This is a genomic window from Chryseobacterium sp. YIM B08800, from assembly GCF_026163565.1.
In the GTDB taxonomy this organism is placed as follows: Bacteria; Bacteroidota; Bacteroidia; order Flavobacteriales; family Weeksellaceae; genus Chryseobacterium.
The window spans coordinates 1-115,343 of sequence record NZ_JAPDKN010000016.1; the positions used below are offsets into that span (position 1 = coordinate 1).

126 protein-coding genes and 2 tRNA genes are annotated in these 115,343 nt (G+C 33.9%); 89 read left to right on the top strand and 39 right to left on the bottom strand.

Annotation, left to right across the window (positions count from 1 at the left end):
• Positions 1-435 precede the first annotated feature (435 nt).
• Positions 436-849, bottom strand: a complete 414-nt coding sequence (locus OEW74_RS07305; RefSeq protein ID WP_265427845.1) for a hypothetical protein — start codon at positions 847-849, stop codon at positions 436-438.
• A gap of 606 nt (positions 850-1,455) precedes the next feature.
• Here OEW74_RS07305 and OEW74_RS07310 point away from each other — a divergent pair.
• Positions 1,456-1,662 carry a hypothetical protein gene (locus tag OEW74_RS07310; RefSeq protein ID WP_265427846.1) on the top strand — a complete coding sequence of 69 codons (207 nt, stop codon included), beginning with the start codon at positions 1,456-1,458 and terminating at the stop codon, positions 1,660-1,662.
• 247 nt (positions 1,663-1,909) lie between these two features.
• On the top strand, positions 1,910-2,110 hold the full coding sequence (locus OEW74_RS07315) for a hypothetical protein (protein WP_265427847.1): 201 nt from the start codon (positions 1,910-1,912) through the stop codon (positions 2,108-2,110).
• A 199-nt stretch (positions 2,111-2,309) separates the two neighbouring features.
• Here OEW74_RS07315 and OEW74_RS07320 read toward each other — a convergent pair whose 3' ends face one another.
• Complete coding sequence (locus OEW74_RS07320; protein WP_265427848.1) at positions 2,310-2,783, bottom strand: helix-turn-helix domain-containing protein; 474 nt, start codon at positions 2,781-2,783, stop codon at positions 2,310-2,312.
• Between the two features lie 117 nt (positions 2,784-2,900).
• On the opposite strand from OEW74_RS07320, the gene OEW74_RS07325 reads away from it, so the two are divergent.
• The 35 genes from OEW74_RS07325 to OEW74_RS07495 all read left to right on the top strand — a co-directional run bounded on the left by OEW74_RS07325 (position 2,901) and on the right by OEW74_RS07495 (position 28,476).
• Positions 2,901-3,119: a hypothetical protein gene (locus OEW74_RS07325; RefSeq protein WP_265427849.1), complete on the top strand. Its 219-nt coding sequence runs from the start codon at positions 2,901-2,903 to the stop codon at positions 3,117-3,119.
• 11 nt (positions 3,120-3,130) lie between these two features.
• Positions 3,131-3,400 carry a hypothetical protein gene (locus tag OEW74_RS07330; protein WP_265427850.1) on the top strand — a complete coding sequence of 90 codons (270 nt, stop codon included), beginning with the start codon at positions 3,131-3,133 and terminating at the stop codon, positions 3,398-3,400.
• A gap of 15 nt (positions 3,401-3,415) precedes the next feature.
• Positions 3,416-3,733, top strand: a complete 318-nt coding sequence (locus OEW74_RS07335) for a hypothetical protein (protein ID WP_265427851.1) — start codon at positions 3,416-3,418, stop codon at positions 3,731-3,733.
• Positions 3,734-3,913: 180 nt separating this feature from the next.
• A tRNA-OTHER gene (locus OEW74_RS07340) sits at positions 3,914-3,990 on the top strand.
• Positions 3,991-4,172: 182 nt separating this feature from the next.
• Positions 4,173-4,511, top strand: a complete 339-nt coding sequence (locus OEW74_RS07345; protein WP_265427852.1) for a hypothetical protein — start codon at positions 4,173-4,175, stop codon at positions 4,509-4,511.
• A gap of 8 nt (positions 4,512-4,519) precedes the next feature.
• Positions 4,520-4,714 carry a hypothetical protein gene (locus OEW74_RS07350; RefSeq protein ID WP_265427853.1) on the top strand — a complete coding sequence of 65 codons (195 nt, stop codon included), beginning with the start codon at positions 4,520-4,522 and terminating at the stop codon, positions 4,712-4,714.
• 96 nt (positions 4,715-4,810) lie between these two features.
• Positions 4,811-5,113: a hypothetical protein gene (locus OEW74_RS07355; RefSeq protein ID WP_265427854.1), complete on the top strand. Its 303-nt coding sequence runs from the start codon at positions 4,811-4,813 to the stop codon at positions 5,111-5,113.
• A 7-nt stretch (positions 5,114-5,120) separates the two neighbouring features.
• Positions 5,121-5,537, top strand: coding sequence for a hypothetical protein (locus OEW74_RS07360; protein WP_265427855.1), 417 nt, complete (start codon positions 5,121-5,123; stop codon positions 5,535-5,537).
• A gap of 169 nt (positions 5,538-5,706) precedes the next feature.
• A complete protein-coding gene (locus OEW74_RS07365; RefSeq protein WP_265427856.1) occupies positions 5,707-6,171 on the top strand; it encodes a hypothetical protein in 465 nt (154 codons plus the stop codon).
• A 5-nt stretch (positions 6,172-6,176) separates the two neighbouring features.
• The gene (locus OEW74_RS07370; protein ID WP_265427857.1) at positions 6,177-6,665 is read left to right on the top strand and encodes a hypothetical protein; all 489 of its coding nucleotides are present in this window, start codon (positions 6,177-6,179) and stop codon (positions 6,663-6,665) included.
• 10 nt (positions 6,666-6,675) lie between these two features.
• On the top strand, positions 6,676-7,050 hold the full coding sequence (locus tag OEW74_RS07375; RefSeq protein WP_265427858.1) for a hypothetical protein: 375 nt from the start codon (positions 6,676-6,678) through the stop codon (positions 7,048-7,050).
• 210 nt (positions 7,051-7,260) lie between these two features.
• Positions 7,261-8,232: an RNA-directed DNA polymerase gene (locus OEW74_RS07380; protein WP_265427859.1), complete on the top strand. Its 972-nt coding sequence runs from the start codon at positions 7,261-7,263 to the stop codon at positions 8,230-8,232.
• A 180-nt stretch (positions 8,233-8,412) separates the two neighbouring features.
• Positions 8,413-11,679, top strand: coding sequence for a DNA primase (locus OEW74_RS07385; RefSeq protein ID WP_265427860.1), 3,267 nt, complete (start codon positions 8,413-8,415; stop codon positions 11,677-11,679).
• Positions 11,680-12,142: 463 nt separating this feature from the next.
• Complete coding sequence (locus OEW74_RS07390; protein WP_265427861.1) at positions 12,143-12,604, top strand: hypothetical protein; 462 nt, start codon at positions 12,143-12,145, stop codon at positions 12,602-12,604.
• A 4-nt stretch (positions 12,605-12,608) separates the two neighbouring features.
• On the top strand, positions 12,609-12,998 hold the full coding sequence (locus OEW74_RS07395; RefSeq protein ID WP_265427862.1) for a hypothetical protein: 390 nt from the start codon (positions 12,609-12,611) through the stop codon (positions 12,996-12,998).
• Complete coding sequence (locus OEW74_RS07400; protein ID WP_265427863.1) at positions 12,995-13,462, top strand: hypothetical protein; 468 nt, start codon at positions 12,995-12,997, stop codon at positions 13,460-13,462. Before OEW74_RS07395 ends, OEW74_RS07400 begins: the two co-directional genes overlap by 4 nt.
• Positions 13,463-13,501: 39 nt before the next feature.
• Positions 13,502-14,002 carry a hypothetical protein gene (locus tag OEW74_RS07405; protein WP_265427864.1) on the top strand — a complete coding sequence of 167 codons (501 nt, stop codon included), beginning with the start codon at positions 13,502-13,504 and terminating at the stop codon, positions 14,000-14,002.
• A 22-nt stretch (positions 14,003-14,024) separates the two neighbouring features.
• Entirely contained in the window at positions 14,025-14,843 is an 819-nt protein-coding gene (locus OEW74_RS07410) for a S49 family peptidase (protein WP_265427865.1), read from the top strand.
• A gap of 3 nt (positions 14,844-14,846) precedes the next feature.
• Positions 14,847-15,323, top strand: a complete 477-nt coding sequence (locus tag OEW74_RS07415) for a hypothetical protein (protein WP_265427866.1) — start codon at positions 14,847-14,849, stop codon at positions 15,321-15,323.
• Positions 15,324-16,343 (top strand): hypothetical protein, encoded by a 1,020-nt coding sequence (locus OEW74_RS07420; protein ID WP_265427867.1) that lies wholly within the window; start codon positions 15,324-15,326, stop codon positions 16,341-16,343.
• 11 nt (positions 16,344-16,354) lie between these two features.
• Entirely contained in the window at positions 16,355-16,693 is a 339-nt protein-coding gene (locus OEW74_RS07425; RefSeq protein ID WP_265427868.1) for a hypothetical protein, read from the top strand.
• Positions 16,694-16,695: 2 nt separating this feature from the next.
• The gene (locus OEW74_RS07430; protein ID WP_265427869.1) at positions 16,696-17,250 is read left to right on the top strand and encodes a hypothetical protein; all 555 of its coding nucleotides are present in this window, start codon (positions 16,696-16,698) and stop codon (positions 17,248-17,250) included.
• A gap of 1 nt (position 17,251) precedes the next feature.
• On the top strand, positions 17,252-17,563 hold the full coding sequence (locus OEW74_RS07435) for a hypothetical protein (protein WP_265427870.1): 312 nt from the start codon (positions 17,252-17,254) through the stop codon (positions 17,561-17,563).
• Between the two features lie 56 nt (positions 17,564-17,619).
• Positions 17,620-18,315 (top strand): hypothetical protein, encoded by a 696-nt coding sequence (locus tag OEW74_RS07440; RefSeq protein ID WP_265427871.1) that lies wholly within the window; start codon positions 17,620-17,622, stop codon positions 18,313-18,315.
• A gap of 57 nt (positions 18,316-18,372) precedes the next feature.
• Positions 18,373-18,669 (top strand): hypothetical protein, encoded by a 297-nt coding sequence (locus OEW74_RS07445; RefSeq protein ID WP_265427872.1) that lies wholly within the window; start codon positions 18,373-18,375, stop codon positions 18,667-18,669.
• A gap of 51 nt (positions 18,670-18,720) precedes the next feature.
• Positions 18,721-19,305 (top strand): hypothetical protein, encoded by a 585-nt coding sequence (locus OEW74_RS07450; RefSeq protein WP_265427873.1) that lies wholly within the window; start codon positions 18,721-18,723, stop codon positions 19,303-19,305.
• The gene (locus tag OEW74_RS07455) at positions 19,289-20,827 is read left to right on the top strand and encodes a hypothetical protein (RefSeq protein ID WP_265427874.1); all 1,539 of its coding nucleotides are present in this window, start codon (positions 19,289-19,291) and stop codon (positions 20,825-20,827) included. Before OEW74_RS07450 ends, OEW74_RS07455 begins: the two co-directional genes overlap by 17 nt.
• Positions 20,828-21,085: 258 nt before the next feature.
• On the top strand, positions 21,086-21,388 hold the full coding sequence (locus OEW74_RS07460) for a hypothetical protein (protein ID WP_265427875.1): 303 nt from the start codon (positions 21,086-21,088) through the stop codon (positions 21,386-21,388).
• Entirely contained in the window at positions 21,388-22,725 is a 1,338-nt protein-coding gene (locus OEW74_RS07465; RefSeq protein ID WP_265427876.1) for a hypothetical protein, read from the top strand. Before OEW74_RS07460 ends, OEW74_RS07465 begins: the two co-directional genes overlap by 1 nt.
• A gap of 93 nt (positions 22,726-22,818) precedes the next feature.
• Entirely contained in the window at positions 22,819-23,718 is a 900-nt protein-coding gene (locus OEW74_RS07470) for a DUF6712 family protein (protein WP_265427877.1), read from the top strand.
• A 56-nt stretch (positions 23,719-23,774) separates the two neighbouring features.
• Positions 23,775-26,048: an SGNH/GDSL hydrolase family protein gene (locus OEW74_RS07475; protein WP_265427878.1), complete on the top strand. Its 2,274-nt coding sequence runs from the start codon at positions 23,775-23,777 to the stop codon at positions 26,046-26,048.
• 62 nt (positions 26,049-26,110) lie between these two features.
• The gene (locus OEW74_RS07480; RefSeq protein ID WP_265427879.1) at positions 26,111-26,620 is read left to right on the top strand and encodes a phage holin family protein; all 510 of its coding nucleotides are present in this window, start codon (positions 26,111-26,113) and stop codon (positions 26,618-26,620) included.
• Complete coding sequence (locus OEW74_RS07485; protein WP_265427880.1) at positions 26,565-27,128, top strand: hypothetical protein; 564 nt, start codon at positions 26,565-26,567, stop codon at positions 27,126-27,128. The genes OEW74_RS07480 and OEW74_RS07485 overlap by 56 nt, the downstream gene beginning before the upstream one ends.
• Positions 27,125-27,562, top strand: coding sequence for a lysozyme (locus OEW74_RS07490; protein ID WP_265427881.1), 438 nt, complete (start codon positions 27,125-27,127; stop codon positions 27,560-27,562). The genes OEW74_RS07485 and OEW74_RS07490 overlap by 4 nt, the downstream gene beginning before the upstream one ends.
• Before the next feature lie 5 nt (positions 27,563-27,567).
• Entirely contained in the window at positions 27,568-28,476 is a 909-nt protein-coding gene (locus OEW74_RS07495; protein ID WP_416207904.1) for a DNA-methyltransferase, read from the top strand.
• Positions 28,477-28,582: 106 nt separating this feature from the next.
• On the opposite strand, the gene OEW74_RS07500 is transcribed toward OEW74_RS07495, so the two are convergent.
• A complete protein-coding gene (locus tag OEW74_RS07500) occupies positions 28,583-28,807 on the bottom strand; it encodes a hypothetical protein (protein WP_265427883.1) in 225 nt (74 codons plus the stop codon).
• A gap of 66 nt (positions 28,808-28,873) precedes the next feature.
• Between OEW74_RS07500 and OEW74_RS07505 the strand changes: the two genes are divergently transcribed.
• From OEW74_RS07505 to OEW74_RS07575, 15 genes are all read left to right on the top strand, one after another.
• A complete protein-coding gene (locus OEW74_RS07505; RefSeq protein ID WP_265427884.1) occupies positions 28,874-29,644 on the top strand; it encodes a hypothetical protein in 771 nt (256 codons plus the stop codon).
• Complete coding sequence (locus OEW74_RS07510; protein WP_265427885.1) at positions 29,628-30,131, top strand: hypothetical protein; 504 nt, start codon at positions 29,628-29,630, stop codon at positions 30,129-30,131. The genes OEW74_RS07505 and OEW74_RS07510 overlap by 17 nt, the downstream gene beginning before the upstream one ends.
• A gap of 179 nt (positions 30,132-30,310) precedes the next feature.
• The gene (locus OEW74_RS07515; protein ID WP_265427886.1) at positions 30,311-30,586 is read left to right on the top strand and encodes a hypothetical protein; all 276 of its coding nucleotides are present in this window, start codon (positions 30,311-30,313) and stop codon (positions 30,584-30,586) included.
• Between the two features lie 72 nt (positions 30,587-30,658).
• On the top strand, positions 30,659-30,925 hold the full coding sequence (locus OEW74_RS07520; protein ID WP_265427887.1) for a helix-turn-helix domain-containing protein: 267 nt from the start codon (positions 30,659-30,661) through the stop codon (positions 30,923-30,925).
• 322 nt (positions 30,926-31,247) lie between these two features.
• Positions 31,248-31,472: a hypothetical protein gene (locus tag OEW74_RS07525; protein ID WP_265427888.1), complete on the top strand. Its 225-nt coding sequence runs from the start codon at positions 31,248-31,250 to the stop codon at positions 31,470-31,472.
• Positions 31,465-31,896 carry a hypothetical protein gene (locus OEW74_RS07530; protein WP_265427889.1) on the top strand — a complete coding sequence of 144 codons (432 nt, stop codon included), beginning with the start codon at positions 31,465-31,467 and terminating at the stop codon, positions 31,894-31,896. Before OEW74_RS07525 ends, OEW74_RS07530 begins: the two co-directional genes overlap by 8 nt.
• Before the next feature lie 109 nt (positions 31,897-32,005).
• Positions 32,006-32,227 carry a hypothetical protein gene (locus OEW74_RS07535; RefSeq protein ID WP_265427890.1) on the top strand — a complete coding sequence of 74 codons (222 nt, stop codon included), beginning with the start codon at positions 32,006-32,008 and terminating at the stop codon, positions 32,225-32,227.
• A gap of 10 nt (positions 32,228-32,237) precedes the next feature.
• Entirely contained in the window at positions 32,238-32,981 is a 744-nt protein-coding gene (locus OEW74_RS07540; RefSeq protein ID WP_265427891.1) for a hypothetical protein, read from the top strand.
• 242 nt (positions 32,982-33,223) lie between these two features.
• Positions 33,224-33,517 carry a hypothetical protein gene (locus tag OEW74_RS07545; protein WP_265427892.1) on the top strand — a complete coding sequence of 98 codons (294 nt, stop codon included), beginning with the start codon at positions 33,224-33,226 and terminating at the stop codon, positions 33,515-33,517.
• The gene (locus tag OEW74_RS07550; RefSeq protein WP_265427893.1) at positions 33,504-33,794 is read left to right on the top strand and encodes a hypothetical protein; all 291 of its coding nucleotides are present in this window, start codon (positions 33,504-33,506) and stop codon (positions 33,792-33,794) included. Before OEW74_RS07545 ends, OEW74_RS07550 begins: the two co-directional genes overlap by 14 nt.
• 115 nt (positions 33,795-33,909) lie before the next feature.
• Positions 33,910-34,221, top strand: a complete 312-nt coding sequence (locus OEW74_RS07555) for a hypothetical protein (protein WP_265427894.1) — start codon at positions 33,910-33,912, stop codon at positions 34,219-34,221.
• 2 nt (positions 34,222-34,223) lie between these two features.
• Entirely contained in the window at positions 34,224-34,688 is a 465-nt protein-coding gene (locus OEW74_RS07560; RefSeq protein WP_265427895.1) for a hypothetical protein, read from the top strand.
• Between the two features lie 51 nt (positions 34,689-34,739).
• Positions 34,740-38,618, top strand: a complete 3,879-nt coding sequence (locus tag OEW74_RS07565) for a phage tail tape measure protein (RefSeq protein WP_265427896.1) — start codon at positions 34,740-34,742, stop codon at positions 38,616-38,618.
• A 3-nt stretch (positions 38,619-38,621) separates the two neighbouring features.
• Positions 38,622-40,502 carry a hypothetical protein gene (locus OEW74_RS07570; protein ID WP_265427897.1) on the top strand — a complete coding sequence of 627 codons (1,881 nt, stop codon included), beginning with the start codon at positions 38,622-38,624 and terminating at the stop codon, positions 40,500-40,502.
• Positions 40,503-40,504: 2 nt separating this feature from the next.
• Complete coding sequence (locus OEW74_RS07575) at positions 40,505-42,349, top strand: hypothetical protein (RefSeq protein WP_265427898.1); 1,845 nt, start codon at positions 40,505-40,507, stop codon at positions 42,347-42,349.
• Here the strand turns inward: OEW74_RS07575 and OEW74_RS07580 are convergent.
• From OEW74_RS07580 to OEW74_RS07590, 3 genes are all read right to left on the bottom strand, one after another.
• Positions 42,346-43,563 (bottom strand): phage integrase SAM-like domain-containing protein, encoded by a 1,218-nt coding sequence (locus tag OEW74_RS07580; protein ID WP_265427899.1) that lies wholly within the window; start codon positions 43,561-43,563, stop codon positions 42,346-42,348. The genes OEW74_RS07575 and OEW74_RS07580 overlap by 4 nt on opposite strands.
• Positions 43,564-43,713: 150 nt before the next feature.
• Positions 43,714-43,803 (bottom strand) — tRNA-Ser (locus OEW74_RS07585).
• Positions 43,804-43,863: 60 nt separating this feature from the next.
• On the bottom strand, positions 43,864-44,880 hold the full coding sequence (locus OEW74_RS07590) for an asparaginase (protein WP_265427900.1): 1,017 nt from the start codon (positions 44,878-44,880) through the stop codon (positions 43,864-43,866).
• Positions 44,881-44,964: 84 nt separating this feature from the next.
• On the opposite strand from OEW74_RS07590, the gene OEW74_RS07595 reads away from it, so the two are divergent.
• Both OEW74_RS07595 and OEW74_RS07600 read left to right on the top strand, forming a co-directional pair.
• Positions 44,965-45,636 (top strand): TrmH family RNA methyltransferase, encoded by a 672-nt coding sequence (locus OEW74_RS07595; protein WP_265427901.1) that lies wholly within the window; start codon positions 44,965-44,967, stop codon positions 45,634-45,636.
• 27 nt (positions 45,637-45,663) lie between these two features.
• Positions 45,664-46,200 (top strand): hypothetical protein, encoded by a 537-nt coding sequence (locus OEW74_RS07600; RefSeq protein WP_265427902.1) that lies wholly within the window; start codon positions 45,664-45,666, stop codon positions 46,198-46,200.
• Here the strand turns inward: OEW74_RS07600 and OEW74_RS07605 are convergent.
• From OEW74_RS07605 to tsaD, 3 genes are read right to left on the bottom strand one after another with little or no spacing between them, the layout of a single operon-like run.
• On the bottom strand, positions 46,193-46,891 hold the full coding sequence (locus tag OEW74_RS07605; RefSeq protein WP_265427903.1) for an RsmE family RNA methyltransferase: 699 nt from the start codon (positions 46,889-46,891) through the stop codon (positions 46,193-46,195). The two genes, OEW74_RS07600 and OEW74_RS07605, sit on opposite strands and share 8 nt — an antisense overlap.
• A 48-nt stretch (positions 46,892-46,939) precedes the next feature.
• On the bottom strand, positions 46,940-47,350 hold the full coding sequence (locus OEW74_RS07610) for a hypothetical protein (RefSeq protein WP_265427904.1): 411 nt from the start codon (positions 47,348-47,350) through the stop codon (positions 46,940-46,942).
• Positions 47,350-48,366, bottom strand: a complete 1,017-nt coding sequence (tsaD, locus tag OEW74_RS07615) for a tRNA (adenosine(37)-N6)-threonylcarbamoyltransferase complex transferase subunit TsaD (RefSeq protein ID WP_265427905.1) — start codon at positions 48,364-48,366, stop codon at positions 47,350-47,352. The genes OEW74_RS07610 and tsaD overlap by 1 nt, the downstream gene beginning before the upstream one ends.
• Positions 48,367-48,370: 4 nt before the next feature.
• Between tsaD and OEW74_RS07620 the strand changes: the two genes are divergently transcribed.
• The 3 genes from OEW74_RS07620 to OEW74_RS07630 all read left to right on the top strand — a co-directional run bounded on the left by OEW74_RS07620 (position 48,371) and on the right by OEW74_RS07630 (position 54,227).
• Positions 48,371-53,164: a translocation/assembly module TamB domain-containing protein gene (locus tag OEW74_RS07620; protein ID WP_265427906.1), complete on the top strand. Its 4,794-nt coding sequence runs from the start codon at positions 48,371-48,373 to the stop codon at positions 53,162-53,164.
• A 134-nt stretch (positions 53,165-53,298) separates the two neighbouring features.
• Positions 53,299-53,769: an Lrp/AsnC family transcriptional regulator gene (locus OEW74_RS07625; RefSeq protein WP_066678756.1), complete on the top strand. Its 471-nt coding sequence runs from the start codon at positions 53,299-53,301 to the stop codon at positions 53,767-53,769.
• 68 nt (positions 53,770-53,837) lie between these two features.
• Positions 53,838-54,227 (top strand): hypothetical protein, encoded by a 390-nt coding sequence (locus OEW74_RS07630; protein WP_265427907.1) that lies wholly within the window; start codon positions 53,838-53,840, stop codon positions 54,225-54,227.
• A gap of 238 nt (positions 54,228-54,465) precedes the next feature.
• Here the strand turns inward: OEW74_RS07630 and OEW74_RS07635 are convergent, their stop codons facing one another.
• From OEW74_RS07635 to OEW74_RS07700, 14 genes are all read right to left on the bottom strand, one after another.
• Entirely contained in the window at positions 54,466-55,410 is a 945-nt protein-coding gene (locus OEW74_RS07635) for a transketolase family protein (RefSeq protein ID WP_265427908.1), read from the bottom strand.
• Between the two features lie 101 nt (positions 55,411-55,511).
• The gene (locus OEW74_RS07640) at positions 55,512-56,363 is read right to left on the bottom strand and encodes a transketolase (RefSeq protein ID WP_265427909.1); all 852 of its coding nucleotides are present in this window, start codon (positions 56,361-56,363) and stop codon (positions 55,512-55,514) included.
• A 222-nt stretch (positions 56,364-56,585) separates the two neighbouring features.
• Positions 56,586-56,831, bottom strand: a complete 246-nt coding sequence (locus OEW74_RS07645; protein ID WP_265427910.1) for a bacteriocin-like protein — start codon at positions 56,829-56,831, stop codon at positions 56,586-56,588.
• A 96-nt stretch (positions 56,832-56,927) separates the two neighbouring features.
• On the bottom strand, positions 56,928-58,502 hold the full coding sequence (locus OEW74_RS07650) for a sodium:solute symporter (RefSeq protein ID WP_265427911.1): 1,575 nt from the start codon (positions 58,500-58,502) through the stop codon (positions 56,928-56,930).
• 75 nt (positions 58,503-58,577) lie between these two features.
• Positions 58,578-58,928: a four helix bundle protein gene (locus tag OEW74_RS07655; RefSeq protein ID WP_102979825.1), complete on the bottom strand. Its 351-nt coding sequence runs from the start codon at positions 58,926-58,928 to the stop codon at positions 58,578-58,580.
• A 67-nt stretch (positions 58,929-58,995) separates the two neighbouring features.
• A complete protein-coding gene (locus tag OEW74_RS07660) occupies positions 58,996-59,277 on the bottom strand; it encodes a GNAT family N-acetyltransferase (protein ID WP_265427912.1) in 282 nt (93 codons plus the stop codon).
• Between the two features lie 2 nt (positions 59,278-59,279).
• On the bottom strand, positions 59,280-59,678 hold the full coding sequence (locus OEW74_RS07665; RefSeq protein WP_219242346.1) for an OsmC family protein: 399 nt from the start codon (positions 59,676-59,678) through the stop codon (positions 59,280-59,282).
• A 294-nt stretch (positions 59,679-59,972) separates the two neighbouring features.
• A complete protein-coding gene (locus OEW74_RS07670; protein ID WP_265427913.1) occupies positions 59,973-60,503 on the bottom strand; it encodes an NADPH-dependent FMN reductase in 531 nt (176 codons plus the stop codon).
• Between the two features lie 39 nt (positions 60,504-60,542).
• Complete coding sequence (blaCPS, locus tag OEW74_RS07675) at positions 60,543-61,418, bottom strand: CPS family subclass B3 metallo-beta-lactamase (RefSeq protein WP_265427914.1); 876 nt, start codon at positions 61,416-61,418, stop codon at positions 60,543-60,545.
• A 33-nt stretch (positions 61,419-61,451) separates the two neighbouring features.
• The gene (locus tag OEW74_RS07680) at positions 61,452-62,351 is read right to left on the bottom strand and encodes a pirin family protein (RefSeq protein WP_265427915.1); all 900 of its coding nucleotides are present in this window, start codon (positions 62,349-62,351) and stop codon (positions 61,452-61,454) included.
• Positions 62,352-62,427: 76 nt separating this feature from the next.
• Positions 62,428-62,745, bottom strand: coding sequence for a GNAT family N-acetyltransferase (locus OEW74_RS07685; protein ID WP_175621464.1), 318 nt, complete (start codon positions 62,743-62,745; stop codon positions 62,428-62,430).
• A 135-nt stretch (positions 62,746-62,880) separates the two neighbouring features.
• Positions 62,881-63,756: a pirin family protein gene (locus OEW74_RS07690; protein ID WP_265427916.1), complete on the bottom strand. Its 876-nt coding sequence runs from the start codon at positions 63,754-63,756 to the stop codon at positions 62,881-62,883.
• 125 nt (positions 63,757-63,881) lie between these two features.
• The gene (locus OEW74_RS07695) at positions 63,882-65,285 is read right to left on the bottom strand and encodes a DHA2 family efflux MFS transporter permease subunit (protein ID WP_265427917.1); all 1,404 of its coding nucleotides are present in this window, start codon (positions 65,283-65,285) and stop codon (positions 63,882-63,884) included.
• Positions 65,286-65,361: 76 nt separating this feature from the next.
• Positions 65,362-65,796 (bottom strand): GNAT family N-acetyltransferase, encoded by a 435-nt coding sequence (locus OEW74_RS07700; protein ID WP_265427918.1) that lies wholly within the window; start codon positions 65,794-65,796, stop codon positions 65,362-65,364.
• Between the two features lie 107 nt (positions 65,797-65,903).
• On the opposite strand from OEW74_RS07700, the gene OEW74_RS07705 reads away from it, so the two are divergent.
• The gene (locus tag OEW74_RS07705; protein WP_265427919.1) at positions 65,904-66,959 is read left to right on the top strand and encodes an NAD(P)H-dependent flavin oxidoreductase; all 1,056 of its coding nucleotides are present in this window, start codon (positions 65,904-65,906) and stop codon (positions 66,957-66,959) included.
• Between the two features lie 39 nt (positions 66,960-66,998).
• The gene (locus OEW74_RS07710) at positions 66,999-67,268 is read left to right on the top strand and encodes a RebB family R body protein (protein WP_265427920.1); all 270 of its coding nucleotides are present in this window, start codon (positions 66,999-67,001) and stop codon (positions 67,266-67,268) included.
• Between the two features lie 80 nt (positions 67,269-67,348).
• Here the strand turns inward: OEW74_RS07710 and OEW74_RS07715 are convergent, their stop codons facing one another.
• The 4 genes from OEW74_RS07715 to OEW74_RS07730 are packed head-to-tail and all read right to left on the bottom strand — an operon-like array spanning position 67,349 to position 70,598.
• Positions 67,349-68,686, bottom strand: a complete 1,338-nt coding sequence (locus OEW74_RS07715) for a UDP-N-acetylmuramate--L-alanine ligase (RefSeq protein ID WP_265427921.1) — start codon at positions 68,684-68,686, stop codon at positions 67,349-67,351.
• Positions 68,687-68,695: 9 nt separating this feature from the next.
• A complete protein-coding gene (locus OEW74_RS07720; RefSeq protein WP_074229915.1) occupies positions 68,696-69,130 on the bottom strand; it encodes a hypothetical protein in 435 nt (144 codons plus the stop codon).
• A gap of 6 nt (positions 69,131-69,136) precedes the next feature.
• Positions 69,137-69,943, bottom strand: a complete 807-nt coding sequence (locus OEW74_RS07725; protein WP_265427922.1) for a lysophospholipid acyltransferase family protein — start codon at positions 69,941-69,943, stop codon at positions 69,137-69,139.
• A gap of 28 nt (positions 69,944-69,971) precedes the next feature.
• Complete coding sequence (locus tag OEW74_RS07730; protein WP_265427923.1) at positions 69,972-70,598, bottom strand: NUDIX hydrolase; 627 nt, start codon at positions 70,596-70,598, stop codon at positions 69,972-69,974.
• Positions 70,599-70,851: 253 nt separating this feature from the next.
• Between OEW74_RS07730 and OEW74_RS07735 the strand changes: the two genes are divergently transcribed.
• The 6 genes from OEW74_RS07735 to OEW74_RS07760 all read left to right on the top strand — a co-directional run bounded on the left by OEW74_RS07735 (position 70,852) and on the right by OEW74_RS07760 (position 76,311).
• On the top strand, positions 70,852-71,670 hold the full coding sequence (locus tag OEW74_RS07735) for a hypothetical protein (protein ID WP_265427924.1): 819 nt from the start codon (positions 70,852-70,854) through the stop codon (positions 71,668-71,670).
• Positions 71,671-71,840: 170 nt separating this feature from the next.
• Positions 71,841-72,245 (top strand): hypothetical protein, encoded by a 405-nt coding sequence (locus OEW74_RS07740; protein WP_265427925.1) that lies wholly within the window; start codon positions 71,841-71,843, stop codon positions 72,243-72,245.
• Positions 72,246-72,255: 10 nt separating this feature from the next.
• On the top strand, positions 72,256-72,987 hold the full coding sequence (gene csgH, locus OEW74_RS07745) for a curli-like amyloid fiber formation chaperone CsgH (protein WP_265427926.1): 732 nt from the start codon (positions 72,256-72,258) through the stop codon (positions 72,985-72,987).
• An 11-nt stretch (positions 72,988-72,998) separates the two neighbouring features.
• The gene (locus OEW74_RS07750) at positions 72,999-73,409 is read left to right on the top strand and encodes a curli production assembly/transport component CsgF (RefSeq protein WP_265427927.1); all 411 of its coding nucleotides are present in this window, start codon (positions 72,999-73,001) and stop codon (positions 73,407-73,409) included.
• A gap of 42 nt (positions 73,410-73,451) precedes the next feature.
• Entirely contained in the window at positions 73,452-74,795 is a 1,344-nt protein-coding gene (locus OEW74_RS07755) for a CsgG/HfaB family protein (protein ID WP_265427928.1), read from the top strand.
• Between the two features lie 10 nt (positions 74,796-74,805).
• Entirely contained in the window at positions 74,806-76,311 is a 1,506-nt protein-coding gene (locus tag OEW74_RS07760; protein ID WP_265427929.1) for a carboxypeptidase-like regulatory domain-containing protein, read from the top strand.
• Between the two features lie 196 nt (positions 76,312-76,507).
• Here the strand turns inward: OEW74_RS07760 and OEW74_RS07765 are convergent, their stop codons facing one another.
• The 4 genes from OEW74_RS07765 to OEW74_RS07780 all read right to left on the bottom strand — a co-directional run bounded on the left by OEW74_RS07765 (position 76,508) and on the right by OEW74_RS07780 (position 80,564).
• Positions 76,508-77,155 (bottom strand): response regulator transcription factor, encoded by a 648-nt coding sequence (locus OEW74_RS07765; protein ID WP_265427930.1) that lies wholly within the window; start codon positions 77,153-77,155, stop codon positions 76,508-76,510.
• Positions 77,156-77,602: 447 nt separating this feature from the next.
• Entirely contained in the window at positions 77,603-79,162 is a 1,560-nt protein-coding gene (locus OEW74_RS07770; protein ID WP_265427931.1) for an Rne/Rng family ribonuclease, read from the bottom strand.
• 298 nt (positions 79,163-79,460) lie between these two features.
• The gene (locus OEW74_RS07775; RefSeq protein WP_034674127.1) at positions 79,461-79,751 is read right to left on the bottom strand and encodes an HU family DNA-binding protein; all 291 of its coding nucleotides are present in this window, start codon (positions 79,749-79,751) and stop codon (positions 79,461-79,463) included.
• Between the two features lie 141 nt (positions 79,752-79,892).
• Positions 79,893-80,564: a response regulator transcription factor gene (locus OEW74_RS07780; protein WP_265427932.1), complete on the bottom strand. Its 672-nt coding sequence runs from the start codon at positions 80,562-80,564 to the stop codon at positions 79,893-79,895.
• A 179-nt stretch (positions 80,565-80,743) separates the two neighbouring features.
• Here OEW74_RS07780 and tssO (OEW74_RS07785) point away from each other — a divergent pair, with 179 nt between their 5' ends.
• The 10 genes from tssO (OEW74_RS07785) to OEW74_RS07830 all read left to right on the top strand — a co-directional run bounded on the left by tssO (OEW74_RS07785) (position 80,744) and on the right by OEW74_RS07830 (position 92,329).
• Positions 80,744-81,274 (top strand): type VI secretion system TssO, encoded by a 531-nt coding sequence (gene tssO / locus OEW74_RS07785; protein ID WP_265427933.1) that lies wholly within the window; start codon positions 80,744-80,746, stop codon positions 81,272-81,274.
• Between the two features lie 20 nt (positions 81,275-81,294).
• Positions 81,295-81,813: a type VI secretion system TssO gene (gene tssO, locus OEW74_RS07790; RefSeq protein WP_265427934.1), complete on the top strand. Its 519-nt coding sequence runs from the start codon at positions 81,295-81,297 to the stop codon at positions 81,811-81,813.
• Positions 81,814-81,850: 37 nt separating this feature from the next.
• Entirely contained in the window at positions 81,851-82,762 is a 912-nt protein-coding gene (locus OEW74_RS07795) for a PKD domain-containing protein (protein WP_265427935.1), read from the top strand.
• Between the two features lie 49 nt (positions 82,763-82,811).
• On the top strand, positions 82,812-85,211 hold the full coding sequence (gene tssR, locus OEW74_RS07800) for a type VI secretion system protein TssR domain-containing protein (protein ID WP_265427936.1): 2,400 nt from the start codon (positions 82,812-82,814) through the stop codon (positions 85,209-85,211).
• A gap of 92 nt (positions 85,212-85,303) precedes the next feature.
• Positions 85,304-85,807 (top strand): DUF4280 domain-containing protein, encoded by a 504-nt coding sequence (locus OEW74_RS07805; RefSeq protein ID WP_265427937.1) that lies wholly within the window; start codon positions 85,304-85,306, stop codon positions 85,805-85,807.
• Positions 85,808-85,825: 18 nt separating this feature from the next.
• Entirely contained in the window at positions 85,826-88,960 is a 3,135-nt protein-coding gene (locus tag OEW74_RS07810) for a hypothetical protein (protein ID WP_265427938.1), read from the top strand.
• On the top strand, positions 88,960-89,871 hold the full coding sequence (locus OEW74_RS07815; RefSeq protein ID WP_265427939.1) for a hypothetical protein: 912 nt from the start codon (positions 88,960-88,962) through the stop codon (positions 89,869-89,871). The genes OEW74_RS07810 and OEW74_RS07815 overlap by 1 nt, the downstream gene beginning before the upstream one ends.
• A 151-nt stretch (positions 89,872-90,022) precedes the next feature.
• The gene (locus OEW74_RS07820) at positions 90,023-90,823 is read left to right on the top strand and encodes a hypothetical protein (protein WP_265427940.1); all 801 of its coding nucleotides are present in this window, start codon (positions 90,023-90,025) and stop codon (positions 90,821-90,823) included.
• Between the two features lie 42 nt (positions 90,824-90,865).
• Positions 90,866-91,333: a hypothetical protein gene (locus OEW74_RS07825; RefSeq protein WP_265427941.1), complete on the top strand. Its 468-nt coding sequence runs from the start codon at positions 90,866-90,868 to the stop codon at positions 91,331-91,333.
• A gap of 39 nt (positions 91,334-91,372) precedes the next feature.
• Complete coding sequence (locus tag OEW74_RS07830; RefSeq protein WP_265427942.1) at positions 91,373-92,329, top strand: hypothetical protein; 957 nt, start codon at positions 91,373-91,375, stop codon at positions 92,327-92,329.
• A gap of 326 nt (positions 92,330-92,655) precedes the next feature.
• Here OEW74_RS07830 and OEW74_RS07835 read toward each other — a convergent pair whose 3' ends face one another.
• The gene (locus OEW74_RS07835) at positions 92,656-94,449 is read right to left on the bottom strand and encodes an endonuclease (protein WP_265427943.1); all 1,794 of its coding nucleotides are present in this window, start codon (positions 94,447-94,449) and stop codon (positions 92,656-92,658) included.
• A 272-nt stretch (positions 94,450-94,721) separates the two neighbouring features.
• Here OEW74_RS07835 and OEW74_RS07840 point away from each other — a divergent pair, with 272 nt between their 5' ends.
• On the top strand, positions 94,722-95,528 hold the full coding sequence (locus OEW74_RS07840) for a T9SS type A sorting domain-containing protein (RefSeq protein WP_265427944.1): 807 nt from the start codon (positions 94,722-94,724) through the stop codon (positions 95,526-95,528).
• 91 nt (positions 95,529-95,619) lie between these two features.
• Here the strand turns inward: OEW74_RS07840 and OEW74_RS07845 are convergent, their stop codons facing one another.
• Both OEW74_RS07845 and OEW74_RS07850 read right to left on the bottom strand, forming a co-directional pair.
• A complete protein-coding gene (locus tag OEW74_RS07845; protein ID WP_265427945.1) occupies positions 95,620-96,147 on the bottom strand; it encodes a DUF4136 domain-containing protein in 528 nt (175 codons plus the stop codon).
• A 1-nt stretch (position 96,148) separates the two neighbouring features.
• A complete protein-coding gene (locus OEW74_RS07850; protein WP_074229889.1) occupies positions 96,149-96,331 on the bottom strand; it encodes a DUF5522 domain-containing protein in 183 nt (60 codons plus the stop codon).
• 31 nt (positions 96,332-96,362) lie between these two features.
• On the opposite strand from OEW74_RS07850, the gene OEW74_RS07855 reads away from it, so the two are divergent.
• The 4 genes from OEW74_RS07855 to hemL all read left to right on the top strand — a co-directional run bounded on the left by OEW74_RS07855 (position 96,363) and on the right by hemL (position 100,294).
• A complete protein-coding gene (locus tag OEW74_RS07855; RefSeq protein WP_265427946.1) occupies positions 96,363-96,692 on the top strand; it encodes a hypothetical protein in 330 nt (109 codons plus the stop codon).
• 178 nt (positions 96,693-96,870) lie between these two features.
• On the top strand, positions 96,871-97,779 hold the full coding sequence (locus tag OEW74_RS07860; protein WP_265427947.1) for a 1-aminocyclopropane-1-carboxylate deaminase/D-cysteine desulfhydrase: 909 nt from the start codon (positions 96,871-96,873) through the stop codon (positions 97,777-97,779).
• An 80-nt stretch (positions 97,780-97,859) separates the two neighbouring features.
• Complete coding sequence (locus OEW74_RS07865) at positions 97,860-98,915, top strand: glucosaminidase domain-containing protein (protein ID WP_265427948.1); 1,056 nt, start codon at positions 97,860-97,862, stop codon at positions 98,913-98,915.
• A gap of 95 nt (positions 98,916-99,010) precedes the next feature.
• Positions 99,011-100,294, top strand: coding sequence for a glutamate-1-semialdehyde 2,1-aminomutase (hemL, locus tag OEW74_RS07870; protein WP_265427949.1), 1,284 nt, complete (start codon positions 99,011-99,013; stop codon positions 100,292-100,294).
• A gap of 67 nt (positions 100,295-100,361) precedes the next feature.
• Here hemL and OEW74_RS07875 read toward each other — a convergent pair whose 3' ends face one another.
• Entirely contained in the window at positions 100,362-100,844 is a 483-nt protein-coding gene (locus OEW74_RS07875; RefSeq protein WP_265427950.1) for a hypothetical protein, read from the bottom strand.
• Positions 100,845-100,857: 13 nt separating this feature from the next.
• Positions 100,858-101,685 carry a GLPGLI family protein gene (locus OEW74_RS07880; RefSeq protein WP_265427951.1) on the bottom strand — a complete coding sequence of 276 codons (828 nt, stop codon included), beginning with the start codon at positions 101,683-101,685 and terminating at the stop codon, positions 100,858-100,860.
• Positions 101,686-101,904: 219 nt separating this feature from the next.
• On the opposite strand from OEW74_RS07880, the gene OEW74_RS07885 reads away from it, so the two are divergent.
• The 5 genes from OEW74_RS07885 (at position 101,905) to OEW74_RS07905 (ending at position 105,564) form a co-directional block, all read left to right on the top strand.
• Positions 101,905-103,236 (top strand): amidohydrolase, encoded by a 1,332-nt coding sequence (locus tag OEW74_RS07885; RefSeq protein WP_265427952.1) that lies wholly within the window; start codon positions 101,905-101,907, stop codon positions 103,234-103,236.
• 102 nt (positions 103,237-103,338) lie between these two features.
• Entirely contained in the window at positions 103,339-103,920 is a 582-nt protein-coding gene (locus OEW74_RS07890; RefSeq protein ID WP_265427953.1) for an ankyrin repeat domain-containing protein, read from the top strand.
• Positions 103,921-104,116: 196 nt separating this feature from the next.
• Positions 104,117-104,962 carry a helix-turn-helix domain-containing protein gene (locus OEW74_RS07895; protein WP_265427954.1) on the top strand — a complete coding sequence of 282 codons (846 nt, stop codon included), beginning with the start codon at positions 104,117-104,119 and terminating at the stop codon, positions 104,960-104,962.
• 178 nt (positions 104,963-105,140) lie between these two features.
• Entirely contained in the window at positions 105,141-105,263 is a 123-nt protein-coding gene (locus OEW74_RS07900) for a helix-turn-helix domain-containing protein (protein WP_265427995.1), read from the top strand.
• Positions 105,264-105,441: 178 nt separating this feature from the next.
• On the top strand, positions 105,442-105,564 hold the full coding sequence (locus OEW74_RS07905; RefSeq protein WP_265427995.1) for a helix-turn-helix domain-containing protein: 123 nt from the start codon (positions 105,442-105,444) through the stop codon (positions 105,562-105,564).
• A gap of 207 nt (positions 105,565-105,771) precedes the next feature.
• Here OEW74_RS07905 and OEW74_RS07910 read toward each other — a convergent pair whose 3' ends face one another.
• From OEW74_RS07910 to OEW74_RS07920, 3 genes are all read right to left on the bottom strand, one after another.
• Positions 105,772-106,944, bottom strand: coding sequence for a hypothetical protein (locus OEW74_RS07910; RefSeq protein WP_265427955.1), 1,173 nt, complete (start codon positions 106,942-106,944; stop codon positions 105,772-105,774).
• 327 nt (positions 106,945-107,271) lie between these two features.
• Positions 107,272-108,486: a hypothetical protein gene (locus tag OEW74_RS07915; RefSeq protein WP_265427956.1), complete on the bottom strand. Its 1,215-nt coding sequence runs from the start codon at positions 108,484-108,486 to the stop codon at positions 107,272-107,274.
• A 23-nt stretch (positions 108,487-108,509) separates the two neighbouring features.
• Entirely contained in the window at positions 108,510-110,984 is a 2,475-nt protein-coding gene (locus OEW74_RS07920) for a TonB-dependent receptor domain-containing protein (RefSeq protein ID WP_265427957.1), read from the bottom strand.
• Between the two features lie 188 nt (positions 110,985-111,172).
• Between OEW74_RS07920 and OEW74_RS07925 the strand changes: the two genes are divergently transcribed.
• The 4 genes from OEW74_RS07925 to OEW74_RS07940 all read left to right on the top strand — a co-directional run bounded on the left by OEW74_RS07925 (position 111,173) and on the right by OEW74_RS07940 (position 115,223).
• Positions 111,173-111,850 carry a response regulator transcription factor gene (locus OEW74_RS07925; protein WP_062702984.1) on the top strand — a complete coding sequence of 226 codons (678 nt, stop codon included), beginning with the start codon at positions 111,173-111,175 and terminating at the stop codon, positions 111,848-111,850.
• Positions 111,851-111,897: 47 nt separating this feature from the next.
• Positions 111,898-112,929 carry a sensor histidine kinase gene (locus OEW74_RS07930; RefSeq protein WP_265427958.1) on the top strand — a complete coding sequence of 344 codons (1,032 nt, stop codon included), beginning with the start codon at positions 111,898-111,900 and terminating at the stop codon, positions 112,927-112,929.
• A 132-nt stretch (positions 112,930-113,061) separates the two neighbouring features.
• Complete coding sequence (locus tag OEW74_RS07935; protein ID WP_265427959.1) at positions 113,062-113,664, top strand: IS1096 element passenger TnpR family protein; 603 nt, start codon at positions 113,062-113,064, stop codon at positions 113,662-113,664.
• A 290-nt stretch (positions 113,665-113,954) separates the two neighbouring features.
• Entirely contained in the window at positions 113,955-115,223 is a 1,269-nt protein-coding gene (locus OEW74_RS07940) for an alpha-amylase family glycosyl hydrolase (RefSeq protein ID WP_265427960.1), read from the top strand.
• Positions 115,224-115,343 lie beyond the last annotated feature (120 nt).

The following is a 115,343-nucleotide window of genomic DNA, read 5'->3' on the forward strand; positions in this document are numbered from 1 at the left end:
TTTAAAATTTTAACCTAAAGAATTTGCATATTAACATAGAACATCCGGGCTAAGAAATGAGGTTTCAAAACCAGAATTTAAAAATTAAAACAAATTGTCACAACTTAGAAAACTGTAGCGCAAAAAAAAATAAAAGATTAATCCATTAAATAAAATTCCCATTGCTTGGAAGCGTTTAAAACTAATAACCAATTACAATAAATAATCCGCACGGGTTTTGGGAATTTTAGGATTGATTATTCATGTTAGCAAAAGATTCCACCTTTGAACTTTTATTGAACATTCATACACTTCATTATATTGTCGAAATGCATTTACCAAACTGTATTTCAAACAAAAATCCAGATTCATTGATCTGGATTTTGTTTTGAAAATTTTTTTAATAGTAAGTTTTTGTGTTTGGGCTAATTTTAGAAAATAAAATATTGTATTATTTTAATTTTCAAATTTTATCGGTTCGCTCCAAAGAATTTCATATTCTTTATTTTCGACTTTGTCAAAGAAAGATCCAAAAGAATAATATTTATTTGGAAAAATAATTTTTTTGAATCCAATTTTGAAATAATTACTTTTTGACTTAGGATTTTTTGTCACCAATAATTTATATTTCTCAGAAATATTGTTTTCAAAATGTACATATACAGGAAAGTTGGAATCACATCTAAATGTTTCAAACGAAAAATCCTTATTGTCAAGTATGAAGTTACTATTGTAGGAACAACTCATAATTCCATATAATTTATTATTATTTTTATTTTTTACAAATTGAATTTCGACTTCTTGACCAATTTTTTCAGGATGATATTCTTTTAAATATCGGTTATTATTTAGATTTAAATTTGTTTTCACGGTTTTAATATCCATTTTTAATTCTGGTTTTTCTTCACAAGAAAATATTAAAAATAATATCAATAAAAATAATGGGTATCTCATTTGGAGTACGAATTCGTGATACTGCAGATAACATTTAAAGTTACGCATTACGTTAATATAAGACATATACATTTGCGTTTTTTATTATATCGATAAACGCAACATAATGATAAATGAAAAACCGATACATCAATTAGCAATTTATCATCATACTATCGATGTCAGTTATACAGATAAGAAAAGATAAGAATTTGTTAAAAACAAAAAAAGCGTTGAAAATCAACGCTTTTGCAGAGAGGAAGGGATTCGAACCCTCGATACAGTTACCCGCATACTACCTTTCCAGGGTAGTAAAATAAACTTGTAACAGACTGATATTGTTTTGTATGCGAAATTAAATATATATTTGTTCGGAAAATGTTTGTAAAAAATTTTTAATTAATCATCCGTATAAATACTGATTGCAGTAAAAATTAATTTACTATTTTTATCATCATGTATTGAAATACTACTTGTCTTTTGAGTTTTACACAAAGTAACGTTACTTTACAACTCAATTATTAACAATTAAAATTTCAAAACATGAAAAAACTGATGTTCGCTATAGCAGCGATTTTAATGATGTCAATGTCTTCTTGCAGAAACAATGATGTTGAGAACGTAAATGAAGAAATTGCATTTGAAAAACTAAAAACCAATGAAGAACCACCCAAAACAGCAGCAAGAGATTCCCTTCCGCAAAACCCAGACACCGGACTCGGACCGATCGTCATCACCCCACCGAGATAATAAAAAAATAAGTAGAGGCAAACAGATTGCCTCTACTGTTTTACTTATTTTTTCCGGACTACTGCTCTATGCAGATAACTTTTTAGATTTTGCTTTTGACCTTAATCAGCCTGTTCCCAACTTTATTATTCTTAAAAACTTCATTTATGCTTTGGAGATCTCCATCGCACCTATTATAATTATTTTTACGTCCAGGATGAAACCTTTTACATTAGCGTACTTGGTGCCTTTATATGCATATATGAATATGATTATCGGAAACATTATTCTTGTATACGGATATCAGATTTTCGATTTCTGGTGGTACAGATTACTTATTGCAGGAACGGTAATTCCGGTTTACTACATATTAGTTCTTACTATAAGATATTACGATGCGAAAGATCGCGAGGAAAAAGCCAAAGACAGACTATTAAAAAACTACCAATCACAGTATGACGAAGAATAAAACATTACATCAGCAGTTTTTAGAAGAAATCGACAAATTGATGATGATTGCTGATAAACAGCTGGAATCAAAAATTATTACTCACAAAGAGTATAGGAAAATTATGTATTTGCTAATTGATAAGACAGAAGAATACATGAACAAAATTGAGAAAACGGAATTACCAAAACTTGATATTTTGAATTATAAGAACATTGATTTATTCGACTTGACCAATGTCTTGTTTTGTACCGGTTGATTTCTCTCTTTCCAGTAATTCGATATCTAAATCTTTTAGAACATTAATGGCCAACTGCAGTTGTTTTCGCAGTAGGTCATTTTTCTTTTTCTCATCTACGCCATCTTTCTGCATCTGAGTAATTGTTTCATTCAATTGCTCATTTTCTTTTCTAATCACTTGGATTTCTTTAAAGATTAAATCAAGTTTCGAATCTAAATCTGTTTTACTATTAAATATTTTATATTCTGCGTTTTCTTCTTTAACCGAATTTTTTAATTCCACCTCGAAAGATTCGTCGATAAATTTCTGAAGCATTTCAAACTTCGTAGTAGGTATTTTCCCATCCCTTTCATAACTACTGTATGTTGGATATGATATACCTAGCTTAACTGAAGCATCTGTTTGACTTAAACCTAATCTGGCACGTGCTTCACGAAGATCTTTTGCATTCATATTGGAATTCAGTTTTTAATTTTTATAAAATATTTTATATTTTTATTTTTAAGTATAAAATATTTTATATAGATTTGTAAAGTATTTAATATCTAATTGTTTACAAATATAAAGAAAATGTATATAAAAGACGAAATTCTAGACTCGATTTTGACCACTCCGGAGCATTTCGCAGCTATTTTCTTATTGGTTAATAATAAAGGAGTTGTCGAAACAACGGCTTTCGCACTACAAATGCAATTAGAGCGTAAGTATAAAGTAGCAAAACAAAGTATTGTTATTGCAGATTACTTCCGATCTAAAGGATATAAAGATTCAGAAATTTTTGAAAACTAAAATCAAAATGTATGACTATTCCTGAAGGTTACATGCTTGTTCCGGTAGATGTTTACAACCGATTTTTTAAGAATATGGATTGGGTAGACACCGAAGAACCAACAATGAGTGATGTAGAAAAATACCTGGAAATATCAAGCAGCAAAATAAGAAGCGATATGCGAAATATAGATTGCCCGCTCAAACAAACCTACAAAGGTGCAAAAGGTAAAGGCAATCAAAAAAGATTTACAAAAGAATCGGTAGAAGCTTACAAAAAGTGGCTAATGAAAATTAATTAAAAATCTATAATAACTATGGAAGACATTAAAAATGAAAAATTTGAAATTGATAATTATTTTGATTTCACAATTATGGATGAATATGCCAACAGATGGGATGGAGATTTTGAGCCAAGTGAAGTAACGATTGCAATAGGTTCAAATAGCAATTCTTGTAGCATCGCAGAAGTTAATGTGAAAGAATTTGAAAACTTAGAAAAATGGAAAATTATTCAAGTTGCCGATAACTGTACCGAAATTGAAGTAAAAGGTTTTATAGAGGAGAAGCATGATGAATTAAAATTATTACTCTCCGAAAAGCTTGATGACCCCGACAGCAATGGTCAATGTTAAAAATTAAAAGCACTTCACGAAAGGGTTCACATCATATAAATTAACCTATTTATTCTTTTCAAAGCACGAACCCGATCAGCGCAGAAGTTTGAAGTGCTTTTTTTAAGGCTTTAGTTTCCTATGATATAGTAGTGATTGGATCGGTAGTTCTCTGTTGTGAAACCCAGAACTACATTTTTTGGAAAAGTGGCGGAATTGGTAGACGCCCCTCTTGGATGAGAGGTAATAAGTTTCAGGTTCGAATCCTGACTTTTCCACAGGGTTATGTTTAGCCGTTCTTAACGAGCCCTTTAATTCGTAGTGTAACGGAGGGTTTAGGCGATAACCTTTTAAAAAGCTCCGGACAGCGGGAAAGACTGCATTCATGGTTATTAGTTTTTACCCGACTGGCTATTGTCGGTCGGGTTTTTTAATCGAATTCAATTTAAAATTAAATATTATGTCAAACAAACCCCTCAATTTTTACGGACAAATTAACTATACCGATTTAAAGGCGGCGATGATGTCCGGTAAAGTAAAAGCGCAGAAAGTTCAAACTAAAGAAGGTGAGAAAATTTTTGTCGATGTAAATGTCTGGGTTCACTATGAAGCTGACCAATACAACAATAATGCATCTGTGCAGTGTGCCTTAAAAAAGGAAGCTTACGAAGCTGGCGAGAAAAACACCTACTATGTAGGAAATCTTAGATATCAAAGCCCGAAAACTACCGAAGCAACTGCTCAGGATGTTGCGAACGCAGTTGGGGGGGCAGTTAAAGATGATAATTTTTCATTTTAGTATAAATTATGACTCCAGAAGTTCGTGCTTTTGTAGAGAACTACTCTAAAAAGCCAAAACCTAAAATGAGTATTGCACAATTTTTCAAAACTCATAATCATGAAATTTGGAAAACGTGTTTTGATTGCGGTGATCATTTCGACATTAGAAAAGAACTTCACCATGATCAATGTCCAAGTTGTAAATCTAAAAACATTAAATAATCATGAAAAAACAATTCACAGAAATGACATTTGCAATTTGCTGGTGGATATTAACAGCAATTTTCGTTTTTTATTTAATCCTAAAATACATTCCTAATGTCTCAACAAATTAAAAATTTAAAAGAACAGATTTATAAAGCCTTCTCAGACGTAGAATCCGCTGAGTTTCTGAAAAATCAAATCGAAAAATCAAAAATAACTTTTTCCGAAAGCTTTATTGTATACATGAAAAAATATCCGCAAAGTAACTTTCGAGAATGGTCAGAAAGGTTTATTGAAAAATTCAACATCAATTCCACCGTTCCAAGCGAAATTCAGGTAATTGGAATTTCACTTTTGGCTTTGGATGAATTAGAGCACGATATTACTAACGCCTACTTATTTACAAGAAATATTTAAGCATTCCATGAAACGCGTCAACTCTCGTCAATACAAAATACTAGTCGGTTTCTGCAAAAAAGTATTTAAAGACCGTAAATATATTTCACAGAAAAATTTCGGTTTGCTGATGCAGCAAGAATTAACGCAGATGACTTGTCGGTATAGACGGAACATGCTTTCGCTTCAATTGATTAAAGAGAAAAATCAACTTATCACTCCGGGAATAATGTTGACGCATTTTAAATTACAGGATTACCAAGCGATTACCCGACTGCAGAAAACCGGAAAGCTCTGGATCATCGATAAAAAAATAAAATATCAACCCAACAACCCCAAAACCGAGTTACAGTTACCTGATCACTGGATTATTGAAAGTAAATACAGAGGGATTTTAATCTTTAATGTAAAAAGCAATGAAAAATATGAAGAAACGAAAGTATAACGCTTTGTACCGATTGCGTAAAAAAGGTTTAAATATTAAAACATCAGCTAAAACTATATTTACCCCCCCAATTTTATTGAGTATTCGGAAATGAAAATCTTAATGTCAGAATTTCATTTTATCATACAAACAGAACTTTTTTAAAATAGTAATAAAAAAATAATTCATAATGGAAACAATTACAATCGAAATCCCAGAGGGATATGAAATCGAAAACTTTGATAAAACTACCGGAAGGGTGTCATTCAAAGAAAAGCCCAAAGACATTAAAAAAATGATCAAAAATTTTTCTGATGTTCTTAAATATCACGGAATAGATGATAATGATTTTCACCATGCCAATGAAGGTTTAGAAGGTGATGAAATTGCTTACAGGAAAATAAAATTAATTGTATCAGCTTATAATCTCAAAGAGGTTCCGGATTATAATAATTCCAACCAAAGAAAATATGAGCCAAGATTTTATATTCCTTCTTCTTCGGGTGCCGGTTTTTCGTACGACGACTACGATGACTGGGTTACGTATTCGGGTGTCGGCTCTCGCCTTTGCTTCCTTGATTATGATAATATGATAGATGCAACAATCAAGTTTTTAGATGTATATGAGGAATTTATAACGACAAAATCAAACTAATAAATATGGAAAATTTAACTATCACAAAAGAAGCCGCAATTAAAGCGCACGTAGAAGCTTCTAAAAACGGAAAAATACTTCTTGAAAACCTATTAGGAAAGAAAGTATTTCTAACGAAAATAGAAGAAAGGATTAAATCTGTCGATGATGCTATTAAAGAATTGGGAGATAATGATATTGAAGTGCAAGAATACAAAAAACTTATTTCCGCAGAAATAGAATCTCACTTACTTCAATATCAATCTGCCATAGTTATTTGTAAGGCATTAAATGAGGGTTGGGCTCCAGATTGGTCAAATTCAGCCGAATACAAATATTACCCATGGTTTGATATGGAAGGTTCTTCTTCGGGTGCCTGTTTTTCGTACCTCGACTACGCTTACTGGTTTACGTATTCGCTTGTCGGCTCTCGACTTTGCTTCAAAAGCCGTGAATTAGCTGAGTACGCCGGAAAGCAGTTCACAGAAATTTATAAAAAATTTATGACTATTTAATTTATTTATTATGAAAATTACAGAAAAAGTTAAAAGTTTTGAAGATGCTTGTCAGGTTTTAAAAATCGAAGCTAATCTTCCACAGGTTGAAAAGTTACCTGAAAATAATCAAAAAGCAATTATAGCACATTACAAACTTGTAATTATTGCAGAAGCATTAAATGAAGGTTGGGAGCCCAACTGGTCAAATTCAGCCGAATACAAATATTACCCATGGTTTGATATGGAAGGTTCTTCTTCGGGTGCCGGTTTTTCGTACGACGACTTCGATTACTGGATTACGTATTCGTATTTCGGCTCTCGCCTTTGCTTCAAAAGCCGTGAACTAGCTAAATACATCGGGGAAAACTTCACCGATTTATACAAAGATTATTTCGTGCTGTAAAAATATAGGTTGTGTGATGTTGTGGTTGTAGTTCTTCTTCAGGTGCCAGTTTTTCGTACAACGACTACGATAACTGGAATACGAATTCGAATGTCAGCTCTCGATTTTGTGAAAATACTTACATCACAGACCATACCTCTTGGTAAAAAACAAAAAAAATTCAAAGTCGTTGGTAACTACAGTGAAAACGACTTTTAATAAGCAAAGGATATGAAAAGAATTGGAGATTTATATCAGAAAATTATAAGTATCGAAAACTTAAATATAGCTGATAGAAAGGCCCAAAAAGGGAAATCTAAACAGTATGGGATTTTAAGACATAATAAAAATCCAGATCATAATATATGGGAACTTCATAAGATTTTAATCGATAAAACTTACAAAACTTCTGATTATGATGTTTTTAAAGTTTACGAGCCGAAGGAAAGAGACGTTTTTAGATTGCCATACTTTCCAGATAGAATTACACATCATGCGATAATGAACATTTTAGAACCAATTTTCTTGAAGGTTTTTACATCTGATTCGTACAGTTGCATTAAAGGAAAAGGTATTCATTCAGCATCGTTTGCCGTTCGAAAAGCTTTAAAAAATGTAGAAGAAACAAAATACTGTTTAAAGTTGGATATCCGAAAATTTTACCCGAGTATAGATCATGATATTCTAAAATTACTATTGAAAAGAAAATTTAAAGATAAAGATCTTCTTTGGTTGCTTGATGAAATTATTGATTCCGCTCCCGGATTACCGATAGGAAACTATTTAAGTCAATATTTTGCAAATTTCTATCTAACCTATTTTGATCATTGGATTAAGGAGGTTCTGCGTGTTAAATTCTATTTCCGTTACGCTGATGATATTGTTATTCTACACAGTGACAAAAGCAGACTTCATCAGATTTTAAATTTAATCAAACTTTATTTAGAACAGAATTTAAAACTTGAAGTGAAAGATAATTGGCAGATTTTTCCAGTTGAAAAAAGGGGGATTGATTTTGTTGGATATGTACATTTTCACACTCATGTCTTGCTTAGAAAATCCATAAAAAAACGATTTGCTCAGATGCTTAAAAGAAATCCAAAACGAGAATCAATAGCTTCTTATAAAGGTTGGTCTAAGCACTGCAATTCTAAAAACTTAATCAAAAAATTATTACCAAATGAACAGCTTCAAAGATTTTAATATAAAAGTTTCATCAACCTCGTTTGTTGGCGATAAAGTTAAGATGATGAAAGTTTTGAATTCAGAAATTATCGTTCATGATTTCGTTATTAAAGATTCAGAGAGAAAGCCGGGAAAGATAAATTTCCTTTTACAACGACAATCACTCAGGAAGATCAAATGTTTCAATTCACTTAAACCATGAGCTACATCAAAAAAGAATTTATCGACCGCCTGATTTCTGATGCTGATATCGTGCAGGTTTTTTCTGCTTACGAAGAATCGATGAAGAAAAAAGGCATTACATATCAATGCTTATCGCCTTATGCAACTGAGAAAACGGCTTCGTGTGTGGTTTTCCCTAAAACACAGACTTTTAAGGATTTCTCAAGCGGAAATTCAGGAAATGTCATTACATATTTGATGCACAAAAAAAGCCTCACCTATGCTCAGGCGGTGGAAGAACTGGCAAAAATTCAGGGCAAAGCAGTAGAATACGAAAAACCCGAAATCGCCGAAAAGAAAAAAGAGAAACAGGCTGCAGAAAAAGATCTCAGAAAATACCTTGAAGCTTTATCAAAGAAATTTCAGGAAGTATTGTTTAAGCTTCCGAAAGATCATCCGGCATGGCTGGAAATTGCCAAAAGAAAATATTCCGACGATGAAGTAAAATTCTGGGAGCTCGGTTATGCGCCAGGTAATAATTTTATGTACAATCTCTTTTCGCAGTTTGGTTCCGTTGAAGTTGGGAAGAAGTTGGGTTTAATCAACGATAAAAATCAAGATAAACTTTGGGATAAATTGATTTATCCTATTTATGATGATCGTGGGAAAATCACGGGATTTGCTTCACGTCAGCTCAACCAAGATCCTAATTTTGCGAAATGGATGAATCCTTCGGAAAATGATTTGTATCATAAATCTAACCAACTTTTCGGGCTTCATCTAGCAAAAACAGCGATCATTAAACAAAACAGGGTTTTCGTTACCGAAGGCTACAACGATGTTATTGCGTGGCATAAATACGGCTTGGAGAATACCGTTGGAATTTGCGGAACCGCTTTCACAATTAAGCAGATGGAAATATTGAAAAAGCTGACTACCAAAGTCACGCTTTGTCTTGACGGCGACAAAGCCGGACAGAAGAAAATCGCTGAATATACACAGCATCTACTTCGTTTAGGTTTTGGCGTAGAAGTCTGCATTCTTCCCGGTTCGCTCGATCCGGACGATTACAGCCGAAAGTTCAGATATTTCCCGCCTGTATATTTTGCGGACGGCAAGACTGAGAAAATGATATCTCTGGAAGAAACCCTCCAATGTTATACACAGAACGGTTTTGAATGTCTAATGGCTGAAAAAATTCAGGGTGACGAGCTCGACCGGAATAATGGCATCAAGCAAATCGTAAAAACAATATCTAATATCAGCGATTCAGGTTTAAAAAATATTTACACTGAAAAACTCGCAAAAGAAGCTAAATTAAAACCTGCGATTGTAAAACAGCTTTTTAAGGAGCAGGAAGCGGAAAATGTAAAGTTCATCAATGCCGGAAACGAAAAATATCAGCTTCCGAAAGGGATTACAATGACCGTGGAAGAAATTGATGCGATTGTCACAAAATACGAATTGTTGATCGATAATAATCAGATTTACATGGTCGATGATATGTCAGAGCCGATTCATTTCCGTTCAGTTTCAAACTTCAGCATTCAGATTCTGCAGCACATGAACGATGATAAATTCCCAAAGAAGCTACTCAGCATCTGTAATTTTAAAGGAGATGAAAGAATCTTCGATGTTCCTGCAAATACTTTAAATGCACCACAACGTTTTAAAGACGCACTTTCGGACCAGGGAAATTATCGTTTCGAAGGAAATCAGAAAGACCTGGATAAATTGGCGGCTTATCTTTTTGATCAGATGGGAGTCGGTCGTAAAGTTGACGTACTCGGTTGGAATCCTGAAGGTTTTTTTTGTTGGAATAATTCAGCGACGATTCCGGGTAAACAATCTATTCCTATAACGAAAGACGGAATTTTCCATTATGACGGACATACGTATTACGTTCCTTCAGCGAATGAAATCTATCGCAATAATCCATATCGATTTGCCAAACAGAAGAAACTGATGCTGAAATCAGCGAGCTTTCCAATAGAAGACTATCTTTCTCAGGTCTACAAAGTTCACCGTGAATTTGCCATACCTGGAATTTTATTTGCGTTTGCAACGGCGCATCAAGATCTGATTTTTGAAATTGCCAAAGGCTTTCCTGAATTCTTTCTCTATGGTCCTGCTTCTTCAGGGAAAGACCAGTTGTTTTCTTGCATCAAAAGGATGTTTGGTTTAACGGAAACAGATTCTATTTCCCTGCAGAATGCGCAATCTACCGGAAAGGGAAAGATTAGGGTTTTTGCGGAAACATCCAACATGGTCGTGCATCTCTCCGAGTTTACCAATAGCATTAAAGACGATACGGGAATGCTGAAGGGATTGTGGGAAAAAACAGGTTACACCATGGGAACGATTGATTCTAAAGTTTCTACTGACACCGTGCCGATTTTGTCTTCAGCCCTGGTTACCGGTAACGAATATCCAACGGACACGGCTTTGCTTTCCCGATTGGTTTTCGGGGAAATGACGAGAAATACGTTTAATGAAGAAGAAAAGGAAGATTATAAAAAACTGGCAAAAATGCTGACGGAACCGGTAACGAGTTTTATGGACAAAGTAGTTTGGGAAAGGCAGGCGTTTGAAGATAATTTCAGGGATAAATTCAATCTGTGGAAAAAAACACTGTCGGCGAGAAAACCGTTTGAAGGAGCGATCGACCGTATCATCACCAATTACGCAATTCTCGGCGCAACCTACGACGTTCTGCGTGAAGTGAATGCTTTTGTCTTCCCGTTCAGCATGGATGAAATGCTGAAGACCTTTGATGCGTTCGTGACTAATCTCAGAAGCAAGATTTCCAGCGCAAGTATTTTCATCAAATTCTGGGATCTGTTCCTGCTCGGTCTTCGTGGCAATTCTACATCGCATCTGCGGGAAGGAAGAGATTTCCGCATCGAAGGCAATATCTTGAGCATCCAGTTCACCAATGTCTATCTGAATATACAGAAAGAATGGTTCCCGAGATTCTCAGAGAGCTGCCCAGGTAAAAAGACGTTTGAGGACGAAATCAAAAAGGAAAGCTACTTCATCGAGCCAGGAAAAATGAAGATGGTGAAAGACGATATTGTCGACGGTAAGCTGGTTGAGAAATCGACATCCTGTTCTGTCTATAAACTAGATCTGAGCAAAATGCCGGAAGATACAAGAGAAAATATTGAGTCGACTGTGTATTGGCAGAGACAAAGCAGAGATTCTAACGGCAACTTATTTCCCGAATCCCCTGCAACCCCAGAGGATTCCCATTGGGAAGGAAATAATATAGCGAAAAATGGAGAGCTTAGTTTCAAGTTTTAACCTCTTTTTTTTAAAAAAAATAAAATAAAATCCAATAAAGGCACTTTTTCAGATTCAACCGATTCAACTTTTCAAATAGTAATGATTATCAGAGTTTTAAAGTAAAAACAAGCTTAAAAAAGTTGAAAATAAAGTTGAAAGTGGTTGAAAGTGGTTGAAAATAGGTTTTGCATTTTCAACCATTTTCAACCGATAAAAAACCTAAATAACTGATAATCAATTTGGTTGAACGGTTGAAAGTTGAAAGAGCGATTTTAGTGTATCAGAACAAAAAATAAAAAAATTAATATTAAAAATGTAGAAAATGAAAGCACTTATAGCATGTGAATATTCCGGAATAGTTAGGGAAGCTTTCAAAAAGAAATGATGGGATGCAATTTCTTGTGACCTTTTACCTACAGAAATTCCAGGAAAACATTATCAAGGCGATGTATTTGATATAGTTAATAATGGATTTGATATCATGATAGCATTTCCTCCTTGTACTTTTTTAACAGTAACAGCAAATCGTTCTTTTTTAAATAATCCGGAAAGATGGGAAAAACGATTGGAAGCTGTAAAATTTGTTTATAATTTAATGAATATTAATATTGATTTCATAGCTATTGAGAATCCAAAGGGAGTTTTATCAACACATATTAGAACTCCAGATCAATATATTCAGCCTTATGAATTTGGTCATCACGATTCAAAAACTACAGGTCTTTGGTTAAAAAATCTGCTTCTTTTAGAACCTACAAAAATAGTAGAACCTAAATGGGTTTATCCAAAGTCAGGTTCTGGTAAGAGAATGTCAATAACTCATGCAAATAATCCAAGTACTAACAATCCCAAAAACGCACTAATGAGAAGTAAAACCTATAATGGAATTGCTGATGCTATGGCTGAACAATGGACGGAATATTATCTAAATAAAAATAAATAACAAAATGTTCCCAAAACACAACACCCTCCGTCCCGACAATACGCACCCGCTGTTTGAAGAAATGAGCTGTAAAAAGATTGGTTTTTCGCCTTTCGTATTCTGTGAGTTCTTTCAGGGGATGGAGGTGCTGCAGGTAAAAGGAGAGGAAACCAATGAGTATGTTTTCGGCATCTATGCTGGTGGTCGTTTGGTCGGGACCGTCTATTTCGGAGATTTGTACACTGAAGACCAGCTCCTGAAGATCAAACAGAATTTTTTCCCTCCAACATGGGATGAAATACAGATTTATGTAAATAATATCAGCGGAGTGTGGTATTATAAAATGCACCCAAGCCAGTATGCTTTTGTTTTAGAAAACCCTAATATTTTAAAAAAAATTACTGAAAAAAAATGAAAATAACAATCCACCTTCCAGTAACACCCTACATCAAAAAATTTCTCACCGTTCGTTTGGGAAAAGAATATCATCTGAGTCTTGACGATTGGTTCGGTAGCATAATCATAAATATGCTGGAGAATAAAACGAACAAAAACTACAGCATCAGCGAAAGCAAAAAGGAAAAGAAAACCGAACATTTTTGTTTCACGGCTTCTCTTTCACTTTCTTCCAAAAGTGGTTTCTTCATTGAAGAAAGGCACGAACATCTTATTAATAAGATTATGGATTCGCTGTTCAGGGAAGATCTGTACATCAATGCGATCATCAATAAGCGTGAATACGATATTGATTACAACACGAGCATCAATAATATTCTGGATGCCTACGACATCACTGAAGAAGATTTAAGTGTCGATGCTTTGAAGCGTGACTTGAACCGGAAGCGTGAAAAATTTGAGAGTATGCTATTTCTTTCTTAAAGACGACAAATAAAACTTTTTCAAAATTATTACCGAAAAATGCAAAACTTTACAAACATACCCGAAAACTTCATACGCGAACTGCGGGGAATTTTGGTTTTCGACAAATCAAAAGTAAGCTATCTTAATCAGTTGGCCGGCAAATTTCCCAATCCGGAAGATGCGCTGTATAAATATTGCGTGCTTCCGGGTGATGCATCCCGAAGTATTCCGACCGAATTCATTGCGGGAAATCCTTATTACTCGCCTGATATCTCCATGAGTTTAGTTGATCTTACCGTTGCCAACCGTGAACAATGGTATGAAGAACTGAACCGATTCAATCATTTTGCGGTAATTCTCGTTTCCAATACCGAAATGATGATGCTTGGAAATGACCGATTTCCGTTAAGTATTACCGTTTCAGATTCGATCAGTGACGATGGTTCCGGAAGCGATTCTTTTACGCTGAGAGTTTTCGGTGAAACGATCATCGCACCGGTAGTTTATAAAATAGTTCCCAAATTTAAAGTCCTTTTCTTCATTCCACCAATCTTATAGTTTTGTCCGTGAAATCAATACGATGCACGGAATTAACCAATATTTTAACCAGCCCATGATGATAGAACAGAATTATTTAATTTCTGTTCTATCGGCGTTGTTGCCAGGTTATAAAAACAACACTTTTTCTTCGCAGGAAAAAATTGACGAGAAATTCAAGGCTAAACTCAGCAATCAAATGTCAACTTTTTCGGAGCAGAGTATTTCAAAGTTTCCGGTAATGATTGATATTATTGGACCGATCATTAAATACAGCGATTGGTGGTATACTGGAACACAGACCATTCTACAAATTCTCAAATCTTTGGAAATGGACGAAAGGGTTTCCGGAGTTTTGCTGAATATCGATTCCGGTGGCGGTATGGGTGACGGAACCCGCGAACTTGCCGATTTTATTTTCAATATGGAAACTCCGACCATCGGTTATTCGAACGGTTTGGTTTGTTCGGCTGCAGAATACATTTATGCAGCTTGTGATTTAAAAACTTTGAATCCGCATGCAAGTTGGATAGGTTCAGTTGGAACCTACATTCCTTTCGCTAATTATGACGGGATTTACGAAAAATTGGGAGCTGTCTTTCAGGATATCTATGCTCCGGATTCTTCTCTTAAAAATCTTGCGTGGCGAGAAATGATCGATAATAATAATGATGCGCTGTTTGAACAGATGGCTAAGTCTTTTAACGACGAATTTTTGTACGATATCAAAAGATTTTACGGAGACAATTTAAAAGATGACGGCAAAGTGTTCAAAGGCGACTTATACAGACCTTCTGAAGCTTTGGCGATTGGTCTTGTCGATGAACTCTGCAGTATTGAAGAAGCAATAAATAAATTTTAAATAATGAAATATCCCAAATTATCTGCCTTTTTTGGCCTTGCGGTGTTAAACATTCAGTCCGGTTTTTTCGGTCAGAAAGCACATGCGAGATTAGATGAAGAGCAGCTTCAGAAACTGGAAGATCACATGGCTCAGGAAAGCGGTGAGAATCTTCAGACGCAGCTTACTGCATTGCAGGAAAAGTATGATGCTTTAGTCACCAGCAATACCAATTTGCAAACCGAGAAAGAAGGTTTACAAAACGCCGTTACTGCTGCTATTGAACTGAACGGCTTAACAACCGAAGTGACCGCCGATACTACACCTTCACAGGCTGTGGAACTGCTTGGTACAAAATGTAAGGAATACGGAGCGTCTAATAACAGACATTCGTTTACTAAAAACGACGGCAAGGAAAAAGAGGAAAAAGAAGATCCTTCTGCATCGTACGAACACAATCAAGTGATGACCGACAAATCAAAATTCAAAACAATTTTATAAATGGCTCTTAATACTACAGAAATCAGATCCGATATTGTTGCTTATATCAATAAATATCCAGATGCTTTTCAGGCTGCGTTGCATGCAGATGGCATTTTCTTAAGTAAGTATGCAAAAAGACTTACCAAAATAAATGGTGAATATCCGAGTGTAGTCGCTTTGATGGGCCATGTTGTTCAGGCTTACTATTCTAAAAAGTTTTCGCCGTTTACAGATGTGACTTTCAAGAAAAAAGACTTGAAGACTTTCAGACAGAAAGTAGATTTTCAACTTGATCCTGCGGAGATTTTAGGAACAATCTATGCCGATAAATTTGACGAAGGTAAAAAACCTCAGGATAAGCAGATCACAAAAGATATCATGGCTATGGTTCTTAAAAAAATCATTGATGATGTAAATTATCTTTCTATCAATGGAGTCTATGATTCAACTAAAACAGGGCTTGATACTCCTGAGTTTGGTTTCTCAATGGATGGCTTGAACAAAATCATTACAAATCTTGAAGCCGATACTACAAATCCTGCTTACATTATTCCTGGTGATGCAATTACGGCTAATAATATCTTAGCTCAGGTTACTTCTTTTGAAAAGAGCTTACCTGCAATGGCAAAACCTAAGGTAAAATATATCTTCACTTCTCAGGAAGATGCTGAAGAATATCAGGAAGCTAAAGATGACGCTTTTGGATTAAGACCATCTTTCAACGAATCTGAAAACCTTAAAACAAGATTCGGAAAACGTGAATTGATCGGAATTCCTGGTTTAGCAAAAGGAACTCTTTTCGCAACGATCAATGATAATCTTTTAGAATTGGTTGATGTTGTTGAAAATCCGGCTCAAATTACGGACGTACAAGTTGACAAAAGAATTGTAAACATGTTGGGTGAATTCTCATTAGGTTACGATTTCGCGATTAATCAGTATGTCTATTTGCATAGTGCTGATGCTGATCTTAATTTAGGTTTGAACAACAGTACGCAAAACAAACTGTTTTATCCTAACGAAAGTAAAATCGCTTAATTTTAAATAAAATGGCAGAAAATAAAATCCAAGCTACTCCTCTCACTGAGGAGCAGCTTAAAAAAAGAGAAGAGGCTTTGGTTGCCGGTGAGGCAAAACTAAAAGAAGCACAGGAAGCTTTGAAGCAGGAGAAAAAAGATTTTGCAGAAAGCAAGAAAGGAGCAAAAGCTGAAAAGGTTGTTCCTGGTGAAAAATTTGAATTTCAAGGTATGAATAAGAAATTCAGAGACACGGCACCGAAATCCATCAGATATGATGGAAAAGCGTGGACACAAGCTGAACTTATCAAAGATCAAGACGCAATGAACGATCTTGTTTCTTCAAATTCTAACCTATTTGAAAATTTATAATCATGCCAGATTGCTTCGACGATATAAACTTAGAAAATATCAACCATTGTCCGAATGATGAGACAGTGGCTGGTTTGTCAACTGCGCTGTACTATATTCCTGCGCCTCACATCACGACCTTTACTAAGCCTGCAAAAACAGGATCTTATTCAGAGTCTGCAACAATTGTTTCAGCCGGATTGGTTGCCGATACTGGGAAAGGATGGAAAAAAATTGATGTGCAGATTGACAAGAATCAATTAACCAATTTGCCGATTGGATCTAAAGGAAACTTAAAACTGAGAGGTCAGCTTGATGTTTTTATTCCTGGATTCAAAAAAGCTTTGGTAGGTTTCCAGCGTGCGCATCTGAACACGCCAATGATTTTCGGAATTCCGGATTCTGAAGGTCAGATGTGGATCGTAGGAACTCCGGACAGCCCGTCTTATTTCGCTTCACTTTCATTGGCTTCCGGTGATACTGGAGAAGTAGATTCAGGACTTACAGGACAGATCATCGCCAACTCTACGATTTATGCGTATGACGGTGATTTAACGGTTTTACCAGATACTCCATAAGATGAAAGAACATATCATTTTATCAGTACCGAAGGGTTCAGTTGTCCGTTCAGGGAAAGGTTCTATTTTTACGATTAAAGAAGTTCCGGAAAATGCTTTAGAGTTAATCGAAAACGGCGCAACGTGGCTGATGTTCAAAGAATCTGCAAAAGAACCGTTGAAAAAGCTATCGGAGGAAAGACTAGTTAAAATCATTGATATGCTGAAATCACAGAAAAGAACCCGTGATGTCGGTATTGTGGAAATGGCTTTGGCTGAGAAAAAATCAGGAAAAACAAAAGATCTTGAACCTAACGAAAAACCTGCAAAATAGTATATAGTTTTAAATTGAATCGAAACCTTTCTCTTCCGGAGAGAGGTTTTTTTATTATGAATCGAGACACGCACAGAGAACTTTATCAGCAATACATTTCCAACGGTGGTGATGCAAAAAAAGTACAGCTTTACAAATCATTCAGTCCGGCTAATTATGCCAAACTGAAGTATTTTGTGAAGCAGTTGAATATCGATGTACCCTTTCCAGATGCTGGATCGGCAAAAAAAATAACTCAAACAGTAACCAAGGTAAACACACCGGAAAAACCGCGTAAAAGCATTTTCTCAGATTTTATTTCCCAATATCCAAAAGAACTGCATTCTGCCTTTAAACAGCGTTACGATCACTGGCTCGAAGCCTGTGCTTTGAAAGTTGAACTCAACGATGTTCACCAAACGGATGAGGAAACGGCATACGATATTCAGTTTAAATTATTGGATCATCTGGAAAAAATGGACCGCTGTCAGAAAGCACTTGATCATTACAACAAAAACAAACGCATTATGCTCACGGAGACATTAGCCGATTTTTCAAAACTTTCGCCGATGGAGCTTTTGAAGAAACGTAATGCAACCCGCTCCAACATCACCAAGAGAAAAGCCACCATAAAAAAAATGGAAGACGCTCTTCCGAAAAATACAGATCCGGATTACCGACGAAAATTACATCAGGTAAACTGTAAAATTGAGCAGTTGATAGTGATTGAAAATGAGCTGGAAAAGTTGGAGGAAACAATTAAAAACCAATAATTTACACCAAAACCGACCAGCAATAATTTTGATTACCTTTGTAAAAATAATAGTTTTATGAAAGGAAAAGTTGATATTAGAAAAGATTATGAAGATGCATTTGGAGAGGACAAATCTCAAATGATCTTTAAAGGTTTTAAAGCATTTGAAATAAAGAATTATATGGAATCTATCTCTGATGGTTGTTTCATGTCTTTACAACTGTATCGAATTCCCAATGATGAAAAATTAGATTTTGAGTTTGTTGAAAAAAGAACTGATAAATTCAAAGATTACATTCAAAAATTAAGAGACAGCAAATACAAAGAAGTATTTATTCATTTAGAACACGATCAGATACCTGACAAAGATTAATAATATATATATGTCCTTTAAATAGCCTCTTGCGAAGGCTATTTTCGTGATATGGAACTCGCAAAGTTTACCAAAAACAACCTTTTACAGCGTCTTAAAAACAATTATATAGACGATGAAAATAATAAGTTAGAACCCGCAGATCTCGAAAAGAAAAATCTTTTGGAGAAAATATGGGGTTTGCGTGTGGGTAACAAATATCATCAGCAGGATATTATTGCGATTTTAATGCGTCCTAAACATCGCGGCGGTGAAGACTTATCCAGAACTACAGCTTATCGATATTATAATCTTTCACAGCAACTGTTCGGCGAATTAGATGTTGTCGAAATTGCTGCAGAAAAAGCAATTGCGAGAGCCGTTTTCCATGATATCTATCTGAAAGCTTTAAAGAATGGCGACCTGAAAAACGCTAATAAAGCCTACGAAAACTACATGAAGCACATTCCGGAGGACATGAGTGATAGAATCGATCCTGAAATGTTGAAAGCTTCTGTTTTCCGCCAGGTTCTTCCGAAAGAAGTGAAAAACATGTTCAAAAAAGCCGCAGAACGTGGTGTAGTCGATTTGATGTTTATTGATGCAGAGGATGTGGAGTGGAAAGAGTCAAACGGAGAAGATGAAGACGATGAGTAGTTTTGCGAAATATCAGATGCCGTTAAGGGAAATTTCTCACAATTTAATGCAGGCAGCCGTTACCGAGGCGATTATCGATGGTATTAAAGAAATTGATGTCGAAGCAGCCAGGGGTTCTGGAAAATCCACTGTTTTAGGTAAAAAAATACATACCAACGTCAAAGAAATGCCGAAATCTACTGGTGTGATCGTTGGTGAAACTTTCGTTCAGATAAAAACCCGAACACTCGCTTCGACAAAGGAAGGTTTGAAAATGTACGGCTTGATTGAAGATGTTCATTACGTTGTCGGGAACTGTGGAAAGAAGAAAGGATTTGAAATGCCCTTTCAATCGCCCAACAGTTGGCATAATGTTATACACTTTTTCAACGGTACCATTGCTGTTTTTGTTTCCCTGGATGACCCAAACTCAGGACGTGGTTTGAATGCTTCCTGGGTCGTTGGCGATGAAGCTGCTCTATTGGATTATACAAGATTGTTTAATAACGTTTTGACGACTAACAGGACGATTAAGTCTGATTTTAAATATTCGAAATCGGTCAACTCGGTAATGTTTGTTTCTTCCGTTGCGATGACGCAGAAAGGTGATTGGTTTACGCATAGAGAAGCGAAGAGTATTAAAAGTCCAAAGAAGTACCGATTCATTAAAGCAAATGCATTTGTCAATGCTCATAATCTTGCACCCGGATGGATTGGTCAGATGAAGGAGGAAGCGTTATCGCAAATTCTTTTTGAGGCTGAAATATTGAATATACGTCCGCGTGGCGTACAGGATGGTTTCTACCCACAGTTAAAAACCAGACATTACTACAATTCTAAGGATGATGTAGCGTTACTCGGCGGCGTTACCGAAAACTACACTCCGAGTTGTAAGTATGATCAGGATCTTGTAAGGAATGTACCACTCGATTTTAATCTGGATTTTGGAGGGAAGATTAATTGCGGTACAGTTTCACAACATCTTAAGCTCACAAACGAACTTAACTTTATTAAAGAGTTTTACGCTAAGTCTGTAGACGGTGAGAAGCTCAGCGATTTAGTGCAGAAGTTTATTGAGTATTACGAGCCACACAAAGCATCGTGTAATATTGTTAACCTTTACCATGACCGTTCTGGATTCAAGGAAGAAGCCAACTCAAAGACTACACTCGCAGAAGATGTAGAGAATAAGTTGCGAAAAGCTGGGTGGAAAGTAATCAACCGAACACCGAATACCAATAACCCTGGTCACATCGTGAAATATCGTCTTATTGAAACTATATTGAGCGAGACCGATCACGAACTTCCGACCGTTCGCATTAACCAAGACCGATGCCCGAACTTGATTATATCTTTAGAGAATGCAGCTGTTACCCATAAGAAGGATGGTTATGAAAAGGATAAGAGCAGTGAGAAATCTAAAACTATTCCTCAGGAGCATGCTACACACCTATCAGATACATTTGATTACCGACTATGGTGGGGCTTTGCCTACATCATCGATAATACTTACTCGTCATCGATGATTATCACCAACCTTTAGCACAAAATGTACAAAAGCCCCTTTTTGGGGCTTTTTCAGTGATTTACCCATATTTCGCTTTTTTCACAAACGGAAATTGTAGATCGGACTAAGGCGACCGTGGGGTTAATCATTATATTTTGGGATTTAATTTAAAAATCATGTGATTAACTAATTGAAAATCAATTAACCGTGATTTTTATCGTGGGATTAGGATATTAATCTTCATTGAAAAACACTGTCCTTTTGCCGATGTTTAGCTGAAAATATCTTTGAGCTGTGGAAAAAACAATGTTTTTGAGTGAAGTTTTGGAAAAAATGAAAGAAGGAAATTTCACTTTGGAAATGCGCACATTCAACCGGTATAACAAAACAGGTGGGAAAACGGTGATATTTAGAAATGCCGAACTTTTGAGACCGCCAAAAAAGAAAGGTTTGGTAAGGCTTGCAGATCCTACTCCTTTTAAAAACCCGAACCACTTTGAAAATAGAACCCGAAATATAAAATTAGAAGACGGAACGATCAAGACGATTCATATTGTTTTTATCATCCGGTTTAATGGAATCAAAGTAATATTTTAATGAGTACAAAAATATCAGATAATATCTACGCAGTTGGAAATAATCGTGTGGCAATGGTTTTTAGCAAATCTTCGGGATCTGCGCATGCACAAATCAAAATTTCCAAAAGTAATGGTGATTCGGAGATTTGCAACTGGGGTGATGATAATCTTTATCCTCTAAATTTTGAAAACAAATTAAAACGCTCAGGAACTGCTATCGGAGGATTGGAGGTTTTGACAACATCTCATTTCGGAACTGGTTTTTCTTTGTACAGAGAAACTGAAGAAGGTACGACAGATGATTATATTTCTGTACCTTTTTTTAAATATCCTGCGATCGGTCAGTTTTTTAGAAAAGTAAAAATAGATCTTTTTTATAAATCTATTATTGAAGATTATGAAAAGTACAGATGGTCTGTCACGGAATATTTACTTTCACCGAACGGTCAGGAAATTATTTCCATTAAAAGACAGCCGACCGCATGGTGTCGATTTGAAGTTCCCAACGAAAAAACTGGTTTGATTGAAAACGTGATCATCAACAGTGATTGGGAAAGCCGAAAAAAAGAAAATGATGTGAAGCTTCCGCTTTTCAGTCAGATGTTTTCTGTGGAGGAAATCAAAGAATATTGCAAGCGAAAAAGGATTACAAACTTCTGTATCGCTTCCATTGATACTTTAAGCATCGAGAAAGTTTATCCAGATGTTGGTTGGCATTCTTCTTTCAAAAACGGCTGGATGGATGTCGTTCTTGCAATTCCAGAATTCAAAAAATTCATGTTTGAAAATCAGCTCAATTTTAAATATCTCATTCATATTGCAGATGATTATTTTACCCACCGATATGGTGCAGATGTTTGGAAAGAAATGGAACCAACTGAACAAGAAAACAAACGTGCTGAATTGGTTGAAAGCATTGATAAAAAATTAAGTGGAAATGAATCTGCAGGAAGATCTTTAATTTCTCCTTTCTTCCGTGATAGAAATTCTAACAGTAATGAGCCTATAAAAGGAGTCCAGATCGAAACAATCAAACAAGATCAATCCAACGGCGACTTCCTTCTCGACGCCTCCGCAGGAAACTCAGAAATCCTTTTCCCAATGGGTGTAGATCCTTGTTTACTCGGTGCGGGTATTCCGGGAGGAAAAAATCTTTCCGGTTCCGGATCTGATAAGCGAGAAGCATACACTATTCTTTGCTCCCGTCTTCCGGCTAAGCATGCAGTGACTTTGGAAATATTCTTAACTATCCGTGACTGGAATGGTTGGGATCAGAATTTAATCGGAAAATTCCCGAATGTACAACTCACAACCTTAGATAAAAACCCAACCGGACAGAGCAATGTTGTGATGTAAAAAGACAAAATAAAAGTTTTCAAAATTTTGTTGTAAAAATGCAAAACCTGACAAAATCGTTTGAAAAAATATTTTCACAAAAAAGTATAGAAAATGCAAAAGTTAACAGCTGAAGATTATAAAAAATATATCGGACTTCATAAAGATTTCGCTTTCGAAAAATTGGAAGCTCACGAAGAAACCGCATTTCGTAAAAATATCTTTCCTTACATATCAGAAGATATTATTATCGAACTGAAAGGATCCGAAGATGAAGTCAAAAAACAGATTGCCGATTTGATTTTAAAAGCCGGAGCCTGTTATTCAGTCGTGAAAGCACTTCCTTTCATCAAAGTAAAGATTACGAGTTTTGGAATGGAAAAATACCAGCAGGAAAAAATGAAAAACGCTGATTGGTGGGATGTTCGTGATATTGGTTTATCTTTAGTGAAAACTGCAGACGAAGCTTTGTCGGATGCGCTCACCGAAATTGCAAAAGATTCTGCTTTAAAATCCCGATGCAATTTCTTTACAAAACATTCTTTTGCGCCGATTCCTACACCGGAAGAATTCAATTCGGTCTACACAATCAACAAATCGATGGATGTGTATCTTAATTTGGTGCCGTTGATGAAAAGGGTGTGGCTCGCATTGGCTGATCAGTTAAAAGATTGCGTCGTTGCAGAACTTTCCACCGATGAAGATCTTATTTTTTTGTTAAAAGATGCGATTGTGTATTCATCACTCGGAAAAGCTCTGAAGCTTTCACAGTTTACTTTCATTACTTCCGGAGTGGTTATTCAATACGAAGAAATGCCGTGGCAGAAATCTCTTATTTTATCTGATGTTCAAAAAAACAATCTCGCTGAAGAATTCAGGGAAACTGCTTCTGAAGCTATTGGCGGAATTATAAAATATCTGAAAAACAATCCCGAAAAATTCCCATGCTACAAACATGTAACCGTTGAAAATGTGCCGAAAATAATAGAGAAAAAATCAGGGCTTTACCTTTAGAAATGTCCTTTTGTAGCAGGTTTTAGCCTGCTATTTTTGTTTAAAATAAATACATAATGTCGCATATTTTCGAAACAGTTACCGGAACTTCAGAAGCGTTAGCATTTAAATTTAATGGGCAATTTGCCCTAAAAAATTACAATGTAGAAATTGTCAATGGTAATAAATTAAAAGTTGTTTCAACAACAAATGAAATGTTTTCTCTTTTGGAAGCAGATGTGAGAGAGGTAGAAATTAATGGAATGATTTATTCAGATCCTGCAGCGGCGCAAATAGCTCTCACATCATTGGTTTATAGTGAAAATGAACCTGTTGTTTTAACAAAAGAACAATATATGCAACTGTCATCGGCTGTTCAGATGGCAGATAGAGGAAAAATTTTGCCTGATACTCCTATTCCTTCTGGAGGTTGGCAACCTGGTTGGTATACTCCAGGGCTATTTGAAAATGAAGATCCGGGAACAAACTATCCAAACCAGAATAATTTAAAAGCAAAAAAAGGATTTATTACTAAGTTTTTGTATTCTGGCGGTATATGGGATGCTGTTGTTTACTCTATACCTCAAGCAACACAGTTTATTCCAGCTTTTACAAATTCTACTTTTCCTCTAATATCATCTACATCAAATCCAGTGCAAAAAACACATCAAGGATCTATTTGGGAATTAACACCAGGTGCAACAGCTACAAGTACTGATATTCCAGGGTCAAGTAGCAAATGGACAAGGCTTGGTAAATTTAATTTCAACGTGAAAAAAGTCATAGAAGAACCATCGGCTCCTGCGTCTAATATTAGTAGTTCTCTAACCCAAATATTTCCAATATTTCAAGAAACAATACAAAATCAATATATAGATTCTATTTCTGTTAACGTTGGCACTGCCGGAATATTAACAGTATTAAAAGGTAAAGATATTGGTCTTTCAACTTATGGCAAATCAATAATCACACAAGTTGATGTTAAGGTCGGGGTTAATGTAATTTCAATTAATACTTTCTTAGAAAAAGACGAATTTATTGGGATTAAAGAAAGCGGAGATACAGCAGTAGTAAAGTATTTAAACAGCGCAAATGTTATATCGGGTGGTGCAAATTACTATAATGGTACAGCGTGGGTAAGTTCAGCTATTGATGTTTTTGGTGTTTCAATATTAACAAATGCAAAAGATATTAAAAATCCTTCTATTGCTCCTGCTTCTGTCGAAGCTGTAAGAGATGTAAGAAATAAAATGTTAATAAATAGATTTGATAATAATCTTGTTGTTGATGGTAAATACTTAAGTACCAGCGGAGTTGTAATTGTAGGAACTAAAGGTTTAGATGTATGGTCTAATTTAATTAATGTATCAGACATATTGCAAGTTGGCTATAAAAATAAACCAATCGGTGGCAACACTGGAGGGAGTGATCAGTACGCTAATTTTAAAATGGCATGGCATAAAGAAGATAAATCTTTAATATCTGTCTTTAATATTACTACTTTAAACGGGACATTAACAAAACCAGATGATGCGAAATATTTATCATTTACAGCAAAATTCAGAGGTTTTGGACAGAGCTATGCTGAAACTATGATCTACGATGCTCAGTACACCTTTAATTCTTATGTTGCCTATGGTGTAACGTATTTGTCAAAATTAAAAGAATTATCAAGTTATAGAACTTCTATTTATGGTAAGAAGCTCACATATTTAGGCGATTCAATTACCATAGGCAGATTAGGTGCAGGAACTTTTACAGAAAACGCATACCCGACACTGATAGGTAATAGAAATTCTAATGTAGTTCAAAATTTGGGAGTTTCCGGAACTCATTTATGTTTTTATAGTTCAGCTGCAACAAATACATTTATTCAACGGGCAAAGGATATAGCAAGTGACAGTGATTACATTATAATTTTTGGATGCACTAATGACGTTGGTAATTCTATTAATGCAGGTGTGCCTACTGACTATTGCGATTTCGGTGCTTTCAATTCTCCTACATGGCAAACCGTTCAAAACACTATCTGCGGTAATATAGCGTGGTTAATTAAAAATATTACTGAAAACAGACCGGGTAAAAAATTAATGTTTGTCTTGCCTTATAATCACTCTATGGGTGATGAAACAAGACGTTTTGCTATAAACGATGCGATTGCAAAAACTTGCGAATATTATTCAATTCCTTACTTAGATCTTCAGAAGAAAGCGGGGTTCTCGTATTTAAGAACACCTAATCAATACAGCACTCTTATAGGTGACGGCGGAACTGATACTGTGCATCCGAATTTTACAGGGCAGGCATGGCTATCAAGGATAATTGAACAATTTATTATTGAAAATAATTAAGCGATAAATAATAAATTCCCTTCTTTTCAATTGTTTACAGGGAATAAAAAAATAATATTAGAATGATATTAGAATTTTTAAAAGAAGATTACAGCGCAATAACGATGAAATTAATTGTCATCGGAATTCTTTGGTGCGCAGTTTTGCTGGCGATGATTATTGATTTCTTTTTTGGAATCAGAAAAGCGAAACAAATTGGCGAAGTGAGAAGTTCAGAAGGCTATAAAAGAAGTGTTTCAAAGTTTAATCAATATTTTGGAATGCTTGTATTTGCATTTATTTTCGATGCAATAGTGCCTATTTCCTATTTTTTTGAATTTCCTATTTCTGCAATTCCTGTAGTATCATTATTAGCTGCAGTTGCTTTAGTTTTCACGGAAGCAAAGTCGGTGCATGAAAAAGGAGATGAAAAGCAAAGAAGAAAATTAGATGCTTCTTTGCTTCAAGTTTTAGAGCTACTGGAGAAAAAAGATGATGTGCTTCACGAATTACTATCAAAATATAAAAAAGAGGGAAATGAAAACAATAATAATGATATTGTCACTTCTATCGATGATGGGTTGCAAAACTAAACAGGTCACGAAAAGTTTTGAAACTCAGAAAGAATTTGAAAAAGTTGATTCAAAAAAAGACAGCATTCAGAATGAAGTCAAAAGCCAGGAGAAAGAAGCTATTTCCAAAAAGGAAACAGCTGAGCAAAAAAAAGAATCACAGACAGAAATTGACATTGCTGGTAAGGCTGAAACTGATAGGCCACTTGAAATCTTCCATGTTGAAAATGGTGATACTTTGCAAAGTTTTAAAGTTTCCGGAAATGCAAATATTGTCTTCAGATCAAAAGTTTCGAAATCAACTGAAGAAAAAACTGAGAAAAAATCAGAATCACTTGTTGAAAAATTCAAGCAATTTTCAGAAAACATTGTTGAAGAAAATAATGTTAAAGAGCGATTCAAAGAAGTAAAAAACAAAACAAAGGAGGTAAAAGTTAAAGGCTTTCAAGCCGGAACCTGGATTGTGATTACAATCGTTATCTTTTTTTTAATCTTCATCTTTTTCATCTATAAATATTTTAAAAAATGAAAACATCAAAAAAAGGAATCAATCTGATTTTATCATTTGAAGGATTCAGTTCCAAACCTTATTTTGATTCAGCAGGAATCCCGACAATAGGCTACGGAAATACATATTATCCGGGTGGAAAAAAAGTAACCATGAAAGATCCTTCCATCAGCAAAGAAAAAGGAGCAGAATTATTTTCATCTGTTTTACCAACGTATGAAAAAATAGTTAAGAATAAAATTAAAATCACGCTTACACAAAATCAATTTGATGCTCTAGTATCGCATACTTACAATACCGGAGGTTCTGATACTTTATTTTCTTTAATCAATAAAAAAGCAAATTCAGATACTATTAAAGACTGGTTTACTTCAAGATACATTACCGCCGATGGAAAGACTTTAAACGGCTTAATCCGAAGAAGAAAAGCTGAAGCTGATCTGTTTTTTAGTTAAAAAAAATAAAAATGATACAGTTATTTAACGAAGATAATTTAGAAGTAATGAAAAGGCTTCCTGATGAAAGTATTGATGTGATCTGTATTGATCCGCCGTACTTGTATTTAAAAAACCAGAAGCTAGAACGCCCGTTTGATGAGCTGAAATTCTTTTCCGAATGCAAAAGGCTTTTGACGAAGAATGGATTTATAGTGATGTTTGGTCGTGGTGAAAGCTTTTACCGTTGGAATACTATTTTGTCTGACTTGAAATTTAATTTTAAAGAAGAAATTATTTGGAATAAGAGACGTGGATCATCGCCCGTACTCCCTATTACTAGGGTGCATGAAACGATATCAATTTTCGCAAAAGATTCTGGCAAAATAAATAATGTTAAGGTGTGTTATGGCGAGATTAAGAAATACGATCAAGATAAAGTTTATGAAGATATTAGAAGATTACAATGTCTTTTTGGAAAAGGCAAGATGTATGAAAAAGTGATTGAAAATCTTAAAAAAGTAAAGGATGGGATTGACTATACACACGCTGAAACTTTAGCTACGTTTAAAGCTACAAAACAAACAAATAATAAAATTAAATGCGTTGCTACTTATCAGATTATAGCACTTGAAAAAGGCTTGAAAGAGCAGAGTATAATATCTGACAATTCCCAACATTTTGGGAATATACATCCAACTCAAAAACCCGTACGTCTCATAGAACGACTTTTAGCATTGGTAATCCCAAAAAATAAAACTCCTAAAGAAACCGTTATCGCTGATTTTTTCGCAGGATCAATGTCTTGTATGGAAGCTGTACATAATATGGGTATGCAGGGAATAGCCTGCGAAATAGATAAAGAATATTTCGATGATGGAAAAAATAGAATTGATAATCTTCAACCTAAACAACCAGAATTATTTGATAATTAACCTTGTATTTTGGTATAGAATTTGAATCCAATGCAAAACCATCCAATTTATATATTCAAATTTATAAGAGAGCTTCCACCATCAATCCGGAAGCTCTCTTTTTTTGTTAAAAATCATTGTTAATTTTCTTGAACTCAGCAATGGCAAATTCTTCGACAGCATCAGTAATAACTTTATCGCTTGGGTGGGGAATTCCAAAATAGTCTACAGGCATTATATTTAAAGGTTTTATATTTTCAATTTTATATAAAATAAAGCTATAACCTTTAAAATAGTAGATATAATATTGCTCTTCAGTTGGGGCGTAAAATAGTTTTAGTTTGACTTTCATTTTTCAAAATTACAAATGTCCTTTAAGAAAATGTTGATTTCTTTCAATTTTACAAAAAATTAAAGGATGAATATCACCGTCGCAAAATCTTGGCAGGAACTCAACGAATGGCAGTTGCAGGAAATTGTAGATTTATATCTCAACCAATTCGATAAAACTCCGGAGAAAGCATTTGGAAAAATGATTATTATTCTTTTTCAAAAAAACAAAGGCTTTTGGAGTCGCATAAAACTTTGGAAGATCATCAGGCAAGTTCCGATATCTACACTTTCAGAGTTTGGTGATTTTTTATTACAACCTCCTAAACTTCATTCTTTTCCCGAAATAGAAAATCTGAGAAAGCCTGCAGATCGTCTCGGTGATTTATCAATAAAGCAGTTTTCTTTTATGGATCAGTTTTTCCATTCATGGATGGAAACAAAATCTGATAAGTTTCTACGAGCTTTGTGCGCTTCCATTTATCGCATTGGCGAAAATTTCGACGAACAAAATCTTCCTTCAATAGCAAAAGAAACAGACAAGATTTCAAAAAAGGAAAGACAGGTAATTGGTTTTACATATTTATCCTCTTATCATCATTTGGCAGATCAGTTTCCGGTAGTGTTTCCGAAGCCTAAAGAAAAAACTTCTGAAGAAATTAAGGAAAACAGAAAACCAAAAGCCAAACATCAACCATTCTCTGAGATCATTCTTAATCTCGTAATGAATGAAGAAACTCAACCGCTCGGAAACCTTCATGAGAGCAATTCAACAAGAATTTACGAGTTTATGCATGTCTTCACAAAAATCATCATTAAAAACAAAAAAATAGAACAGGAAAATGCCAAGAGAAAATAATTCTTACCTGAAAATGAAAGATTACTTCGAAGATCTCGTAAGTAAATCTGTTGATGTAAAGTCTTTTGCAGGATATTTTCGTCGTGAATTGCTGAATAATATGGAAAAATCTGACTTTGAAAGCCCTTATCTTGCTTTGTTCGATTATGAACTGACGTTTTCGGGGCCTGAACAGAATACTATTTCGACCAGAAAAATTGGTTTTGCTGTTATGTATAGCAATGTATATGATGATGATTTGGAATTGCAGTATCAAAGGATTGATGATGCCGAACAGATTATTCTGGAATTTATGGCAAGAATGAAAGTGGAGTCTGCAGATGAAAATCATTTTTTACATAAAGCTTTTAAAAAAGAAGGATCCATCATTACACCTGTTGAACTGGAAGACAATAGTTTCGGTTCTGAAGTAACTTTAGAATTTAATAACAATCAAAGCTTAAAAGCGCACGCCGACAAATGGACGGATGATTTCCTAAAATGCTAACATTCTTTTTTTAACATAGTTTAATTTTTCCCAACCCCGTAAGGTTGGGCTTTACTTTTTAGTGTTAAAAAAGTGTTAAAATTTAAAATATTAAATCCGCACTATTGCGGATTTGGAAATTAAATTATATCTTTACATCGTAATAATAAAACAAATACTAACAATTAAAATTTTACAAAATGAAAACTTACACAACAACACAAGGTCAAGAATTTACAATCGATTATGCTTTTGCTATCACTGCAGGTTATGGTCATCAAAAAATCACAGCTTATGTAATTGCTGAAAATGGAGATAAAAAAGAATTCAGTGCTAAAACTAATAATATGCCTGATTTTGATGAAGCTTCTGATTTGGAAGGTCAAGAAAAATATGAAGCATTATTTGATTTGGTAGATTATTCTTTAGATGGCGAAATTTCTGAGTGGTTATATGAAATCACAACCGCTGACTAAAAAAAATAAAAGCCCTCGTGACGGAGGGCTTTCTTTGTAATAATAAAATTCTAATACTAATATCAAAATCTTATGGCAAATTTCGATAATTCAGCCGACATAGGCGAACAAATGATAATAAAATTTATGAAAGAAAGGATGGAAGAAAAATCCATGAAGCAAAACAGACTTTCTGACCTCACAGGAATATCAGAAGACACTTTAACCCGGTATTTTAATCGGCAAACAAAGATATCGCTTCCTAATTTATTGAAGATTTGTGGAGCTTTAGAATTACGGCCATTTTTCATACCTGCAGAAATTGACCATACAGAATTTCAAAGAATGTTTTTTAATTAAAATTTTAATTTATGAAAAATATTTGGTTAGAAAATTATGAAGAATATAAGTCAGGCCTTCTTTAACAATGCTGCAACTACAGTTTAGGAACCTCTCTTTATAGCCTTTTATTATCATTGATATTTTAGTTTTGTAAAAATTACGATGCAGAAATTATATGATATTTATAAAAACATCAAATTTTAATTTGTGTTAAAATACAATTTGCGACGCGTTTTGGCGTTATTCATGTATTCTTTTGCAGACTAATTTGTTTTAGCAAAACAACAAATCAATCAAAATGTATATATTTGCACCATTAAACAAACTAATAATGAAAATTATGAGCATACTAAAAGCGTCACTTTTGGCACTTGGTAACATTAAGTCTGCTTATTCGGGTCAGGTTAGTTCTCAAAACAAAGAGTACAAAAGAATTAAAAATGAAGTTGAAAACTTAAGAGTACCTACCACTAGAGATGATAGAGAAAACTTAAGCAAAGACCGAAATAATGCTGTAAACTCTTATAGAAAAGCCTTCGATAAAGCTGATACTTGCAATGGCTAAACAACAACGTACGCAGCAGGTCGTAAGAAACCAGCAAGGTCAGCAGGGGCACATGGTACAAGAGGTTTTTGATGATAATCTTTTGCCTGATGCGGCCGAAATTGAAAAGCTATACGCTATCGATCCGCACATTCTAGAATGGCTTAAACAATCTGCGGATAAAGAGCAAGCTTTCAGGCATAAAGCCTTTGATACCAAAACTGATTTGGTAAGAAGTAATGAAAAAGGAACCCGAAGAGTAAATATTTTAGGGTTAGTTTTTTCTTTTTTACTCACTTTAGCAGCGATGGCTTTCTCTGCATGGTTGATTTATTGCGATCACGAAGTTTTAGGTTCTATTTTTGGTGGCGGAGTGATTGTTGCAATCATAAGTGCATTTCTATCAAAAGTAATTGTTACCAAACCAAACAACCCCAACAATTAATGTCTAACTTTTAACGATACAAAACCTCCCTCACCGGAGGTTTTTTCTTTTACGGCTTCCCGTATTTTTAATATTTTCTTTTTCTTTATATTTATCAAAAATTTTTACCATGAAAAACTTTATCGAAATTAGAGATGTAGACACACAGGTTTACAAATTGAATATTAATCAGATTTCATATTTCTATAGACCACAAGTTGCTACTGAAAGCATTGAAAGAGAAGAAAAAACAATTTGGACTAGAATTATGAGTAGTAATAATATAGAGTTTACGACAAGAACTTCTATTCAAGATTTAGAAAAAATGATAAAAGAAGCTCAAGAAAAATAATAATTTTACCATGAAAAAACTTTTATTTTTCTGTGTTGCTTTCTTATCGTTTTTAATGAATGCTCAGGAAAGCGAAATGCAGTTTAAGAAAATTATTAAACTAAATGATTTAGCTGTAGAGAATCTAGATAATAGACCTAAATTAGATTCTATTTTAGCTGAAATCACAATAATAAGAGATGTTGCTGCTAATGATGAAGTTTTACAAAAATCAAAAGATGCAATAAAAACTATCATAGAATACAATCAAATAAAAGACGCAATTGTTCCTGCAAATGATTTCAGCATTCTTACATCCCAGGATTTAAAAGAATTTGATTATAGATATGATAAGTTTGATAAAAAGTATATCATAAACCCAATGAGGAAGGGTGAAATTTATCCTTATTTAGTTTTAACAGATTCAGGTGTTTATTTAAGATTTGTAAATATCTATAAGAAAAACAGCTTTATATTTTGGAATAAAGCAAGATTTTTATACGATGGAAAAACGTTTGAATACACGGATGAAAGTACAAGAACTAGTAGTTCATCATCATACAATAGGTATTTAGGAACTACAACTTCGGTTACTGAAGAATCGGATGTTTTTTGTACTAAAGAAATGATTGCTTTTTTAAGGGAAATAACTACAGCAACAACGGTCGAAGGAAGACTTCAGGGAAAAAATAATTATTACGATTACACAATAGGAGAAAAAACAAAACTCCGTATTGCAAAAGTTTTAGAACTTTACGACAAACTCAAAAAATAATTTATAAATAATCTACAATAAATTTTGTGGATTATTTTTTTTACCTACATTTGTAGAGCTAAACTCAATTGACCTGAAGAAGTCTTTAAAAAATCTTCACAACATTTTTACGAAAAAATATTAAGACATAGGTCTTGATGAGTATTGGAAATCTTCTTCGGACGATTGGGTTTAGCGACTGCCAAGAAAATCAAGGCTTTTTTTCTTGGTTTATTTAGAAATAACTTTTAAATAAATATAAAATGCTAAACCCAAATTTAAAGTCTAAAAACCAAAGACAAAGTAAGTTTTTAGGCAACCGAAGAAGAAGATTGTTAAACAGAATTTTCGTTCCGGTACTTCCGGCAAATGCTGATCTCAGTGTAAAACAAAAAACAGATATTTTCTGTAAAACTTTTGCAGGAGTTTTTCATGTGAAATACAAATCTCAGGAAACAGGAAGATTTGCCCAAGGATTTGGTGCGACGCTTGAAATCGCTTTTACCAATATGCATAATCATTTTAACGAAAAATACCAGAGCTATGTCGGAGCATAAACTTACAGAAACCTACGGCTACAAAATATGCATTCTGCTTTCTTTTATGCAGGATAGAGCCGGTGCGAATAAAAATTTTGTCGACAGAATAATGACAATTAAAAGACAGGTAAGAATTGGCGACCCGATTGATGATGACGACCAATTATTTTTCAGTGATATTTTGGATGATGTCATCAGGATTGCAGACTTAGGCGAAAAACATGAAGATTTCGGTAAATTTCTTTACACACATGCCGATATCGATGCGTATCTTCCCACAAAGAATAATAACTAACTAACTAACTTTTTTATATTGACGCCCCGATGTCCTTTTATTAGGATATCGGGGTTTTTATTTTTGTTCTGCAGTTGTCCATCAATGTCCGGCAATTGTCTAACATTATAATGCTATGATTGACTATAAGGAAGAAATGATCACTGTTTTCTGTCGATATTTTGCCCCAATTGGCGAAATGGAGGACAAAAAAAATATGTCAACCACTGAAATAGACTTTCTTTTTCGGGGCATCATCCCCAATCTGCCAACCTCCGAGCATGATGTTTACGAGCTGATGAAAGAACTTGGTTTTGACCAGGAAAAAGTAATTGTTTACGAGACCAAAGTAATTACAGAAGAAAACCTGAGCAAAGGAATTCAGGAAGAAGTTGATATGATTCCCGTTGGTCAAATTTTTAAATGGATCGTTTTTGAAAAAGATTAAATATGGCACGTACATTCAACGATAAGCAAATCGGAATTCAGGCATCCGGAAGATTAACGGCTGCTTTGCGAGGTAAAACCCGTGGCTTTGCCAATCATTATAATGGTACATCAAGAGACAAATCACTTAAGGATGCAAGTGCAGTTCCTCGTTTTAAAAATTATGGTTTGGTGCGAAATGGAAATCGAAGTACTTATCTGCGCGCTATTTCTTTAAAGATGTCAAAACACGGTTACATCCGTCATTATGGTGTTGATATTTCCAGGAGCGCAGGAAGCAGAACCATAAAAGGTACAACCTATCACTTTAGAAATCACATGATGAAACAGCCTGCAAAACCATTTTTGGACGAAGTGCTTAGAAGGTCTGGAGTATTAAATTTCGTTTCTGAAAAAATCGCCGAAGCAAGAGGCGAAGAAATCGCTCAGAACATGGCAGTTTCTATTTCAAATTTCCAACGACAGTAATGTCCTTTTTTGAGCGACTGAACAATTCCATTTTTGGTAAAATTTTTATCAATGGCTGGAAGAAGCGTTCAATCGAATGTCGTTATCAGGATCAATGACCGTGAAATCACAAATTCATACCGAGGCATCGGCGCAGAAGTCAGTAGACTTCAGCGTGAACTTCGAGGAATGACCGTTGGTTCTGAAGAATATATCAGAACATCTCAACAATTGCGTACTGTGCGTGCGAGGTTTCAAGAAGTGAGAGATGAGATCAATGGAACTCGTAGAGATACAGAATCACTTTTTCAAATTTTTGCAGGAAATGTTGCTGCAAACTTCTTTGAAAACGCCACATCCAAAGCAATGGAATGGGGGCAACAGCTGGCAAAAAGAGTTGAAGACTTAGTCAAAATAAAATCTGCATTGTCTACACTCGATTCAGACCTTAAAGGCGCTGATCTTAATAAAGCTACAGCATCAGTTCAGGCAATAGTAGATACTTACGAGAAATCAGCAGAAGAAATTCAAAGTGCTATAAAAGGCATGAACGTCTTAACCGGTGATACCGAAAAATCTCTAAAATTAATTGTTGACGGTTTTGATTCCGGTGCCGATGCTTCCGGAGAAATGCTTGCGCAGATTAAAGAATATGCTCCGATGATGAAGGATGCTAAAGTCTCTGCAGAACAGATGATGGCAATCATTGCACAGACTGAAAAGATGGGCGTTTATGATGATAAAGGTATCGATGTTGTCAAAGAAGGAATGCTTCGAGTGCGTGAAGGTACTAAAGGAACAAAAGATGCTATGCGTGCTTTGGGAATTGATGTTGATGCCACTTACAAAAAAATTGCAGCGGGAACTATTTCCTATTTTGATGTTTTACAAACGGTTTCTGCAAAAATTGCTGATGTTGGAGCGGACAGTCGTATAACCGGAACTGCGATTGCCGATATTTTCGGAGGTCCCGGAGAAGATGCAGGATATCAGTATTTATCACAACTGAAAGATATTAATACCAATCTTGATACATTAGTTGTAAGCACAAATGAAACAGCAATTGCCAAAAAAGCTGAATTTGAAGCAAACGAAAAGCTCAATAATATTTGGGTAAATCTTACAGGAACAGCTTCTGTACTGAGTATAGCCTATTCAAAAGTAAAATCTGCATTGGCAGATATGCTTTCTATAATTTTCGACTTGGAAAACGAGGATCCTTCTGAAGAATATTTAAGAATGGCTCAGAAACTTCGACATCTTAAAGAAACGATACTTGCAGTAATTGCGGTAATGGCAAGTTACCGTGCTGGTTTAGTCCTTACGACTTTACTTACCCGTGGAGCATGGCAACAGACTTTACTTTACAATGCAGTACAAAAAGCAAAAGTAATAGGAGAGACAGTTGCAAGAGCATCTACATTACTATATGCAGCTGCGAAAGCTATACTTACTGGTAATATAGCGAGAGCGACGGCAGCTATGCGTGTTTTCAATACAACAACAAAGCTCAATCCTTTAGGTTTTTTATTATCTCTTTTGACAGCCGCAGTTGCAGCTTTTGTCATTTTCAGAAACAGGGTAAAAGAAGCGCGTGAAGAAATTGCTGTTCTGAGCCGTGAGCAAAGGCTGAATATGGAAATGCAGAAAGGCATGAGTAAGCAGGTTTTGCAGGATGTACAGGAACTTAAAAGAAAAATTGATCCTTTAATTAAAACATTAAATGATCAAAATAAAACCTTACAGCAAAGAAAAGATGCTTATGAACAATTAGTGAAAATTGCACCTGAATTCAGAGGAACTGTTGACAAAGAATACTATGCAACTTTGAAACTTAGTGAAGCGTATGGAACTTTGATTAACAGAATTACCAATCTAGCTAAAAAAAGAGCGCTTGAATCTTTAACATCTGAGAAACAATCAGCTTTAATCCGTGAAGAAGCTAAAATGGATATGTTAGCTTCTGAAAGAGAGGAAAATATCTATAAAATGACAGGTGTTTTTCCTGGTAAAACTTGGATTAAAGATCCTGATTTTAAACAATTGTCAGTAGTTGAAAGTAATGTGTTAGCAAACAGAAATAAAGTTTTGACTCTACAAATATCCGCATCTTCAAAAAAAGCTGAAAGCCTTCAAAAAGACATAGATGATTTGAACAGTACAATCGAAAAAAGATATGCTAATGTTTTTGATGACGATAAAAAGAAGGGAGGTTCTAAAGATTTCGATTTTGATAAGGCAGCTGAAGATGAAAAGAAGAAAAAACAGGCAGAAAAAGACCGATTGAAAGCAGAAAAAGACCGTAAAAAGGAGCTTGAAGAGATTGAGAAAGCAGAAAAGGAATCTCACGAAAGATTAATAAAACTTCAGGAAGAATATCAAACTTCAAAATCAGAAGTTATTGAGGATGAATTTCAGAAAGAAACTCAAAAAGAAGTAGACAGACGAAATCAGGAAGAAGCAAATTTTGAAAAACAAATTGTTGAACTTCAAAATCGAAAAGAGAAATCAAAATCTAAATCTGAGAAAGTTGATATTGATAAATCAATCGATCTTGTCAATAAAATTAACGAGCAGAAAGAGGAAGAGCATAAGCAAAAAATGTTGGCAATCCAGCAAAAATACGATGCGAAATTAATTCAGGATTTTATTGAAAATCAACAAAAAGTCAATAATGAAAAACGTGTAATTCGTGAACAAGAAATCAATGAGATAACCACTTACGAAGATTTTAAACAAAAATTATCGCAAAAAGGATTTCTTAAATTATCTGATGCCGAATTAAATGGTGTTAAAAATCTAGAAGACGCTAAAAAAGCTTTAAGGAGAAAGGCAGATCAGGAACTTTTAAAAGCTCAGTTAATTACTCTTCAGAAAACAAAAGAGATGCTTACATCTCAATTGGAATTTGTTTCTGGAGATTTAAAGAAGCAGATGCTTCAGGATTTAGCCAAAGTCAGTGAAGAAATAGCAAAAATTGTTGGTGATCTTCAGGGGACTTCGGGAGATCTTAAAAATCCTAAAGAAGAAATTGACATCTTAGGTTTTACAGCAAAGCAATGGGATGATGTATTTAACAACTTAGAAAATTTATCTGGTGCAATTGCTGGAATTGGAACTGCTTTTCAAGCCCTAGGAAATGCTGCTACGATGTATGGCGATTTACAAAGAGCTTTGGGGGAAAGAGAGCTTAAAAGTTTTACAAAAATTCAAGATTCTAAAAAGAATGAACTAGACAAAAAATTAGCATTAGGATTAATTTCTCAGGAAAATTACACTAAAGAAACAGAACTTCTAGATGCTCAACTTGCAAACAAACAAGCGGAAATTGAATATAAGCAAGCAAAAGCAGATAAAATGTCTAAACTTTTCTCCGCTGTAGGCGCAACTGCTTTAGGTGTTGCCAATGCCCTCTCAATGGGACTACCTGGTATAGCAATTGCTGCAATTGTAGGTGCGTTAGGAGCAATACAAATTGCAACAATCGCAGCACAACCACTTCCCGAACTACAATCTTACGCTGATGGAGGTTTTTTTGAGGGTTATACAGGTGAAAGCAATCTTCCCATTGACGAAACCGGAGAAAGACCTGTAGGATTAGTAAAATTACACCGCCGAGAATGGACGGCACCTAGATGGATGACTGAACACCCCGTAATTTCTAAAGATATACAACGTCTTGAATTTATGCGAGCCAACAAAATAACAAGTTTGGCAGAAGGTGGTTATCCTGAAAAAAACACGACAGCTTCTTCCACTTCTAGTGCGTCAAGTTCTTCAGAAAATTCTACAGCATTTTATGCAATTGCAACAAAACTTCTCAATATTCTTCAAAAAATAGACGACGATGGCGGTTTAGAAGCTTTCATCGTAGAAAATCCTGCTAATGAGAAGAAAATGCGAAGAATGGTAAAAAACAGAGAAAATTTAGAAAATAAAAACAAAAGATAATATATGATTTTTTCGATAACTCCGACATCGCAGGATGTTTTATATACAGAAGGTTCGGGTCTTGTTCAGGTGCAAAATGTCACAATTAATGCTCAGAATTCTACTCCAATTACAGTAGATGTTCAGTACATTAATACTTCAATTGATTGGATAACCGTATTGGTTTCCGGAATTTCAGGCAATCAGGCAACAGCAGAAATTTTTGTAGATGCAGACCAACTAACAGGAAGTCAATTTATTGCTAAAGTGTATTTTAAAGATGAAAATCAATTTGGACCAGTTCATACTATCAATCTGACAAAAACTACTCCGATTGAAAGACTGAAAACAGATAAAGCCAATTATACACTAATATATAATAGAATTAACAATACACTTTCTGGAGATCTAAATGTCAATATATTACATAATACAAGTTTGGAAAATCTAAACTTTGAAACGACAGGAACTTTATTTTTAGAAAAAAGCACAGTTAATAATTTTACTTTAGAAGATGATCCGGCATTTCCATTTTCAACAAATTCTGAACTCCCAACATCGGGGACAAAGGTTGTCAATTGCAGACTAAAAAAAAGCAATGCTAGTATTGCAACATCTTTTAACATAACTATTAATGTAGTCAATACAAATGATATTACCGCAGACTTACCGCTTGTCAATTTTACACAATATCGTCATTTGTCAGAAACAAAAACTTCTGTTTTAAAATTGACTAATCCTGGAAACGTGGATTTTAATGTGGTTTTTCCTGCTTTTGTAAATGTTTCTCCCACATCAGGAAACACTTCTTTAGATTTAACAATAAACACAGAGAATTCGGCTGTTTTAGCAGCACAAAAATATACAGGAGATATTATTATTTCATTTTCAGGTAAAACCTTAAAAATCCCAGTATCGGTAAATAATATTGATTTTATAGATTTTCCGATCAGCGATTATAATTTTTGCCTTGATGATTTTAAAATGTCGATTCAAAGAATTTCTGATACCGCTACACGGGTAAGAATTAAATTGTCTATAGAGATTGAATCTGCTGAAGGAAATATAATTATAGAACCGACTTATCAGATAGCTTACTTTAACGATCAGGCAACAACAGATATCGGAAGAAAAGTTCATCAACATTTTCCTGTTTTTTCAAAACCTATTTTTGAAAATCCGGGAGTTGAGTTTAATAATGTTTTTATTTATAAGCCCGCAAATGTCGCCGTTACCATTGAGGAACTAGATGCTAATTATGATGTCGTTTTTACAAAGACGATTTCGGATATTAAACTATTTCCAGGTAAAAAGCCGAAAATGTTTCCTGTCTTCAGTAATTTAAAACAGAAACGATTTTATGCTGAAACAGGGCATTTATTTAGCTACCTAACAACGGAAGTGCAGCCATCGGATATTGTTGGCAAAACAGTAACGAACAATCCTTTTTCAGTTGGTGAAATCAATTCTGTTTTTTTTGAAGATCTCCAAAACTTAATAAGTTTTGGAGATTATAAGCAGATTTTAGGTATCGATTTTCTCAGAATTCCAAAAGGTCATGATCAGATTTTTGTACAGTTTATGAATCAAAATTTAGTTCCTGAACTTATCGTTTTTAATGGTTTCTTTCAGTTTAATGAAGATTATACTCATAATTATGAAGACGCAGAAGGCTTCAGTGAAAAATACGATAGTAGTGTGATTAAAAAAGCAGTTTTGCAAACCGGATATCTATTTAAAGAAGAATCAAAAATGATTGAAGAGCTCTGCAAAAGTCCATTAACATTTATTAAAATAGAAAATGATGTTTATGAAAGTTTTCCAATTCCGGGTAAAATGACTTCCCAAAACTCTGAAAGTAATCTTGTGATTTTTGAAATTGAATTTTTAATTGTGATAAAATAACTATGGAAACAAAATTTATATCAGAATTCGGCTCAGAAGATTTAACTAATATTCCGATCAGCGTTGAAGAAAGCAATTCTAAGGTTGCTGATTCAATGTTTACAAAATTCACATTACCATTTGATAGTATTGCAGATTCAGATTTTATAAAAATATACGGCGATTATCTAAGCAATGAAAGCAACAATTTAAAAAATAAAATTGTCGGGAAATTTCAGTTTGAAAATAAATTACACGATGCTGAACGATTTATTCAATCGATCCAGGGAAATAAGTTGACTAATCAAATTGATTTCGGTTTTGAAGAGTTACCCAATTTTGACAAAAAGTTGTCTGAGCTTCCTTTAGAAAGTTTTGATGTTTCGGATATCCACATTTATGCAAAAGAAATTGCAGGAAAAACATGGCCACAAACAAATTTTAATTTTCCTAGAATATATACGAAAAAATATTCACCAGATCAGCAAGTTTGGCGGTCTTTTGATGGCTACTATAACGACCTTAATAATGACGGCTCTGAAATGCGAAGAAATTATGTAGATAATAACGGCGATATCTTTAATTTAAATATAATTCATCCTACTCCACATCCAATTTACGTGTTAATTACAGGTTTTAAGGATGCTGGGTTAGAGTTACAAGGAGATATTCTTACTGATCCTGTTTTACAAAAAAAGTGGATGTTTTCCGGAACCGAATATTTTGGTAAAGTCAATCAGTTTTCAAACGAAGTGAGAATTCTTTCTAATGAATCAATAAAGTCAGAATGGAAAGATCATATAAAATATGGAAATATCCTGATTTTCACTTATGGTAAAGAAGAACAATTAAATTTTCAGGATTTGGTTTTTGTAAATGTAACTTTCAGAGCAAAAGTTCAGGCAGATTGGACTTTAAAATTCAAAGTTAGAATCAATGGAAATGATATTTATTCACATGAAGAATATTACAGTCAGTTTTCTGATGTTACTAAAACTTTTCAAACGAGTATAAACGTCAATTTTGCTACAATTTCTTTTCATGTAGAAGGTGCGGTGGTTGGAATTAACGAAGTTTATGAGGTAATAAAGTATGAATTAAAATCTAACTCTATTATCACTGTAGAATCTGAGGCGCAGGATTTTGATAATTCTTTAGTGAAAAACGCTAACAAAATAGATCTTAAAAAAGCTGTTCCTGATATGACATTCGGTGAATATTTTAATATTTTAAAAAATTGGTTTAATTATGATTTAGACATTGTTGATAATGTTGCCATTATGAATAAAATCAATACTGAAGAAATAACTGATGTAAATGATTTTACGAATTATGAGGCTAAATTTCCAAAAAGAACTTTTTTAAATAAAAAATCATGGCTGTTAAAATTTGATGAACTTGATAATGATGTAAAAAAAGACTCTCTTTTTTTTGATTCTGCAGGAGTAAAAATTAACGGCTCTGAAAATGAAGAAACAAACGTTATTGAAATTAACGGTTATGTAATGCCTGTAAAACTTCCGAAAGAAAATGGATATAACACAGCAATTGTGATGAAAGATTCTTCGAATACTCTTGCTTTAGTAGATTATGATGGTTTTAAGAATGGGCAAAACAATGCTAATTCTGTGTCAGACTGTGATTTCCCAGATCTTTTTTTGACACATTGGAAGAGATGGCTTCAAATACGTTTAAATGGTCAGGAATTTAATTGGACAGCAATAATAAAAATATGGCACATGTCATTATTTAATATCAAAGACTACATCTATGCGTACAACAACATTCACATCATTAAAAACTGGAGTAAAAATAAAATAAGCAGAGATTATTATCAAGTAGAATTTACAACAGAAACAATTTCTTAAGCCAAATCTTTGTATTCGGCATCAGAATGAAATTCTTTTTCTTGAAAAATAACAGCATCAATAATTTTCCTGTGAACTTCATCTTTGATCTTTACAGGAAATTTACCTTCATAGATAGAATGGGTATCATTTTGGGCGTGACCGACTAATTCTTTAATAATATCTCTATTTTGATATAGTTCTTTACTTCCAATATGAATAAAAGAATATCGGGGCGTTTTTGAATCCACATGAGATTCTATGCCTAATTTTTTAAAAAGTTCTTTTGTTCTTACAACATAACTTTTTCGATAGTTATCGTATGAGAATTTATGTAAAGGAGTTAAATATTCGGAATTTTCATCAAAAAAATAATCTAAAATTTCTTTAGCTTCCGGAAAAATATAATTGTTAATAACTTCGTTGGTGTTGCCTTTATTTCTGATAAATTTTATTCTATTATTTCTGATATCAGATTTCTTTATAGAAGCAATATCAATAAAATCTAAGCCACCCAAAAAAAAGCATAGCATAAAATATCTGTAATATTGATGATCTAAAGGATTTTTACATAAAATCTTCATTTCTTCAATCGTTAAATATTTATCTTTTGTTGGAGCGGTTTTTTCCATAATTCCTTTGAAAGGTGATACAGTCGCTTCTGGAATATAAATACCCCTTTTTACGGCTTCATTATATACTGCCCTAATTGATTTGATGTATGTATTTATCCCTCCTGCAGAGCATGTTTTTGATTTTTCAATTTTAAATCTAGTTAAAAAATCATAGTTGATTTCATCATAACTAACTGATTTTTGGAATAATTTCCAAACATGTAAGTTACCTCTGTAAATAGAAGCATTTCCTCCGGTTTTAATTGGTTTATTTTTATTTTCTAATTTTTTTTCTTCTTCAGTAATTCTTTCCTCCCAAAATGTGTAAATACATTCATAATTACCTAACAATAAAGTTTGAATTTGACGAGCCGTTCTTTTTTGTTTAGAGTTTTCAATTTTATTAATTTTGATTTTTAAATCCAAAATTTCACCGATAATTAGATTGTATTGAGGGTGTGATTTTTTGGGTTCCTGCTTTTTAGAGTCCCAATCTTCCGATGAAGAGTAGTATTTTAGAGAAGTATATACTCTGTCGGCTTTTGAAACAAAAATAAATAAAACAATAGGAAAACCTTTTTTTCTAGGTCTGTCAAGGTCAATAAATATGCTTATATTCATCTAAATTATTTGAAAAATGTTAGGAAAATGTTAGGACAAAGATATGATTTTATACATATTTTGTACATATTTAAAAATATTATCAAATAATTTTTTAGCGAAATAATAGGTTTTGAAAATGAAATAAGGTGTTGAAAATCAACACCTTATTGGTAGAGAGGATGGGATTCGAACCCACGATACAGTTACCCGTATACCACCTTTCCAGGGTAGCTCCTTCAACCACTCGGACACCTCTCTATGTTTTGAAGACTGCAAAAATAGGCTATTTTATTGAATCTACAAATTCTTAATTTAAAATTACTCGCTTATTTCTCCACAGATATTTCTTGCAAAATTATCAGCAAAACTTCCGTGATAATTAGGATTGTCAATAAGATGCATTGCCTTAGTAATCGCAGATTCTGCAGTCATATCTCTTCCGCTTATGGCTCCTATTCTTGAGAAAATATTAGAGTTTTCATATTTTCCAAACGAAATTCCGCCTGAAATACATTGACTTACCACAACAATTTCAGTTCCGTTATTTCTGATTTGCTGTAAAGTTTCCAAAGTTTTTTCGCTGCTGAAAATTGTTCCCGAACCGAAAACCTGCAAAATCAACACTTTCATTTTCGGAATTTCTTTAAAATGATTCAGTTTCATTCCCGGGAAAATTCTCCAGAAAAGAACATCTTCAGAAATATGTTCGTCTACATGAAATTCAATTCTGCCGTCACAACGGAAAAGATTATCCTTATCAATTTTCAAATGAACTCCAGATTGTCCCAAAATAGGGTAGTTCGGACTTGCATAGGCATCAAAATACTCCGCAGAATATTTTAAAGTGCGGTTTCCACGCAACAATTTATATTCAAAATAAATCGCAACTTCCTGTATCACGGCTTCGTTTTCTTCATAAAAACTTGCATAATACAAACTCGTCAGAAGATTTTCTTTTGCATCTGTTCTTAAATCTCCAATCGGAAGTTGTGAGCCTGTTAGAATAACTGGTTTTGTTAAACCTTTCAGCATGAAACTCAACGCAGAAGCAGTATAAGACATCGTGTCTGTTCCGTGAAGAATTAGAAAGCCGTCATATTTTTTATAATTGTCGAATATAAGATTGGCAATTACTCTCCATTCTTCCGGTCCCATATCGGATGAGTCGAGTGGTTGTGCAAAAGGATGCACGAAAACTTCGCATTCCATCAATTTCATTTCGGGCATTTTTTCAAAAATATTTCCGAAATCAAATGCACGGAGACTTCCGGTTTCGTAATCTTTTTCCATACCAATCGTTCCGCCGGTATAAATCAGAAGGACTTTTCGCTTCATTTTTTTATTTAAATTAAAGATTTTAAGTTCCTTTTCAGGTTCAGAATTTCAAAATTACGTTAATTTGCAAAGATTTGAAAGAAGATGAAAGATTTAGAGAAAACTTACGAATATTTACAGCAATTTTTAACGGAAGAAAGATTAAGAAAAATTGAGCATTTTGCTCCTGAAAGTTCAGATTTTATACTTCCGGTGATTGAGGATATTTATCAGTTTAGAAATGCAGCAGCAATTGTGCGTTCTGTTGAAGCTTGTGGTTTTCATAAGGTGGTGGCTTTGCAGGAAGAGCATAGCTTTGAGCCTAATTTAAGAGTGACAAAAGGTGCAGATACCTGGGTTGAAGTTGAAAGACTTCCAAGAAATATGGAGTCTTTTCAGAATATTAAAGACAGAGGTTATAAAATGGTGGCAGTTTCTTTAGAAAAAAATGCAAAATTTTTACCCGAATACGAAATTACCGAACCGATTGCTTTGGTTTTCGGAACTGAAATGGAAGGTGTTTCAGAAGAAATTTTAGACTTTGCGGATGAAACTTTGGCGATTCCGATGTATGGTTTTACAAGAAGTTTTAATGTTTCTGTTGCTGCCTCAATTTGTATGTATGAATTAAAACAAAAGCTAATAAGATCTAATATTGATTATAAGTTGAATGAAGAAAAGCTTCTGAGAATGAAAATCCGTTGGGCGGTCAATTCGATGAGAAGCGGGAACCAGATTTTTGAAAAGTATTTAAAAGACAATAATTTTAGCTTTTAAGAGTTATTATTAAGATTTTAAATCATCATGGTGAGATTATTTCCTGTTTTATTTTTGCTTTTATCTGGTAGTGTGTTTTCTCAATTGAAATTTGATACGCTTTCTCATAGAAAATTAAAAACTACGGTTACTCCTGCAATATTAGTTGGTTATCATTATGCAGGTGACGCAAAAGATAATACAGAAACATTCAGAGCGTCGCAAATGCACATCATTGAAGTTGTTTTTGCCAGAATCATCGAGTATGGCGGAAATCACGGTGCTGCAAAAGTATATTATGCAGGAAGTGATTTTATTTTTAATAACCGATATGATTTTTTTATGTCTCCTAAAATTGGGGTAAGTTCTAGCGCAGGAATTGCTTTGGGTACTGAAGTACAGTTCCAGACCAATTTTGAAAAAGTAATTCCGCGAATTATGCCGTATTTTGGATTTGGTGGCGGTGGCGGAAAGCTGACTGTCGGATATAATTTCAGATTAATGAAAGCCGAAAATTTTCCGATCAATACTCTTCAGGTAGGAATTACCTGGCCGATAAAAAGATTTAAAGAGAAAACTATTTAATCATTTTGTTGTAGTTCCACGCAGCTACAAAAACTCCCGCAGTTTCAGTTCTTAGTCTTTGATTTCCAAGAGAAACCGCTTTAATTCCTCTTTCCGCTAAAAATAGAATTTCCTTATCCGAAAAATCTCCTTCAGGACCAATCAGAAAAGTATAGTTTTCTAATTTTGGAATTTCATTTAAAGCAATTCTCTCTAAATTTTCGTTGCAATGAGCTACAAAAGTAGTTTCGGGATTTATATTTTTCAAAAAATCCTGAATTTTAATTAAATCATTAATGACAGGAAAATGAAATCTCAAACTTTGCTTTGAGGCAGCAATCGCCTGTTTCCTTAATTTATCAACGCTGATATTTTTACGTTCTGTTTTTTCGGTCTGAAGAATGGTAATTTCAGAAATTCCCATTTCTACTGCTTTTTCCACGAAAAATTCGATACGGTCAATATTTTTTGTCGGAGCAATCGCGATGTGAAGTTTAGGATTAAAATCTGGAGTTTCCGTTTTGATTTCAGCAACCTCAATTCCGGCTTTTTTTCCTTCAATAATCAATGTTCCGGAAGCAAGATTTCCTTTTCCGTCGGTTACATGAATTTCTTCACCATCTTTCATACGAAGAACTTTTACAATGTGTTGCTGTTCTTCATCATTAATAATTGTTTTTCCGTTATTGATTTCTCCAAAAAAAAGTTTCATAAAAAGGAATTTTTAGAATCTGTCTGAGTTTAATTAAGTTAATATTCTTTAAAAAAATATCTCATTTTCACTTATAAATGCCACTCCGGTTTTTATCGTAGTATAAATGTCCCCTTCACAATCTCTGTAAGAGCACATGTAGATTTCTTCAACCCAAAGATTATTCATAAAAATTAAATTTAAATATTCCTTTTTCCTTAAATTATTTTTGATGGATAAGTAATCTCCTTCTTTTGGTTCAAAATCAAAATTGAAAACATTTTCAGCGTTGATTTTTTCAATGATTTCTTCCTTTACGTTTTGAATAAAACCAGTTTCCGAACTAATCATTTGAAAATCATCTTCATCAAATTCTGCTGAAGTATCATTTTTTCCTGTTATCGTTTCTAAAACCCAATAATATTTTGAGTTCTTTTTAGACTGTGTTCCCAGTACTTTTTCTTCTAATAATATCTTCATTACAAATCGTATTTTGAGGTTGCTGTGGTTCTTAGATCTGTAAATTCTCCTCTTTCAAATTTAAGTTGTGCAACCATTGCAATCATCGCTGCGTTATCGGTGGTATATTCAAATTTAGGAATGTAAATATTCCAGCCTAATTTCTCGTGATTGTCCTGCATTACTCTTCTCAATGCTGAATTGGCAGAAACTCCTCCAGCAATGGCAACTTCTTTTATATTTAAATCTTTTGCAGCTTTCTCTAATTTATTCATTAAAATTTCGATGATGCATTTCTGAACCGAAGCGCAAAGATCATTTATATTTTCTTTAATGAAATCAGGGTTTTTCTTTACTTCTTTCTGAATGAAATAGAGAACCGAAGTTTTAATTCCGCTAAAAGAATAGTCGTAATTGTCTAATTTAGGTTTATTAAATTTAAAAGTATCAGGATTTCCCTCTTTTGCCAATCGGTCAATAATTGGTCCGGCTGGATAATCTAAATCGAAAATTTTCCCGATTTTATCGAAAGCTTCACCGGCTGCATCATCGGTTGTTTTTCCGATAATTTCCATATCAAAATAATCTTTTACCAAGACAATCATCGTATGTCCGCCACTTACGGTAAGACACAAAAACGGAAACTTAGGCGGCACAGGATTTGCATCGTCAATGAAATGCGCTAAAATATGCGCCTGAAGGTGATTTACTTCTATTAAAGGAACATCTAAACTCATAGCGAGCGACTTAGCAAAAGAAGTACCTACAAGCAAAGAACCCAAAAGCCCAGGACCTCTGGTAAAGCCTATGGCTGAAATTGCATTTTGTTGTATATTTGCTTTGAGTATAGATTTTTCAACAACAGGAATAATATTCTGCTGATGGGCACGAGAAGCCAGCTCTGGAACAACACCACCATATTCTTTATGGATTTCCTGATTGGCTGCAATGTTTGAAAGAATAGAATTTCCTTTGATAATAGCTGCTGAAGTGTCATCGCAAGATGACTCGATACCTAAAATTATAGAGTCGCTCATAATAATGGCAAAGTTAGAGAATAATAACGAAAATGAGAACAAAAAATCGGTAGCTGAAAACCTGGGAGATCAGGTACAAAAAACCGTAGAAAATGTTCAGGAGACTGTGAAAGAGGCTTCTGAACTGGCTTCAGACGCTATAAATCATCCGATAGATACTGCACAAGAATTTGGTAAACAAGCTGCTAAAGATGTTGTAAGCTATTCTTGGTGGGCAAAACTTTTATTGATTCTTTTCTGGACGCTTCTTTCAATTATCGTTCTTGTTTTTATTGCCATTAATTTACCTGTTACCAAAAGATGGGCTGCAGATCAGGCTTTACAGATTGTCAACAGAGATTTTAAAGCTAAAATGTCTACCGAAAGTGTAGAGGTTGATTTCTTTGGAGATGTTACCATTAAAGGTTTGAGGATAAAAGATTATAAAGGTTTAGACTTTATTAAAGCAAGAGAGTTTAAAGCTAATTCCGATTGGTTTTCTTTAGCGACCAATATCGGGAAAAATAATTCTTTAAGTTTTAACGGATTGACGCTTAACAATGCAGACATTAAAGTAATTACGTATAAAGGCGACAGTATTTCAAACTTCATCCGTTTTACCCAACTTTTTGACAGCGGTAAAAAAAGAGATCCTAAAAAACCACCTTTCCAACTGAACGCACGTTTAGAAATTTTAAATTCAAAAGTTTCTATTGTTAATCAAAACTCTCCGGGAGAGCCAGGGAAATGGTTGACAGCAACCAATGTAAATCTGATTGCTCCAAAAGTTAAAGTCAATGGAGCGGATATTAACGCCCGAATTGACAATTTTACTTTCATCACCAAAAGATGGGGAAAATCTCATTTTGTAGAAACTTTTTCTACTGATTTTTCAATGACTCAGGATTTTCTGGCTCTTGGAGACCTTACTTTAAATACAGATCATTCGCTTCTTCAGGGAGATATTAAATTTAATTTAAATAAAGGTTCGTGGGCGGATTTTACCAACAAAGTAAAGTGGGACATGAATATGAAGCTGGGAAGCCAGATAAGTGGTTACGATATCTCTTATTTTGTGACCAACTGGGATAATTTTATTCCGTTTAATGCAAGCGGGAAAATGACGGGACCGTTAAATCATTTTACTTTAGAAAACTTTCTGATTAGAAACCCTTCGGTAAATATTGCAACAAAAAAACTGAAAGCCAATCATTTACTAAAAGGTGATTTCACGATAGAAACCGAAAATCTTTCGGCAGATTTTACGTATAAAGATTTGAAAGCAATGATGCCGACTTTCGTTTCCTCAAAGATGAAAAACTTTGCGGATGATTTTGGTAAATTAAAATATAACGGAACAGCGAAAGTCACTCCGAAACAAGTTTATGTTTCTTCAGGAAATTTGATGACGGGAATTGGGCAGGCAAAAATTTCAAATTTCTCTTTAACAGATTACAGCTCACCTTTGCCTAAATATAAAGGATATGCAGAAGTTAATGACTTAAATACTTCCGTCATTACCAAAAGCAAAGCGGTTGGTTTGATTTCCGGTAAATTTAATTTGGATGGACAAAGTTTTGATGTCAACACAATGCGTCTGAGCACAAAATCTCAGATTTCCAGCATTGAAATCATGAATAAAGAAATCAATAATGTGGTTTTGGATGGTCTTTTAGATCATAAAAAATACAACGGATTGATTACTGTAAATGACGAACAGGCAAAAGCAACTGTAAAAGGTTTAATAGATTTCAGTACCTCAAGAATTTCTGCCAATGTAGATGCAGATGTTGCTTATTTAAATATGAATTATTTTACCGGCAAAGCTGGAAGTCAGATTGTAAACGGTAGAGTAAATGGGAAAATGACAATGTCAAATATCAATGATTTGAATTTGGATGTTGAAGCCTCCAATGTGAATTTTGCAACGGCTGACCAAAAATATCATATCCCGAATGCTAAGCTGAAAACTTTTGTGGAAGGTGGAGAACGTTCTATTTTGGTTGATGCTCCAGGCACAGTAAACGGAAAAATTTCTGGGAAATACAATCTTGATGATTTAGCAGGAATGGTTGAAAATGGTTTAGGGAAAATTTTGGTTGGTCCTGAACCAAGAAAATTATATCGTGGACAAACTTTCGCCATGAATTTTGATGTTGAACAAGGTTTGGTTGCTTATTTTATGCCTGATTTAAAGCTTCCTCAAGGTGCAAAAGTGGAGGGAGAATATGACGGTAATTCAAATAATTTAATTCTAAATCTTGATGCAGCTTCTTTGAAGTACATCATGACAAAAAAGGAGGAGATAACTGAAGCAGACAGAGCTTTAGCAGAAGCGAATCCTGATTATAAGCTTGATGATAGAGTAGCGGTTACAAGAGACAGCGCAATGGTTGACAGTGTAATGGTGAGAATTAATACCGCCAATACCGAACAGCAACTTTACGCAAAAATAAGCAGACTCGAATACAATAAAAATATTCTTAAAGATCTTATTCTTACAGGCAAAAATGAAAATAATTCAGTTTTAAGAATTGCTACAAGTTTTAAACACGGAAGCCCTGAAGATGAAATTAATGAAAGTCTGAAAGATTATGCGATTAATTTTAACCAGTCTACAAATCCTGATGGAGATTATGTTTTCAGATTTGAGCCAACTGAAGTTAATTTAAATAATGTAAAATGGTCGATTGATACCAATCCTGAGCTTGATCATTATATAAGTTACCGAAGAAAAACATCTGATTTTGAAGTTCATAATTTGAAAATTTATTCGGATGATAGTTCATTACTAATCAATGAATCTATATTTAAATCTGCGAAAGATTTTTATGTGGATGCAGAGATTCAGAACTTTGCCATAGAAAAACTTTTAGAAATGCAGTCGGGTGGAAATCCGATGGATATTAAAGGTTTAGCCAATGGTAATGTGAAAATCAAGATGGATAAAAACACATTGCAGCCTTTGGTAGATCTTACTGTAGACAATATCATGATGAATGGTAATGATATGGGAGATGTGACAATTTCTGCAGTCAATGGTTTTTCTCTAAATGTATATGACGTTGATGTAAAAGTGGCTTCAGCCGGAGTAATTGGAAATAATAACCTGCACTTAACGGGAACGGTTAATAACAATACTCCAACTCCGACGATTGATTTAACAACAGAATTAAGAGATTTTGATCTTGCCTTTACACAACAGTTTGTACAGAGTATTTTCGGAAATTTAAGAGGAAAAGCAACGGGTGATTTGAAAATTAATGGTACTCTTAAAAACCTAGATTACAGTGGAGATATTGCTTTAAAAGAATTTGGTTTAAAACTATTATTTACAGGAGTAGATTACTCGTTTGATGATACAGTCATTCCGCTTTCTAAAGGATTGGCAATTTTAAACAATATTGGAGTTCACGACGGAAGATCAAATTCTTCAGGATCAATTTCCGGGGCGATACAGTTTGAAACTTTATCTTCAATGGGTGTCAACCTTGTTATGAGAGCCGATAATTTATTAATGTTAAATACTACTCAGAAAGATTATGATCTATTTTGGGGAAGAGTTTACGGACAAGGCGATTTATATGTCGACGGACCTGTTTCTGCTTTAAACCTTTCTACTCCAAATATGAAGGCTTTAAATGGAAGTACATTTACTTTCAACTCAAGTTCTACTTCTAATGTTGAAGAATTTAAAATGCTGAGGTTTTTGAAGGAAGGAAAAGACGGTTTGGTTACTTTAGAAGAAAAGAAAAAGACCGGAGCCAATATGAATATCGATTTCAGTTTGGATGTTGATAAAGGTACCACAGTAAACGTTTTGGTAGGTGATGATGTAGGAAATATTACCGTAAAAGGAATGGCAAATAATCTGAGATTCCAGATGAGTCGACAAGGAAATATCGCCATGAACGGATCTTATATGGTCGACAGTGGAACTTTTGTGTCTAAAGCGATTCTTAACAGAACTTTCCAGATTCAAAAAAACAGCAGCATTAGATGGGATGGTGACGCAATGAAGCCGGCATTGGATATTTCTGCCAATTATGTGAGAATGGTTTCCAATGCAGGAGATTATTTAAATATGGGACAATTACAGCCAATCAGTGTATTGCTACAAGCAAATATTACCAATACTTTGAATGATCCTAAAGTTGCTTTAAATGTTACTGCGCTTGATGTTTCGAGTCAGGTAAAAGAAACTTTAGCCGCAAAAATTAATCAGACAGAAGGTGAAAACGTATTACAGTTTGGTTCTATTTTGTTGTTGAATATGTTTAATGTAACCAATTCAGGAGGTGGATTAAATATTGATGCCGCAGGAATTGCAGAATCTTCTGGTTATAATATGTTACTAAAACAATTAGGTTCTGTTTTAAATACAGTAAGTAGTGAATTTCAAATTGATTTGAATTACGTAAAAGGAAACGATCAGTTTTCTAACAGTGGAGACAGAGCAAATGCCGGAGTAAGTTTTGATCTGTCACCAAGAATTACGGTAAAAACAGGTTTGGGAATCCCACTTTCAAGAACAGAAAGTACAAGCAATAATTATCTCTCTGGTGAAGGGTCTGTAGAATATGATATTTCTAAGAAAAACGACGGTACACTGGTCTTAAGAGGTTATTCTAAACCTACCAACATCGGTATGGGTGTAGGAACGGTAGGTACCAATGGCTCTGCTAATCAGGCTTATGGTGGTGGTATCGTTTGGAGTAAAAGCTTCAATTCTTTATTCAAAAAGAAGAAAAAAGACAAAAAGTCAGCTACTGACAAAGTTGAAATAAAAACAGATTCTGTAAAATCAAGTGGCAAATAGCTGTAAATTTTTAATGATTTTTATCATACATGTTAATTATTGTTAATATTTGATATTATTTTTTTAGTTTAATTATTTTTTTTAATTTTGTAAAAAATTTATTGATTTTTTAGGAAAAATATAATTTCACTAATATGAACTATCAACTGGACGAAATAGACAAGAAAATTCTTGATTTCTTAGTAGAAAACACAAGAATGCCTTTTACAGAAATTGCTAAGCAGATGGATGTTTCTGCGGGTACAATTCACGTAAGAGTGAAGAAAATGGAAGATGCAGGTATTATTTTAGGATCATCTCTTAATCTTGATTATGGTAAATTAGATTACCATTTTACAGCTTTTATCGGAATTCTTTTAACAAAATCAAACCGTACACAAGAGGTTTTGAAAGAGTTAGGAACGATTCCAAACGTTATCGAAGCGAGTGTTATCTCAGGAAAATATAATATTTTCTGCAAGGTAAGAGCTAAAAATACTAACGACGCAAAAAGAATTATCTATCAGATTGACGACATTCAGGACGTAATGAGAACTGAATCTATGATCTCTATGGAAGAATTCTTAAGCGATAAAAACAGATTGATCAACGCAATCTCAATTTAATCGAATTTTAGACGATATAAATACTAAAGAACTTATGAAATCATTCATAAGTTCTTTATTTTTGTACTATGGAAAAGGAATATAAAGAATATAGCTATTTTGATGTAGATCCGAAGAAAGGATGGGGTTTTATTTTGGCTTTGGCTTCTCTGCTCTTGTTTACAATTATGGGTATGGGAATAGATATTGACGAGTATCTTCAACATGAATATCTCAATATACCAAGATGGTATTTCTACGTGATTTTTACGATCGACGCTTTGATGATCATAAGCCTTATTCTGATGTATTTTTACAGAAAAATAGGGATGTTTGCCTTTCCTGTGTTATTGGTTCTTCATTTCCTGATGCATAATTATTATTTATCAACTTTCTTATATACAGATGTCACCAATCTTTTCCTTTTTACAGGATTTGGAATGTTGGCAATTATTCCGAAATGGAAATTTTTCAAATAATCTTTTAAAGATATTTTTATAAATAGAGGTCGGCAATTGTCGGCTTTTTTTGTTGTAATCTTATCTTAAATGCATCCGAAGAGACTAATGAGTGGATTGCTCCGTAGGAGCAAAACCTGTGTAGCAATAGGATATGGACGGTGTACAGGTGCGCTCCGTAGGAGCGCTATCTTCAATAAAATCAAATAAAAAAAGCATCCAAATATTTGGATGCTTTTCTCAATTTCAATTGAAATGATTATGCTAAAATTCTTTTCACCGCTTCTTTTACAGCAGCAGCGTCAATTTTATATTTTTTCATTAATTCAGCTGGTGTAGCAGACTCTCCGAAAGTATCATTTACCGCAACGAATTCCTGTCTTGTAGGTCTTTTTCTAGCTAACATTCCCGCAACTGATTCACCTAAACCACCTAAGTAGTTGTGCTCTTCAGCAGTTACAATTTTACCTGTTTTTTCAACAGATCTCAAGATGATTTCTTCGTCTAGAGGTTTAATTGTATGAATGTTGATTACTTCACAAGAAATCCCTTCTTTCTCTAATTCATCTGCAGCAACCAAAGATTCCCAAACTAAGTGACCTGTTGCAACAATCGTTACATCAGTTCCTTCTTGAAGCATAATTCCTTTTCCGATTTCGAAAGGCATATCTTCCGGAATGAAAACTGGAACAGTTGGTCTACCAAATCTTAAATATACAGGACCTTGGTGGTCTGCAATAGCAAGAGTTGCAGCTTTTGTCTGGTTGTAATCACAAGGATTAATTACCGTCATTCCAGGAAGCATTTTCATCATCCCGATATCTTCCAAAACCTGGTGAGTTGCTCCGTCTTCTCCTAAAGTAAGACCTGCGTGAGAAGCACAGATTTTTACATTTTTATCTGAATATGCGATTGACTGACGAATTTGGTCATATACTCTTGATGTAGAGAAGTTAGCAAAAGTTCCGGTAAAAGGAATTTTTCCCGTGATGCTTAAACCTGCAGCAAGACCCATCATATTTGCTTCTGCGATACCCACTTGGTAAAATCTTTCAGGAGCTTTTTCGATGAATTTTTCCATTTTCAAAGAACCGATAAGGTCTGCACACAATGCAACTACATTTGGGTTTTTATCAGCCAATTCGGCTAAACCAGCCCCAAAACCTGAACGTGTATCTTTTTTTTCTGTATATGTATATTTCATGAGAATTTCTAATTTTTGATATAGAATCATGTAACCTTACGGTTTCATTTTTATTTCTAATTATTAAAGATTACTTATTACCAATTACTTATTACTAATAATTAATAATCAGCTGGAGCTTCTAAGTACAATTGTTTGAAAGCAGTATCCAATTGCTCGTCATTTGGAGCTTTTCCGTGCCAAGCGTGAGTTCCCATCATGAAATCTACACCAGCTCCCATTTCTGTATGAAGGATAATTACCACTGGTTTTCCTTTTCCTGTTTCAGTTTTTGCCAATTCTAAAATTGCAATTACCGCTTCAAGATCGTTACCGTTTTTCTCTTCCAAAACTGTCCATCCGAAAGATTCTAGTTTTGCATGAAGATTTCCTAATGAAAGTACATTTTCTGTGCTTCCGTCAATTTGCTGTCCGTTGTAATCGATGGTAGAAATAATGTTGTCTACTTTGTTTGCTGCAGCATACATCAAAGCTTCCCAGATTTGACCTTCCTGCAATTCTCCGTCTCCGTGAAGAGAGTAAACTAAAGATTTATCACCGTCTAATTTTTTCCCCTGTGCAACACCTAAAGCTACAGAAAGACCTTGTCCTAAAGATCCAGAAGCAATTCTTACTCCTTCCAAACCTTCGTGAGTGGTTGGGTGACCTTGCAATCTTGAATCTAATTTTCTGAAAGTTTTCAATTCATCAACCGGAAAGAAGTCGAATCTAGCCAATGTAGAATAGAAAACCGGCGAAATATGTCCATTTGAAAGATAGAAGTGATCTTCATTTTTACCTTCCATTGTGAAAGGAAGATTGTAGTTCATTACTTTACCATACAATGCTGTGAAGTACTCAGTACAGCCTAAACTTCCACCTGGATGCCCTGAATTTACAGCGTGAACCATTCTTAAAATGTCTCTTCTGATTTGTGTTGTAAGAGATTTCAGCTCTTCAATACTTTTACTCATATATTAGGATTTATTTGCATGCAAATTTACAATTTTTTGTCGGCTTATGGAAATGCAAAAATCCGGACTTTAAATCCGGATTTTATGATGCTTAACTTTGAGGAAATTCAGAACCTCCAACATAGTTTGGAACATGTTTTATAACTTAAAATAGTTTGAAACAAGTTTTAAAGCAAAAGAAAAGAGTAGTTTTAGACTACTCTTTCTATGATTTCATTTATTTTAATAAACACATCCACATCCTGTTTCTCCAGGTTGACACAATCTAATAGGTTCGTGACAACCACCACCAGATGATCCTCCTCCATTGTTTACTCTGTAACAAATACCGTTACTACAATAATAGCTTCCTGCACCACTCGGAAAAGGTGGCGGACATGTCCCGTTTTCATCACAAACTGCATAAGACTGATCTCCTCCACTAATTAGTTGTAAATCTTTTCGAGTTAATTTTTTTAAATTTTTCATAATATTATAAATGTTTTTTAGTACAATTACAATATACGAAATTTTTATTTAAGCACTCTATGTGAAAAAACTAGTATAAGATTACTAAAATAATACTTACACAACCTTCAAATAATTCTTATTTTTCACCAACCATAATCCAATGAAAGTTAGCAATCCATTTAAAATAATTAATTCTACACCAATTTCGTATTTCGTATAAGTTTTAACAATTAAATTGATAATATAAGTTAAAACCGGTGCTAAAAGGGTAACAGTTAAGATAGAATATTTTTTAGAAATTTTAAATTTGGTGAAAATTCCGAAGGCAAAAAGTCCTAAAAGAGGTCCATAAGTGTAACCTGCGATTTCCATGATTAAATAAACGATCGACTTGTCATTCATTGCTTTGAAAACCATAATTAAAATAAAGAAAACAACAGTAAAAATCAAATGAACTTTCATTCTCAGGCGTTTTTTCTCTTTTTCAGTTTTGCTTTTATCTTCATTAAGATTTAAAAGGTCAACGCAATATGAACTTGTAACCGCCGTTAAGGCTCCATCCGCAGATGGGAATAAAGCGGAAATCAATCCGATAATAAAAATGACAGAAATTATCATCGGGAAATGCCCTTGAAGTGATAAAGATGGGAATAGATCATCGCCCATTACATTTTTGATATTTCCTGCAGCATCTTTGAACCCAAAAATATTAGAAACGACTTCTTTTCCATCCACCATATTCGTGATTTGAGAATATTCTGCCCCATTTTGTAAAGCAAAAAGATAAAGCAAACCTCCTAAAAATAGAAATGCAAGATTTACAAAAAGTAATGTTCCTGCGAAGGTCAGCATGTTTTTCTTTGAATTCTGAAGATTATCAACCGAAATATTTTTCTGCATCATTTCCTGATCCAATCCGGTCATTGCAATGGTAATAAAAATTCCGCCTAAAATAGTTTTGAGGAAAAATGTCTTGGAATTGGGATCAAAATTGATGAAATGAGTATAATTTTTCTGTTCTAAGATCGTGTAAGCTTCGCCAAAAGATAAATTTAAATTGGATAAAATATAAACAATACATGCAATTAAACTGATGATCATAAACGAAGTTTGCAATGTATCGGTAATGACAATCGTTTTTACTCCACCTTCAAAAGTGTATAAAAGCACCATTAATAGAAGCACCAAAGCGGTTACCCAAAACGGAACGCCTAAACCTTCCAATAAGAAAATCTGTAAAACATTGACTACCAAATACAATCTCGCCGTTGCACCAATCGCTCTTGAAACAATGAAAAATACAGAACCAATTTTATGCGCTTCTACATTGAATCTTTTTCCTAAATAGGTGTAGATTGACGTTAGATTCATCTTATAATAGAGTGGAAGTAATATTGCTGCCACAATAAAATATCCGATGAAAAAACCGATCACCATCATGTAATATTCAAAACCGCCGAAAATATATTCGCTTCCGGTCATTTTACCGACCGTTCCCGGAACGGAAATAAAGGTAACTCCACTTAAGCTGGTCCCGATCATCCCGAAAGCAACGAGCCACCATTTACTTTTTTTGTTTCCAATGAAAAAAGACTGGTTATCAGAATTTCGGCTCGTAAAATAAGAGATCACCAAAAGACCGATGAAATAAACAAAAACAAATAGCAAAAGTATAGTTCCGGAATTCATGTTTACAATTTAAATTTCAGCAAATATAGTTTTTTTTAAGAAGTGGGAAGATGGAAGCGGGGAGATGGAAGATTTCTAAAGTTGATTTCGGAAGCCAATCATCATATTGGTTAGGTTGTAACAGTCAGAATATAATTTTTGAAAATTTTCTTCTGAGATGTAATTTCGGTTTTTTGCCTTGTACAGACAGGTTACAACCTCGGCACAAGATCGAATTGAATATCCCATAAATTTTTTAAATTCAGGTTTCGATTGAAGAATGGAGCCTTCAGAAATATTGAGAGCAATTGAATCAACTGCTCTCCTTATTTGACTTGTAAGATTGAATTTTTCATCTGCTGGAAAATTTATTGTAGTTTGGAAAATAATTTCTCCTAATTCCATCGATTTTTGCCAAATTGTCAATTTTTCAAATTTAAAACTCATGATAAATTGATTTTTCTGTTTTCCTAAAATGTTAAACTTCCAGCTTCAATCTTCCTACTTCCATCTTCTACAAAACGTCACGCAAGTCTTCGTTTTTCTGGAAAGTCGCTTTTGCAAACGGACAAAGAGGAATGACCTTTTTGCCATTTTCTCTTGCAAATTCTACTGCTTTTATCAGCATTTCTTTTCCTACTCCCTTTCCGTTGTAGGCTTCTTCAACTTCGGTGTGATCGATGATGAATCGGTCTTCACCTGCCCAAGTATAGGTCATTAATCCCGCTCTTCTTCCATCGATCAATGCTTCAAAGCTTCCGTGTTTTTCGTCGTTGTTTTGTTTTACGTCTATCATGTTTAAGAAAATTTGGTTTGTATTTCTATTTCATTATTTAACATTTTGTGTACCGGACAAGCATCTGCAATGGTGTGAAGTCTTTTCAGTTGTTCTTCACTCAAATCATTTCCTTCAAAACTTATGTTTCTTTTAAAAACCGCGAGTTTTGTTAAAGGGAAGTTTTCCAGCTCGACTTCTACGTCAATTTTTTCAACGTCCCATTCTTTTCTGTCGATGTACATTCTCAAAGTGGCTGCAGTACAGCTTGCCAAAGAAGTTGCAAGAATTTCAAAAGGATTAAAACCTTTGTTTTGTCCGCCTTTGTCGATGGGTTCGTCAGTGATCAGACTGTTTTCGCCTGCGACAACTTCCGTGTAATATTTTGTTTTGCCTAAACTTGCTTTTACAGTTACAGCCATATTTTTGTTAGATGTTAGATGTTAGATGTTAGATGTTAGATGTTAGAGGTTAGATGTTAGATGTTAGATGGTAGATGTTAGATGTTAGATGTGAGATGTTAGATGTTAGATGTTCGATGTTAGATGTTAGATGTTAGATGTTAGATGTTAGATGTTAGAAAATCTTTGATTTTAAAAACTTATGTGTTCTTGTCGTTTTGAATATTCTAAGCTTAAAATCTAAAATGATAAAATCTTTTGTGCCTTTTGTGGTTAAAAAGTTCCACAGATTTCACAGATTCTCACAGTTTTTAATTAAGCAATCTGATTTTTAAAACTTTCTATTTTATTATTTAAATCGTTCAGCATTTCAGGATTGATAACTCCACTTTCCAAATCGAAATTTTCGTAAAATTTAGGTAATGAAAAAGTTTCTTTCACCTCTGCAGCAAACTGCGGGAAAAAAGTTTTTGCAGTATTCATTACATTTCCGCCACCATAACCTCCCGGAGAAGTACTCATCAAAAGCATCGGTTTATTTTGGAAAACTTTTACATTGATCCTCGAAGCCCAGTCGAATACATTTTTAAAAGCCGCCGAATAAGAACGGTTATGCTCTGCTAAAGAACAGATAATAACATCACATTCTTCTATTTGCTTTAAAAAGTTATGCGCTTCATCCGGAAAACCTTTCTTTTCAAGATCAACAGAAAATACAGGCATCGTGAAATCATTAAGGTCGATTAAATTAATCTCGTGTTCCTGAAAGTTTTTCAGAACAAATTTTACGAGCTCTCTGTTGATAGATGTGGAAGAAGTACTTCCTGCAAATGCTAATATTTTCATGTTTATTTGTTTTTAAATTTTAAAAAAGAAAATCCTGAATTAATTATTTTTCGCTGAATCTTCTTTTACTTTTTCCAGATAATCTTTTTCCAGATCTTTAAGCCTTTTAAAATAATTTTCTTTATCCATAAACAACTTTGGGTTGTAAGAATCTCCTTCTTTTCGCTTTTTATGAAGATCAAACTGACTTGCATGTGAAGCTACCCAAACATCGAAATTTATTTTTTTCATCGCTTCAAAAGTATATCCATAATCTTTCTGAATAGTAGGATATTTTTTTACATCCGAGAATTTGTGGTCAATGATAATCGAAGGTAAATTGGCAATTAGAACTTTGTAATTTTTATTTCCTTCTTTGGTCTCAAATAAGAAACTGCAAGATCCTTTTGTATGACCGGGATGATGAAGTAAGGTCAATACCATATTTCCCAGTTTGATTTTAGCATTGTTTTTTAAAAGAAAATCAGGCTGTACAGGTTCGAAAGTTACTCCGTATTTTCCCATTTCGTAGTCAGATTTTCCACCACTTTTCAATTCTTCGGCATCTTTTGCATCAACATAAAGCTTTGCACCGGTCTCTTTTTTTATCTGAGCCATAGCTCCCATGTGATCAAAATGAGCCTGCGTTAAGGTAAGAATTTTGATGTCTTTATACTTAAAACCTAGCTTTTCGATATTTTTTTTAATGGTAGAATAAGAATCCGCCAAACCTGTGTTGATCAAAATATTGCCTTTATCGGTCACAATGAGATAAGATGCAAGATCATAAGTTCCTACATAATACAGATTGCCTACAATTTTGAAAGGTTCGTAGTCTTTTGACCATTCTGCCGGATTATTTTTAGGCTCTGTTACGGTTTGCGCAGTTCCAAAAAAAGAGAGACATAGTAAAAATAAAAGTGTCAGGTTTTTCATCTGTAAAATTGAACTGTTTATAAAATATTGCTTCTATTTTCTGTTTAAAATGGCTTTAGGAAGCGGAACATACTCCTGTTCGTCTCCGGGAACCAAAGGAAAAGCATCATGGTTCTGGTCATTCCAGTTTACTTTTGCTTCGTCAATCATTTCTTTGTCTGAATTTACAAAATTCCAGAAAATGAAACGTTCTTCATCAAAAGGTTCACCTCCGAAAAGATAAACTGTTCCGTTTTCGCTCATTTCAAACTCACAAAGTTGCGTGTTTTTGGCAATCAGCAATTGCTTTGAACCGTAAGAATTATCTTCAATATTTACCGTTCCGTCTAAAACATACATCGCTGCTTCACCATAAAGATCTTTTCCAATGCTGATTTTCTGTGCGGTTTTAGTTTTAATTTCAATAAAAAATAATTTACTGTGAACAGGAACGGGAGATTTTTTATCGAAAGCTTCACCAGCAATCAATTTATACTGAATGTCGCCATCTTCCCAAACCGGAAGTTCATCGGCTTCAATATGATGAAAAGTAGGTTCGCTTTGTTCCAAATGTTTTGGAAGACCTACCCAAATTTGAAAACCGTGAAGTTTTTTATCTGTATTCCTTAAATATTCAGGAGTTCTTTCTGAGTGTACCACACCTTTTCCGGCAGTCATCCAGTTCACAGCGCCCGGTTTTATCTCAAGAGCGCTTCCAATGCTGTCTCTGTGAAAAATAGAACCTTCCAAAAGATAAGTTAAAGTAGAAAGACCAATGTGAGGATGTGGCGGAACATCAAGATTCTGATAATCTTTTAATTCTGCAGGTCCCATATGATCGATAAAAACGAAAGGACCAACCGCTCTTTTTTCACGGAAAGGCAATAATCTTCCCACTAAAAAATTTCCGATATCTGCGGATTTTTCTTCTAATATAAGTCCGATATTTGACATAAATATTGTGATTTTAGTTTTTGTGGATAGCTAATTTAATTAAAATTTATTCTATTTAAGGCTACTTTAATAAAAATTAAAGTTTATCGTAGCCTTCAAATTTTTCGTCTACAATGCGTTTCCAATCTGGATTTTTTTTGATGAACGCAAAAACGTAGGGACAAAATGGAAGCAACTTTTTGCCACTTTCTTCAATATAGATCAACGTTTTTTCAACCACTGCAGCAGCAGCTCCGGTTCCTGCTAATTCAGGCTCAGCTTCGGTATGTATCAATGCGATTCGCTGACTTGTTTCTTTATAATCGATAAATGCGAAATGACCGTTTACTTCGATCTCAAATCTTTTTTTGTCTTCGTTTTTTACTAATGGAATGTTTTCAAATTCTGGTTTCATGATGTTTATATTTTTTAAGTTGTGAGTTTATTTTAATTTTTATCCTTCTGACGAAGTAAAGCATAATGAATAATCTTCTTTAAAAGAAATCCTTCCTTCGTCAGAATGACAAATGTGACAATTAATAATTGTAAATTAATCTTCTAAATACCCGAATTTTCCGGTATTGAAATCTTCAAAAGCCTGCATGATCTCTTCCCTGCTGTTCATTACAAAAGGACCGTGAGGGAAAATGGGTTCATTTAAAGGTTCGCCACTTAGAATTAATACTACAGAATCTTCTGTTGCTTCGATGGTGAAATTTTCACCTTCATTTTTAAACAAAACCAAATGGTCAGTTTTTACTTTTTCTTCACCATTCACTAAGATGCTTCCTTCAACCACCAAAGCTGCGGTATTGAAATTTGCAGGAAAATTAAAGTCTGCTTTTCCTCCTGATCTTAATTTGGCATTCATCAAATTGACCGGGCTGAATGTAGATGCAGAACCTTTTATATTTTGATATTCTCCAGCGATAATTTCTACTAATCCGTTTTCACCTAGATCTGCTCTTTTTATTTCTGAGTTTTTAATGGCCTGATATTTTGGAGCACTCATTTTATCTTTTGCAGGAAGGTTTACCCAAAGCTGTACCATTTGGAAAATACCTCCAGTTTTTGACCATTCTTTTTCGTGATATTCTTTGTGTAAAATTCCACTTGCAGCAGTCATCCACTGTATATCTCCTTCACCAATAATTCCACCGCCTCCTGCACTGTCGTGATGCTCTACTTTTCCTTGGTAAGCAATCGTTACTGTTTCAAAACCTCTGTGTGGATGTACCCCAACTCCGCGAGGCGTTTCTGAACCGTTAAAATGAAATTTAGAATTATAATCAAGCATGATAAACGGATCCATTCTTTTCATATCTAAATGATAAGCACCCGGAATAAAATTGTGTACTCTGAAACCATCACCTACAAAATGAGCAGGTTTTGGTGGAACTATGATTTCTATTTTTTTTGTTGTCATAATAGATGTTTTAATTTTAAACAAAATTAGAACAGTCAGAAGAGAATTACATTGATGTGTGGTAAGTAAGTTGGAGGGTTTTAGAGTTGGAGAGTTTTGGGGTTGGAGAATCTGAGAGTTTGGTTTTATCCTTCGGATTTCATGTTTCTGCCGTCGAATGTGTGAAGTCTTCTAAAAACTAAGCTTGATAAAATGGTCAAAATTCCTACGGTAAGGAAAGTGTAGCGAAATGCGTTGTGGGTTTCGTGTTTAATTAATTCGGGGCTGTTTTCGTAAATTTTTAAAACAATTAAACCAAAAGCAATTCCGAATCCGATGGCTAATTGTTGATTTACAGAAATCAAAGAATTTCCACTGCTTGTTTGAAAGTTTCGTAAGTCTGCGATAGAAATGGTATTCATCGATGTAAATTGGATTGAATTGAAAAATCCTAAAATAGCGATCACGGGAACAAACCAGAAAATAGAAGTATGAATATCAGGAATGGCAAGACAGCAAATTAATACTCCGATAATAAATGTATTCACCATCAAAGTTCTTCGGTAGCCAAATTTATTTAAAATTTTAATAACGGAAGATTTTCCAAACATCGCTGTTAAAGCCATTGGCGCAATGATCCAGCCTGAAGTTACGGCTGATTGACCATACGCAATCTGAATCATCAAAGGAAGCAATAACGGAACCGAGCTGATCCCTAATCTCGTTGCTAGATTTCCTACGATCCCAACACGGAATGTACGAACCTGAAATAAACTTAAAGGAAAAATAGGATTGTTGCCTCTTTTCGCGTGTCTGTAATAATAGTAAAGGAACAAAAATCCTAAAATAAAAACGAGTAAAACCGGTGTAATATTCTGCATATCTCCGAAAAGCTCCAATGAAACAGAAAGCAGGAGAGAAGCTGCTGCAAAGATCATAAAACCTTTCAGGTCAAAATCGGTTTCCCGAGAATTGTAATTGGGCATATATTTTAAACCTAAAACAATTCCTAAAATCCCAATCGGAATATTAATGAGGAAAATCCAGTGCCACGAAAGATAATCTACCATGTAACCTCCGACAAGCGGACCGAGAACAGGACCAATTAAAGCCGGAACGATTGCAAAATTCATAGCTTTAAGCAATTCGTTTCGATTGAAAGTTTTTATTAAAGCCAGTTTTCCAACAGGAGTCATCAAACTTCCGCCAACTCCCTGAATTACTCGTGAAATAACTAAATGTGTAAGGTTTTGGGAAAGCGCGCAAAACAAAGAACCTAAACTAAAAAGGACTAATGAAAATATAAAAACCCTCCTCGTTCCGAAACGGTCTGCCAAAAATCCGCTTGCAGGCATGAAAACTGCCAATGTTAAAACATAGCTGATAATTGCATTCTGCATATTCAGCGGAGACTCATTTAGATCTCTTGCAATCGAAGGAAGGGAAGTATTCAGAATTGTAGAATCGAGCATCTGCATAAAAATGGCAGTTGCTAAAATCAACGGGAGAACTTTTTTTACAGTTTGGCGCGGAGAAGTTTGTGTGGGCATTTATCGAAAAATTGATATGATTTGCCATACCAATTTACGAAAAATTACAGGACGAAAGTTTTTAAGCTTAACATAATTAAAGACTCATGTGAATCAGCGGATAATCTTTACCCGAACCATCTTTTTCTGACCTTCCTGTTTTTCTAAATCCCATTTTTTCATAAAATCCTATTGCCTCCGGATTTTGTTCGTTCACATCTACTTTTGTGCAACCTGTTTTATCATGCAAAAATTGATAAAGTTTTTTCCCTAAACCTTTTCCACGAGCGTCATTATGTATAAAAAGCATTTCTAAAGTATCTTCTGAAACTGCACCAAATCCTTTTGGATCATTATTTTCGAAAATAATATAAACTTCAAGATGAGGGAAATGCTGCTCAGGAATTGCTTTTTTGAAATATTCAAAATCACTTTCCGATAAAAAATCATGGGTGGCTTTTACGGCAGATTCCCAAATTTGAACCAGTTTCGGATAGTCGTCTGCAACCGCTATCCTAATTGTATAAGACATTTCTTATTTTTCGGTTAAATTTAAAAAATTAATCAAGAAAACGAAAATCATGTTTTAAGAATGATAAGGGAAAAAATAATTGACTAATTTTAAGTAAAAGAAATTTTATGCTTTTCCCTGAAACCATCAGCAAAATTTTAAAAATAAAATATCCCATCATACAAGCGCCGATGTTTGGAGTTAGCACTCCGGAAATGACTGCAGCTACAGCAAAAGCGGGTTGTTTAGGTTCGTTGGCATTGGCTGACCTTTCTGCCGAAAAATCTGTTGAACTGATTCGTAAAACTAAAAAACTGACCAATCAACCTTTTGCGGCTAATATTTTTGTTCATCAGATTCCTGAAATTACGGATGAATTAAAACAACAGTATTCTAAGACGAAAAAATACCTTGAAAATTTAGCTCAGGAAAATAATATGGAGATTGATCTTCCAGAATTAGAAAGCCTAGAAATCAACTCTTATCACGAACAAATTGATGCTATTATAAATGAAAACTGTAAAATTCTGAGTTTTACTTTTGGAAACCTTGATAATAAAAGTATTCAGAAATTAAAAGAAAACGGAACGGTTTTAATGGGAACCTGTACTTCCGTAGAAGAAGCTTTGGAATTAGAAAGATCAGGTGTCGACATTATTTGCGTTCAGGGAATCGAAGCCGGGGGTCACAGAGGGAGTTTTGTTTCGGAAAATATTCCTCAAATTGGTGGACTTTCTTTGCTTTCTCAGGTTTATGATTCCGTAAAAGTTCCTCTAATTTATGCAGGCGGAATTTATAACGCAAAAACGTTGGCTGCTGCAAAAGAATTGGGCGCTGAAGGTTTTCAGATAGGAAGTCTTTTGCTGGCTTCTCAGGAAAGTACTTTACAGGATTTTGAAAAAGAAAGGTTAAAGAATGTGAATGAAAAAGATATTGTGTTAACGAAAAGTTTTTCGGGGCGTTATGCAAGAGGAATTAAAAATAAATTTATTGAAGCCATTGAAAGTTCAGAATATATTTTGCCATATCCGTATCAAAATAAGCTGACCGGAGAAATGAGAAGAATCGCTAAAACGGCGAAGAATGGTGAGTTTGTCAATCTTTGGGTAGGACAATCAATTGTAGATTACAGCGAGCTCTCAACTCAGAATATTTTAGAAAAACTAATTAGCGATTGTATTTGAAATTTGTTTTAACTTTACATTAATCTAAAAACTAAAACTATGAATCCGAATGAAAATCAACAAATTACAGATGCTGTCACACAGTCTAATGTGAAAGTTGTTGCCGAAGCTCCGGCAATGGCTTTAGGAAATGTTTATCAGTCTGCAGCACATTCTACAGGACTTATGTTTGAAAACGCCGTGGCAGCTCAGCAGCAGCAAAATACTTTGGCACAAGCAGCTGCCAATCAAGGAGTGATGCAGATTTATTCTCTGGATACAGTTTCTGATGCAATTTCGATTGCAAAAATGCTGAATCCCGATAAATAACGGGAAAATATCATAACTAATAATAAACCCTTTCAAAGTTTTGAAAGGGTTCTATGTTTGAAATCATTTTTTATAATGAATTATTTCGTTAAATCTAAACCTCCGAAATTTCCTGAACTCATCATCATGTAGACTCCCTGAGTTTTATCCAGCAAATCCCAATAAGCATGAAGCTCTTCAGCGTTGGTAAAGACTTTCAGGTTTTCATTTTTAAATTTCTCTTTAATTAAATCCGGAGAAATTGGCTCCATTCTTTTTATTTTTAAAGCATCTTCAGAATAGAAAACTATGGCTTCGTCTAATCCGTCCATTGCGTGATCGTATTGTTCAAGAAAAATAGGATTTAAACTTGAATACGTATGAAGTTCAAGAAAACCGTATTTTTTTTCATTTTTAAACTGTTCACAAAATGCTTTTACAGCTGCTTTTACTTTGCTTGGAGCGTGCGCAAAATCTTTATAAAGAATTCCTCTATCTTCTCTTTCTACTTTTTCCAGACGTTTTGAAGCGCCTTTAAAACTCATAATGGCATCATAGAAATCTTCATCCATAATTCCCAAAGTATGGCAAATATGTCTTGCTCCTTCAAGATTTAATAAATTGTGCGCCCCAAAAACAGAAAGCGGAATATCACCCATCTCGGTCTTAAGAAGTACTTTTCCGTTGCTGATCTCGTATTCAGGAGTTTTATATGGGATTTTTCTGAAATAATTTTCAGCATTTTCTACCACTTTTACCACTTCTGCATCTTCTTCATTGTATACCAAAACTCCACCCGGAGTAATGCTTGCTACAAATCTTCTGAACTGCTCGATGTAATCGTCAAATGTTTTGAAAACATTGATATGATCCCATGCAATACCGCTCATTAAAGCGATATTTGGCTGATATAAAAGAAATTTTGAACGCAGATCGATAGGAGAGGAAAGGTATTCGTCACCTTCCAACACCATAAAATCATTGTCTTCGGTCAATTTTACCATACAGTCGAAGCCTTCCAATTGAGCTCCGACCATATAATCTACATCTTTCTGATGGAAATTCAGAACGTGAAGGATCATTGATGTAATTGTGGTTTTTCCGTGGGAACCTGCAATGACAACTCTGGTTTTAGTTTTCGATTGTTCGTAAAGAAACTCAGGATAAGAATATATTTTTAAACCTAATTCTTTTGCTTTTGCCAACTCAGGATTGTCTTGATGAGCGTGCATTCCGAGGATCACCGCCTCAATATCAGACGTGATTTTTTCAGGAAACCAGCCCATTTCTTCGGGAAGAATTCCTTTTTTTTCTAATCTCGATTTGGAAGGTTCAAAAATAGCATCATCTGAACCTGTCACATGATATCCTTTATCTTTAAGTGCAATTGCAAGGTTGTGCATTGCGCTTCCGCCAATAGCAATAAAATGAGTTTTCAACTTATTTTCCTAATTTTTTACGTTGTTGTTTATGAGTTTCTGAAATTCAGCGGTAATGTTTTCCCAATTGGTTTTGTAATTGGGCATAATCATGCTTCCGTCGTTTTTGCTTCCTTCATTTACACCTTTCTTGATGTTGATTGAAGTTGTCACATTATCATAAACTTTTTTATGATCTTCCTGAATTCTTCTGAAATTATTTTTTGAAAGTGTTTCTTCCAGATTTTTCAGATCTTCATTAGATACTTTAAAGCTTTTCTTTATTTTTTTACCCTGTCCTTCAAAAGAATAATGTACATCATTTCCTTTAATTAAAAGGTTCTCGTAAGTAGGAGCATAACCTCCGCTTTTAGAATAACTGATATCAAAATCCTGATAAACTTTCTGACTGTTACAAGAAAGTATGGTGATCATTATTAAAAATACACCTAAAATCTTCTTCATTGTTTTTTAGTTTTGAGAATTAGACTGTTCAGATTTTTTAGCCTTAATTTCTTCATCATAGGTGTGTAGGATATTAAAATCTTCGGTCTGCTCAATGGCAGTCATTATTTTAAGAAGAATCTGCTGTGCATTTTCTTTGTCGTAATCAATGTCCAAAGGTTTTTTAAACTCCATGGTTGGTTTTACTCCGGTTACTTTTACACGAAGTCCTTTTTTATCAAACGCTCTTCTGAACCCATTTATTTTAATAGGAATCACAATTGGGCGCTGGTTTTTTATCAATTTTGCCGTTCCTTTTCTTCCTTGTGCAAAAGCGGCGGTTGTTCCTTGTGGGAAAGTTGCTACCCAACCGTTGTCGAGAGCTTTCATAATATTGTCGATCTCTCCAAGATCTACCATTCGGTTGACGTTTTTACCTTCAGACCTCCATGTTCTTTTTACGGTAACTGCACCTGCAATTTTAAAAATTTTAGGAAGAATTCCTTTATTCATGGTTTCTTCGGCAGCTACGTAATAAAAATCGATTTTGGGATTAAGAAGATAAATAGGATTTTTAATAGTATTTAAATATCCGTTATTTACCGCACAAAATGCATGATACATTGCGGCAACATCTGCAAAATACGTTTGGTGATTTGATACGAAAAGCACATTAGAATCCGGAAGATCTACCAAATTTTCGGTTCCGGTGATTTTAAGCTTGTTGAAACCATTGAATCTTCTGTAAGAAACAATTCCCAGAATAAAAATGATTAATCTTTTTAAAAAATAAGGTGTTCCGAATGAATCGGTAAAAATGTTCTTCTTCGCCATTTTTCAATTAAACATAATAGTTGCAAAGTTACATTTTTTTAATCAACTGGCTGAATTCGCTTAAGATCATCGCTGTGGCGCCCCAAATAATATATCCATTAAAATTGATTACCGGAACTTCATGACCTCCGGCTCCGGGAAGTGCCATGATTTCAGGGCTGTCTGGTAAATTTAAAAATGAGGTGATAGGAAATTCTATCACTTCTACAGCTTCACTTTGCTGCAAAATAAATTCAGGATTTTTTTTGGTGTAAGAAATAAAAGGATACACATAAAAATTACTTGGCGGAATGTAAATAGGAGAGAGCTCCCGTATAATTCTCACATAATGTTTTTCGATACCAATTTCTTCAGACGTTTCACGGATTGCGGTTTGGGCAAAATCTTTATCAAGCTCCTCACGTTTTCCGCCGGGAAGGGAGATTTGTCCGCTGTGTCGGTCTCTTTCGTTTGTACTTCTTACAATCAGAGGGAAATGCCACTCGTTGTCTTTTAGATATAAAACAATATTTACAGCCGCAAATTTCGGATTTTTTTCTAAAACCTGATCATAGGTAAATATAGGGCGTGAAGGCGGAGAGAAAATTCCGTGTGCATTGGCGCCTGCCAACTCAGCATTTTTTATTTTTCGTAGTAAATCTTTTCCAAAACTCATAGTTCAAATTTACTAATATATCTTGTAGAAAGGAAGTGTGAAAATGTTAATTAAAATTAATTTTAAGTTTAAAAACTCGGAAATGATAATTTTGATTATGTTGTGTAACTAATAGCCGTTATAAAGAAAAACTGAAAACAGTTACAATACAAACTGCATTCGGTGATTTTTAAAATTTACACTTTTGCAGTGTTTTTTCCGGTGTTTAGTGCTTCTATCTTTGTCTCATTATTAACCAACAAATTTTACTGAAATGAGAAATTTAATTACTGGTGTTTTAACACTAACAGCTATGGGGTTCACATTCGCTCAAATGAACATGGATGTTAGCACTCAAAATGGAAATTTAAATGCAGCAACTGTTACACAAACAGGAATGCTAAATTCAAACTCATTATTACAGGATGGAAATCGTAACGTTGCAACGATTGATCAAACCGGAATACAAAACTCTAATACAGTTGTGAGCGACGGTAACAGAAATAACGTTGATGTTGATCAAACCGGTTGGCTTAACGTTAATAATACCAATCAGGTAGGAAACAGAAACGATGCTTCAACTTTACAATGGGGAGGCTGGAATAGTGTAGATCAAGATCAATTAGGTAACAGAAACGATGCTTCTGCAACTCAGTACGGAGCAAGTAATTCAATCGTACAGTACCAAGATGGAAATGACAACTCAGCAACCGCTCTTCAAGTAGGTAATTCTAATGCAGCCGGACAATACCAAATGGGATCTGGAAATAGTGCTGTAGCTGCTCAAGCTGGAAACTCAAACCTAATTGTACAATGGCAGGATGGTGACGATAACGTTGCCGTTCATGGTCAATTGGGTAATAACAACCAAGCTTTTGTAGGGCAATTCGGAGATGATAACCAAGCTTATGCTGCTCAAATTGGTAATGGTAATTATTTAGAGCAAGGCCAAACAGGTAATTCTAATACCGCTTTAGATATTCAGTTAGGTAATTCAAACCAAGCTTATATTTATCAAAATGGAACTTCTCATCTTCATGTAGGAACTCAAATAGGAAACAGTAATACGTTATCGGTGACCCAATCTAATTAATTCTTAGGTTATTTTTTATTCAACAAAGAGAGGCTTCGGCTTCTCTTTTTTTGTTTAAAGATAATTCGTAGAAACGTTGATGTGATGTAACGGAAAGTAGTGATTTTAATTTTGTAATGGTAAGGAGTGTTTCGTAAGGCTGTGTAATAGGGTACCTTTAAATAAAAAAAATGAAAGCCTTAACCAAATTAATATCATGTATTATCTTCTTCACATTTCTTTGGGGGAAGTCGCAACAAATTGATTGGAATAAAATCAATAGCAATACAATTATAGATGTGATTTCTCTTCAAAGTATTCCGCAAAATAATTCATCATCTGTTGTTGCACAGGTTGGAAACGGGAATAACGCAGATCTTACTATCAGTTCTAAAACCAACATTATTATTCAGCAGCTTGGTGATCAAAATAGTATTTATTTTAATAATGGTTTTACCGAAAAAGAAACCAAAGCCGCTGTCACTGTACAAGGTTATAATAATATTGTTGATGTTACAGGCAGTAACAGCGTTTCAGACGGAATGCAGATTAATGTAAAAGCAGATAATAAAACCGTATTTGTAAGAAATTATTAGATGAAATGCGATGAAAAGTTTTTATTCATTATTAGTTTTTTTGTTTCTTATGCTCTTGCCCTCATCAACTTTTGGGCAAGAGGATAAGAGAATTATTGCAAAAATTGAAAATGAAACGCTTGAAAAACAGCTTAAAATAAAAGCGATTGTTACTAATAATACTCCAACTTACGTAGAGCTCAATTACCTTTTGATAAGCATTAAAAAAGGAGAAAATGGAAACCTTTCCAACAACAAACAAAGTGGGAAATTCTCTATTAATCCGGGAGAAACAAAATCGTTATCTGAAATCAATGTAGGTTTAGAAAATAAAGATGCACTGAAAGCGTTTCTCTACATCCGAGACGAGCAAACCCAGAAACTCATATCTAAAGACAGTTTAGAAATTAATCAGAATTTTTTTAATAAAAAAATCAGTCAGGTCGAAAAAGAAGACGCTTTTGAACTGAAAGGTCTTACAATTGACGACACCAAAACAAAAGTGGGAAGAGATTTCTATGATATGTTTTACATTCAGTACAGTCAGATTCCCGATAAAAGCACTTCAAGTATAAAAATTTCTGAACTTCCGGCAAGAGGCACAAGCGGACAAATAAACATCGAAATTGATGATAAGGTTATTTACAACTTTATTACAAACCCAAGTGAAGACTATCTGATGGAGCAGCTTGCCTATACTTTAAGATACATCAAAGAATATAATATCAGGAAAAATCTCATAAAAAATGAATTTATATACTAAAATGAATAGTCATGAAAAATTTAACCGTTGTAATGATACTTTTTGCCGGGACATTTCTCGCAAAATCTCAGCAACTGGTATATAAACCTATCAATCCCGCATTTGGTGGCGATACCTTTAATTATCAGTGGCTTTTGAGCTCTGCCAATGCTCAGAATCAGTTTGATGAAAAGTCTAATATAGATAATTTATTAAGTGGTTTAAACTCTCTAGACAGTTTTACACAAAGTCTGAACAGGCAAATCTTGAGTCAGCTTTCTAGCAAATTATTTCAGGAACAGTTTGGTGATGGAGCGCTAAAACCAGGAAATTACATATTTGGTTCACTGTATTTGCAAGTGACTACTACAGCTCAAGGACTATTAATAAATATTTTGGATACCGGTTCGGGAGATCAGTCAGAGATTGTCATTCCAAAATAAAAAAAACTAAAAACGATCATGAAAAGTTATATTAATGTCAAAATGTTATTCTGTATAATGGTTTTGTCTATTGTATTGGGATGCGGTTCTATGATTGGATTGCCTTCTTCAAAAGAAAAATCGATGATTGGCGAAATCACACCTTATACTACAGAACTCAAAAACTTACCAGCTCCTAAAGAAAAAATTGTTATCGGAGTATATAAATTTCGGGATCAAACCGGGCAGTACAAACCTGCAGAAAACGGAAACAACTGGAGTACGGCAGTTCCACAAGGTACCACCACAATTCTAATTAAAGCTTTGGAAGACAGCCATTGGTTTATTCCTATCGAAAGAGAAAATATTGCAAATCTTTTAAACGAAAGACAAATCATCCGTTCCACAAGACAGGAGTATCTGAAAGACGCAGATAAAAATAACAGTCAGGGATTGCCGCCATTATTGTACGCCGGAATTCTTTTGGAAGGTGGTGTCATTTCTTACGACAGCAATATCTTGACCGGTGGAGTAGGCGCAAGATATTTTGGGATCGGTGCTTCTTCACAATACCGACAAGACAGGATTACTATTTATCTGAGAGCGGTCTCTACTTTAAACGGAGAAATTTTAAAAACAGTTTATGTTTCCAAAACAATTCTTTCTACAAGTGTAAACGGAAGCTTCTTCAGATATGTTGATGCTGAAAGACTTTTGGAAGCTGAGGTTGGAATGACTCAAAATGAGCCCGTTCAATTGGCGGTAACAGATGCTATAGAAAAAGCGGTGAAATCTTTAATTGTAGAAGGTGTTCGTGATAAGATTTGGGGAAAAGCAGTTGATTCAAACGGTAAATACCAAAAACTTATTGATGAGTACAATGCCGAGCAAGCCAATAGCAATAAAAGATTAATAGGAAATAAATATCCTAACGACAGCAGACAGAATTTTTCAATTTTTGGAAATGTTGAAACGCAGCAGGTAAAAGATGATTATGTAAATCCTGCAACCAATATTGGTGGGAAAGTTGGAATCAAATATTTCCTCAACAAAAATTTCAATTTAGAAGGAAATGCCAATTATTTCAAGATTCAAAATGATAACATAATGTCTCGCTCATTTTTCGTTACAGAAATTAATCTTGAATACATAATCATTCCACAATACAAACTTTCGCCATACGTCTATGGTGGAGTTGCAACAATGTTTTCGCAGGATAAATCAAGATATAAAGCACAAGTTGGTGGCGGATTGGAATATTTAGTAAAACAAAATATTGGTTTAAGGCTTTCCTCACAGTATGATATGGGATTCAGTGATGATTGGGAAAATCTCACAACAGGAAAAAGAAATGATCAGGCAATACGATTTGGTCTTGGAATCAATTTTTATATTGGAAAAAATTAAAAACTAGGTTATGAAAACTTTTATAAAAATATTCACCATTCTCATTCTGATTTTTTCTTTAGGATCATGCAGTGAAGAATTGGTAGAACAGGCACAAACAGGTACTCTTAAAGGGAAAGTTGTAAAACGTGGCACCAACGAACCGATACAAAATGCAAAAATTTTTACAACTCCAAGTACACAAACTGTGTTTAGCGACAAAGATGGTTTGTTTGAAATAAAAGATTTACCAATCGGAAATTACTCGGTGAAATGTGAGCTTTCGGGTTATGTAACCAATTTTCAGGCGGTCAATATTCAAAATCAAGGGCAATTGGTTACGATTGTTTTTGAGATGAATGATGATGACTCGTTAAATTCTCCTCCGACTGCTCCTATGTTGTTGAGTCCAATTGATAATGCAGTCAATCAACCTTTGACCGTAGAACTCAAATGGAATTCTACAGATCCGGATACAGCGGATGTTTTGAAATATAGATTGATTGTAAAAAATAATCTCAATACAAATATTGTTGAGGTTAATGATCTAAAGGAAAAGCATTATACGTTAGATAATTTACAGTTTGGAGTCAGTTATTTTTGGCAGGTTGGTGTTTCAGACCAAATTCATCCGGAAGTTTTAAGCGCTGTATTCAAATTTACGACGAATACCGTTCCAGCAAATCGCTATCATTATGTGCGTAAGCAAAGTGGGAATTTTGTAATCATGTCGAGCGATAATCTGGGAAATAATTTTCAATACACAGCTTCTATGTACAACAGTTGGCGTCCTAGAAAAAATAATAATGCGGGATTAATCGCATTTTTAAGAACTGAAAGCGGCGGAACTCATATTTACACTGCAAATCCTGATGGTTCAAATCCATTTAAAGTGACGCAGATTCCGGTTTCCGGTTTTAATAATTATGAAATGGATTTTGCATGGAGTACGAATGGAAGTATGTTCATTTATTCCAGTTTTGATAAACTGTATAAAATTAATAAAGACGGAAGCGGACAGGAACTTTTGTACACAACACCCGATGGAAGCTTGATTACAGAATGTGATTGGAGCTATGATAACAGTAAAATTGCTTTGAAAACGAATAATTTTAACGGCTACAATGTGAAAATTTATATCATCGATATGCTCGGAAATGTTTTGAAGAATATTGTAAATGGAGGTTTAGGAGCTGCAGGAGGATTAAACTTTTCTGTTGACGGGCAAAAATTGCTATACACAAGAGACGTTTCAGGATATCAGGATTCTAATTACCGACAGCTCGATTCCCGAATTTTTATTTATAATTTAGTAACCGACGCTATTCTCGATGTTTCTACGGAAAGTGATAAACCCGTTGGAACCAACGATCTTGACCCAAGATTTTCTCCAAACGATGCACAGATTATTCTGATGAATACTTCGAATGATAATATTTCACAGAAAAATATCGTCGTTATAGATTTAAATAACACCAATACAGATTTTACCAGAACTACACTTTTTACCAATGCAGAAATGCCGGATTATGAATAATATTTATCCTTAAAAATTTCTCGCAGATTGTTTTAAAATTTGTGCGATTTGAACAATCTGTGAGAATTTAAAAGTAAGCTAATTTAAACATTCATATTTTTTTGTAAACTTTTGCCCCATTTTTTCTAGGATTTACGGCAAAAAAGAATCTAAACCTTTCGAGTTTAGATTTTTTTTGGTTTAAAACTTAAAATTTTTAGTGGATGATGTTGTTTTCCAAAGCGTATTTTACTACACCCACCGAGTTTCTTACATTGAGTTTTAAAAGAATTCGCTTTCTGTGAGTTTCTACCGTATTGATACTGATAAAAAGTTTTTCGCTGATGTCTTTACTGCTCAATCCGTCGCAGATTAGTTTCAAAATCTCCATTTCACGCTTTGTTAAAGGGTCTTTAATGTGAGAATTTTGTTTTTCCTGCTCGTGGCTGATGTAGTTAATCATCATCTCTTTTGCATAATCGCAGATGTAGATCTCGTTTGAACTTAATGCTTGAATTGATTTTAAAAATTCGTTGTAAGAACTGTTTTTGTCGAGGTAACTTTTAATTCCTTTCGTAAAAAGTTTTCTAATTGATGTCACATCAAATGAATGCCCGATTACAATAATCTTAATGTTTTTGTTTTCAGCAACAATATTTTCTATGGAAGAGTACATTTCTGTACGTACTAAAATACCGGAGCTGATCATTAAAAATTCTGGAGGATCATTCTTGATGTGTTTAGAAAGATTTTCGTACGAATTAAAAATTTCGATCGAACTAAAAATCTTGTTTTGAACAAGAATTTTTGATAAACCCTCCGCATATAACAGTGGCTCATCAAAGATTGTTAATTTAGGTTTCATCAGGGTAAGTTTTCAATATATAAATATAATAAAAATTATAATATTTTGCACTAAATAAACCACTTTGTTGCGTTTTTAATTAATATAATTGTTGTTTTTGTGTGAAAATGATAATTTACGTTTAATTATATCATTAGTTGTTGATTAATCGTGTTTTTATCATTTTTTTGATGGTTAAAATGTCTGTATAAATCGGTATTTACATGAATTTATTAAATTTTTATAGAATATTTATTTCACAAGTAGGGAATTGAACATTGGGGTTGAAAAAAAGTCTTTTTCAAAAATTATTTCATGTAAGCCTTAAATTTTTTAAAAAGCTGTAAAATCAATGAAAATAATGTGATTTTTAAATGTAGAAAAACCTCGTTTAATGTGTGAAAAAGTAAGCTGTGATAAAATTTAAAATAAAAAAGCCTCCAAAATATGGAGGCTGTACAATGTTTTTTAATTAGAATATCCGCTCAATTCTTCTTTGTTGGAATTGTAGATTTTGTATTCTAAATACTTGAAAGAATCCCTAGGAATAATGGTGACCCATTTTTTGTACTTCAAAAACCATTTCATCTGGATGCTTTTAAGACCTTTAGTAAGGTAAGCTTCTACGAAAGGGTGTACATGCAGGAAAAGTTTTCCTTTTTCTTTCTGCATAATGGTTCTGATGGTGTCTCCCATTTTCTCAACAATTACGATTGGAGCTACTATTTCTCCATCTTTGTTGGGGTTTTCTTCTTTAATGTCGATTTGTTTTTCCGGACGGTTTCTTTGTCTTGTGATTTGTATCAATCCAAACTTACTTGGAGGTAAAATCTTGTGACGTGCTTTGTCGCGGCTCATTTCTGTTTTAAAATGCTCATACAAATCTCTTCTGTGATCGGGGTTGGTCATGTCGATAAAATCTACAACGATGATGCCTCCCATATCGCGAAGACGCAATTGTCTTGCTATTTCTGTGGCTGCCATTTTGTTCACATTCAGTGCGTGTTCTTTATTGGCAGTGTTTCCGGCGGTAATATTATTTCCGGAATTGACGTCGATTACGTGCAACGCTTCTGTGTGTTCTATCACCAGATAAGCGCCTTTTGAACTTGGAATATTTACGTGTTTTCCGAAGCTTTGTTTTAGCTGCTTTTCAACGTTATAATATTCGAGAAGAGGAATGTGGGAGTCGTAGAACTGAACGATATTTTTTCGTTCCGGAGCTATTACTTCCAGATAATTTTTCATTTCGTCTACCATTTGCTCGTCATCGCAAAAGACATTTACAAAATCCTGGTTAAAGTTATCTCTCAGAATAGACGATGCTTTATCATCTTCGCTCAAGACTTTAGAAGGTACTTTGTTTTTCTGAATATTCTTAAAAGTATTCTCCCATTTCTGAATCAGTTGATTCATATCATTGTGGAGATCAGCTACTTTCTTGCCTTCTGCTACTGTTCTGATGATGACGCCAAAACCTTCCGGCTTTATACTGTCGATCAGGGTGCGAAGCCTTACTTTTTCTTCAGAACTGCTTATTTTTTTTGAGATTGAAACTTTATTGTCGAAAGGTATCAAAACCAAAAAACGTCCTGTTAAAGAAATTTGGGTAGAAATTCTTGGCCCTTTTGTGGAGATAGGCTCCTTGGTAATTTGTAATAAAACGATATCATCTTTGGCGATGATCTTATCTACAGTCCCGTTTTTGTCGATTTCAGGCTGAATTTCAAAATTTTTCAAACCTGATAAAGTCTGTTTTTTAGAAACCGAATCTTTTAAAAATTTTCGATAGGTAAGGTATTGCGGTCCCAAATCCTGATAATGCAAGAATGCATCTTTATCATAGCCGATATTTACAAATGCGGCATTAAGATTGGGAGCCAATTTTTTTACTTTTCCTATAAACAGATCTCCTACTACAAAATCATTTTTGTCTTCTTCCTCATGAAGTTCACATAGTCTACCATCCTCCAGCAAAGCAATCTTTGTAAGATCATCTTCATGCGAAACTATTAGTTCTTTCTTCATTTTTAAAATTAAAGATAAAAAGATTGGTGATGAAATTTGAGGTTAATGATGGCTCATTGTTCTCAATTTCTTACTGTTTTACATAACAAAATATAGTCGGTGAATATTAAAAAATTAAAAACACCAACTATATTATTATACTAAAAATCCCGAAGGAGATTATTTTTTCTTATGTCTGTTCGCTCTTCTTCTTTTCTTTCTTTTGTGTGTTGCAACCTTGTGTCTTTTTCTTTTCTTTCCGCTTGGCATAATGTTAAATTTTTTTTAAGTAACTAGTTAATATTAATTATTTCTCTCTTTATTTTACTGCAACCTTAGTCTTCACTTTCTCCACAAAAGATTTTGATGGCTTGAAAGCAGGAATATTATGTGCAGGAATTTCTATTGCAGTGTTCTTAGAGATGTTTCTTCCCGTTTTTGCTGCTCTTGTTTTCACGATGAAAGATCCAAAACCTCTTAAGTAAACATTGTCTCCATTGTACATAGAAGTTCTGATCTCCTGCATAAAAGCTTCTACAACTTTCTGTGTTTCATTCTTTTCGGTCCCCAATTTATTTGAGATGGTGTTTACCAATTCTGCCTTTGTCATTTCCTTTGTAAATTTTAAATTTTAGGTGTGCAAATTTAGTCAAAAAAATTGAATATTAACAATTTCGAATGAAAAATGTTTCACATAAACTACTGAGAATTCTGTGTTTAGTATAGTGTACCGCTAAAAGGAGTACTTTTTTTACATGCTGGAATTGTAATATCCGTTTTCTACACAGAAGCGAATGAGATGCAGTTTGGTTTTTAAACCGAGCTTTTCTGTAAGTCTGTTGATGTATGTATCGATGGTACGTGTGCTTAAATTGAGCTTTTCGCCAATCTCTTTATTGCTGAAACCTTCATAGCAAAATTTCATCAATTGGATTTCTGTTGACGACAATTCTTCCTGGCTTTTTTTCTGACGGTTCATATATTCCTGAACTGCCAAAGGTTGTTTCTTCCATTTTTCGGAATATGCTTGATAATCAAATTCTTGAGAGGTAATTTGACCTTTGATGATGTCTTTTATAATATTGCTGTTTTTTTGGCAGTAATAAATGTTTGGAATCTTGTCTAAAATCTCTGCCATGTCTTCCTGATAAGTTCCGGAATAGGTAATGATTGGTGTTTCGCTATTGTTTTTTCGGATAAATTTTATAGCTTCAATACCACTGAGAACGGGCATGAAAAGTTCTATAATAAACACATCTTCCTGTTTCCTGTAGATGCGATTAATCAACTCATGACCGTTATTGCAGTCGTTGAGCAGCATATTAAATGGGTTTTCCAAGAGCGTTTTGATCATTATTTTTTTAAAATAAAAATCGCTGTCCGCAATAGAAAATCTTACCGTATTGGTCAGTAATTTACTCATTTTATTTTTGTGATTTGGTATGGGCAAAATAAAATTCTGCTGTCTAAAATAAGAAAATCTTTCGGATCTGGAAATTAAAGTTAACATTAAAAAATTGTAAATAGTATTGTATGCATTGAATTTAATTTTGTGCATAAATGTTTTTTTTCCTATTTTCACAATCCAAATCAAATCACAACATGTCTTCTAATAGAGAAAAAAAGTTAAACAAATCTGATGTCAGATTAGGTATATGGAAGTTTATCCTTTCATTTATTATACTGTCTGCTATTTCATTTACCAGTGTATTCTTCTTTTTTAAGAGTTACGACAGGCAGCTTGCCGGTGTTGATGAAGAGGTGCGTGCTTACCGAGATCTTCAGGCTAAAGACAATCTTCTTCGTATCCACGTTGACAGTATTTACGCAAGAATGGAAATGCTGGATTCTGACAAAGCTTATAACGATAACTATTTACGTACTTACATTCTCGACAACGTTCGCGAAGCTCAACAGATCATGGGAGCAGACAGCGCTAATAACTTAAAGCACTACGCCGTTTTAATGCAAAAAATTAAGCCCATGCTTAATCTTAAAAGCCAGATTATCAATGTTTCTTTTAAACAACAAATTGCGATACGTAATGTTCAGGAATGTCAAGGGAAATCTAATCAGATTAATAACAAGATGAAAATAGATCCTACCAGAAAATTTACGGGGCGAAGAAGATAATTATTTAAAGTTTAGAAATTATGCAGGGACAAGTTACATTATCAAAAAAAGAAAAACACTATCAGTTTTTTTACCTCATACTAATGCTTATTGTAGCACTTTTCTTTTTGGGAGTGATTTTTCTAAAAGGTTTTGCATCGCCATTTTCTGAAGCAGATACCAATTCGTTACAGATTTTGGATCAGAAAGTGAAGTTTGATCAGCAACAAAAAATAGGTTTAAAATTAATAGATACCGCTTCGGCAAGAGTCAACAGATTGTCTATGGAAATTCAGCAACCTGTAGAAAGGAATGATGCTGAATATGCAATACAAGATTTAGCGAATACGTTTCAGAATGTTGTTGTTAATGATTCACGAAAATTGGCTTTTCCGCAAATCGGAAAATTCTTTAAAATGAATATGGTAGATAAAGACAGAATCATGAAAATGAATGAAACCACAAAAACATTCGAAAAACAGTTTGAAGACTGCCAATTAGGATACAAAGAAAAAAGCCAGACCCTGAGAGATCGGAATAATGCTTTAAACCCAAGATAACACCAAAAATACACAAAACACATCACAAAAATTTACTATGAATTATTTTCAAAAGAACAGGAAGAACATCATTATTGGTGTAATTGCCACATTGCTTATTGCTGCACTCGTCGCATTGTGGCTGCAAAAAAAGGTCATTCATTCAGAAAGTGATATTGAAGGAGTAGTTTTTCCGTCTTCGCTTTATACAGGAGATACTTTAACGTTTCAGGATAAAACTCCATTTGCAAAATTCAAAAAATGGGATTTTGGCGATGGCCAAACTTCAGAAAAAGACAAAGGAATTCATTTTTACAATAAACCGGGTTATTACAACGTGACCTTGATTATTGATAATAAATATTCTAAATCTTTCCCGATTATGGTTTCCCCAAGAGGAATTCCGAAACCTAAAGACAGCACAGTCGGAGTAACGAAGATTGACGCCCAAACTCAGGCAATGCAGTATGAAAATATCCAATTTCGTGCACTTTCAGATGCTACACAGTTTACCTGGAGATTTGGAGAAACCGGAAAAATAGATGCTAAAGACAAGCTAGCTATTTATGCGTTTCAAAAACCTGGAGACTACACCGTTACATTGTATACCGAAAAAGATTTGGAGCCTATTGAACACCGTATAAAAATCTTACCGGCGTATAATTCTATGCAGGACGAAGAGCCTACTTTAGACGAATTGTATGCGAAAAAAGATAATGATTTTAAATATCACTTGCAGCAAATTGCCAATGGTAACAGTTTCAATATGCATTACAATTATCTTTTGAAAACCTATTTGTGTAATAACGAGAATGCAATTGTAAAAGTTACAGACAGCAAAGTCAATAATTTTTATCTGTATTGTGCGGGTCTTCAATTTGATAAAAATACAGTAATACAATCTGTAAAGTTAAATTTTGATGATGGAATGACTTGTGTAACCAAAGTTGACATCAACCAAAGCAAATAAAAAATTGCTCGTTTATCGGGCATTACACCAACTTATAAAGAAAATTAAGATGAAAAATAAATTTCCTCTAGCAGCTTATTATATAGGGTTTTCGGTTTTGCTGACGAGTTGTCAGGTAAAATTGCCGTCAAAAAAAACTCCTGAACCGCAACAATATGGGCAAATAGATAATGCTCCGGTAATTAATGGTTTTCCAAAAAAATCGGCTCCCTGGATTGTTATTTCAGACCGATCAAGAAATACGGCTTATCTTGATAAAAATGATGAAAAATCATACAAAGAAGTAAAGTTTTTAGAACCTTTGATGGTTTTAAAACACAGAGACGGAATGGTAAAAGTAGCAGAATATATTCCGGATGCTTTGATGAAAAAAGTTTCGTCAAAATCGATAAAAACCTACGGCTGGATCCCGGAATCTGATCTTTTGCTTTGGAGCAATTCCTTGAAAAGCGAAAAAACGGGTTATCCTGTAAGAGTAGCGGTTGTTCCTAATAATCCTGATGTTATTAAAAGTGCAGAAAGATATTATAAAAACGATTCAATCATGGTTTTCAACTCGCCAAGTCTTATTGAAGAGGCAAGTGTGAAAATTCCTAACGGACAAATGGTTTATGTTTACAAACAGGCAGAAAACAATAAACGTTTTTTGGTAGGAAAAAAGCCTAGAATAGATATGGACAGTATCAGTACAGGTTTGTATGGCTGGGTGAGTTCTAACGTAATTTCAGCTTGGGGTGAACGTTCTGCTGTAAAAATGAAAAACACAACAGGGATTAAAGAAAGTACTTTAGGAATTCATGAAGGTTCTCCGGGAGCTCCGGATACAGAAAACCGTACGGCTGTTTTGTTGACGGATGTTAATAATAGACCGCCTCTTGAAAATATTTTCCCTGTAACATTGGCTTTAAACGAAGAAGCAAAACCAGATCTTAAAACGAAGTATTTTACCAATGTTTTAGATTACAGTAAAAACTTTGTTAAAAACGTGTTGGGAGAACCTATTGTTTTTGACCGTTACAAAGAAATAATTGAAAAAAACAAGAAAATAAATATTGTTTTTGTTTTAGATATAAGTGAAGCCAATAAACCCTATATCCCTATTGTAAGCTCGCTTTTGCAGGATCTTCAGTTGAAATTTGAAAAACCTTCTTATTTTAATTCTGTAAAATACGGTGTAGTTCTTTATAAAAACAATTCTTGCGGAGAAAATGTAATTCCGTCACCTTTAAGTAAAGATTATAACAAAGTAATGAGCTTTATTGAAGATAAAATGAATGAAATGAATTGTCCTAGTAGTGTTGGAAATCAGCCGGTAAATGAAGGTCTTATTGCTGCCGGAAATTTACTTTCCGGTGTTCCGGACGAAGCTAATATTGTAGTTACAATTGGTACTTCCGCAAACCGAAGCGGAAATATGTACAGCGTTATAGGCTCATTAACACAAGCTCAGGCAAGATTGATTATGTTCCAAACTAATGCTCGCTCTTCCGATACTTACAACGATTTTGTTTTAATATCAGAAAATATAGTAACCAACACAGCTAAAAATGTTGCTGAACTAAAAAAGCAGAAAATTATCAATCAAAGTGATGTCTTAACCAAGAATAACTTTAGTTTAATAGAAAGTGATGCAGGCTTCTTTTCTTTAGATTTCCCAAAGCAGAGTATGGCTCAGGGATTTGTTATTTTTCCTAAAAAAGGAGACATTACCGCACCGGGACTTTTGGTGAAATCTGTTGATAGTCTCATTGCTCAGGTAACTTACGACAATGAAATGATAGATAAGTCTTTAAATGAACGTTTCCATTCTTCAGTTGGAGCTGGGAAAACGGAGGTAGATTTTAAATATAAATATTTGTATCCGGGATTAACGAATCCTGTTCCTTCAGGGATTGCAGCACAGTTGATTAATTATGGAAATCCGTTTTTAGCGAAAGGATATATCCCTAAAGAATTGATGGATTACAAACAGAATATGGAAAAGGGTATTCTTGTTTCAGAGAGCGAATACGATCAGCTGAAGAATTTCTATAAAGAAGTTTATGAAAATACTGGGGCTGCAAGAACAGACTTTAAACAAGGAAGAGCAGTAAGAGAATATGTTAAGTTATTAAAAAAGTACAATCCAACACTGAAATTCTTAGACAAAGGAGAGCTATATAAACAGCCAATGTCTTATGCAGTAGGAGTGAGTACAGGTTTTGATAATTCTGATGAAGAAAAAATGTCGAAATATATGCTTGCAGGCTGGAAAAAATCTGATATCATCACCAATGAAGAAGCAAGAACTTATTTTAAATATTACAAAGATCTTGCAGACAGAATGCTTACTTATAGAAATAATCCTGCTGTAAAAATTAAACAGAACGGGCAGGAATTTTATTGGCTTAATGAGTATTTTATGCCAACAATGCTTCCTGTGGATGAACCGGAATATACTCAACATTAATTAGTTATACCATAATAAAAAGCAGAGAATTAATTTTCTGCTTTTTTATTTTTAAATAGTTTTTGTTATCTTTGAGTACCAAATATCACATTATGTCTACTCAATCATCGTCTCATGATGGTAAACACTTCGTTGTTCAAAAAGGAACATGCCAGTGTAACCAGGGAGATCAGTTTCCTAAGCATATCGTCAATGCACACAACAAACATTTCTGGAATGATTCTGAAGGAAATGCAGATTATTTAGCGGTTACCGAAGATGATCTTCAGTTTGATCCACCAGGTCCAAGTTTTGGAAAATGTAAATTAAAACCCAGTTCGGGTGGTTACCTTCCCTGTGCTTATGCTCCTGCCGGAAAATGGCAGAAAACTTACGAAAAAGTTTTGGTCATGGGTAAAAAGTGTGTGACAGAAATTTCAGAGCTTCAATGTACAACGGGCGGGAAAATTACGATCAAAGATCACGGACAGCGTGGTGAAATGAGCAAAAAGAATGTGAAAAATGCTGATGCAAAAGTAATCAGACATGCAAATCCTCTTGTGGATGTGAATGACTTTAAAGAAACTGTAATGGAAAGCGAAATCGACGCTTATTAATTTTTAATTTTTTCTGAAATGTCTAAAAAAGGAGTTTCAAAAATATCCGGAAATCCTTCGCCAAAAGTTGGGGAAGCTGTTACTTACACCGTTACAGAGTGGTATCCTTCCACTCCTCAAAACCAAAGGAATCCGGCAAATGTTATTTGGGAATTATTTAAAAAAAGACCTAACGGAAGATTTACTTCAACCAATATCAAAAAAAAAGGTGTTGGGAACTTTACTTTCGGAGAGGTTGCGCAAAAACACACCTATCGTTTAGAAGCTTATCTTTTTGAACCTGAAGGAAGCGGCGCATCAACAATAGAAATCAATCCTCAACCTACAGCTGTTCCAAAAATTGAAAAAGTAGAACTTCAGTATGTAGACGATTCACCGGGAACGGTTTTTAGTTTTACAGAAAAAATGAGAGCTCGTGCACAATGTGTGAATTTGAATGGTAAAAAATTAAAGTTTACGCTTTGGGAAGATGATGCAACAGGCAAAGGACACGATGCAAAAAATCTTTTAATTGAAACCCAAGAAGCTACCGTAGATAAAAGTGGTGTTGCTACGGCCGAATTTATGCTTACCCGTGCTTTGATGCAAAAAGCCATGCAGGGAGAAACAAATCCTAAACAACTTGAGTTTTATGTTACGGTAGAATATTTTTCGCACAAAAAGCATGCAACTGATAATGTGAATGTAGATAATCCTTTGCATACATCTGCGCCAAATCCCCAACCAATACCACAACAACCAACAAATAATCCTCCGGCTCAATCAACACCTGAAACTCCATCAAATAAAACACACCCCAGAGCCGAAAATTCTCCTGCTGCAGAAAAGCCGATATCCCGGATGGAAGAAAGGGGAGTTGCTGGACAGAATCCAAACCCAGCTGAAGGAGAATTGCATGATTATGATGAAGCTAAAGGAACTATTAACCCTGAACAACCATCAACTCCGCAATCAAATGAAGGGAAAACAGTGACTACTGTTGAAGATTCTTCGGTGGAAGAATTATTGGATGCTTATTTTGCTAAAAAAGAATATACTAAACAAACTGGTGAAGCAGCCGGAACCTTAGAATACAAGTTTGGAAGCAATGGAAATAAAACAGCTACTGATGCAGAAAAAGAAAAAATAGCAAAAATTATTTTAGGCAAGTCTGCTGTAAAAGCATTAGCAGACAAAAAAGAATATACAACTTTGGAAGCCATTAAACAGGTTCTCTCCAAAGAAGTTTACAATAAAGATGAAAAAGTAAGTTTCCAAACCTTTAAATTGGGAGCTGAGTTCAAGAAAATTACTTCTGCACCTTTAGACACAAAATTATATTTAGTGGCAAAAACTGCAGGTTCAGGTCTAAGTGATAAACAGGCTACAATTATTATTAAAGAAAAAGATGGATTGATTAAAGGTTCGGCAGGGGCTGTTTTACCAATCTTAGAAATTAATGAAGAACAAATGGATCAGGCTACTCCTACCACAGGAGAAGTTCCGGGAACTGAAAAAAACGAGTTTACAGGGAAAATAGAAAACGGAATGGTGAAAATTCCTGTTCATCTGAGACCGAAATCTAATGATGAACTGAAACAGTGGAGAGAGAAACTGAAAAAAGGGAAACAAGACGGTGAATACACCTATACATTCAGTAATGTAAACGGTACTGCTATCACTGCCGAAAATAAAAAAAGTTTATCTGCAACTATTGCGAAAAATGCTAAAGAAGGAAAATTAGGCAATCCCAAAATTGAAAACGGTAAAGTTGCTTATGCCGAAGATATTGAAGCCGTATTACAAGTTAAAACATATACAAGAGGTGAGACTATAAAATTTAATTTATATAAAAAAGAAAAGGAATTATTGTATCTTAATGTTAAAGCACAAGGTGAAAAACAGCATGATAAAGAATTTTTGAAAGCGGAGGGTGCTTATTTTGTAGTTGGTGGAAATTGTTTCTGTAATAGGAATATTGAAAAAATTGAGTTTGAAGATATTTTGAAAAAACTTCGTGAAAGTGAGAGAATAGCAAATACTACAGAATTGTTTTTTGCTGATAACTGTAATTTAGATGATAAGACATTAGCAAGTTTCGTCGATCAGCTAAATACCACTTTGGATCAATACAATATTAGTACTTGTATAAGAAAAATACATTTTTTAGCCCAAATTTATCATGAAACAGACAGGCTGCAAACAACTAAAGAATATGGAGGAACAAAAAGATACAGCCCCTATGTCGGAAGAGGAATTATGCAACTGACTCATGATTCCGGGTATGCAAGATATAAAGCATATTCAGGAATTGACGTTGTAACAGATTATGAAAAAGTTGCAGAAGAATTAAAACTTACTGTAGATTCGGCAGGATGGTTTTGGAAACAAGGAAAGGAGTTGAGTCCTGGAACTTCTTGGGCTGTACCTCGAACCAAGTTTAGCGAATTTGATGGTTCGACTGGAAAACAATATGCTAAACAAGAATTCACTTACGAACTTGATGGTGTATCAAGAAAATATGGAACAGTTGATATGAATCTTTTAGCCGATGCTGATTATATTGATACAATTAGTTGGCTTGTAAACGGAGGTGATAACGGCAGAATGGAAAGAAGAGAATATTTGAAGAAATTAAAAGACATTTTTAATTATCCTGAAGATTGTGAAAATGCCGGACAATCGAATGCTGGAAATAGTAATGTAAATATTCATTTTAGTGGGCAGTCTGCTCATGCAGATGCAGTTTCTGAATATACAAGAGGTATTTTAAGAGAAGTTGGAGAAGCCACAGAAAATATGGATATTTACATCACAAGTACAGCCAGAACTCCTAATGATCAAGCCAGAATTATGTATGATAATGCAAGTAGAGATTTACAAGAGCAAAGAAGAACCTATAGAGCCCCCGGACAATCGGTGATTGATGTTTTTGAACAAAATCAAAACCAGCCGAGAGATAGGGTTATTGCTCTCATGGAAGCAAGGATAAACGAATTAGGTCCATCAAGTGTCTCGAGACACTGTGCAGACCCAGCTGTTACCAATGTATTTGATGTATCTATTTCTAGACTTACAAATCCTAATGATTTCTTAACGCAGATCAGGGGGAGAACGGAAGTACAGACAGTTTTAAACGAAAACGGAGCCTATCACATAGAAATTTCTCAATAATGAAATTAAATATTTTTAATACAATTTTACTGTTAATATTATTTACATCATGTAAAAAAAATGTTGACTTTTCAAAAACTAATGCTGCAATTAATGCTAAAGAAACCTGTAAAGAACAAGTTATTTCGGCTTCCGGCTATTTTTTGGTAACTCCTGATAATGTGGAAATAGATTCCTTAAAGAATGCCATGGGAGAAAACTTTTTTACCATTGCCGATGATAGTAATTATTATATTGCAGAAATCAATGAATCATTAAAAAATTCACTGCAAAAGATTGATGCAGACTGTATTAATTTTAAAAATGAAAAGTACACGCTTAATAAAAAGAATGAAAAATTAAATTGGTATATCATTGATTATAAAAAAGGTGAAAAGCCTAAGATTGTCTCATTGGTTGACTTTTATCAAAAAATATCTCAAAAACAAGCTTTTGCAGATAACAATCCCTCAAACCAAATAATTGATAAACTAAATAAAAGTAAGACTTTAAATGCATTTACATTTGATATAAATGGTGATGGGAAAGAAGATAAGATTTTTAGTAACAAACCGAATACAGGAGATAGTTTGCTGATTTTTTTTAAGACAGATAAAGATTATAAGTTGGTTTTAGAAACTACAAACTTTTCTCAGGATGGAGGTCATCAGTTTTCTACAATCAAAAAGAATGGAAAAGGTTTTTCCGTAAAAACAGATTTTCCTGATGGAGCAGACGATTATCTTTATAACATATCATATATTGAAGATCAATTTATTTTAAATAAAGTAATTCACCATCTTCAATCTTGGCAGAATAAAACTAGTCAGCAGTGTGATTTTAATACTAACATTAATTTGAAAAATTCAAAAGATGAAATATGGAAAAAACTGGTGAATTACGAAGACAGAGCAAATTGTTTTAATAAATGAGTAAACTTCTTTGAAAAATAATTTTAAGACTAATTTGCACGTATTTTCTTCAAAATAAAATCTAAGGAGAGGCCTACAAGAATGAAATATAAACCAAAATATCATCAAACATCAAGGTAATTAAAAGTTTTAAAATTTATTATCAAGAAAAATGAAGCAAAGTGCAATAATATTTTTCATCTTATTGGTGTTTGGATGCCAAAAAGCATCTAGCAAAATAGAGCAGACTTCTATGGCAAAATCTGTAGAAACTTCTTTACAAAAAACAGTTTTAGAGAATTCTGAAATCAATTGTGAAGAGTTTTTTCGGCAGATTGTTTTGTCTAGTAATCTGTCTGCAGTTAAAAATTACAAAGATGTTTTTGTGCGAATTGAAAGCAGCTCAGAAGACAAAATTGTTTTGGAATTATATGTGAAAAGCAATCTTTCAGAATCTTCCCAAAACAAACAAATTGTAGAAAATGCCGTTGCCTGGCTCAATTTTATACCAGACTCTGAAAAACTTTTAGATATTACGGCTGATCCTGAAGAGCCGGTTGAGTTGACTTTTAATAAAGAGCTGCTAAAAAAGTTTGATTTCAGTAAAGCTTGTGGTCTTCAACCTAAAACAAGTGAAAAGCAAAGCAGAAATTTATCAAAAACAAACTGTAAAGAAATTTCAGGCGATATGCTTTCTGGTGAAGAATGTGTTGTTTCATCAAATTCTTTAGAAGCTGTTTATAAAGAAATGATAGATAAATCGTTAGTGAGAGATGCTGAATTTCTCTTGAAAAAACTTCCGAAAATTAATACTTCTGAAAAAATTAATAAAAATGGAATTGTTGAAATCTCATATAAAGTAAAACCAAATACCGTTATCATTGAAATGCTTTATGAAGGCGGACTTACAGATATTGAACTCAACAAAGAAAATCAAACCGTGAAAAGAAAAATTGTTTACAACGCAGATTAATTTCACTAAATTTAATCTTATAAACACTTTATCAAAAAGTCAATGTTTAAATTTAATATCGTTCTAGGAATATTAATTTTTTTAATTATCGCTTGCAAAGAAGAAAAGGAAGCTTCCAAAGAAGTTGTGATTTCCGAAAAATCCGATTCTTTAAATTTGAAAACAATTGTTAAAACAGAAATTCCCCGGAAGACCTTTTCCTGGCTTGGAAATTATTCCTGTAATTTTTTGAGGATGAAAGAAGAGTCAGCTGATCCGAGAGGTTGGGGAATGATCAGGATAAAGATTAAAAAAGATTCTGTAAAATTTGGCTTGGATACCTATATTGAGAATTTTGGAAAAGATTTAACTGTTGTGAATCAGAGCGAAGATAAAATTATTCTTGCATTAAAAAATAAAAAAGATTCCACCTTTATAATCACAAAAAATAAACACAAATATTTTTTGAAAAGTAACTTTATTAACCAAACAGTTGGGGAAACAGAAATTTACGAACTGAAAAAAGAATGATTAGCTTAAAAATAGTTTTCTAAGAAAGATGAAAAATCTATGATGATCCATTTTATACTTCCCGGAGATAACCTAGAAAATATTGCTGAGAAAATCAGGCTTGAAAATCCTGTTTATCTTAAAGAATTTCACAATCAACATTGCCTGAAAGAAGATTTTATTGTTGATGATTTGGTTCCCGGGAAAAAACTGCTGCTGCCCGATTTTACGAAAATCAAAACCTATAATGATAAAAATGATGCTCCTTTTAAAAGTCCGGAATTAAATCCTAAAATCGTTTTTAATCCGATTGGCTTTAATGAAAAATTTAAAACTACAATTAAAGAATCATCCATCAATGATGCTAAAACTATTGACAAAAGTTTTTCTTATATCGCATCTTTGCAATGGATAAAAAATGAATTGGGTGAACATCTCTTTCATTTTACCAAAGATCAGTTTTCAAATCGCAATAACACAAAAATGGAAAGTCTGGCGATTGAAAGCATGAAATATTTATATCCTATTGAAGTTTTTGTAAACGTCAAAGGTGAGATTTTGCGAACTGCTTTAAAGAAACAAACTTTGAATAATTTTAATCAGATTAAAGAAAAATTATTAGATTTTTTTCCGGATAAATATGCTGAAATATATCTTGAAGAATTTGAATATGCTGCTTTGAATCCCGATATTTTTGATCAGAGAATGAAAGAAGACTGGTTTCTGAAAAGCTACTTTTCATCTTTCCGAAATCCTTTTGAAAACGGCAAATCTTTTTTTGAATTGTATTTAGAAAAAACTGTATTAAACATTCAGCAAACTGCAAAATTAACGGATAACAAAGAAGAAATTCTATTACATCAAACCTTAAAAAATAAGGAAGAAAACCAGGATGATTTCACAGGGAATCTATCAGTTTCTAAAAATAACGGAATGATCAGATCTTTAAATGCAGTATATTCTTACAAAGAATTTTCAGTTTCCTATTCCACAGAATTTTCAATTGTAAATATATAATTTAAACATTTTTTTAATTGCCCGTAATTTCTCATCGTATTTCTTTGCTAAGTTTACGCCGTTGTTTAACTTAAAATCAGCCAATATTTTAAAATTCTTTGTTTCCCTTTGCGTTAAATTAATGAATGTTTCTTTTGTAATTAGTTGATTTTATATTGTTATTATAGTTAGGGAAGCTTTCATTTTTAAATGTTTTCATAATATTCGTGCATTCGTGGCAAATCAACAGTTTATTTCCAATTATTTTCTAAAAAACCGCAAAATATATCTGAAAAAAAACTGCTTCAAAATTGAAACAGTCTTTTTAAATATTTTTATAAAAAAAACTATTTAATCACGAATTTCAGACTCGCTTCATCAAGTTTTAAAATATAAATTCCCTGCAAGAGGCTTTTTATTTTAATTGATTTTCCGTTTTTAAAAGGATTATTGATCGTCTGTATTACTTTTCCCTGTAGATTATAGATTTCCGCTTTTTTGATATTTTGTGTATCACCTTTTACAAAAATTTCCTGATTGGTAATTGGGTTTGGATAAATCTTTAATTCTTTTGGTTCTGCAAGGATATTTGTTGTTTGACTTTGTCTTAAGGTTGAATTATTGCAAGTCCAGCTCAAATTATCAATTGCCACTCTGTTGCTCGAAGAATTATTAATTAAAGCTACCACAACATTCCCTGAAACATTAATATTGTTAATTGTTGTCGTAGTTGCCGTCGTGCTGTAAGGAACTGTTCCAACATTTACTCCATTTACCTGAACGGTGAAGTTCCCATTACTTCCACTGAATTTAAGTTGTGTTGTAACCGTCAAAGATCCAATTCCGTTTGCCGAGCTGCTTGATTTCAAAGAACCATCTCTTACGGTAATTGCTTTGTTGGAAATGGTTTGATCACTTCTTGAGTCTGTTGCCGTCCATGTAATTCCGTTGCTCGTCCATGTTTTAGTTGAATACGATGATGAACTTGCTGTTGGTATTGTTTCAAAAGTTTCATTCACACAATTTGTAGGATTCGGATTGGTTGTTCCTGTATTCGTCGTTGCTGAAACGGTAGTGCTGTTTGCTGAAGAATTTCCGGCAGCATCTTTTGCTTTAATATAAAAATTATAAGTTGTAGAAGGATTTAATCCTGTAACTGTTGTTGAAGTTGAAGAAACATTTGTTTTTAAACTTCCGTTCATATAAACATCGTAAGAACTTACGGCTACATTATCTGTAGCTGCATTCCACATAAGAGAAACCGTGTTGGATGTTTTTCCTGAAACAGTTAAATTAGTAACCGTTGACGGAGCTTGAGTATCAGTTGTTGGAGCTTGTCCTCCCCAAATTTGATTTACATAATTAGGGTTGTCTATAAACGGATTTCTGTTTCCCTGAAAAGTATAAGAAGCATTATTTCTGTTGATTTCTGCCTGCGAAACCGGATCCTGATTATGCCAAGCTAAAAGTACGTTCAGCTCCCAGGTTTGTAGACCTGGAAATGCAGAACTTCCAAGCATATTTCCTGTAGAAAAAGTTGAAAGTTTACTTTGATATCTTGTCACAAAATAGAAAACCATTCTTGCTACATCACCTTTAAACTCATCAATAGGCTCAAAAACTGTCCCCGAAAATCCTGAAGATGACGAGCTTCCCAATTTTGAACCATTTAAAGAAGTAAAACTTGCCGTTCCTACTTTTCCGAAAGGATAATTAGAGCGCATTCCGTTTACTTTTCCATCTGTCGCTCTGATGAAATGAATGTCGTTTTTCATCGGCGAACCTTCATTAAAAAGACTTTGCGGAACGATATGTTCACGATTGTAGCAATTTCCTTCAGTAGAGTAGGTGCCGCACTGATTATTTCCCGGAATAAATTTGTATGGATCTGTGGAGTTTGGTTTTTCAGAATAAATATCAAGAATAGAACCGTCGTTTTCGTAGTTTTTATCAATGTCGGTGGTTTTGTAGGCAGTCCAAAGTCCGTTGTAGCCTTTGTCTTGATGTCCGCTTGTAATGATATTGCTTAAAGCGGTTTTTAATGAAGCTCCCGACAATCCGTTCGCTGAGTTATAATATCCTGCAGGAGCTTGTGCATTCGCTAACTGCGAGAATATCATACAAAAAAGTAGTTTTTTCATAATAATATAATTTGGGTAAGATTATAATAATTTGGTGAATGTAAAATTACATTATTATTAAAGTTTATGTTAGTTAATATTAAATTTTATAAAGCAATGCACAATATTTTAATGTTTTGTTTTGAAACAATAATGTTTAAATATTGTTAGGTTTTATTAAAATAAATTGATTATTTTTTGGATTATGAGTGTTATTTTTATTGATATAAATCATAATTGTTTTCAAAATGATAAAATTATTTATGTTTACTTTTGTTTTAAATTTATTTAGAATGATTAAAAACAACTTTCTTTTTGCTGGTCTTATCACGGCAACTATTTTTACCGGTTCAATATTAAATGCTCAATGCAATCCGGTTTCAGAGTTTTCGGAAAATTTTGATACTTTATCATGCTGTAATATGGGTGTAGTTCCATCTTGTTGGAATAGTATTTTAACTGCAGGAGGAGGAAATCAGATTATTTCAAGCACTTCTCCCGCATCAAGCCCGAGTAATGTTTACCAGACAGGTTATACCAAAATTTCAATTGTTGTGATGCCTCCGCTTACCAATATCAATGCCGGAACGCATCATTTTAAATTTAAAGCAAGGGTAAACTCTGGCCCGGGTCTTTTAGATTTTGGATATATCACCGATGTAAATGATGCTTCAACATTTGTTGTTTTGCAATCGATTACAATTAATAATTTAACGTATGACAACACTTCCGAGAGAACTTTTGATGTACCAACCACAGTTCCTGCAAATGCAAGACTGGCAATAAGAAATCCGGGAACAACTTGGGCAGGACATTATTGGGATGATGCAGTCTGGGAACCGAAAACAGCTTTGTCAACCATTGATTTAAAGTTAAATGATTTTAAAATTTATCCAAATCCGTTTAAGGATGTAATTACTATTTCTGAAACAAAAGAAATTCAACAATTAAAGATTACAGATGTTTCCGGAAGATTAATAAAAACAATCGAAAAACCTTCTTCTAAAATAAACATGAGCGAATTGAAAGCAGCAATTTATTTTATGACTACAGAATTTAAAGACGGCAAATCACAAACCATTAAAATTATCAAAGAATAATTATTTTAAAACCACTCTTATTTTTAACATGTAATCAAAAAAGTCAACACAAAATTTGTGTTGACTTTTAATATAATTTAAAATAAAAATCTTATTTTTTCATTTCCGGAGGATAGTTTGCCATAATTTCGGCAACAATCTGAGGAATTTGTTTTTGTTTAGCTTTTGGTCGGTCTACAGAAATTCCACTACCGATTCCCTGCCAAACTAATTTTTGAGATCTAGAGTCTACAAGATCTACAATAATTGCTCCTTCGTTATAGTTACTAGTCCAGGTTCTGTTCATTCCGATTCCCCAACCGAAACCACCGCCCCATCCCCACATTCCGTAAGGACTTGTACTGTTGATGTCGGTAATTTTTTTGTGGTTAGCTTTTACATTCACAATCAAATCAGGATTTTCTCCCGGTTGAAGTCCTTTCATCTGCAATTGTTTAGACAGCTCATTCAAAACTCTGTCTTTATCGATGTCATTCAGTTTCAAATCATCGATTCTGATTTTATATGTTTTGTAAGTCGTAAAATTAGCAGTTTGAGCATAATCTGAACGTACCTGAAATGGGCTACAAGACGATAAACCTAAACTTGCTGCAAGCAAAATAAAAATATATTTCTTCATTTTATTTATTTTTTTTAGTGGTTTTTATAAATGTGTCTGTCTTTTTATCATATCCGTACGGACAGTGTCTGCAACCGCTTTTACAGCAATGTCCACGTTTAAGATGGAATTTTTCGGTAAAAACTTTGTAACCTTGCTCGTTATAGTAAAAGTCTTCACCCTCTTTGATTTCAAAAAGAGCCATAAGTTAAATCAAAACTTTTATATTTGTTATCATGATAATTGTGTGCCAAAAGCTCCTCAAAAATACAAAAATAAACGGCATTACGCTCTATCCTTTTATTTTCATTAAAAATCCTGAAGATAAGAAGAATAGGGTTCTGATTAATCATGAAAAAATTCATATCAGACAGCAATTGGAGTTGTTGATTATTTTCTTTTACATTTTATACGTTGCAGAATATTATTATCATTTTTTTAAACTTAAAAATCCTCATTTAGCGTACCGTGCGATTTCTTTTGAAAGAGAAGCTTACTCAATGGAACACGATTTAAATTATCTAAAGAAGAGAAAATTCTGGGCATTCAGAAAATACTTTAATTAAAAGATTAGCACTCCAAAATTCCCCTCCTTTGGAGGGGTGTCAAAAATTCTTTGAATTTTTGACGGGGTGGTAAAAAGAAGCAGCAAATATCCTCAATACTAGCAAAAATCTGTTTTACCAACACAAGCTCAAATAAAAAAACTAATTTTGTTAAAACAAATATCATTTAAACAAAGAAATGTTATTACAACTTCCTACAGAAACCATTCCCATTCAGGAAATCCCAATTAATAAAAAAGTAAAACTTTTCATCAAAAGAGAAGACTTTATTCATCCTCAAATTTCAGGTAACAAATACTGGAAACTTTTTTACAATATTAATAACTACTTAGAAAATTCGCCGGAAAATCCTTTAATCATCACATTTGGCGGAGCTTATTCAAACCATATTTCAGCAGTTTCTGCTACGGGAAATCTTTTTGGAATTAAAACTTTAGGCATTATAAGAGGCGAAGAATTAGAAAAAAAATGGCGGGATAATCCGACTTTACTTTTTGCCAAAAGAAACGGAATGAATTTAAAATTTGTTTCGCGTGAAGAATATCGCCATAAAGAAAAATTAACCGAATTTTTACAACATGAATTTCCGGAAGCATTAATAATTCCTGAAGGCGGAACCAATAAAAATGCTGTTCAGGGCATTAAAATGATGCTCAATAACGATACAAAAGATTTTGATTATCTTTGCACAGCAGTTGGAACCGGAGGTACTTTGGCGGGGATTTCAGAATTTTGTGAAGATAATCAGAAGGTTATAGGTTTTAAAGTAGTTGAAGATTCTTCTTTAGAAAGCAAAATGTCAGAATTAACCTCGAAGAAAAATTTTCATCTAAACGATGCTGCTTTTGGTGGTTATGGTAAAATAAATGATGAAAATATTCGTTTTATCAATGATTTTAAAGCGAAATTTAATATTCCTTTAGAACCAGTGTATACAGGAAAGATGATGCAGAAAGTTTTTGAAATGATCGATGCTGATTATTTTCCTGAAGGAAGCAAAATTCTGTGTTTTCATACCGGAGGCTTGCAGGGAATAGAAGGCGCCAATTTGCTTTTAGAAAAACAAAATAGAAATTTAATAATGTAAAGCCGAAAAAGTATGATGAATTCATACGACAATTTTAAAACACAGGTGGATTACTTGTAGGGCTTTAAAAATCAAAAAACATGAAAAGACTTTTCTTACTAATTAGCCTTTTAGTTTTATCAAAATTCTCAGCTCAGACCTGGGCAACAGAAGATCAATACATTCAGAAATTTGCTCAATATGCAGTTGAAGAAATGGAAAAATACAAAATTCCGGCTTCAATTACACTTGCACAAGGACTTTTAGAAACAGGTGGCGGACAAAGCCGTTTGGCGCTGGAAGGAAAAAATCACTTCGGTATAAAATGTAAAGAAGACTGGACCGGAAAAACAATGAAGCACACCGATGATGCTCCGAATGAGTGTTTCCGTGTGTATGATGATCCTAAACAATCTTACGAAGACCACTCTATATTTCTGGCAACAAGAAAATACTACACCAAACTTTTTGATCTTGATATGAAAGATTATAAAGCTTGGGCGCATGGTTTAAAAAAAGCAGGTTACGCTACCAATCCTCGTTATGCATCAATTCTGATCGGAAAAATTGAAAAATACAAGCTGTATGAATTTGATGAAGTAAATTCCAAAGAAGTTCTTTATGCCGTATTAAAAAAATATCCGGGATTACAGGAAGACAGACAGTTTATGACTCAGCTTGAACCTGCAAAAGAAAAGAAAAAAACAATTGCTCCGACTCCTAAAACTCAATCTCAACCTAAAGTTTATGCTTTAGCTCCTGAAAAAAAGGAAAGAGTAAAAACAAAAGCAGAGATTTTAAATTCAATTTTAATTAAAAGTCATCCGAATGGTGGTTTGAAATATATTGTGATTCCTGAAGATACTGATGTACAGTATATTGCTAAGAAATTTAAAATCAGCGAAAGTAAATTGATGAAATGGAACGAGCTGGAGGGAACTGCATTAGCAAAAAATGAAGTTGTTTTTCTTGAATCTAAGAATTCTCAGGGAAATACTCCAATCTACAAAACCGAATCTGGCGAAGATATGTATGATATCGCACAGAAATTTGGCATCAAACTCAATAAATTATATGCTAAAAACAGAATGGATGAGGGACAAAAACCATCCACTGGACAATTAATTTATCTGATCGACAAAAAACCTAGAAACTAAAATCAGTTGTTAGGTTTTAGTTGATGGTTGTTAGTTTTAAGAACTGATAATTAATCGCTATCAACTAATTACCATCAACTATCAACTAAATAATAATGAAATACCAAAGAAGTTCAGCTTTATTTGAAGAGGCTTACAAATATATTCCGGGAGGTGTAAATTCTCCGGTTCGTGCTTTTAAATCGGTGGGTGGAGTTCCCGTTTTTATGAAATCTGCGAAAGGTGCTTACCTTACAGATGCTGATGACAACACGTACATAGATTACATTAATTCTTGGGGACCTGCCATTTTAGGTCACACCCATCCTGAAGTTTTAGAAGAATTAAAAATTCAGGCAGAAAAAGGATTCTCTTTTGGCGCACCAACGGAATTAGAAACTGAAATTGCAAAATTCATTACAGAAAATGTTCCGAATATCGACCAGATAAGAATGGTTTCTTCAGGTACAGAGGCTTGTATGAGCGCAATCAGACTGGCAAGAGGTTTTACAGGAAGAGATAAATTTATCAAATTTGAAGGCTGTTATCATGGTCATTCAGATTCGTTTTTGATAAAAGCGGGAAGTGGTGCTGCAACTTTTGGAAACCCGAATTCTCCAGGTGTAACTCAGGGAACAGCAAAAGATACTTTATTAGCAAGATATAATGATTTTGAGCAAGTAGAAGATTTGTTCAGACATAATCAGGGTGAAATTGCAGCGGTAATTATTGAGCCGGTTGCAGGAAACATGGGTTGTGTACTTCCTGAAAACGATTTCTTACAAAAATTAAGAAAGATCTGTGACGAAAACGGAGCTTTACTGATCTTCGATGAAGTAATGACAGGTTTCAGACTGGCTTTTGGCGGAGCTCAGGAATTATTTAATGTGAAAGCCGATTTGGTAACTTATGGAAAAGTAATCGGAGGCGGACTTCCGGTAGGAGCTTTTGCAGGAAGAAATGAAATTATGGATCATCTTGCTCCAAAAGGCGGAGTTTATCAGGCCGGAACTTTGAGTGGAAATCCTTTGGCAATGAGAGCAGGTTTAAAAACTTTGCAAATCATTAAAAATGACCCTGAATTTTTCAACAGATTGGCTAAAACAACAGAAACGTTAGACTTTGAAATCGGAAAAATTTTAAGTGAAAAAGGAATTGAGCACAGGATCAACAGAAAAGGTTCGATGATGTCGGTTTTCTTCCACATTAATGCGGTTTCTAATTTTGATGAGGCACAAAATGCTAATCATTCATTATTCAATAATTTCTTTCATCAGATGTTAACCAACGGAATTTATCTTCCGCCAAGTGGTTATGAAACCTATTTCATCAGTGATGCAATCAAGGACAAAGAAATCGATATGACTTTGGAAGCGGTAAGAAAATTTCAGTATTCTTAAAATTTGGATTTTTTAGAAAATTTAAATCCTCTCTCAAAACCTGAGAGAGGATTTCATTTATTGACATTTAAGCGCACTCAATTCCACATTCAGCAGAACAAAGTAAGACACCTGTTGGAGTTGGTTTATCGTAACATCCTTTTGTTCGATGGCATTTTGTTACGCATTGAGTGGTAGTATCTCCAATACTAAATTCTGCCTTTTCAGGTCCTGAAAAAATTTCTTTAAGATTTTTAACTGTGGAAGCAGAAATTTCTTTATCACTTTCATTTGCATAATAGGTTGCTATAAGATTTTCATTTTTATCCAACACCATTTTAAAGTAAAAACCTTGTCCCGGTGATTTCTCTTTATAAATTACATAAAAAGATTCACCAACGGTTTCAGATTTCTTAGTAAGAATATTAAATTTTTTATTTTTTGGTTCTTCATTTTTCTTAAAAGAACTGAAATATTCTTTATCGTTTCTAACTGGGTTATTATCTTTAGCTTTAATTGTAATAAAGGCAAACAATAAAAGAGCGAATGTTAATAAAATATTATTTTTCATAATGTTTTGTTTTTTAGAGTTCAATTTTATTTTCTTTTTTATATTCTTCAATCATTTTTTTCTGAGTTTCATCAAGAAGCTTTCTCATATCGACAGTATTGCCATTAGCATCTTTCTTTTCATAGATTTGATGCGTATGCATCATTTCAATAATCCTTTTCAAAGGATTTTCAGTATGGCTTTTTCTCACTTCTAAGAATTTTGATTTTGAGGTTTCAATATACTTTCCTTTTGCAATACGATCGTCAATAGATATTCTTTTTTGTTTTGAGATACCTGTTGCTAAAAAATGATGGTCGTATTTTTTATCAAATATTTCGAGAATTAAACCAGGCAATCCAAAGAATTTATAGGGCCCGTCCTGAACAGGAATTTCTGGAGTGTAATATGCTTCATAGTCTCTTCCTGCATAGGTTGTAGTAGCTAAATACACTTTATAACCTAAAATTTCTTTGCTTTCTGTACTTATTTTCCAGTTAAATTCAGGCTTTTCATTATATTTAAATTCATGCCCGTCAAATTCAAGAGAATAATAAGTAACATCCTTATATGAGAGCTTTTTCTGAATATAACAACCAAGGATATCTCCAGGCAATGCTTTAAAGTTAATCTTCTTGCCTAGTTTTTCGTCTGATGCTATAATAGAATCTGCTAAATACGGCGCTTCACTGAAAAATGTAGAATGGTTTTCTTCAATATTTAAGAATGTGTTCTGTGAAATGATTTTTGTGCTGTCTTTCATAATGTGCTTAGAATACTTGTACTGGACAACAAATGATTGAGCAGTTATAACAGATGAAAAACATAGAAAAAATAGAATTAATAAAGTTATTTTTTTCATAAGAATAATGAATTTAAATCTAAGACTCTTTTAATGCTTATGTGGAATTTGGTTTTTTAGAAGTGCTCATATTTATCAACACAAATATTTCAAATATCGTAAATATTTTGATTTTGAGAGGACTTTTTTGAGCGTTCGAAAAATTCATACAAGCAATATGATAAATGATACAATTCTAAGACCTTAGTTCTTACTAATTTTGTGTCATAGAAATTGAATATGGAAAGGTCTAATAATATTTCGCGAAAAGATTTTTTGAAAAGCTCTGCTTTAGCAATGGCTGGAATTACTTTAACGCCTACAGTGGTGAGTGCAAAAACGCTTTCTGAAGATAAAGTTTCAACAGTAAACGGGAAATTAATTCTTAAAAATGTTCGTCTTGAAACAGGTTTTGAATATGAAGAAGGCGAAGTGATTTCTACAAAAACAGATTTGTTTTTAATAGAAACAGAAAACGGAAAAATCATAAAAATAGCACCGAATGATCCGAAAGCAAAAGCGGTGGATGCAAAAGGTTTTTTGATGCTTCCGGCTTTTAAAGACATGCACATTCACCTCGATAAAACTTTTTATGGCGACAAATGGCAGGCTGTAAGAAAAAGAAAAGGCGGAGTAAAAGGAATGATTGCTTTGGAAGAACAGATCATGCCGGAAATTCTGAAAAATTCTACTTATAAAGCAGAAAAAATGATTGAATTGATCCAGTCTAAAGGAACTGCTTTTGCAAGAAGTCATGTGAATATTGAGCCTACTTCCAAGCTCGATTCTTTGAAAAATCTACAGAAAGCTTTAGATAACAAAAAGAAAAGTTTCGGTGCTGAAATTGTTGCGTTTCCGCAGCACGGAGTTTTTTACAAAAATTCTGTTCCTTATCTGAAAGAAGCGGCTCAGATGAATATCGATTTTATCGGTGGAGTAGATCCTTACACGATTGACGGAGCGATTGAAAAGACAATTGATTTTACGGTACAACTCGCTTTAGATCATCAAAAAGGAATTGATATTCATTTACATGAAACCGGAGAATCAGGTTTGAAAACGGTTGAATACCTTATCGATAAAGTGAATGAAAATCCTTCTCTAAAAGGAAAAACATTTTTTAGTCATTGTTTTATTTTAGGTAAATTAGATAAAATAAAACAGGAAGAGATTGCCGAAAAATTAGGCAATGCTCAAGTGGGAATTGCTTCAACGATCCCTATCGGAAATTTGATTATGCCGCTTCCGACTTTACAAAAACATAATGTAACCGTTTATACCGGAAACGACAGTATTATCGATCATTGGAATACTTACGGAACCGGAAGTGTTTTAGAGAAAGCCAATCTTTATGCTCAGCTTTACGGTCAGTCGACTGAATTTTTGCTTTCAAGAAGTTTAAAATTAGCAACGGCAAATCTAACTCCTTTGGATGATAAAGGCGTTCAGCAATGGCCGAAAACAGGTGATGATGCCGATTTTGTTCTGCTGAATGCAAGCTGTTCTGCAGAAGCGGTATCAAGAATTTCGAACGTAGAATCTCTTATTTATAGAGGGAACGTGGTATTTTAATTAAATAAAAAATAGGTGATAAGAGTTTTATTTTTTCTTTTGTATTTTCTCGGTGTGAATGCTTGTGAAAAAAGTTTCTCTCAACCTGTAAAAAAAAACACGATGAAAAATGAAAATTTAATTGAGCTTGTAAAAAGCAACAATGCAGAAGGATTAAGAACTGCTTTGGAAAACGGAGCCGATGTGAATACAAAAGATTCCAGAGGAAGATCTTTGCTGCTTCTTGCAGTGGTAGGGAAAAAGATAAAAATTGCAAAAATCCTTGTCGAATATAAAGCGGATGTTAATCTGCAGGATCAACAATTAGATAGTGCGTTTTTATTTGCAGGAGCAAACGGACAGACCGAATTAGTGAAATTATTTCTGAAAAACGGAGCCCGTTTTGACGTTTTCAACAGATATAACGGAACGGCTTTAATTCCAGCCTGTGAAAGAGGTCATGTAGAAACGGTAAAAGTTTTGGCAAATACGGAAGGTTTTCCGATCGATCATGTAAACAGATTGGGATGGACAGCTTTGATGGAAGCGGTAATTTTAGGTGACGGAAGTTTAAAATATCAGCAAATCGTTCAGATCCTTAAAGATAAAAAGGCAAAAGATATTGCTGATAAAGATGGAATTACCGCTTTGGAACACGCAAAATCTTTAGGATATAAAGAGATTGTAAAAATTTTAGAATCTTAAATTATCTACGTGAAACTTTGAAAAGATTTTTCCAATCAGCTTTTATATTGTTTTCGCAGATTGTACAAATTAGACAGAATCAGCGAGATATTTATTAACAAAGATTGTAAGTCTATTATCTGTCATTTAATAACTAAAAAATCTAAAAATGATTTCCTGCATAAATTTCACTAATTTTAGGCAAAAATCATTCGGGATGAGCCGTCGTTCAGATCATTTTCCGGTTTTGGGTATTCAGGATTTCAAGGATGATCATTCTTTGGAAACACACCTCTTGTTTAATGAACTTTACGGAGAACGTTCTATTGATGATCCGCACAAACATGATTTTTTTATCATTAATATTTTTGAAAAGGCAAAAGGTAATCACACCATCGATTTTGTAGATTATGAAGTGAAAGACCATCAGATTCATTTGGTTTTTCCCGATCAGGTGCACCAATGGGAAATTGAAGCAGGAACGATAGGATATCAGTTGATGATCAGCAGAGCCTGGTTTGAAAGTTTAATTCCAGCTTTGAGATTTTCACAATTATTTTATCAAAATCATCCTGTAATAGATCTTTCAGATGAGCGATTTAATTTTTTGGTTTATGAATTTAAAACCATTAAAAAACTTTTGAATGATGAGAATATCTTTTGGGAAATGATCCAGAAGCGAAGCGAAATGATCGGATTACTCATCAGTGAAGCGGTAGAATTTATTTTTAAAAATGATGAGCAATACCATTCGAATCCTGTTTTTTCAAAATTTTTAAACCTTATTGATGAGCATTTTAAAGAAGAACGGTCGGTTTCTTTTTATGCTGAAAAGCTTAATATCTCACCTAATTATTTAAATATTATCTGTAAAAAAAGCATTAATTCTTCAGCTTCATCGCTTATTCAGGATAGAATTTTACTTGAAGCAAAGCGTCTTCTGAAAGTTTCAAAAAAATCGGTGAAAGATATTGTTTTTGATTTGGGATTTTATGATCAGGCGAGCTTTTCAAAATTTTTCAAGTCTCAAACAGGAATGACGCCGTCTCAATTCAGAGAATGATTTATTGGAAAAGGTTGAACTCCTACGGAGTTCTTATTGTATTTATTACTATTTATTCTACAAAGGTGTTGCTCCTCCGGAGCTGCCCAGATTGTAAGATAAATTGGTATAAGGTAAATTCTAATTAAAAATGATATAAGTTAATTGTTTAAATAAAAATTCCTGAGAAAAAAGTCTTCTGAAAGTTTCAAAAAAATCGGTGAAAGATATTGTTTTTGATTTGGGATTTTATGACCAGGCAAGTTTTTCAAAATTCTTCAAATCTCAAACGGGAATGACGCCTTCTCAATTCAGAGAATGATTTATTGGAAAAGGTTGAACTCCTACGGAGTTCTTATTGTATTTATTACTATTTATTCTACAAAGGTGTTGCTCCTCCGGAGCTGCCCAGATTGTAAGATAAATTGGTATAAGGTAAATTCTAATTAAAAATGATATAAGTTAATTGTTTAAATAAAAATTCCTGAGAAAAAAGTCTTCTGAAAGTTTCAAAAAAATCGGTGAAAGATATTGTTTTTGATTTGGGATTTTATGACCAGGCAAGTTTTTCAAAATTCTTCAAATCTCAAACGGGAATGACGCCTTCTCAATTCAGAGAATGATTTATTGGAAAAGGTTGAACTCCTACGGAGTTCTTATTGTATTTATTACTATTTATTCTACAAAGGTGTTGCTCCTCCGGAGCTGCCCAGATTGTAAGATAAATTGGTATAAGGTAAATTCTAATTAAAAATGATATAAGTTAAAGGTTTAAACAAAAATTCCTCTGAAAATACTTCTAAGGAATTTTATATTAATTTTAAATGTAATTATTGTAATCCAGACCAACCAACTGCCCAAGTTGGAGTAGACTCTCCATTTCCGGCTCCTGTTGCATCAGGTTTTTCGGTAAAAGTGTTGGGTAAAATTGTTACAGATGCACCCGCTGTTGAAGTGGCTGAAATCTTATTCGTAACATTGGTTGCATTAAATAGAATATCTTTTATTTTATTTTGATCGTTAAAATAAGTAACGGTTGCATCACCTTGTAAATTAATACCTGTTTTCCAACTTGAAATCACGGCATTTTCAATCGTTGCTTGAGCTCCCGATGACAACAATATGCCATTAGCTTCGCCTGTGTTATTTCCTCCGATTAAGGTCACGTTTTTGATAGTTGCACTTGATTGAGGAGAAGCAGTAGGATTTGTAGCATTATTAATACCTTTAATTCCATTATTTCCTGTGCCGTCTGCTTTTCTTTTGGTATAAATATTTGTAGCGGTACCAATCCATCCGTCTTTATAACTGAATGCATGATTGGTGTTCCCGATTGAAACAATGTTTGAAACATTTACCGTTCCGCCATAAATTTCGATACCGTCGTCTGCATTATTTAAAAGTGCTACGCTTTCTACTCTGGTCTCGTTACCAATCCCGAAAAGAGAAAGCCCGTTAAATTTTTTACCGGCTGAAAAGTTAGCGCCTGCGTATTCAATTCTTACATAATTCAGTGATCCTGAATTATCGGTAGTTTCAGCACCTCCGTAAGTTAAATTTCCTATTTCTGATAAACCAGTACTTCCTGTATTGATCGGAGCTTTACCACAAATAACTATTCCGCCCCAATTTCCGGCTTCGGCTGTTGTTGATGTAAATAAAACGGGTGAGCCGGGAGTTCCGTTTGCATAAATTTTTCCACCCTGTTCTACAAGAATGTAAGATGATGCTCCTGCTGTAGCTGTAATTCTTGTTCCGGCAGGAATAGAGAGAGTTCCGCCATTTTTTACCGTAACAATACCGGTGAGTTTATAAAGCTTCATCGGATCAAGTGTTACAACTTGTCCGCTGGTAATATCACCTTTAAAATTATTAGGATCCTGAGCTATTCCGATAACGGGAATTTCGGAAGTTATATCGTCATCTTTACTGCACGAATAAATGGTAAATGATGAGCCGATAATGAAAGCAGCGATGATTATTTTTAAGTGATTTTTCTTCATAATTCTCAGATTACTATTCTTCAACGAGATTTTTATCAATCTATTTTGAATGAGAAGACCAAATTACCATTTTTCTGTTTATTATCCCAATTCAAACGATGATGAATTGATTTTAAATTAAATATTTATTTGAAAACTTTTTTTAACGCAAAGTTTAATTTTGATTATTAATAATTATTTAAGTGAACAAAGAGGAATCAACTTGTTGATTTTATTAAGCTTGAATTTTGTTAACAGTAATTTAAATATGGATTAAACACCACGCCCGGAAAATAAATTCCGGGCGTGGTTTTCAATATGATATGAAGAAACTAATTACTTAATTGTTTAGTTCATTGCATCTGTAGTGTCAAATGAAGTCAAACCAGTCCAGCCTTTTGCCCAGTCTGGTAAAGCAGTAACGTTTCCAGCTCCGTTTGCAGTAGTACTTGTTGTAAATACACCAGACAAATCAGGACCTGTAGTTGCAGGAGCAACAGCTTTAGACTTCCAAGGTGTTGCAACCCCTACAAATCTTACGTTTTTAATATAAGAAGCACTTGTGAACCAGTTGTAAGTTCTAGGTGTTTCAAAATCTAAACCTGTAGAGAAATTAGCAATAACGATGTTATCGAATTTACCGTTAGATCCAGCTCTGATTTTCATACCCTGAGATTCAGAACCAGCAGCGTTACCGATGAAAGTAGCATTGTTGATTGTTGGGTTTGATACACCGTTTCCGAAAGTTGTGTTTTCGTCAGTGTCTTGAGTATCAGCTTCTACACCTCTGTTTCCTGGTTCAGCAGCAGTTTGGTATTGTTTTTTTCTTGCAGCATAAATGTATTCTGCAGTTCCTTGCCAACCTTCTGTCCAGTCGATACTATCATCACCAACACCTAAAACCAATAAGTGATCAGCATTTACATTTCCACCGAAGAATTCGATACCATCATCAGCACCGTCTACTACATAGATGTAAGAAACTACAGTTCCGCTTCCTACTCCGAATAGAGAAAGACCGTTGAATTCTTTTGCAGGATTATATTTATAACCACTGTCTTTAATGATAATATATTTTAAAATCCCTGAATTATCAGTTTTGTTAGTCCCTCCATATACAAGATCTCCTAATTCTGATGTTGAAGTACCTAAAGAGCTTCTGTTTGAAGGAGCATTTCCTAATACAACGATACCTCCCCAATGTCCTTGCTTATGAGTAGATCCTTCAAATACAATCGGGTTTGTTGCTGTACCGTTTGCAATTAATTTACCACCTCTTTCAACGATAAGATAGTTTGCTCCTTCTGCAGCAACGATTCTTGTACCTGCAGGAATTACTAAAGTTGCTCCGCTTTCTACAGAAAGAGTTCCTGTAAGGTTGTACACTTTAGTTGCATCTAGAGTTACTGTAGTTCCTGATGCAATTTTACCTTTAAAATTTGCAGGATCAATGGTTGATACGTTTTCCGTTGTGTCATTATCAGAGCTACAAGAGATTGCAGTTGCTGAAAATGCTGCTACTAATGAAAAGCAAAGCGCTGCTCTCAAAATTGTTTTTTTCATAACTATTTTTTTAGATTTATATTTTAAAATTTATAAGATAAACTGATTCCGGCTTCACGACCTCTTGTATAGTTTTGGTGAATAAAAGTACCTGCGCCGTTTTCCTGCTGTATTTTGTAATTAGGGTTTAATAAGTTTTTAGCAGAGATGCCAATACCTATTTTGTCTAAATTAAAGTTTAAATTGAGATCAAGAATATCTCTTCCTTGCTCATAGAAGTTTCCTGTCTTGTTGGTTCCGATAGCGTAAACATTTTTACCAACATGAGAATAAGAAACTACAAAGTCTAAACTGTTTGCGTTGCTCCATTTGTAGTTGTACCCTAAGTTTGCATTAGCAATGAAATCTGCAACACCCTGAATATCGTCTTTTGTCTGACCACTAAATTCTGCAGTCTTGCCTCCGTTTTCTTTAGCAAGTTCTTCAGGAGTTTTCAATTCTTGCTCAGAATGCATTACAGTTCCGTTCAAGAAGGTATAGATTTTAGAATTATTCCAAGAGTAAATATCTTTTCTAAATTCTAATTCCGCACCTAAAATATATCCCCAATTTGAAATATTAAAATAAGTCATATCATTTGGAGCAGAAGTAGAGTAGGTAGTTCTTGCGATTGCATTTTGAATATATTTACCAAAAGCGGCAACTGAAATAACTTCTCCTGATTTAGGGAACATTTCCCACTTTAAATCGAAATTATAATTATCTGACGGATAAAGATATTCATTACCATAAACATTGGTTGTAATATCATAATATGCAATTGGAATAATCTCTTTTGCTTGTGGTAAAGTATATGTTTTAGAGAATGATAATCTTAAATTCTGCTTATCATTGATGCTGTATTTAGCGTTTAATGCAGGCAAGAATTTGTTGTAAGTTTTATTTTTTCTTTTTTCAATTCCACCAGTTAAAGGTTCTGTCCATTTAGTTTGCATATCGATGAAGTCGTAGCGACCACCAACTTGTACAATAAACTTATCAGATAAAGTAATGTCTACATTTGCATGTCCAGATTGAAGGTTTTGTTTAATTCCATAATAGAATGGAGTAAATATATTATTTCCCGACATGAACGTCTGATACGTAAATAAGCCGTTGTTTCCTGCATTGATGAATGCATCGATATTATCAGGATCTACAGGATTGATAAAGCTGAAACCCATACCAATCGTTGTATTATCGAATTTTCTGTCTTTGTAAGATCCGTCGTAACCTGCCGTAATTTTGAAATTTTCAAAGCTTTTAGAAACATTTAAGTGTCCCAAAACAGTGTTGTCTGTAAGCTCATCAAAATATCTGTGGTTGTTGATCGCACTTCCTGCAAGCAAATTGAAGTTTTCTGCATCAATTGTATTTTGAAGACGGTCTGGTCTTTTGCTGTTTAGCATATTGTATCCTAAAGCCCAATCTGCTACCCAAGTTGATCCTATTTTATGATTTCCGAATAATTGGTTTACCCAAGTATCAGTAATCTTGTTGTCTCCTCTGTTGATGATTACATTTCTGTCAACATCATAAGAATATCCTTCGTATCTTTTAGCTGACTGAGAAGATGAATGAATATAATTTGAAGTAAAATTAATCTTATTATTGCTGTTTAATTTATATGCTAGATTAATTAAACCCGTTGTATTTGTTTTATAAACAGAACGTTGTACGTTGGTGAAGTTTGAATTTGGATTTCCGCTCGCAAAAAAGAAACCTTCTTGTCCTTCACTGTACTCATAGCTATTGTCAAACCCTGCATAAGCAAATAAAGATAGTTTTCCGAAAGTTGCACCACCTTCCACATTGATATCTGTATTGAAAGGGTTTTGAGCATTTTTAAAGTTCCACTTTGTAGTGAATGGATAAGACTGATAAGGATTTCCTTTTATGAAACTTGTTTCTTTAAATCCGAAAAAACCAGGTCCGCCATCCTGAAGTTTAAAGTCTTTTTTTCTGTAAGTCTGAAAGTTAACACCGCTTCCTAAACCAATTTTAAAATAAGGCTTTCCGCTGTGTTCTTTAGATACGATATTGATGTTAGCACCTCCAAAATCACCAGAAAATTTAGGATTGTAAACTTTATCTAATGAAATATATTCGATCATTGAAGTTTTAAAAATCTCAAGATCTATGTTTTTGAATTCGGGATCATCAGATGGAATTGTAAGTCCGTTTAAGGTTGTACTGTTGTAACGGTCTCCCAAACCTCTTACGAAAATCTGTCCGCTTCCTTCTTGTTTTTGTGTTCCACTGGCTTTGGTTACAGCAGTAGCAGCATCGCCTACACCTTGTTTGGCTAATTGTACAGAACCTACTCTTTCGATAACCTCTACAGATTTTTTCTGCATGTTGATTAGGTTAGCTTCAGTTCCTTTTTTTGTAGACCCTTTGATGATAACACCCTCAATCTTTTTTTCGTTCTTTACGGTGTCATTTTTTTCTTGAGCGTACATTAAAGTACCAGATGTGGTAAGGAATAATGCAGCGATACTCAGTTTTCTAAAATTCATTTCTTTTTTTACTAATTACTTTCGGTGCAAAGGAAGAAAAGATTGTTCGTGTAAATGGTTTAGTAAAATTTAAATTTTTCTTAACTAAACATTACGAAAACGAAATTATTGTTAACTTTATGTGAACGATAACCATTGTGTTAATCCATCATTCAAAATTGATTAACTTTGAAACGTAAAAATTGAAAATGAACCAAAAGAAAATTCTTCTAATAGACGATGAACTCGATATTCTAGAGATTCTGTCTTACAATCTGGAAAAGGAAGGTTACGACATCTATACCGCTACAAATGGTAACGAAGGTATAGAGAAAGCAAAAGAAATTATTCCCGATTTGATCTTATTAGATGTAATGATGCCCGAAAAAGACGGTATCGAAACTTGCCAGGAACTTAGAAAAGTAAAAGAGCTGCAAAAAACGCTTATCGTTTTTCTTTCTGCAAGAAGTGAAGAGTTTTCTCAGTTGGCCGGCTTTCAGGCAGGAGCAAACGATTATGTTGTAAAACTGATTAAACCGAAAATTCTTATTTCTAAAGTAAATGCATTGCTTCAGCTGACTTCTCAGGTTTCTGATAATGCTAAGCTGATAGAAATTGGTGATTTAGTTATTGATAAAGACAACTTCAGAGTTTCAAAAAGCGGACAGCAGTTTTTATTGCCTAAAAAAGAGTTCGATTTGCTTTATCTTTTAGCATCAAACACAGAAAAAGTGTTTAAAAGAGAAGAAATTCTTGAAAAAGTTTGGGGAAATGACGTGATCGTTGGTGAAAGAACAATTGATGTACACATCCGTAGGCTGAGAGAAAAATTAGGAATCAACACGATTCAGACTTTAAAAGGGATTGGGTACAAATTAATTGTTTAACTCAAATAAATCCTAACTTTACATTTAACCTATAAAATTTTGTAAAATTGAAATTTTACAGACTAACTTTAGTTTCATCATGTCTGCTTACATTGGTGATGTTTGTTTTGGTGATTATTTTCGATTCACTGAAAGATATTTATTACCATACTTCCCAGTTTAAGATTGGTCTTTTTGTGTGCATCGTTTTGATGTTTATTATTAATTATGTGGTCTTAGAGCTGCTTTTTAATTATTATGCAAAAAAACAGGTCAGAAAAATCTCAAAAATTCTTCCGGAAGAAATTGTTTACAGCGATCAGAATAATATTACGCTGAAAGAGCTGGGCGAAAGATTTTCAGATTTCAATCAACAACAACTCACCGAGATGGATATGATGAAGGAAATGGAAAGTTACCGTAAAGAATATATCGGAAATGTTTCGCATGAGCTGAAAACTCCGCTTTTTTCGATTCAAGGTTATGTAGAAACTTTGGTTGACGGTGGAGTAGACAACTTAACGATTCGTGATAAATATTTAGAAAGAATTGGTATTTCTGTAGAAAGATTGATTGCTATTGTAAATGATCTCGATATGATCAACAGATTAGAGGCCGGAGAAATTAATCTTACCGTTTCAAAATTTGATGTTAATATTCTGATTAAAGAAATTTTTGACCTTCTCGATCTTGAAGCCGAAAAAAACAATACTGTTTTGCAGCTTCAGACTTTGCACAGCCAAATTTTTGTGGAAGCAGACAAACAAAAGATTTCTCAGGTTTTTATAAATTTAATTTCAAATGCTATTCATTACGCCAACAGACAGGAAGCTAGAGTAGTGGTGAAAACAAGCGTTCTCAAAAACAAAGTACTCATTGAAGTGATTGATAACGGGATGGGTATAAAAACGGAATTATTGCCAAGAATTTTTGAAAGATTTTACAGAGTAGAGACAAGCCGAAGCCGAAGACAAGGCGGTTCGGGATTAGGACTTGCCATTGTAAAGCACATTCTGGAGGCTCATAACGAAAATATTACGGTAGAAAGCGTTTACCTGGAAGGCACAAAATTCAGTTTTATGCTCGAGAAAAGTAAATGATTTTGGCGAAATGTAAGAAAAAAAAAGTTTCTAAAAAATTATTAAATATTTTTTGTAAAATCTCATTTATTATATATTTGCATCAAGAATTTATCATAATAAATAAAGGCAAAAAGTAATTGAAATACTGATATGGTTTACAAAATCCGTGTAATATTAGATACGAAAGAAGACATTTTCCGCGATGTAGAAATCAAAGGAAAACAAACACTCTGGAACTTACATTTGGGAATTAAAAGTGCATTCAATCTTAGTGGAGATGAGCTGTCTACTTTTAATCTTCTCGAAGAAGATGGTACTGTTGTAAAAAGCGTTCCACTTGAAGATATGAGTGATGATGGTGATGGCGAGATTATGTCAGATGTGTACATCGATGAAGCATTTGAGTCAGCAGGAGACAAAGCACAGTTCCAATATGGGTTGCTTGATCTTTGGGAATTTTTCTGCGAGCTTATAGAAGTGGTTGAAGAAACAAAAGGTGTGAATTATCCGCTTACTGCATACAGATTCGGAAATGCTCCTTTAAAAGCTCCAAGCAAAAGTGGAAGTGCTGCAGGATCAAAAAACAAAAAATCTGCAATGCCTTTAATGGATGACGATTTCAATTTTGATGATGATTTCGGAGGTGGAAGCAATAACTTTGCAGATGAAGATGACGATAGCTTTGATGACGATGAAGAAGATGACTACAATGATGATGTTTTCGATGATGAAGACGACGACAACGAAAGATAGAAACTAAAATATAGCCCTGAAGTAAAATTCAGGGTTTTTTGTTTCAAATAAATTTTAATACTCAATTTCTTATTTTTGCAAAAATTTAAAGCTCGTTTAAATGAATTTATCCCTCAGATTTTTACTGATTAAAAAAAATATCTATCTGTTTTTTTATCTGCTAAATCTGCACAATCAGCGAGAATTTTATAAAAGTTGATTGAAAATTATTAAATAATAAACTTAAACGGGTTTGTAAAACTACTTTTAGGAACAGAATATGTTTCTTTTTATTTTAAATGAAAATGAATATGGATTTACCTCAGGAATGGAAACACACCACCAATATATATGAAGTTAACGTAAGACAATACACTAAAGAAGGCACTTTCAGAGCGTTTGAAAAAGAAATGCCACGCCTGAAAAATATGGGCGTTAAAACCTTATGGTTCATGCCGATTACTCCGATTGCTCAAAAAAATAAGAAAGGAAGTTTAGGAAGTCCTTATGCAGCGTCAGATTACACTTCAATTAATCCTGAGTTTGGAACGATGGATGATTTCAAACATTTAATTAATGAAGCGCATCGTTTAGGTTTTAAAGTAATTATCGACTGGGTTGCTAATCACACAGGTTGGGACCATGTTTGGACGAAAACAAATCCCGAATTTTACCTGAAAGAGAATGGAGATTTTAAAATGGCTTCCGGAATGGATGATATTATCGAGCTTGATTATGAAAATCAAGAAATGAGGAAAGCGATGATTGATGCGATGAAATTCTGGATTGAAGAAGCAGATATTGATGGTTTTAGATGCGATTTGGCTTCTTGGGTAACTGTTGATTTTTGGAAAGAAGCAAGACCAGAAGTCGAAAAAATAAAACCTCTTTTCTGGATTGGTGAGTTTGATGAATTGGAAAGTCCGGAATACGGAAAAGTTTTTGATGCAAGCTATTCTTGGAAATGGATGCACAAATCTGCCGAATTCTATAAAGACAATCAACCGATTCATGAACTTGTAGATTTGCTTAGGAAATATTCTCAAATCGGAGATTCTTCAATGAGAGCTTGGTTTACAACCAATCATGACGAAAATTCATGGAACGGAACAGAATACGAAAAGTACGACGATATTACCAAACCAATGGCAATATTTTCAGCAACCTGGAACGGAATTCCGTTATTATATTCGGGCCAGGAACTTCCGAATCTGAAAAGATTAGAATTTTTTGAAAAAGACCCAATTGAGTGGACGAATCATTGCGAAATGGCTGATTTTTATAAAACTTTATTGAATCTGAAATCTTCAAACCCAGCTTTACGAGGTGGTGATTCAAATGTTGTGACCTATCTTTTAAATACTTCTGCGAATGATAAAATTTTTGCTTACATCAGAAAAAATAAGTGGAATGAAGTTTTAGTGGTGCTCAATTTTTCAAAAGAAAATGTAGAATTTACCATTGAAGATGAAAATGTTGCCGGAGCTTTTAAAAATATTTTTGATGGAACGAAAAGAGATTTCAACAACGGTAAAAACTTTAGTTTTAAGGTTTCTGATTACGCTGTTTTTGAAAAATAAATTGACATAAAGTTGTGAGCTAAGTTTTTCTTTTAAGATTAAATCAAAATACATAACTTTAAAAATATATTATAATGGAAGCGGGCTTTAGCCCGTTTTTTAATGAATTAAAGAAAAGGC

Bases quoted from the DNA above. Each gene is read 5' to 3' on its own strand.
- OEW74_RS07310 (WP_265427846.1), top strand. From the start codon at position 1,456: ATGAAAAAACTGATGTTCGCTATAGCAGCGATTTTAATGATGTCAATG.
- OEW74_RS07315 (WP_265427847.1), top strand. From the start codon at position 1,910: ATGATTATCGGAAACATTATTCTTGTATACGGATATCAGATTTTCGAT.
- OEW74_RS07320 (WP_265427848.1), bottom strand. From the start codon at position 2,783: ATGAATGCAAAAGATCTTCGTGAAGCACGTGCCAGATTAGGTTTAAGT.
- OEW74_RS07325 (WP_265427849.1), top strand. From the start codon at position 2,901: ATGTATATAAAAGACGAAATTCTAGACTCGATTTTGACCACTCCGGAG.
- OEW74_RS07330 (WP_265427850.1), top strand. From the start codon at position 3,131: ATGACTATTCCTGAAGGTTACATGCTTGTTCCGGTAGATGTTTACAAC.
- OEW74_RS07335 (WP_265427851.1), top strand. From the start codon at position 3,416: ATGGAAGACATTAAAAATGAAAAATTTGAAATTGATAATTATTTTGAT.
- OEW74_RS07345 (WP_265427852.1), top strand. From the start codon at position 4,173: ATGTCAAACAAACCCCTCAATTTTTACGGACAAATTAACTATACCGAT.
- OEW74_RS07350 (WP_265427853.1), top strand. From the start codon at position 4,520: ATGACTCCAGAAGTTCGTGCTTTTGTAGAGAACTACTCTAAAAAGCCA.
- OEW74_RS07355 (WP_265427854.1), top strand. From the start codon at position 4,811: ATGTCTCAACAAATTAAAAATTTAAAAGAACAGATTTATAAAGCCTTC.
- OEW74_RS07360 (WP_265427855.1), top strand. From the start codon at position 5,121: ATGAAACGCGTCAACTCTCGTCAATACAAAATACTAGTCGGTTTCTGC.
- OEW74_RS07365 (WP_265427856.1), top strand. From the start codon at position 5,707: ATGGAAACAATTACAATCGAAATCCCAGAGGGATATGAAATCGAAAAC.
- OEW74_RS07370 (WP_265427857.1), top strand. From the start codon at position 6,177: ATGGAAAATTTAACTATCACAAAAGAAGCCGCAATTAAAGCGCACGTA.
- OEW74_RS07375 (WP_265427858.1), top strand. From the start codon at position 6,676: ATGAAAATTACAGAAAAAGTTAAAAGTTTTGAAGATGCTTGTCAGGTT.
- OEW74_RS07380 (WP_265427859.1), top strand. From the start codon at position 7,261: ATGAAAAGAATTGGAGATTTATATCAGAAAATTATAAGTATCGAAAAC.
- OEW74_RS07385 (WP_265427860.1), top strand. From the start codon at position 8,413: ATGAGCTACATCAAAAAAGAATTTATCGACCGCCTGATTTCTGATGCT.
- OEW74_RS07390 (WP_265427861.1), top strand. From the start codon at position 12,143: ATGATAGCATTTCCTCCTTGTACTTTTTTAACAGTAACAGCAAATCGT.
- OEW74_RS07395 (WP_265427862.1), top strand. From the start codon at position 12,609: ATGTTCCCAAAACACAACACCCTCCGTCCCGACAATACGCACCCGCTG.
- OEW74_RS07400 (WP_265427863.1), top strand. From the start codon at position 12,995: ATGAAAATAACAATCCACCTTCCAGTAACACCCTACATCAAAAAATTT.
- OEW74_RS07405 (WP_265427864.1), top strand. From the start codon at position 13,502: ATGCAAAACTTTACAAACATACCCGAAAACTTCATACGCGAACTGCGG.
- OEW74_RS07410 (WP_265427865.1), top strand. From the start codon at position 14,025: ATGCACGGAATTAACCAATATTTTAACCAGCCCATGATGATAGAACAG.
- OEW74_RS07415 (WP_265427866.1), top strand. From the start codon at position 14,847: ATGAAATATCCCAAATTATCTGCCTTTTTTGGCCTTGCGGTGTTAAAC.
- OEW74_RS07420 (WP_265427867.1), top strand. From the start codon at position 15,324: ATGGCTCTTAATACTACAGAAATCAGATCCGATATTGTTGCTTATATC.
- OEW74_RS07425 (WP_265427868.1), top strand. From the start codon at position 16,355: ATGGCAGAAAATAAAATCCAAGCTACTCCTCTCACTGAGGAGCAGCTT.
- OEW74_RS07430 (WP_265427869.1), top strand. From the start codon at position 16,696: ATGCCAGATTGCTTCGACGATATAAACTTAGAAAATATCAACCATTGT.
- OEW74_RS07435 (WP_265427870.1), top strand. From the start codon at position 17,252: ATGAAAGAACATATCATTTTATCAGTACCGAAGGGTTCAGTTGTCCGT.
- OEW74_RS07440 (WP_265427871.1), top strand. From the start codon at position 17,620: ATGAATCGAGACACGCACAGAGAACTTTATCAGCAATACATTTCCAAC.
- OEW74_RS07445 (WP_265427872.1), top strand. From the start codon at position 18,373: ATGAAAGGAAAAGTTGATATTAGAAAAGATTATGAAGATGCATTTGGA.
- OEW74_RS07450 (WP_265427873.1), top strand. From the start codon at position 18,721: ATGGAACTCGCAAAGTTTACCAAAAACAACCTTTTACAGCGTCTTAAA.
- OEW74_RS07455 (WP_265427874.1), top strand. From the start codon at position 19,289: ATGAAGACGATGAGTAGTTTTGCGAAATATCAGATGCCGTTAAGGGAA.
- OEW74_RS07465 (WP_265427876.1), top strand. From the start codon at position 21,388: ATGAGTACAAAAATATCAGATAATATCTACGCAGTTGGAAATAATCGT.
- OEW74_RS07470 (WP_265427877.1), top strand. From the start codon at position 22,819: ATGCAAAAGTTAACAGCTGAAGATTATAAAAAATATATCGGACTTCAT.
- OEW74_RS07475 (WP_265427878.1), top strand. From the start codon at position 23,775: ATGTCGCATATTTTCGAAACAGTTACCGGAACTTCAGAAGCGTTAGCA.
- OEW74_RS07480 (WP_265427879.1), top strand. From the start codon at position 26,111: ATGATATTAGAATTTTTAAAAGAAGATTACAGCGCAATAACGATGAAA.
- OEW74_RS07485 (WP_265427880.1), top strand. From the start codon at position 26,565: ATGAAAACAATAATAATGATATTGTCACTTCTATCGATGATGGGTTGC.
- OEW74_RS07490 (WP_265427881.1), top strand. From the start codon at position 27,125: ATGAAAACATCAAAAAAAGGAATCAATCTGATTTTATCATTTGAAGGA.
- OEW74_RS07500 (WP_265427883.1), bottom strand. From the start codon at position 28,807: ATGAAAGTCAAACTAAAACTATTTTACGCCCCAACTGAAGAGCAATAT.
- OEW74_RS07505 (WP_265427884.1), top strand. From the start codon at position 28,874: ATGAATATCACCGTCGCAAAATCTTGGCAGGAACTCAACGAATGGCAG.
- OEW74_RS07510 (WP_265427885.1), top strand. From the start codon at position 29,628: ATGCCAAGAGAAAATAATTCTTACCTGAAAATGAAAGATTACTTCGAA.
- OEW74_RS07515 (WP_265427886.1), top strand. From the start codon at position 30,311: ATGAAAACTTACACAACAACACAAGGTCAAGAATTTACAATCGATTAT.
- OEW74_RS07520 (WP_265427887.1), top strand. From the start codon at position 30,659: ATGGCAAATTTCGATAATTCAGCCGACATAGGCGAACAAATGATAATA.
- OEW74_RS07525 (WP_265427888.1), top strand. From the start codon at position 31,248: ATGAGCATACTAAAAGCGTCACTTTTGGCACTTGGTAACATTAAGTCT.
- OEW74_RS07530 (WP_265427889.1), top strand. From the start codon at position 31,465: ATGGCTAAACAACAACGTACGCAGCAGGTCGTAAGAAACCAGCAAGGT.
- OEW74_RS07535 (WP_265427890.1), top strand. From the start codon at position 32,006: ATGAAAAACTTTATCGAAATTAGAGATGTAGACACACAGGTTTACAAA.
- OEW74_RS07540 (WP_265427891.1), top strand. From the start codon at position 32,238: ATGAAAAAACTTTTATTTTTCTGTGTTGCTTTCTTATCGTTTTTAATG.
- OEW74_RS07545 (WP_265427892.1), top strand. From the start codon at position 33,224: ATGCTAAACCCAAATTTAAAGTCTAAAAACCAAAGACAAAGTAAGTTT.
- OEW74_RS07550 (WP_265427893.1), top strand. From the start codon at position 33,504: ATGTCGGAGCATAAACTTACAGAAACCTACGGCTACAAAATATGCATT.
- OEW74_RS07555 (WP_265427894.1), top strand. From the start codon at position 33,910: ATGATTGACTATAAGGAAGAAATGATCACTGTTTTCTGTCGATATTTT.
- OEW74_RS07560 (WP_265427895.1), top strand. From the start codon at position 34,224: ATGGCACGTACATTCAACGATAAGCAAATCGGAATTCAGGCATCCGGA.
- OEW74_RS07565 (WP_265427896.1), top strand. From the start codon at position 34,740: ATGGCTGGAAGAAGCGTTCAATCGAATGTCGTTATCAGGATCAATGAC.
- OEW74_RS07570 (WP_265427897.1), top strand. From the start codon at position 38,622: ATGATTTTTTCGATAACTCCGACATCGCAGGATGTTTTATATACAGAA.
- OEW74_RS07575 (WP_265427898.1), top strand. From the start codon at position 40,505: ATGGAAACAAAATTTATATCAGAATTCGGCTCAGAAGATTTAACTAAT.
- OEW74_RS07580 (WP_265427899.1), bottom strand. From the start codon at position 43,563: ATGAATATAAGCATATTTATTGACCTTGACAGACCTAGAAAAAAAGGT.
- OEW74_RS07590 (WP_265427900.1), bottom strand. From the start codon at position 44,880: ATGAAGCGAAAAGTCCTTCTGATTTATACCGGCGGAACGATTGGTATG.
- OEW74_RS07595 (WP_265427901.1), top strand. From the start codon at position 44,965: ATGAAAGATTTAGAGAAAACTTACGAATATTTACAGCAATTTTTAACG.
- OEW74_RS07600 (WP_265427902.1), top strand. From the start codon at position 45,664: ATGGTGAGATTATTTCCTGTTTTATTTTTGCTTTTATCTGGTAGTGTG.
- OEW74_RS07605 (WP_265427903.1), bottom strand. From the start codon at position 46,891: ATGAAACTTTTTTTTGGAGAAATCAATAACGGAAAAACAATTATTAAT.
- OEW74_RS07610 (WP_265427904.1), bottom strand. From the start codon at position 47,350: ATGAAGATATTATTAGAAGAAAAAGTACTGGGAACACAGTCTAAAAAG.
- tsaD (WP_265427905.1), bottom strand. From the start codon at position 48,366: ATGAGCGACTCTATAATTTTAGGTATCGAGTCATCTTGCGATGACACT.
- OEW74_RS07620 (WP_265427906.1), top strand. From the start codon at position 48,371: ATGGCAAAGTTAGAGAATAATAACGAAAATGAGAACAAAAAATCGGTA.
- OEW74_RS07625 (WP_066678756.1), top strand. From the start codon at position 53,299: ATGAACTATCAACTGGACGAAATAGACAAGAAAATTCTTGATTTCTTA.
- OEW74_RS07630 (WP_265427907.1), top strand. From the start codon at position 53,838: ATGGAAAAGGAATATAAAGAATATAGCTATTTTGATGTAGATCCGAAG.
- OEW74_RS07635 (WP_265427908.1), bottom strand. From the start codon at position 55,410: ATGAAATATACATATACAGAAAAAAAAGATACACGTTCAGGTTTTGGG.
- OEW74_RS07640 (WP_265427909.1), bottom strand. From the start codon at position 56,363: ATGAGTAAAAGTATTGAAGAGCTGAAATCTCTTACAACACAAATCAGA.
- OEW74_RS07645 (WP_265427910.1), bottom strand. From the start codon at position 56,831: ATGAAAAATTTAAAAAAATTAACTCGAAAAGATTTACAACTAATTAGT.
- OEW74_RS07650 (WP_265427911.1), bottom strand. From the start codon at position 58,502: ATGAATTCCGGAACTATACTTTTGCTATTTGTTTTTGTTTATTTCATC.
- OEW74_RS07655 (WP_102979825.1), bottom strand. From the start codon at position 58,928: ATGAGTTTTAAATTTGAAAAATTGACAATTTGGCAAAAATCGATGGAA.
- OEW74_RS07660 (WP_265427912.1), bottom strand. From the start codon at position 59,277: ATGATAGACGTAAAACAAAACAACGACGAAAAACACGGAAGCTTTGAA.
- OEW74_RS07665 (WP_219242346.1), bottom strand. From the start codon at position 59,678: ATGGCTGTAACTGTAAAAGCAAGTTTAGGCAAAACAAAATATTACACG.
- OEW74_RS07670 (WP_265427913.1), bottom strand. From the start codon at position 60,503: ATGAAAATATTAGCATTTGCAGGAAGTACTTCTTCCACATCTATCAAC.
- blaCPS (WP_265427914.1), bottom strand. From the start codon at position 61,418: ATGAAAAACCTGACACTTTTATTTTTACTATGTCTCTCTTTTTTTGGA.
- OEW74_RS07680 (WP_265427915.1), bottom strand. From the start codon at position 62,351: ATGTCAAATATCGGACTTATATTAGAAGAAAAATCCGCAGATATCGGA.
- OEW74_RS07685 (WP_175621464.1), bottom strand. From the start codon at position 62,745: ATGAAACCAGAATTTGAAAACATTCCATTAGTAAAAAACGAAGACAAA.
- OEW74_RS07690 (WP_265427916.1), bottom strand. From the start codon at position 63,756: ATGACAACAAAAAAAATAGAAATCATAGTTCCACCAAAACCTGCTCAT.
- OEW74_RS07695 (WP_265427917.1), bottom strand. From the start codon at position 65,285: ATGCCCACACAAACTTCTCCGCGCCAAACTGTAAAAAAAGTTCTCCCG.
- OEW74_RS07700 (WP_265427918.1), bottom strand. From the start codon at position 65,796: ATGTCTTATACAATTAGGATAGCGGTTGCAGACGACTATCCGAAACTG.
- OEW74_RS07705 (WP_265427919.1), top strand. From the start codon at position 65,904: ATGCTTTTCCCTGAAACCATCAGCAAAATTTTAAAAATAAAATATCCC.
- OEW74_RS07710 (WP_265427920.1), top strand. From the start codon at position 66,999: ATGAATCCGAATGAAAATCAACAAATTACAGATGCTGTCACACAGTCT.
- OEW74_RS07720 (WP_074229915.1), bottom strand. From the start codon at position 69,130: ATGAAGAAGATTTTAGGTGTATTTTTAATAATGATCACCATACTTTCT.
- OEW74_RS07725 (WP_265427922.1), bottom strand. From the start codon at position 69,943: ATGGCGAAGAAGAACATTTTTACCGATTCATTCGGAACACCTTATTTT.
- OEW74_RS07730 (WP_265427923.1), bottom strand. From the start codon at position 70,598: ATGAGTTTTGGAAAAGATTTACTACGAAAAATAAAAAATGCTGAGTTG.
- OEW74_RS07735 (WP_265427924.1), top strand. From the start codon at position 70,852: ATGAGAAATTTAATTACTGGTGTTTTAACACTAACAGCTATGGGGTTC.
- OEW74_RS07740 (WP_265427925.1), top strand. From the start codon at position 71,841: ATGAAAGCCTTAACCAAATTAATATCATGTATTATCTTCTTCACATTT.
- csgH (WP_265427926.1), top strand. From the start codon at position 72,256: ATGAAAAGTTTTTATTCATTATTAGTTTTTTTGTTTCTTATGCTCTTG.
- OEW74_RS07750 (WP_265427927.1), top strand. From the start codon at position 72,999: ATGAAAAATTTAACCGTTGTAATGATACTTTTTGCCGGGACATTTCTC.
- OEW74_RS07755 (WP_265427928.1), top strand. From the start codon at position 73,452: ATGTTATTCTGTATAATGGTTTTGTCTATTGTATTGGGATGCGGTTCT.
- OEW74_RS07760 (WP_265427929.1), top strand. From the start codon at position 74,806: ATGAAAACTTTTATAAAAATATTCACCATTCTCATTCTGATTTTTTCT.
- OEW74_RS07765 (WP_265427930.1), bottom strand. From the start codon at position 77,155: ATGAAACCTAAATTAACAATCTTTGATGAGCCACTGTTATATGCGGAG.
- OEW74_RS07770 (WP_265427931.1), bottom strand. From the start codon at position 79,162: ATGAAGAAAGAACTAATAGTTTCGCATGAAGATGATCTTACAAAGATT.
- OEW74_RS07775 (WP_034674127.1), bottom strand. From the start codon at position 79,751: ATGACAAAGGCAGAATTGGTAAACACCATCTCAAATAAATTGGGGACC.
- OEW74_RS07780 (WP_265427932.1), bottom strand. From the start codon at position 80,564: ATGAGTAAATTACTGACCAATACGGTAAGATTTTCTATTGCGGACAGC.
- tssO (WP_265427933.1), top strand. From the start codon at position 80,744: ATGTCTTCTAATAGAGAAAAAAAGTTAAACAAATCTGATGTCAGATTA.
- tssO (WP_265427934.1), top strand. From the start codon at position 81,295: ATGCAGGGACAAGTTACATTATCAAAAAAAGAAAAACACTATCAGTTT.
- OEW74_RS07795 (WP_265427935.1), top strand. From the start codon at position 81,851: ATGAATTATTTTCAAAAGAACAGGAAGAACATCATTATTGGTGTAATT.
- tssR (WP_265427936.1), top strand. From the start codon at position 82,812: ATGAAAAATAAATTTCCTCTAGCAGCTTATTATATAGGGTTTTCGGTT.
- OEW74_RS07805 (WP_265427937.1), top strand. From the start codon at position 85,304: ATGTCTACTCAATCATCGTCTCATGATGGTAAACACTTCGTTGTTCAA.
- OEW74_RS07810 (WP_265427938.1), top strand. From the start codon at position 85,826: ATGTCTAAAAAAGGAGTTTCAAAAATATCCGGAAATCCTTCGCCAAAA.
- OEW74_RS07815 (WP_265427939.1), top strand. From the start codon at position 88,960: ATGAAATTAAATATTTTTAATACAATTTTACTGTTAATATTATTTACA.
- OEW74_RS07820 (WP_265427940.1), top strand. From the start codon at position 90,023: ATGAAGCAAAGTGCAATAATATTTTTCATCTTATTGGTGTTTGGATGC.
- OEW74_RS07825 (WP_265427941.1), top strand. From the start codon at position 90,866: ATGTTTAAATTTAATATCGTTCTAGGAATATTAATTTTTTTAATTATC.
- OEW74_RS07830 (WP_265427942.1), top strand. From the start codon at position 91,373: ATGATGATCCATTTTATACTTCCCGGAGATAACCTAGAAAATATTGCT.
- OEW74_RS07835 (WP_265427943.1), bottom strand. From the start codon at position 94,449: ATGAAAAAACTACTTTTTTGTATGATATTCTCGCAGTTAGCGAATGCA.
- OEW74_RS07840 (WP_265427944.1), top strand. From the start codon at position 94,722: ATGATTAAAAACAACTTTCTTTTTGCTGGTCTTATCACGGCAACTATT.
- OEW74_RS07845 (WP_265427945.1), bottom strand. From the start codon at position 96,147: ATGAAGAAATATATTTTTATTTTGCTTGCAGCAAGTTTAGGTTTATCG.
- OEW74_RS07850 (WP_074229889.1), bottom strand. From the start codon at position 96,331: ATGGCTCTTTTTGAAATCAAAGAGGGTGAAGACTTTTACTATAACGAG.
- OEW74_RS07855 (WP_265427946.1), top strand. From the start codon at position 96,363: ATGATAATTGTGTGCCAAAAGCTCCTCAAAAATACAAAAATAAACGGC.
- OEW74_RS07860 (WP_265427947.1), top strand. From the start codon at position 96,871: ATGTTATTACAACTTCCTACAGAAACCATTCCCATTCAGGAAATCCCA.
- OEW74_RS07865 (WP_265427948.1), top strand. From the start codon at position 97,860: ATGAAAAGACTTTTCTTACTAATTAGCCTTTTAGTTTTATCAAAATTC.
- hemL (WP_265427949.1), top strand. From the start codon at position 99,011: ATGAAATACCAAAGAAGTTCAGCTTTATTTGAAGAGGCTTACAAATAT.
- OEW74_RS07875 (WP_265427950.1), bottom strand. From the start codon at position 100,844: ATGAAAAATAATATTTTATTAACATTCGCTCTTTTATTGTTTGCCTTT.
- OEW74_RS07880 (WP_265427951.1), bottom strand. From the start codon at position 101,685: ATGAAAAAAATAACTTTATTAATTCTATTTTTTCTATGTTTTTCATCT.
- OEW74_RS07885 (WP_265427952.1), top strand. From the start codon at position 101,905: ATGGAAAGGTCTAATAATATTTCGCGAAAAGATTTTTTGAAAAGCTCT.
- OEW74_RS07890 (WP_265427953.1), top strand. From the start codon at position 103,339: ATGAAAAATGAAAATTTAATTGAGCTTGTAAAAAGCAACAATGCAGAA.
- OEW74_RS07895 (WP_265427954.1), top strand. From the start codon at position 104,117: ATGAGCCGTCGTTCAGATCATTTTCCGGTTTTGGGTATTCAGGATTTC.
- OEW74_RS07910 (WP_265427955.1), bottom strand. From the start codon at position 106,944: ATGAAGAAAAATCACTTAAAAATAATCATCGCTGCTTTCATTATCGGC.
- OEW74_RS07915 (WP_265427956.1), bottom strand. From the start codon at position 108,486: ATGAAAAAAACAATTTTGAGAGCAGCGCTTTGCTTTTCATTAGTAGCA.
- OEW74_RS07920 (WP_265427957.1), bottom strand. From the start codon at position 110,984: ATGAATTTTAGAAAACTGAGTATCGCTGCATTATTCCTTACCACATCT.
- OEW74_RS07925 (WP_062702984.1), top strand. From the start codon at position 111,173: ATGAACCAAAAGAAAATTCTTCTAATAGACGATGAACTCGATATTCTA.
- OEW74_RS07935 (WP_265427959.1), top strand. From the start codon at position 113,062: ATGGTTTACAAAATCCGTGTAATATTAGATACGAAAGAAGACATTTTC.
- OEW74_RS07940 (WP_265427960.1), top strand. From the start codon at position 113,955: ATGGATTTACCTCAGGAATGGAAACACACCACCAATATATATGAAGTT.